We start from the raw sequence: 115343 nt of genomic DNA, 5'->3' as shown, positions 1-115343 counted from the left end.
GAGTGGGTGCGGCCGAGGGCCTCGGCCTCCCCGTCGGCGTCGAGCTGGGTGTAGTCGACCTCGAAGAGGTCGCGTTCGGGGTTCCAGCGCACCGCGTCGACCTGGTGGTGGAAGTGCAGGGCGGGCAGGTTGTCGGCGACCCAGCGGCAGTAGGCGTCGTACTCGGCGCGCTCGATGTGGAAGCGCTCGGCGAAGTAGAACGGGAAGAGGCGTTCTCTGGCTCTGAGGTGGTTGAGGAAGGTCCAGGGGCTCGCCGGGTCGACGAGGGTGACCAGGTCGGCGAGGAAGGGCACCTGGACGCGTGCGCCGTCGATGAGCAGGCCGGGGTGCCAGCGGAAGTCGGGGCGCTGGTCGTAGAAGACGGCGTCGAGGCCGGTGAGGGGGTCGGCGAGGGCGGCGAGGGAGAGGTTGAAGGGGCCGATGCCGATGCCGACGAGGTCGCGGGGGGTGTCGGGGGTGTGGTGTGCGGGGGTGTTCATCGCGGGACGTGTCCTTCCACAAGCGTCAGGAGTGCTGCGAGGTCGTCTGGGTGGGTGTGGGGGTTCAGGAGGGTGGCCTTGAGCCAGAGCCGGCCGTCGGCGCGGGCCCGGCCGAGGACGGCGCGGCCGGTGGTGAGCAGCGTGCGGCGTACGGCGGCGACGGCGTCGTCCGTGGCCGCGGCGGGCCGGAACAGGACCGTGCTGATGGTGGGCGGGGTGTGCAGTTCGAACCCGGAGTGGGTCTCGATCAGCCGGGCGAACTCCTGGGCGAGGGAGCAGACGGTGTCGACGAGGGCGCCCAGTCCGGCGCGGCCCAGGGTCTTGAGGGTGACGGCGGTTTTCAGGACGTCGGGGCGGCGGCTGGTGCGCGGGGAGCGTCCGAGGAGGTCGGGGAGGCCCGCGTCGGTGTCGTCGTCGGCGTTGAGGTAGTCGGCGCGGTGGTGGAGGGCGGTGAGGTCGTCGGTGTCGGTGACGGTGAGGAGTCCGGCGGGGATCGGCTGCCAGCCGAGTTTGTGCAGGTCCAGGGCGACGGTGTCGGCGGCCTCCAGTCCCGCGAGCCGGGCGCGGTGCCGTTCGCTGAACAGGAGGCCTCCGCCGTAGGCGGCGTCGACGTGCAGGCGGGCGCCGTGGGCGGCGCAGCGGGCGGCGATTTCGGGCAGCGGGTCGATGAGCCCGGCGTCGGTGGTGCCCGCGGTGGCGGCGACGAGGTGCGGGCCGGGGACCTGGGTGAGGGCTTCGTCGAGGGCGGCGGGGTCGAGGGTGCCGGCGGGGGCGGGGACGACGACGGGTTCGGGCAGGCCGAGCAGCCAGGCGGCGCGGGGCAGGGAGTGGTGGGCGCCCGCTCCGTGGACCAGTCGCAGGCCGGCGCCGTGCCGCTCGCGGGCGAGCAGGACGGCGAGTTGGTTGGACTCGGTGCCGCCGGTGGTGACGAGGGCGTCGGCGGCGCCGGTCTCGCGGGCGAGGGCGCGGGTGACGAGGGTTTCCAGCGCGGAGGCGGCGGGTGCCTGGTCCCAGGAGTCGAGGGAGGGGTTGAGGATGCTCGCGGCGAGGTCGGCGGCGGCCGCGACGGCGAGCGGCGGGGTGTGCAGGTGGGCCGCGCACAGGGGGTGGGCGGGGTCGGCGGCGCCCTCGGCGAGCGCGGTGACCAGCGCCCGGAGCGCCTCGGGGTCGCCCCTCTCGGGCAGGATCTCACCGGCCGCGTCCGCCATCCGGGCGGCGACGGCACCCGGGCCGCCCGCGGGCAGTGGGCCGCCGCGTGCGGCCGTGCCGGCGTGCAGGGCGTCGAGCACGGTGTCGAGCAGGGGCCGCAGGGCGTCGGTGCCGTGCGGGCCCGAGGCAAGGGGCGGCATGCCCATGAGCGGTCCTCCGGGCACGGGGGGCTGGGGTTCCAGCTTCCACGCGCAGGGGCGCGTACGCCCGGACAGCTCAGTGATCACAACCCGAAAGGGGTATCCCGGCGGCTTTCGACCGGGAGCGGGGCCGGTCCCGCCGCGCCGCGCGGGGGGACCGGCCGCGGCCGGGTCAGTGCGTGTTCGCCTCCCGTACCCGCAGGGCGCGGGCGAGGTCGTCGAGCTGGTCGGTGAGTTTGCGGCGCAGGGCGGGGATCGGTTCGGCGTCGGCGAGGCAGTCCTGGCCCAGGCGCAGGGTGTCGGCGTCGACGGCGTGGGCGGGGAAGGCCCAGCGGCCGGCGGCGTCGGCCATGGCGGGGCCGCGGCGGGCGGCGAGTGCGACGGCCTCGGTGTAGTAGCGCGGTACGTAGTCCCGGACCAGGTCGGCCTGTTCGGGCTGCCAGAAGCCCTGGGCGGTGGCGGTGAAGAGGTAGTTGGAGAGGTCGTCGGAGGCGAACATGGCCTCCCAGGCGCGGGCCTTGGCCTCGGTGTCCGGCAGGGCGGCGCGGCAGCGGGCGGCGCCCTCCTGGCCGGTGGCGCTCGGGTCGTTCGCCAGTTCGGCGGCGATGGCGGCCTCGTCGGTGGCGCCGAGGACGGCGAGCCGGGTGAGGATGCGCCAGCGCAGCTCGGGGTCGAGTTCGGGTCCGCCGGGCACGGTGCCGTCGGCGAGCCAGGCGGCGATGGTGTCGGGGTGGGCGGCGGTGGCGATGCGGTGGCGTACGGCGATCAGACGCAGGCCGGGGTGGTCGCCGTCCTCGGTGCGGCGGATGAGGTCGCGGCAGAGGTCGGCCAGGGTGTTGAGGGCGGCGGGCCGCTGCTCGGGGGTGGCGTAGCGGTCGGCGATCTGGCCGGCGGCGAAGGCGAGGACGCCGTCGACGAGGGCGAGGTCGGTTTCGTGCGGGAGGTGGGTGCGGGCGATGTCGAGGTAGGTGGCGGCGGGGAGTTCGCCGTCGCGGACGGCGTCCCTGAGGGCGTTCCAGACGACGGCGCGGGTGAGCGGGTCGGGCAGGCCGGACAGGCTCTCGCGGATGGTCCGGAAGGAGTCGGGGTCGAAGCGGATCTTGGCGTAGCTCAGGTCGCCGTCGTTGAGCACGACCAGGGCGGGGAGTTTGCCGATGGGCCGGGGTTCGGCCTGGGGGACGTCGATGCCGAGGCGTTCGCGCGGGGTGAGGCGGCCCTCGTCGCCCGGGCTCTGGTCGTAGAGGCCGACGGCGATGCGGTGGGGGCGCTCGCCGGTGCGGTGGACGGTGAGGGCGCGGTTGCCGTTGTCGCCGGTGACGCTCGGGACGAGGGTGTCGACGCCGGTGGTGCGCAGCCAGGCGTCGGCCCAGGCGTGCACGTCGCGGTCGGTGGCGGCGGCGAGGGAGTCGATGAAGTCGGCGAGGGAGGCGTTGGCGAACTTGTGGCGCTCGAAGTGGATGTTGATGCCGGCCAGGAAGTCCTTTTCGCCGAGCCAGGCGACGAGCTGGCGCAGGGCGGAGGCGCCCTTGGCGTAGGAGATGCCGTCGAAGTTGAGCAGGGCGGAGGCGGTGTCCTGGACGTTCTCGGGGGCGACGGGGTGGGTGGAGGGTCGCTGGTCGGCGTCGTAGCCCCAGGCCTTGCGGGTGACGCCGAAGTCGGTCCAGGTGTCGGCGAAGCGGGTGGCCTCGGCGGTGGTCTGGTAGCCCATGTACTCGGCGAAGGACTCGTTCAGCCAGATGTCGTCCCACCAGCGCAGGGTGACGAGGTCGCCGAACCACATGTGGGCCATCTCGTGGGCGATGACCATGGCGCGGGTCTGGCGCTGGGTGTCGGTGACGGCGGAGCGGAAGACGAACTCGTCGCGGAAGGTGACCAGGCCGGGGTTCTCCATGGCGCCGGCGTTGAACTCGGGGACGAAGGCCTGGTCGTAGGAGTCGAAGGGGTAGGGCTCGTCGAACTTCTCGTGGTAGCGGTCGAAGCAGGCCCGGGTGACGTCGAGGAGTTCGTCGGCGTCGGCGTCCAGGTGCGGGGCGAGCGAGCGGCGGCAGTGGATGCCGAAGGGCAGGCCGCGGTGCTCGGTGCGCACGGAGTGCCAGGGACCGGCGGCGACGGCGACGAGGTAGGTGGAGATGAGCGGGGTGGTGGCGGCCTTCCAGTGGCCGTCGCCGGTGTGCTCGGTGACGCCGTTGGCGAGGACGGTCCAGCCCTCGGGGGCGGTCACGGCGAGGTCGAAGACGGCCTTGAGGTCGGGCTGGTCGAAGGCGGCGTAGACGCGCTGGACGTCGTCCAGGAAGAGCTGGGTGTAGACGTAGGTCTCGCCGTCGGAGGGGTCGGTGAAGCGGTGCATGCCCTCGCCGGTGCGGGAGTAGCGCATGGCGGCGTCGACGCGCAGTTCGTGTTCGCCGGGGGTGAGGTTCTTCAGCGCCAGCCGGTTCTCGTCGAGCGCGGCCGGGTCCAGGGGCTGTCCGTCCAGGGTGACGGAGCGCAGCTCCGCGGGCTTGACCTCGACGAAGGTGTCCGTGCCGTCCGTGTCGCCGCGGACGGTGAACCGGATCACGGTCCGGGAGTCGAAGGTCTCGTCCCCACGGGTCAGATCGAGGTCGATCGCGTAGTGGTGGACGTCGAGGAGCCGGGAACGGGTCTGCGCTTCGTCGCGCGTCAGTACGGACATGCACGACATGCTGCCTGATGCGGTGGGCAGGGCACAGAGGCGGTTCGGTACGTACGGTATGTCCGGTCCGCCGTGCCGGCCGCGCGTCCGCGTCGCACTCCCCCGGCGTGCGCCCCCGTGGGCGGGGGCGCGTCCGGTCTCAGTCGGTGGCCGGTGTGCCGCCGGCGGCGCTGCTCTCCGCGATCCGCTCGTGGTGGTGGATCACCTCGGCGACGATGAAGTTCAGGAACTTCTCGGCGAACGCCGGGTCGAGCTTGGCGCTCTCGGCAAGGGTGCGCAGCCGGGCGATCTGCTGGGCCTCGCGGGCCGGATCGGCGGGCGGCAGCTGGTGGCGGGCCTTGAGGTGGCCGACCTGCTGGGTGCACTTGAAGCGCTCGGCGAGCATGTGGACGACGGCCGCGTCGATGTTGTCGATGCTGTCCCGCAGCCGGGCCAGCTCCTCGCGGACGGCGGGTTCGACGGCACCGGTACCGGTGTTGCTGGTGGTCATGGGCGCCCACCCTACGGGCGCCGGCCCGCCCGTCGCAGACCGTCTCAGGCGGTGAACGCCGTAGGGTCGCCGTAGGGCTGCTCGTACAGTGGGGGCAGGGTTCAGGAGGCAGGGTTCAGGCGTCTTGGGGGTCGGACGTGGCGAACGGCGGACCGGTCGAGCACGGGTTCCCGCACCTGGAGACGGTGCGGGAGGCGGTCACGGCGCTGTACCGGCGGCTGTCGTACGACACCGTCCGGACGTTCGCGGCCAGTGTGGCCCCGGTGGACGTGGCGTTCTGCGACACGGACGACCTGTACCTCGGCACGCAGCGGGTGGCGCACGAGCTGGTGCGGCACTACCGGCTGCCCGACGCCCGCATGATCGTCTCCTTCCGCGAGATGACGCACGCGGCGAACGTGGAACTCACGGCGGGCCCGGAGTACTTCATCGAGCTGAACGACCGCTTCCGCACCCATCGCCGGGACATCGGCGCGGCCCTCGCGCACGAGGTGATGCACGTCTACCTGCACCGTCTCGACCTGGCCTTCCCCTCCACCCGGGACAACGAGATCCTCACCGACACGGCGACGACGTACCTGGGCGCGGGCTGGCTGCTCCTGGACGCCTACCGGGAGGACTCGGCGACCTCGCAGAAGCTGGGGTACCTGACCCCGGAGGAGTTCGGCTACGTCCTGGCCAAGCGGGCGCTGGTGTTCGGCGAGGACCCGTCGGTGTGGTTCACCAGCCCGCAGGCCTACACGGCGTACGGCAAGGGGCTGGCCCGGGCGCGCCGGGACGAGCAGCAGCCGCCGCTGACCGCGGCCGGCTGGGCGGGCCGCCGCCGCTACGCCCGGGACCGCCGCCACGCGCAGGACCCGCACGCCGCCGGGGCGGCGGTGGTCGGCGATCCCTACTCCTTCACCGCTCAGCCGCCCGGGCAGCTCCGGGTGTCTTTTCCCTGCCCGACCTGCCACCAGCGGATCCGGGTGCCGGTGCGGGGGCGGGTCCGGGCGCGGTGCGGGCTGTGCCGGACGGTGCTGGAGTGCGACACGTAACTCGCGGCGCGGGTGGCGGGGGCGCTGCTTCAATGCCCTTATGACACAGGCCATCGAAGAACCGTGGGGCATCAGCGTGTTCGGCTCGGGCACGGTGCGGGCCGAGCCGTCGCTCGCTCGGGTGCGGCCGGCGGTGGACGTGCTGGAACCGTCGCCGGAGCAGGCCTTCCAGCGGGCCGGCGAGGCGGTGGCCCGGCTGCGGGAGGTGCTGCGGCGGCACGGTGTGCCGGACGGCGCGGTGTCGGGTTCCCGGCTGGGCCTCAGCTCGGAGTACGACGCCCACGCCCGTGGCCGGACGCTGCTCGGCTACCGGTGCCAGGCCTCGTACGCGGTGGAGACCGGGGCGCTGGACGACCTGGAGCGGCTGATCGCGGACGTGGTCGACGCGGGGGCGCACCGGATCGACGGCGTGGAGTTCGACGTGCGCGACCGGCCGGCGCTGCTCGACGAGGCACGGCGCCGGGCGGTGGCCGCGGCCCGCCGCAAGGCCCAGGTGTACGCGGAGGCGGCGGACGCGCGGCTGGGGCCGGTGCTGCACATCCAGGACGTGGAGTCGGAGCCCGTCGCCGCGTTCCGTGCCGCCGCGGGCGGCGGCCCGCCCGGCGCACTGGCTCCGGGCGCGGTGGAGGTGTCCGCCCGGGTCGTGCTGGGCTTCTCCCTGCGGCACTGACCGCCGGTCCCGGGCGCCGTCAGGAGGGCCGCGCGATGCCCTGGGCGCGTGCGGCCGCCAGCCACTGGGGGAACTCGCCCACCAGCCGGTCGTACAGCTCGGCGTCGGTCACCTTCCGCGGGTCGCGGCCCGCGTGGAAGAACCCGGCGTTGTCGATCACCCGCTTGCCGGGCACCGCGAGTTCGTCCAGCTTGCGCAGGTACTCGAACTGGCGGCTGTCCGGGTCGCCGAAGCCGACGAACTGCCAGAACAGCGGCAGCGGCGCCGCCTTGCACAGGTAGCGCTCGGCGGCGAGCCGGTTGATCGGGCCGCCGTCGGTCTGGAAGACGACCAGGGCGGGGTGGCGGGCGCCGCTGTCCAGGTAGTGGTCGATGACGGCGTCCATGGCCAGGTGGTAGCTGGTCTTGCCCATGTGCCCGAGACCGGCCACGATCCGCTCGATCCGGCCCTGGTGGTCGGCGAGGGCGATCTCGGTGACGGCGTCGACGTCGGTGGAGAAGAACACCACCGGCACGGTGCCGTCGTCGTCGAGGTGGGCGGACAGGCTCAGCACCCGGTCGGCGAGCGCCTGCACGCTGCCGTCCTTGTAGTACGGCTTCATGGAGCCGGAGTAGTCGACGACGAGGTAGACCGCTGCCCGGGTCCCCTCCATGCCGTGCTTGGTGAGCGACACCCCGGCGGTCTTGTACAGGTCGACCAGCGCGGGCGCCGTCTCCCGCACCTTGGTGAGACTGATCGCGGCCATGCGGACTCCCCCGTCACCCCTGCCTTGCGGCATCCGGGTGCCGAGGCTACGGCACGGCGCACCCCCGCCGCTCGGCCGGTCCCCCGGCATTCGCTATTTTGTTCGCCGCCGACCCCACCGGCTCACCGTCCGCCCGTCCCGAGGAGCCGGCTCCGTGGATTCCGAGTCCACCGCCACCACCTGCTACCGCCATCCCGCGGTGGAGTGCCACGTCCGCTGCACCCGCTGCGAGCGGTACATCTGCCCGGACTGCATGCGTGAGGCGCCCGTCGGCCACCAGTGTCCGGAGTGCGTGAAGGAGGGGGCGCGGTCGGTCCGGCAGGCCCGGACCCTGGTCGGGGGCCGGATCTCGGCGACGCCCGTGGTGACGTACGCGCTGTTCGCGCTCACCGTGCTCGCCTACCTGGCGGAGCTGGTGCGGCCGGGGCTGGTGGACCGGTTCGCCATGGTGGGTTCGCGGCTGGTCGGGCCGGACGGCACCCCCCTGCCCGGCGGTGACGGCCTGTTCCTGGGCTCCGGGCCGCCCCGGGTGGAGGGTGTGGCCGGGGGCGAGTGGGAGCGGCTGCTCACCAGCGCCTTCCTGCACCAGTCGCCCTTCGAGGGCACGTTCGGGATCCTGCACCTCGCGATGAACATGGTCGTGCTGTGGCAGTTGGGGCGGGTGGTGGAACTGATGCTCGGCCGGGTTCGTTTCCTCGTTCTGTACCTGCTGTCGGCGCTCGGCGGTTCCGTCCTGGAGCTGGTGCTCGCCGATCCCGGGCAGGTCTCGGTCGGCGCGTCCGGGGCCGTCTTCGGGGTGGGGGCCGCGTACTACGTGCTGCACCGCAGGCTGGGCGCCGCGCGGGGGCGGGTCAGCCGTTTCATGGCCTGGCTGCTGCTGTGGCTGGTGGTGTCCGCCTGGTTCACCTCGTGGCAGGGTCATCTCGGCGGCCTGCTGGCGGGCGGTGCGCTGGCCCTCGCGTACGCGTACGCACCCCGCGGCGGACGCCGGGTGGCGGTGCAGGCCGGGGCGGGGGCCGGGCTGGTGGTACTGCTGGCGGTGACGGCGGCGGTGAAGGTGTCGGAACTGACCGGCGGAAGTGTTCCCCTATGAGAGGTGTCCCCCAATGAAACGTGCCGGAGTGCTGCTCCTCGGGGCGCTTCCCGTGATCGCCGCGGGCGTGTATCTCGCCGTGCCGGACGACTCGGCGGATTCGGCGGACACCTCGGCCGCCTCGTCGTCGTCCTCGGCCACCGCCCCGTCGACCCGCGACGACGCCAAGGACCGGGCCGAGAAGGAGCGGGAGGCGGACGACGCGCTGATCGCGGACCTGCCGCCGGGGCTCGCCGCACCGGCGAAGAAGGAGCTGGCCCAGCAGTTGGTGTCGAGCGCGGAGAACTCGACCACGAAGTGGCGCACCGCCTACGGCAGCATCGAGGACGTCGGCGACGGCGACGGGTACACGGCGGGCATCATCGGTTTCTGCACCGGCACCCACGACCTGCTCACCCTGGTCGAGCGCTACACCGAGGCCCACCCGGACAACGGCCTGGCCGGCTATCTGCCCGCCCTGCGCGAGGTGGACGGCAGTGACTCCCACGAGGGCCTGGACCCGGGCTTCACGGCGGCCTGGAAGGCGGAGGCGCAGGTCCCGGCGTTCCGCGCGGCCCAGGAGGAGGAGCGCGACCGGGTCTACTTCGAACCGGCGGTGCGGCTGGCCAAGCTGGACGGCCTGGGCACGCTGGGCCAGTTCGTCTACTACGACGCGATGGTCTTCCACGGCCCCGACACCGACGCCGAGGGCTTCTACGGGCTGCGCGAGCGGGCCATGGCCAAGGCGAGGACGCCGGGGCAGGGCGGCTCGGAGAAGGCCTACCTGGACACCTTCCTGGACGTCCGCGAGCAGGCCATGCGGGCCAAGCGCCCGGGCATCGACACCTCCCGCGTCGACACGGCCCAGCGCCGGTTCCTGGCGGCCGGGAACCTGAAGCTGTCGACGCCGCTGGTGTGGGAGATGTACGGGGACACCTACCGGGTGCCCTGAGCATGCGACGGCGCCTGCCCTTGGTCCGGTCGGGGACGGGGCAGGCGCCATCAGTGTTCCGCACGCCTTTGTGCGGGACGTTCTTCGGTTGTCCGTCCGTCAGGACGGTTGTCCGCCCCTCGGGACGGTCGTTCCGTCCGTCAGACCGCGAGGGAGCGGTCGGTCGGGCGGATCGGGGCCGGCAGGTCGCTGGCCCCGGTCAGGAAGCGGTCGGCGCCGCGCGCGGCCGAGCGGCCCTCGGCGATCGCCCAGACGATGAGCGACTGGCCGCGGCCGGCGTCACCGGCGACGAACACACCCGGCACGTTGGTCTGGAAGTCGGCGTCCCGGGCGATGTTACCCCGTTCGTCGAGCGCCAGGCCGAACTGGTCGACCAGACCGTTCTCCTTGTCGGTGCCGGTGAAGCCCATGGCGAGGGTGACCAGCTGGGCCGGGATCTTCCGCTCGGTGCCCGGCTTCGGGGTGAGTTTGCCGTCGGCGAACTCGACCTCGCTCATGTGCAGCCACTGGACGTTGCCGTCCTCGTCGCCCTCGAAGTGGGTGGTGGAGACGGCGTAGACCCGCTCGCCGCCCTCCTCGTGGGCGCTGGTGACCTTGTACAGCATCGGGAAGGTCGGCCACGGCTGGCGCACCGCGTCCCGCTCCTCGCCCGGGCGGGGCATGATCTCCAGCTGGGTGACGGAGGCCGCGCCCTGGCGGTGGGCGGTGCCCACGCAGTCGGCGCCGGTGTCGCCGCCGCCGATGACGACGACGTGCTTGCCCTCGGCCGTGATCGGGGGCGCCACGTAGTCGCCCTCCTGGACCTTGTTGGCCAGCGGCAGGTACTCCATCGCCTGGTGGATGCCGTTCAGCTCGCGGCCGGGGACCGGCAGGTCGCGGGCGGTGGTGGAGCCGGCGGCGACGACGACGGCGTCGTAGCGCTTCTTGAGGCTGGTGGCCGTCAGGTCGCGGCCGATCTCGACGCCGGTGCGGAAGCGGGTGCCCTCGGCGCGCATCTGCTCTATGCGGCGGTTGATGTGCCGCTTCTCCATCTTGAACTCGGGGATGCCGTACCGGAGGAGGCCTCCGATGCGGTCCGCGCGCTCGTAGACGGCGACGGTGTGACCGGCCCGGGTGAGCTGCTGGGCGGCGGCGAGCCCCGCCGGGCCCGAGCCGATGACGGCGACGGTCTTGCCGGACAGGCGCTCGGGGATGCGCGGGGCGACGTCCCCGGTCTCCCACGCCTTGTCGATGATGGAGACCTCGACGTTCTTGATGGTGACCGGCGGCTGGTTGATGCCGAGCACGCACGCCGACTCGCACGGGGCCGGGCACAGGCGGCCGGTGAACTCCGGGAAGTTGTTGGTGGCGTGCAGGCGCTCGGACGCCGCCGACCAGTCCTCGCGGTAGGCGTAGTCGTTCCACTCGGGGATCAGGTTCCCGAGCGGGCAGCCGTTGTGGCAGAACGGGATGCCGCAGTCCATGCAGCGGCTGGCCTGCTTGCTGATGATCGGCAGCAGGGAGCCGGGGACGTAGACCTCGTTCCAGTCCTTGACGCGCTCGTCGACGGGACGGGTCCTGGCGACCTCGCGTCCGTGGTTGAGAAAGCCCTTGGGATCAGCCATTGGTCGCCGCCTCCATCATCTTCTCGGTGGTCTCGGTCTCGGAGAGACCGGCTCGCTCGGCGGCGTCCTTGGCGGCGAGCACTGCCTGGTACGTGCTGGGGATGATCTTGCTGAAGCGCTCCACGGCGACGGGCCAGTCGGCGAGCAGCTTCCCGGCGACGGTGGACCCGGTCTCCTCGGCGTGGCGGCGCACCACGTCGTGCAGCCACTCCCGGTCGGCGTCGTCCAGGGCGCGGACCGCGTCGACGTTTCCGACGTTGACGTTGTCGCGGTCGAGGTCGACGACGTAGGCGATGCCGCCGGACATGCCGGCCGCGAAGTTGCGCCCGGTCTCGCCGAGGACGACCGCGTGGCCGCCGGTCATGTACTCGCAGCCGTGGTCGCCGACGCCCTCGGAGACGACCAGCGCGCCGGAGTTGCGGACGCAGAAGCGCTCGCCGACCTTGCCGCGCAGGAACATCTCGCCGCCGGTGGCGCCGTAGCCGATGGTGTTGCCGGCGATGGTGGAGTACTCGGCGAGGTGGTCGGCGCCCCGGTCGGGGCGGACGACGATCCGGCCGCCGGACAGGCCCTTGCCGACGTAGTCGTTGGCGTCGCCCTCCAGGCGCAGCGTGACGCCGCGCGGGACGAAGGCGCCGAAGGACTGGCCGGCGGAGCCGGTGAAGGTGATGTCGACGGTGTCGTCGGGCAGGCCGGCGCCGCCGAACTTCTTGGTGACCTCGTGGCCGAGCATGGTGCCGACCGTGCGGTTGATGTTGCGGATCGCGACCTGGGCGCGCACCGGGGCGGCCTGGGTGGCGTCCGCGGCGGCCAGCGCGTCGGAGGCGAGCTTGATCAGCTGGTTGTCCAGCGCCTTCTCCAGGCCGTGGTCCTGGACGACGGCCTGGTGGCGCACCGCGCCCTCGGCCAGCGCGGGCACGTGGAACAGCGGCTCGAGGTCGAGGCCCTGTGCCTTCCAGTGGTCGACCGCGCGGGTCACGTCGAGGGTCTCGGCGTGGCCGACGGCCTCCTCGATGGAGCGGTAGCCCAGCTCGGCGAGGATCTCGCGGACCTCCTCGGCGATGAACCGGAAGAAGTTCACGATGTACTCGGCCTTGCCGGAGAAGCGCTCCCTGAGGACCGGGTTCTGGGTGGCGATGCCGACCGGGCAGGTGTCCAGGTGGCAGACGCGCATCATGACGCAGCCGGAGACGACGAGCGGCGCGGTGGCGAAACCGAACTCCTCGGCGCCGAGCAGCGCGGCGATGACGACGTCGCGGCCGGTCTTGAGCTGGCCGTCGGTCTGGACGACGATGCGGTCGCGCAGGCCGTTGAGCAGCAGGGTCTGCTGGGTCTCGGCGAGGCCCAGCTCCCAGGGGCCGCCCGCGTGCTTGAGGCTCGTCAGGGGCGAGGCGCCCGTGCCGCCGTCGTGGCCGGAGATCAGCACCACGTCCGCGTGCGCCTTGGACACGCCTGCCGCGACCGTGCCGACGCCGACCTCGGAGACCAGCTTGACGTGGATCCGCGCCTGCGGGTTCGCGTTCTTCAGGTCGTGGATCAGCTGGGCCAGGTCCTCGATGGAGTAGATGTCGTGGTGCGGCGGCGGGGAGATCAGGCCGACGCCGGGGGTGCTGTGCCGGGTCCTGGCGACCCAGGGGTACACCTTGTGGCCGGGCAGCTGGCCGCCCTCGCCGGGCTTGGCGCCCTGGGCCATCTTGATCTGGATGTCGTCGGCGTTGACCAGGTACTCGCTGGTGACGCCGAAGCGGCCGGAGGCGACCTGCTTGATGCTGGACCGGCGCGCCGGGTCGTACAGGCGCTCCGGGTCCTCGCCGCCCTCACCGGTGTTGGACTTGCCGCCCAGCTGGTTCATGGCGATGGCGAGGGTCTCGTGCGCCTCCTGGGAGATGGAGCCGTACGACATGGCGCCGGTGGAGAAGCGCTTGACGATCTCGGAGACCGGCTCGACCTCGTCGAGGGGGACCGGCTGCCGGCCGTCGACGCCGCTCTTGAAGCCGAACAGGCCGCGCAGCGTCATCAGCCGCTCGGACTGTTCGTTCACCCGCTCGGTGTACTTCTTGAAGATGTCGTACGTGCCGGAGCGCGTGGAGTGCTGGAGGCGGAAGACCGTCTCCGGGTCGAACAGGTGCGGTTCGCCCTCGCGGCGCCACTGGTACTCGCCGCCGATGTCCAGGGCGCGGTGGGCCGGCGCGATGCCGCTGGCCGGGTAGGCCTTGGCGTGGCGGGCGGCGACCTCCTTGGCGACGACGTCGATGCCGACGCCGCCGATCTTGGTGGCGGTGCCGTTGAAGTACTTGGCGACGAATTCCTCGTCCAGGCCGACGGCCTCGAAGACCTGGGCGCCGCGGTAGGAGGCGACGGTGGAGATGCCCATCTTGGACATGACCTTCAGGACGCCCTTGCCGAGGGCGTAGATCAGGTTGCGGATGGCCTGCTCGGGCTCGCCGTCGTCGGTCCGCAGGAAGGTGCCGGCCCGGACCAGGTCCTCGACGGACTCCATCGCCAGGTACGGGTTGACGGCGGCGGCGCCGAAGCCGATGAGCAGGGCGACGTGGTGGACCTCGCGGACGTCGCCGGCCTCGACCAGCAGGCCCACCTCGGTGCGCTGCTTGGTGCGGATGAGGTGGTGGTGGACGGCGGCGGTGAGCAGCAGCGAGGGGATCGGCGCGTGCTCGGCGTCCGAGTGGCGGTCGGACAGGACGATCAGCCGGGCGCCGTTCTCGATGGCGGCGTCGGCCTCGGCGCAGATCTCCTCGATGCGCGCGGCCAGCGCGTCGCCGCCGCCGTGCACCCGGTAGAGACCGGAGAGGGTGGCGGCCTTGAAGCCGGGCATGTCGCCGTCGGCGTTGATGTGGATGAGCTTGGCCAGCTCGTCGTTGTCGATCACCGGGAAGGGCAGCAGGACGCTGCGGCACGAGGCGGCCGTCGGGTCGAGCAGGTTGCCCTGGGGGCCGAGCGAGGAGCGCAGCGAGGTGACCAGTTCCTCGCGGATGGCGTCCAGCGGCGGGTTGGTGACCTGGGCGAAGAGCTGGGTGAAGTAGTCGAAGAGCAGCCGGGGCCGCTCGGAGAGCGCGGCGATGGGCGAGTCGGTGCCCATGGAGCCGATCGGCTCGGCGCCCGCCTTGGCCATCGGCGCGAGGATGACGCGCAGCTCCTCCTCGGTGTACCCGAAGGTCTGCTGGCGGCGGGTGACCGAGGCGTGGGTGTGCACGATGTGCTCGCGCTCGGGCAGGTCGGACAGCTCGATCTCGCCGGCTTCCAGCCACTCGCCGTACGGCTGCTCGCCGGCGAGCTGGGCCTTGATCTCGTCGTCCTCGATGATGCGGTGCTCGGCGGTGTCCACGAGGAACATGCGGCCGGGCTGGAGGCGGCCCTTGCGGACGACCTTGGCGGGGTCGATGTCGAGGACGCCGACCTCGGAGCCGAGGACGACGAGGCCGTCGTCGGTGACCCAGTAGCGGCCGGGGCGCAGACCGTTGCGGTCGAGGACCGCGCCGACCTGGGTGCCGTCGGTGAAGGTGACGCAGGCGGGACCGTCCCAGGGCTCCATCATCGTGGAGTGGAACTGGTAGAAGGCGCGCCGGTCCGCGTCCATGGAGGCGTGGTTCTCCCACGCCTCGGGGATCATCATCAGCACGGAGTGCGGCAGCGAGCGCCCGCCGAGGTGAAGCAGCTCCAGGACCTCGTCGAAGGAGGCGGAGTCCGAGGCGTCCGGCGTACAGATCGGGAAGATCCGCTCCAGGTCCGCGGACGAGCCGAACAGGTTCGACGCCAGCTGGGACTCGCGGGCGCGCATCCAGTTGCGGTTGCCCTTGACCGTGTTGATCTCGCCGTTGTGCGCGACGAAGCGGTACGGGTGGGCGAGCGGCCACGACGGGAAGGTGTTGGTGGAGAACCGGGAGTGCACGAGCGCGATCGCGGAGGCGAAGCGGCGGTCGGACAGGTCCGGGAAGAACGGCTCCAGCTGGCCGGTGGTCAGCATGCCCTTGTAGACGATGGTCCGCGCGGACAGCGACGGGAAGTAGACACCGGCCTCGCGCTCGGCGCGCTTGCGCAGCGCGAAGGCGTGGCGGTCCAGGGCGATGCCCCGCGAGGCGCCGTCGCTCACGAAGACCTGGCGGAAGACCGGCATCGTGGAGCGGGCGGTGGCGCCCAGCATCTGCGGGGCGACCGGGACCTCGCGCCAGCCGAGGACGGTGAGGCCCTCCTCGTCGGCGATCGTCTCGATGCGCGAGACGGCGTCCTCGGTGCCGTCGACCGGCAGGAAGGCGATGCCGACGGCGTACGCCCCGGCCTCCGGCAGCTCGAATCCGGCCACCTCGCGGAAGAACGCGTCGGGCACCTGGGAGAGGATGCCGGCGCCGTCGCCCGAGTCGGGCTCGGAGCCGGTGGCGCCGCGGTGTTCCAGGTTGCGCAGCACGGTGAGCGCCTGGTCGACCAGGGTGTGGGACGCCTCGCCGGTGAGGGTGGCGACGAAACCGACGCCGCACGCGTCGTGTTCGTTGCGGGGGTCGTACATACCCTGCGCGGCAGGGCGAGCATCCATGAAGGACCAGTTCTGGCCACTCTCGGAGTGCTGGGACGGCTGGCGCGGCGTACGCATCGGCTCTCCCGTCGTCGTCATCTGGCATGTGGCAAGTGCCGAGGGACGACGTTGGCCCTCTGCGGTGGGTGCATCAGTGGCTGAAAAATTTGGTGCAGGTTACATGATGGATTGGTTCTCGGTAAACGGGACAATCCGTTCCAGCATGCGGACACCGACGGGGTGCGGTGGGGGTTCCGCACCTGCGGTGGAAGCTATGGAGACCGAGGCGAACAGATCGATGTCCGTCGGTCCGAGGGAGCGGAAGGGGCGCCGTCGCCCGCTCCGCGCATGCACGCCGGGCTTCATTGCCCGCAGCGCTTACGGCTCATGCCCGGAGATTACGCGCTCGAAACCAGCGAGTAACGGGTACTTATGCGGCCCATCGCATAAGCACGAGCCGGACTATCCTACGGCCGTTCCGAACAGGCTGCCCAGGAGATACGTCACACCGGCCGCCGCGCCGCCGAGGGCGAGCTGCCGCAGGCCGCTGTACCACCAGCTGCGGGCCGTGACCTTGGCGACCACCGCGCCGCACAGGAACAGCCCGGCCAGCGCGAGCAGCACGGCGGGCCACAGCGCACTGGCGCCGAGCAGGAACGGCAGGACGGGGAGCAGGGCGCCCAGCGCGAAGGATCCGAACGAGGACACGGCCGCGACCGTCGGCGAGGGCAGGTCGGAGGGGTCGATGCCCAGCTCCTCGCGGGCGTGTATCTCCAGCGCCTGCTCGGGGTCGCTGGACAGCTGGCGGGCCACCTCGCGGGCGAGCTCCGGCTCGACGCCGCGCGCCTGGTAGAGGGCGGCCAGCTCGGCCTCCTCGTCCGCGGGGTGCTTGCGCAGCTCGCGGCGCTCCACGTCCAGCTCGGCCTCGACCAGCTCGCGCTGGGAGGCGACGGAGGTGTACTCGCCCGCGGCCATGGAGAAGGCACCGGCGGCCAGTCCGGCGAGCCCGCTGATCACCACGGTCTGCTGGCTCGCGGTACCGCCGGCGACGCCGGTCATGAGGGCGAGGTTGGAGACCAGTCCGTCCATCGCGCCGAAGACGGCGGGGCGCAGCCAGCCGCCGTTCACGTCGCGGTGGGTGTGGTTGTCGCGGTGCGCCTCGTGCAGCGCCGCCTCGGTCTCGATGATGGCCATGCGGGTTCCCCCGGGAAGCTAGTTTGGACTCATTCCACTTTTTAACAACACCCAATCTACGCCGATCATTTCCGTCCTGCCAGCAAGGAAAGGCTGGGCTTACCTGCGGTTTTATCCCTCCACACTCATCCGTGATCTTGCCCGCTCATATGTCGACCGGGTGACACCGGCCCCGGTTCGGCTGCGGTGCGCACCGCACCGGGGACAGATGTGCAAAGGGAGAGGAGAGGCCGCATGGCATCCACCGCCTGCATTCCCCCGGCCCCCGCGCCGCAGGACGCCGTCGGGCTCCGCGACCGGGCCCGGGGCGCGCTGCTCGGGCTGGCCGTCGGGGACGCCCTCGGGGCACCGGCCGAGAACATGAAGCCCTCCGAGATCCGCGCCCGCTGGGGCCGCATCACGGGGTACGTGGCCGACCGGCCCGCCGGGACCGACGACACGGAGTACGCGATCTTCTCGGGCCTGCTGCTGGCCCGGCACGGCGGCGCGCTCACCCAGGCCCATGTGGAGGCGGCGTGGCACGAGTGGATCGCGGACCGGGAGGAGGGCCCGTTCCGGGGCGCGGGCTTCAGTGAACGCGGCACCCTGGAGAACCTGCGCCGGGGCCTGGCCGCCCCGATCTCCGCCCAGCACCGGCACGCCTGGAGCGACGGACTGGCCATGCGGGCCGCGCCGCACGGCGTGTTCGCGGCCGGACGGCCCGCCGAGGCGGCCCGGCTGGCGGCGATCGACGGCTCGGTCAGCCACGAGGGCGAGGGCATCTACGGCGGCCAGGCGGTGGCGGCGGGCGTCGCGGCGGCGATGGCCGGGGCGTCGACCGTCGCGGTAGTGGCCTCCGCCCTGGCCGTCGTCCCGGACGACTCCTGGACGGCGCGCTGTCTGCGCCGCGCGCTGACGGCGGCCCACCGCGGCGAGCGCGCGGTGCGTTCCGCGGTGGTCATCGGCGGCTACCCGTGGACCGACCTGGCCCCCGAGGCGGTCGCCCTCGCCTTCGGCGCGTACGCGGCGGCCGACGGCGACTTCACGGACTCCGTGCTGACGGCCGTCAACATGGGCCGCGACGCCGACACCACCGCCGCGGTGGCCGGCGCCCTGGCCGGCGCGACCCGGGGCGTCCACGCCATCCCGGCCGACTGGGCCGGCGCCATCGGCCCGGCCCGCGGCTCCTGCCTGCCGACGATGGCCGGACACCACGTCCTGGAGGTGGCGGACCTGCTGACCCGGGCGTCCTGCCCGGCGCCACCGGCCCCGGAACGGGCACCGGGCGGGACCACGCAGCGGTCCCCCCGCACGCCGCACCGGTCGGCGCCCGACCCGGAGCACATGACGCCGGGCACGCGGGCCCTGCCACCGGGCGCGGAGCGAACGCCGCCGCACACCGAAACCGCACCACCGGACCCGGAACGGGCACCCCGCACCCCGACGCGAGTGGCGTCCGCCCCGGACCGCGTGCCGCCCGGCACGCAACCCCTGCCACGAGACGCCGGGCGGGCCTCGCCCACGGCAGCGGCAGCGGCAGCGGCAGCGGCGCCATCGGACGCGGAACGAGCACCCCGGAACACGGGACGCGTGGCGTCCGCCGACACCGGCCCCGGCGGTGGTCGGCCGCCGTCCGGCCCGGCCGCGCACGTACCCGTCCCGGACGCCCACGCGGCGGAGGTGGGACCGTGAGCCGGGCTCGTGGTGCGGTCGGGGCGACGGGGACCACGGCGTACGTCGAAGGGCCCGGTGTCCCGGCGGTGAGCGGGTCCAGTGGGAGCGGGCTCCGGCCGGGGACCGAACCGGGGACGGCCGCGGCCTCCCGCGGGGTGCCGCTCTGCGACCGCGTCGAGGGGCTCCTCCTGGGGCTCGCCGCGGGAGACGCCGCCGGCTGGCCCGCCGCCCGGCACCGGGCCGCCCGCATGCCGCAGTGGACCCGGCGGCTCACCCGCGAACTGGACACCTTCGCCGAACAGAACGCGACCACCACCCTCCCCGTCCCGATCGCCCTGAACCAGCCCCCGGAGCCGCTGCGCCTCGGCCCCTCGGACGACGCCGAGTGGGCGGCGTTCGCCGCGGAGGCCCTCCTGCGGGCAGGCGACGACAGCGTGCTCGGGGACCTGAGCCGGGACCGCCGGATGCGCGCCGCGATCGACCTGACCTGGAACGCCGTCGCCAGCGAGGTCGCCGCCGCCACGGAGCGCGCCCCGGAGGCCGAGTCCGCGGTGCTGCCGCTGCGCGCCCGCATCTCGGTGCGGGCCGGGCTGGGCAACCTCGCCGCCGGGCTGCGTCCGCCCGCCACCGGCCACGACAACCCGCACTACTTCGACGACGCCGCCTGCGTGCGGGCCTGCGTCCTCGCCGTCGCCCACCCCGGCGCCCCGCGCCTGGCCGCCGACCTCGCCGAGTTCGACGCCCGTTACACCCAGGACGGCGACGGTGTGCACGGCGCGCGGGCCATGGCGGCGGCGGTGGCCCGCGCCCTCGACGGCGCCGACGTGGACGCCTGTGCGACGGCCGCGCTCGCCGAACTCCCCGAGGCGACGGAGATCGGCCGCAACGCCCGCCAGGCCCTGGCCCTCGCGGCGGCCGCCGAGAGCACCTTCGCCCTGGTCCCGCTCCTGGAGCACCGCATCGTCGACCACGTCTACAGCTACGGCATCGCCGCCGCCGAGACCGTCCCGGTCGCCCTCGCCCTGGCCGTCGCCGCCCGGGGCCGCCTCGCGGAAGCCGTCCCGGCGGCGGCCTGCCTGTCCCGGGTCGCGGACTCCGCACCCGCGCTGGCCGGCGCCCTCACCGGCGCGCTCGGCGGCGGCGCGGCGGTCCCCGCCTCCTGGCGGGACGCCTGCCGCACCCTGCCCGGCTGCGTACTGCCCCGGCTCACCGGCACCGACCTGGTCGAACTCGCCGGTCTCCTGCACGCCACGCAACCGTCCCCACCGGAAGGACGAGGCACCACCCCATGACTCCCCCGGCCCAGAACCACAGCACCGCGGCATCCCTCGACGAGCGCGTCACCGGCGCTCTCGTCGGCGCGGCCGTCGGCGACGCGCTCGGCGGTCCCGTCGAGGGCTATTCCCCCGAGCAGATCACCGAACGCCACGGCGGCCGCGTCCACGGCGTCGTCGGTCCCTGGAACGGCGACGCCTGGCGCACCGCCCGGCCCATCGCCCCGTACCACAAGGGCGACGGGCACGTCACCGACGACACCCTGATGACCCACGCGCTGGTGCGGGTCTACGGCACGGTCCGCGACCACCTCGACGCCTACGCGGTCGCGGAGCACCTGGTCCCGGACCTGATCACGAACCCGCGCTGGATCCCGGAACTGGAGGCCGAGGCGCTGCCGCTCCAGCGGATCTTCCTCGCGGAGAAGTGGCTGGTCGCGCGGATCCACTACGGTCACGCGGACCCGCGCGAGGCCGGCACCGGCAACATCGTCAACTGCGGCGCCGCGATGTACATGGCCCCGGTCGGCCTGGTCAACGCGGCGAACCCGGCGGCCGCCTACGCCGAGGCGCTGGACGTCGCGGGCGCGCACCAGTCGTCGTACGGCCGGGAGGCGGCCGGTGTCTTCGCGGCGGCGGTGGCCGCGGCCTGCGCGCCCGGCGCCACCCCCGACTCGGTGGTCGCCGCCTGTCTGTCGCTGGCCAAGGACGGCACCCGGGCCGCGGTCGAGGCCGTGTGCGAGGCGGCCGCACACCACTCGGACTTCGAGTCGGCGCTGGCACCGCTGCGGGCGGCGGTGGCCCCGTACGACACGGTGGGCCCCGACTACCGCGCCCCCTCGCTCGGCGCCCGCCGCCCCTCGCGCCTGCACGCGATCGAGGAACTGCCCGTCGCTCTCGGCATGCTGCTCGTCGCCGGCGGCGACTTCCGGCACGCGGTGCTCGGCGCGGTCAACTACGGCCGCGACTGCGACTCCATCGCCACCATGGCGGGCGCGCTGGCCGGGGCGCTGGGTTCACCGGTCCCGGAGGACTGGGCCAAGACGGTCGCGGAGGCGAGCCGCCTGGACCTGTGGGAACCGGCGGCGGTGCTCACCGCGGTCGCGCGGGAGGTCTTCGCGCGTGACGTACGGCGCCGCCGCGCCCACGAGGAGGCGTTCGCCGCGATCGGGGGCGCCGGATGCTCCGGCTGACCTGGGTCCAGCCCGAGGACCTGGTCGGCCACGAGCTGCGCCAGGCCCGGCTGGACGGCCGCGACGCGTCGGCGGTCGCGGCCCGCTGGCGCGAGGCGGGCGGTGGCGAGGCACCGGCCCGGGCGGGCGCCTCGCCCGGGCCCGCCTCCCCCCGCCTGCGCCGTCTGGCGGAAGACCTGCTGGACGAGTTGGCCGGCCTGCCCAGTCCCCTGGCGGCGGCCGAGCCGACGGAACTCGGCCGGATCAGGGCACTGTGCCCCGACTGGCCCGCCCCGCACCCCGCCGCCCGGGTGCCACCCGAGCGGCTGGAGGCGGCCTGGCTCGGCCGCGCCGTCGGCTGCCTCCTCGGCAAACCCGTCGAGAAGCTCCCCCTCACCGGTATCCGGCAGCTGGGCCGGGCCGCCGGAAACTGGCCCCCGACCGCGTACTTCACCGCCCGGGGCGTCCCTCGCGACCTGCTCACCGCATACCCCTGGAACCGCCGCTCCGCGCCGACCTCGCTGGCCGAGAACATCGACGGCATGCCGGAGGACGACGACCTCAACTACCCGCTCCTGAACCTCCTGCTCCTCCAGCGCCACGGCAGGGCCTTCACCACGGACGACGTGGCCCGCGCCTGGCTCGACGAACTCCCGCCCGGCCGCACCTTCACCGCCGAACGCGTCGCTCTGCGCAACCTCCTCAGCGGCCTGGAACCGCCGCACACCGCCCGCCACCGCAACCCCTTCCGCGAGTGGATCGGCGCCCTGATCCGCGCCGACGTGCACGGCTGGACCAATCCGGGCGACCCGGGTGCCGCCGCCGGGCAGGCGCACCGCGACGCGGTCCTCAGCCACACCGCGGGCGGCGTCCACGCGGCCATGTTCGCGGCGGCCGTCGTCGCCAGCGCCGCCCCCGCCGGCGCACCGGACGTCCACGCCTGTCTGCGCGCCGGACTCGCGGTCGTCCCGCCCGGTTCCCGCCTCGCCGGGGCCGTCCGGCACGCCGTACGGCTGGCGGGCGCGCACGACGACTTCGACACGGTCGTGGACCGGCTCCACGCCGTCCACTCCCCGGCCCACCACTGGGTGCACGCGGTCCCCAACACCGCCCTGATCGCCGCCGCGCTCACCCACGCGGACGGCGACTTCACCGGCTCGGTCTCCCGCGTCGTCTCCGGCGGCTGGGACACCGACTCCAACGGCGCCACCGTCGGCGGCGTCGCCGGGCTGCTCGCCGGTTCCCCCGCCGCGCTGCCCGAGCACTGGACGGCCCCGCTGAAGAACCGCCTCGCCACCTCCGTCGGCGACTTCGACGGCACCGGCTTCGACACCCTCGCCCAGCTCACCCACCGGGAGGCCACCCGCCCATGACCGAGCCCGCCGCCGCTGCCCCCGTCTCCGCTCCCCTGACCGGCCTGCGCGTCCTCGACCTCGCCACCCTCTTCGCGGGACCGCTCGCCGCCACCATGCTCGGCGACTTCGGCGCCGAGGTGATCAAGGTCGAGCACCCCACCCGGCCCGACCCCTCCCGGGGACACGGTCCCTCCAAGGACGGGGTGGGCCTGTGGTGGAAGCTGCTGGGCCGCAACAAGCACACGATCACCCTGGACCTGTCGAAACCCGCCGGGCGCACCACCCTGCTCCGGCTCGCCGCCACCGCCGACGTCGTCGTCGAGAACTTCCGGCCGGGCACCCTGGAGAAGTGGGACCTGGGCTGGGACGAGCTGTCCGCCGTCAACCCGCGCCTGGTCCTCACCCGGGTCACCGGCTTCGGCCAGTTCGGACCGTACGCGCGCCGTCCCGGCTTCGGCACCCTCGCCGAGGCCATGAGCGGTTTCGCCGCGATGACCGGCGAGCCGGACGCGCCGCCGACGCTGCCGCCGTTCGGCCTCGCGGACTCGATCGCGGCGCTGGCGACGGCATACGCCGTGATGACGGCGCTGGCCGCCCGGGAACGCACCGGCGAGGGCCAGGTCGTCGACATGGCGATCATCGAGCCGATCCTGACCGTGCTGGGCCCGCAGCCGCTGTGGTACGACCAGCTCGGCCACGTCCAGCCGCGCACCGGCAACCGCTCGCAGAACAACGCCCCCCGCAACACCTACCGCACCGCCGACGGCACCTGGGTCGCCGTCTCCACCTCGGCCCAGTCGGTCGCCGAGCGGGTGATGCGGCTGGTGGGCCGCCCGGAGCTGATCGACGAGCCCTGGTTCGCGACGGGCGCCGACCGGGCCCGGCACGCCGATGTGCTGGACGCGGCGGTCGGGGACTGGATCGCCCGGCACGGCCGCGCCGACGTGCTCGCCGCGTTCGAGAAGGCCGAGGCGGCGGTGGCGCCCGTCCAGGACGTGCGGGACGTGATGAACGACCCGCAGTACCAGGCCCTCGACACCCTCACCACGGTCGACGATCCGGAGCTGGGTCCGCTGCGCATGCAGAACGTCCTCTTCCGGCTCTCCGCCACCCCGGGCGCGATCCGCTGGGCGGGCCGCCCGCACGGCGCCGACACCGAGGAGGTGCTGACCGGCCTGGGCCTCACCCCGGCGGACGTCAAAGAACTGCGTGAGGAGGGCGTCGTATGACCGCACCCCCGCTGACCTGGCTGTACGTGCCGGGGGACCGGCCCCCGGTGGTCGCCAAGGCGCTGGCCGCCGGTGCCGACGTGGTGGTGATCGACCTGGAGGACGCGGTCGCCGCCGACCGCAAGGAGTACGCCCGCGACGCCACGGCCGAGCTGCTCGCCGAGCCGCAGCCGGTGCCGGTGCACGTCCGCGTCAACACCCTGGACGGTCCGCTCGCCGCCGGGGACCTGGCGGCGCTGGCCGCGCTGCCGGGGCTGTCCGGGCTGCGGCTGCCCAAGGTGACGTCGCCGCAGCAGGTGACCGGCGTCGCCGCGCTGACCGGCGGACCGCCGCTGTACGCCCTGCTGGAGACGGCCCTGGGGGTGGAGCGGGCGTACCGGATCGCGGCGGCCCACCCGGCACTGCGCGGGATCGGCCTCGGCGAGGCGGACCTCCGTGCCGACCTGGGTGTGCGCGGGGACGCGGGCCTGGACTGGTCGCGCTCGCGCGTGGTCGTGGCCGCGCGGGCGGCGGGCCTGGCTCCGCCGTCCCAGACGGTGCATCCGGACACCCGGGACCTGGAGGGCCTGGCGGCGTCCTGCGCCCACGGCCGCGCCCTGGGCTTCCTGGGGCGGGCCGCGATCCACCCGCGCCAGCTGCCGATCATCGAGCGGGCCTATCTGCCCACCGAGCGGGAGCTGGAGGAGGCGGAGACGATCGTCAAGGCGGCCACGGTCCAGCCGGGTGCGCAGGCGCTGCCGGACGGCCGGTTCATCGACGCGGCGGTGGTGGCGACGGCCCGGCGGACGCTGTCGCTGGCCCGGCGGCCCACCCTGTCCTGAGCCCGGCCCGGCATACGCCGAGGGCGCCCGGAGAGTCCCGGGCGCCCTCGGCGGCGTACCTTGCGGGCGGGGTCAGCCCTTCTTGGCGGAGTCGGCGCCGTTCGTCACGCCCTCGGCGTCCTTCGCGTCGTCGGCGGCATCCGCTTCGTCCGCGTCGTCCGCGCCCGACGGAGCCTCCCGGGCCTCGGCGGCATCGGTCTCCGCCGCGCCGTCCGTGCCGTCCGCGTCGTCCGCGTCGTTCTTTGCGGTCTTGGCGGTCTTGGCGTCCTTGTCCTCTTCGGACCCGGTGTCACCGGCGGCGGACTCGGCGCCCGGCTCCACCACGGGCTCCCGGCCAGGCCGCATCCGTGCCGAGAGCACGATGTACAGCACGGCGAGCAGGAACACGAAGAGCGCGGTCCAGTTGTTCAGCCTGAGACCCAGAATGTGGTGGGCGTCGTCGACGCGCATGTACTCGATCCAGAACCGGCCCGCGCAGTACGCCGCCACGTAGAGGGCGAAGGCGCGCCCGTGGCCGAGCCTGAAGCGGCGGTCGGCCCAGATGACGAGCAGCGCGACGCCGATGCACCAGAGCGACTCGTACAGGAACGTCGGGTGGTACGTGCCCGGCAGCCGTCCGTCGGCGGTCGAGGTGATCTCCACCGCCCACGGCAGGTCGGTCGGCTTGCCGTACAGCTCCTGGTTGAACCAGTTGCCCCAGCGGCCGATGGCCTGTGCGAGGGCGATGCCGGGGGCGACGGCGTCGGCGTAGGCGGGCATCGGGACGCCCCGGCGCCGGGCACCGATCCAGGCACCCACCGCGCCGAACGCGATGGCGCCCCAGATACCGAGGCCGCCCTCCCAGATCTTGAAGGCGTCGACCCAGTCACGGCCCTCGCTGAAGTACAGCTGGTAGTCCGTGATCACGTGGTAGAGGCGTCCGCCGATCAGGCCGAAGGGAACGGCCCAGACCGCGATGTCGGCCACCGTGCCCGGCCGCCCGCCCCGGGCGATCCAGCGCTTGTTGCCGAGCCAGACGGCTACGAAGACGCCGATGATGATGCAGAACGCGTAGCCGCGCAGCGGGATGGGACCGAGGTGCAGCACCCCGCGCGACGGGCTGGGAATGAAGGCAAGTTCCATGGCAGGGTCGACGCTACCGTGTCGGACGGGACACGCGGCGGGCAGCCCGGCTACGGGTCCGTAACGAGCGGGCGCGCTACTTGTTGGCGTCCTCCACCATCTGCTTGAGCTTGGCCGGGGTCATGGAGCGGTCCTGGTAGATGTTCTTGCCGTCCAGGAGCACGGTCGGCGTGCCGCTGAAGCCGCCGTCCTGGAAGGCCTTGTTGGACTTCTCCACCCAGCTGTTGTGCTTGCCGTTCTTCAGGCACTCCTGGAACAGGGTGGTGTCGAGGCCGTCGACCTTGCCCGCCAGGTCGAGCAGCTTGTCCTCGTCGGCGAAGGCGTCGTCGGTCTCCGGCGGCTGGTTGTCGTACAGCACGTCGTGGTACGGCGGGAACTTTCCGGCGTCCTGGGCGCAGGCGGCGGCGTTGGCGGCCTTGCGGGAGCCGGTGCCGCCCATGTTGCCGTCGATGATGGTCGCCAGGTGGTACTCGACCTTGAGCTGCCCGGCGTCGGTCAGCTCGTGAATGGTGTTGCGGTAGGCCAGCTCGAAGGCCTTGCAGGCCGGGCAGCGGAAGTCCTCCCAGACGGTGAGCGTGGACTTGGCGCTCTCCTCGCCGACGGGGATCGCGAGGCCGTCCTTGCCCTGCGCCCCCGAGGGTGCCACGACCGGACCGGCCGACTCGCTGCCGTCGTCCTTGCCCGCGTTCGCGGCGACCACGCCGATCACCGCCGCGAGTCCCAGCACACAGACCACGCTCGCGCCGACGATCAGCGCTCGGCGGCGCTTGTCCCTGGACTTCTGCTTCTCGCGCTCGGCCGCCAGCTTCTCGCGGGCGCCGCGCTTTCCCTGTCGGTTCTTCTCGCTCACACCCCGCAGAACGAACCGGGGAGGCGCAGCGCGCCTCCCCGGTCCCAGGTCCACTCGTACGAGGGACCTCTGTCATGTGCTCGTCCGTCCCACGGCGACGGTCACGCCTGTCCGCGCACGCCCTTCGCCAGGTCGGCGGCGAGCGCGCGGACGCCCTCCAGGCCGGCCGCGTCGTCGGGCGCGTCCAGCATCCGCTTGACGAAGGCCGAGCCGACGATCACGCCGTCGGCGAAGCCGGCCACCTCGGCGGCCTGGGCCGCGTTGGAGACTCCGAGGCCGACGCAGACCGGGGTGCCGGTGGTGGCGCGGGTGCGGCGCACCAGGTCCTCGGCCTGCGCGCCGACCGACTCGCGGGTGCCGGTGACGCCCATGAGGGAGGCCGCGTAGACGAAGCCGCTGCCGGCCGCGGTGATCTCGGCGAGCCGCGCGTCCTTGCTGCTGGGCGCGACCACGAAGACGGTGGCGAGCCCGTGCTTGTCCGCGTGCTCCCGCCACAGCGCCGACTCCTGGACCGGCAGGTCGGGCAGGATGCACCCGGCGCCGCCCGCCTCGGCCAGCTCGGCGGTGAAGCGCTCCACGCCGTAGCGGTCGATGGGGTTCCAGTACGTCATGACGAGGATCGGTTTGCCGGTGGCCTCGTGGGCCTCGCGGACGGTGCGCATCACGTCGGCGATCCGCACGCCGCCGCGCAGCGCGATGTCGTCGGCGGTCTGGATCACCGGGCCGTCGAGCACCGGGTCGCTGTGCGGCAGGCCGACCTCGACGACGTCGGCGCCGCCGTCGAGCGCGGCCTTGACCGCCTCGATGCCGCCCGTCACGGTCGGGAACCCGGCCGGGAGGTAGGCGATCAGGGCGGCGCGGCCCTCGGACTTCGCCGCCGCGAGGGTGTCGTTCAGCAGCTGTACGTTCCCGCTCACTTGGCGTCCCCCTCGATCTCCGCGGCGCCGGTCTCGTCGGCGGCGACCTCGGCGTCCGTGTCGTACAGCCCGAAGTATCGGGCGGCGGTGTCCATGTCCTTGTCGCCGCGGCCGGACAGGTTGACCACCAGCAGCCCGTCCTTGCCCAGCTCCTTACCGATCTCCAGGGCACCGGCCAGCGCGTGGGCGCTCTCGATGGCCGGGATGATGCCCTCGGTGCGCGACAGCAGGCGCAGCGCCTGCATGGCGGCGTCGTCGGTGACCGCGCGGTACTCGCCGCGGCCGGAGTCCTTGAGGTAGGCGTGCTCGGGGCCGATGCCGGGGTAGTCCAGGCCGGCCGAGATCGAGTACGGCTCGGTGATCTGGCCCTCGTCGTCCTGGAGGACGTAGGACCGGGAGCCGTGCAGGATGCCGGGCTCGCCCGCGGTCAGGGTGGCCGCGTGCTCGCCGGTCTCCACGCCGTGCCCGGCGGGCTCGCAGCCGATGAGGCGGACGCCGGTGTCGGGGATGAAGGCGTGGAAGAGGCCGATGGCGTTGGAGCCGCCGCCGACGCAGGCGATCGCGGCGTCGGGCAGGCGCCCGGCCTGCTCCAGGAGCTGGCGCCGGGCCTCCACGCCGATGACGCGGTGGAAGTCGCGGACCATCGCCGGGAAGGGGTGGGGCCCGGCGACGGTGCCGAACAGGTAGTGGGTGCGGTCGACGTTGGCGACCCAGTCGCGGAACGCCTCGTTGATCGCGTCCTTCAGCGTGCGGCTGCCGGACTTCACGGCGATGACCTCGGCGCCGAGCATGCGCATGCGGGCCACGTTGAGCGCCTGGCGGCGGGTGTCGATCTCGCCCATGTAGATGGTGCAGTCGAGGCCGAAGAGGGCGCAGGCGGTCGCCGTGGCCACGCCGTGCTGGCCCGCGCCGGTCTCGGCGATGACGCGGGTCTTGCCCATGCGCTTGGTGAGCAGGGCCTGGCCGAGCACGTTGTTGATCTTGTGCGAGCCGGTGTGGTTCAGGTCCTCGCGCTTGAGGAAGATCCTGGCTCCGCCGGCTTCGGCGGCGAACCGGGGGACCTCGGTGAGGGAGGACGGGCGGCCGGTGTAGTGGACGAGCAGGTCGTCCAGCTCGCGGGCGAACTCCGGGTCGGACTTGGCCTTGTCGTACTCGACGGCGACCTCGTCGACCGCCGCGACCAGGGCCTCGGGGATGAACTTGCCCCCGAAGGCGCCGAAGTAGCCCTCGGCGGAGGGGACTTGACCCTCCGGGTCGGGGATGAAGAAGTTGCTGGGCATGCGTGTACCTCACGGTGAGTGTCTGATGTGACCGGTCGCCGTGGGGGCGGGGCTGTCGGTCGGCCGCGAGACCGTCGTGGCCGGTCGCGCCCGCGCGACGGAGTCGCGAAATTCAGTACAGCCCCGCGCCCCTCACGGGGCGCGTGAGCCATCGCATGCCGTTGACCTGCCCGGGCTCGTCTCCGATGACGTACCGCACCCGGCGGCCGTGGACCCGGCGGGCGGGGGCGCGGCAGCCGCGGGGGCGGCAGCCGCGCGCCAGGCGCGCGTACGGGTCCCGGGAGGCCGGGACGAGCGGAAGCGTCATGGGAGTCAGCCTACCGGGGGTCAGCCCCGGCCGTGGCGGAGTGCGGGATGCTCGCCGGCCGCCACCAGGTCGGAGACCGCCGTCTTCGGGTCGCGGCCGGTGACCAGCGACTCGCCGACCAGTACGGCGTCGGCGCCCTCGTTGGCGTAGGCGATGAGGTCGTGCGGGCCGCGGACGCCGGACTCGGCGACCTTGACGATGTGCGCGGGGATCTCCGGCGCGACCCGCTCGAACGTGCCGCGGTCGACCTCGAGTGTCTTCAGGTTGCGCGCGTTGACGCCGATGACCTTGGCGCCCGCGTCCACGGCGCGCTCGACCTCGTCCTCGTCGTGCACCTCGACCAGCGGGGTGAGACCAATGGACTCGGCGCGCTCGATCAGCGACTCCAGGGCCGGCTGTTCGAGGGCCGCGACGATCAGCAGCACGAGGTCGGCGCCGTGCGCGCGGGCCTCCCACAGCTGGTACGAGGTGACGATGAAGTCCTTGCGCAGCACGGGGATGTCCACGCGGGCGCGGACCGAGTCCAGGTCGGCCAGCGAGCCGCCGAAGCGGCGCTCCTCGGTGAGGACGGAGATGACGGCGGCGCCGCCCGCCTCGTAGTCGGCGGCGAGTCCGGCCGGGTCGGCGATGGCCGCCAGCGCGCCCTTGGAGGGGCTGGAGCGCTTGACCTCGCAGATGACCTTGACGCCGTCGCCGCGCAGCGCGGCCACGCCGTCCTTGGCGGGGCGAGCCTTGGCCGCGCGCTCCTTGAGCTCGTCGAGGCTGACGCGCGCCTGCCGCTCCGCGAGGTCGGCACGGACTCCGTCGATGATCTCGTCGAGCACACTCACGCGAGCGGCCCCCTTTCAGACGGCAAAACGTGTGGTCACTGTGATGGTATCCGCAGCCGGGCACCGGGCCCGCATCCGCCCGATCCCAGTCCCAGTACCTGGACGTCCCGTGGACGATCAAGGCAGGAGCCAGCCACCGAACGGCAGGTTCCGGACAACGGTGAAGACCAGCAGCAACGTCCCCAGCGTCCACAGGTGGACCGGTCCGAGGTCGACGCGTACGGGACGGCCCCGGGCCGCGCGGATCACCCAGACGGTCCACAGGACGGCGAAGCCCAGATAGGCGAGGACGGCGGGCGCGTTGGCGTGCAGCGCGGCCGTCAGGTCGCCGTGCACGAAGGCGTGGGCGCTGCGCAGGCCGCCGCAGCCGGGACAGTAGACGCCCGTGAAACGCAGCAGCGGGCAGACGGGGTAGTGGCCGGGCTCGTAGGGGTCCACGCTCCCCACGTAGGCGAAGGCCCCGGCGACGGCCGCGAGCACTCCGGCCGGAACGGCGAGCCGGAGGGCCGCGCCGCGCGGCAGGGGGATGCTGGTCCGGCCGGGTTTCCCGCTCTCGACGTCCACGCCCGCATTCTGCCCCCGGCGGCCCCCATCCGCACGTGAGGGGCGGTCCCGGCACGGTGGTGCCGATCCGCCCCTCGGGAGGTCCGTGTCCGGGTCAGCCCTTGGCGCCGGCCTGCACACGCTCGCCCGCGACCTGGTGCACCATGTGGTTCTGCTTCGGCTGGCCGAGGCCCATCATCTTCATGACGTAGCCGACGGCACCACCGAGGAGCACGACCGCCATGCCGGCCCAGAAGCCCCACGGCTGGGCCGCCACCATGAACATGCCCGCGATGCAGAAACCGATGAAGGCGATGATGACACCGGTCCAGGCGGCCGGGGTGTGACCGTGGCTGCTGCCCGCCATTGCTTGCTCCTCGTTGCTGTGTGCCATGTCTGAGCAGGACGCTCGGACCCATTGTCCCGCACCGGGGCACGCGCCGTGAGCGGGGGTGCTCCAGTGGGTGAACGCGGGCCGGGACACGGGGCGGGAGGGGGTGCGGGCGGCGGGTCCGGACGCGGGTCAGGCGCTGGTGGGGTCCTCGCCCCGGTCGATGGCCTTCCACAGGTCCTCGGGGCGGTCCGGGTCGACGGTCTGCGGCCTGCGCCGCGGGGCGCCGCTGCGTTCGTAGCGTCCGGACATCGCGGGCCACTGGCGGCCGTAGCGCAGCGCGAGCAGCCCGGCCAGCAGCAGCAGGGCGCCGCCCACGGCCGCGACGTACGGCCAGGCGGTGTGGGAGAGCGCGTCGACGGTGGCCGAGGTGTCGCCTGCCGCCTTCGCGGCCTGGTCGTCGAGCGCGGAGCTGTCGGAGGCGCCGGCCAGCGCGGCGGCGACGGTGCCCGCGCCGCTCAGCGCGAGCAGCGCGGCGACGGCGAAGCGGCCGGCCCGGCGGACGGCGAAGACGGCGACGAGCGCGGCGAGCCCGACTATGGCGAGCGACGCGGGTACGCCCGTGACGTCGCTGCCCTTGGCGGTCAGGGTGAACGCGCCGCCGGCCACCGTCGCGGTGCCCTCCGCCCACTCCTGCCGGGTGGCGAGCAGGGCGACGGCGGCGCCGAGCGCGCCGCACAGCAGGGCGACGGCGAGGCTCCGGCGGCCGGCCCGGGCGGGGCCTGCGGCTGGGGTACGGGGGTGAGGAACGGCTGTCACGTACTCCACTATCACCCGAACCCCGGGCGAACCGTCACCCGGGGTTCGCATTGGGGGCGTGAGAATCGCCCCACCGGTCCGACCGGTTGGCCCTATTGCGCCAGCCGGTTGGCCGTGTGTACGGCCCTCAGCACGGCCGCCGCCTTGTTGCGGCACTCGGTGTCCTCGGCGACCGGGTCGGAGTCGGCGACGACGCCCGCGCCCGCCTGGACGTAGGCGGTGCCGTCGCGCAGCAGGGCGGTGCGGATGGCGATGGCGGTGTCGGAGTCGCCGGCGAAGTCGAGGTAGCCGACGCAGCCGCCGTACAGGCCGCGCCGGGAGGGTTCGAGTTCGTCGATGATCTGCAGGGCGCGCGGCTTGGGCGCGCCGGAGAGGGTGCCGGCCGGGAAGCAGGCGGTGAGGACGTCGAAGGCGGTGCGGTCCGGGGCGACCCGTCCGGTGACCGTCGAGACGATGTGCATGACGTGCGAGTACCGCTCGACGGACATGAAGTCGACGACCTCCACGGAGCCGGGCTCGCAGACGCGTCCCAGGTCGTTGCGGCCGAGGTCGACGAGCATCAGGTGCTCGGCGCGTTCCTTGGGGTCGGCGAGCAGTTCGTCGGCGAGGGCCTGGTCCTCCTGCGGGGTGGCGCCGCGCGGGCGGGTGCCGGCGATGGGGTGCACCAGGGCGCGCCCGTCCTCGACCTTGACCAGCGCCTCGGGGGACGAGCCGACGACGTCGAACCCGTCGAGGCGCAGGAGGTACATGTACGGGGAGGGGTTGGTGGCCCGCAGGACCCGGTACACGTCGAGCGCGCTCGCCGTGCAGGGCGTCTCGAACCGCTGGGAGGGGACGACCTGGAATGCCTCGCCCGCGCGGATGCGCTCCTTGATGTCCTCGACGGCGTCCTGGAAGTCGGGCCCGCCCCACAGCGCCGTGTACTCGGGCAGCTCGGAGGGCGGCAGCGCGGCCGGGGGCTGGGCGACGGCGCGCGTGAGGTCGGCCTCCATGGCGTCCAGGCGGGCGATCGCGTCGGCGTAGGCGTCGTCGACGCCGGTCTCCAGGTCGTTGTGGTTGATCGCGTTGGCGATCAGCAGGACCGAGCCCTCCCAGTGGTCCATGACGGCGAGGTCGCTGGTGAGCAGCATGGTCAGCTCGGGGAGCTTCAGGTCGTCCCGCTCGCCGGGGCCGACCTTCTCCAGGCGGCGCACGATGTCGTAGCCGAGGTAGCCGACCAGGCCGCCGGTGAAGGGCGGCAGGCCCAGGTCGTGGGCGAGGTCGCGCGGGGTGTGCAGGGCCTCGACGGTGGCGCGCAGGGCGGCGAGCGGGTCGCCGTCGGTGGGGACGCCGACGGGCGGGGTGCCCTGCCAGTGCGCCTGCCCGTCCTTCTCGGTGAGGGTGGCGGCGCTGCGGACGCCGACGAAGGAGTACCTGGACCAGGATCGTCCGTTCTCCGCGGACTCCAGCAGGAAGGTGCCGGGGCGCTCGGCGGCGAGCTTGCGGTACAGGGCCACCGGGGTGTCGCCGTCGGCGAGGAGCTTGCGGCTGACCGGGATCACCCGGCGGTCGGCGGCGAGCTTGCGGAAGGTGTCGAGGTCCATGTCATGCGTGACGTCCATGGCGGCAGACCCTACTGATCCGCGCCGGGCGCGTCGGCGCCCGCGGCGTCTTCGGCGGCCCCGGAACCCTCGGAACCCTCGGTGAGGAGCACGTCGGTGTCGAAGCAGGTGCGGGTGCCGGTGTGGCAGGCGGCGCCCACCTGGTCGACCTTGACGAGCACGGTATCGGCGTCGCAGTCCAGGGCGACGGACTTCACCCACTGGAAGTGTCCCGAGGTGTCGCCCTTGACCCAGTACTCCCGGCGGCTGCGCGACCAGTAGGTGCAGCGGCCGGTGGTCAGCGTGCGGTGCAGCGCCTCGTCGTCCATCCAGCCGAGCATCAGCACCTCTCCGGTGTCGTACTGCTGGGCGATGGCGGGCAGGAGTCCGTCGGCGCTGCGCTTGAGCCGGTCGGCGATCTCGGGGGCGAGGGGGCTGGGCCGTCCGGGGCCGCCGCCGGTGGGGGAGCTGCTGGTCATGCGCCCATTGTGCCGCGCGGGGCGGACACGCCCCCGGGACGTCCATTGGGCGGACCCGGCCGGCCGCCGTAGGCTGACTCCATGTCGACTTTCGCCAAGCGTGAACGACTTCTGCTCGCGGACCTGTTGGAGACGGCGGGTCCGGACGCCCCCACCCTGTGCGAGGGCTGGCGGACCCGGGACCTGGCCGCGCACGTGGTGGTGCGCGAGCGGCGTCCGGACGCGGCCGGGGGCACCCTGATCAAGCCGCTGGCGTCCCGCCTCGACCGGGTGATGGAGGAGTACGGCGCCAAGCCCTACGAGGAGCTGCTCCAGCTGATCCGCACCGGCCCGCCCCGCTTCTCCCCCTTCCAGCTCAAGCAGGTCGACGAGGCGGCGAACACGGTCGAGTTCTACGTCCACACCGAGGACGTCCGCCGCGCCCAGGACGACTGGTCGCCGCGCGAGCTGGACCCGGTCTTCCAGGACGCCCTGTGGTCCCGCCTGGAGCGGGCCGCCCGGCTGATGGGCCGCGGCATCCCGACGGGCCTGGTGCTGCGCCGCCCGAACGGCCAGACGACGGTCGCCCACCGGGGTACGCCGGTGGTGACTGCGACGGGCGAGCCGTCCGAGCTGCTGCTGTTCGCGTACGGCCGGCAGGGCGCCGCGAAGGTGGAGCTGGCGGGCGAGGAGAACGCGATCGCCAAGCTGCGGGAGACGAAGCAGCTGGGCATCTGACCTCGGCCGCTCACTTCGGCAGCTCGGCCCGCCGTACGCCCGGCGCGCACAGGGCGACGACCCCGCCGAGGCCGCACACCACGGCGCTGACGGCGAAGACCGGGCCGGTGCCCCAGACGCCGATGGCGGCGGCGGACAGCGGCATGCTCAACGGGGCGATGCCCAGGCTGACGATGCCGCCGACGGCCGTGACGCGCCCGAGGAGAGCGGGCGCGGACTGCGTCTGGAGCAGGGCCCCGCAGAGCGCGCCGCTGAGGCCCGCGAGCAGCCCGATGAGCAGCGCGGTCCCGACGGCCACCGGAAGGGCGGGGGCCTGCGCCAGCGCGCCGATCGCTACCGCGCCGGGGACGAGGGCACCGGCCACGACGTACCCGGCGTGCGGCACGCGTCCCCGGACGGTCAGCAGCAGGGCGGCGGCTCCGGCGCCGACCCCGAAACCGGCGAGCACCCAGCCCATGCCTGAGGCTCCCCAGCCGCGCTCGTCGGCGAGCAGGGTGAGGCCGACGTTGAGGGGGCCGACGAAGCCGAGGTCGCCGAGGGCGATGGTCACCATGAGCGGGCCGAGCACGCGGTGCCGACGGACGTAGCGCAGCCCGCCCACCAGGTCCCGCCAGGCGGTGGTCTCGCGTGCGGCGTTCGCGTCGTCGGCCGGCAGGTCACGCATCCGTACGGAGATCAGCAGCGGCACGGACACGGCGATCAGCAGCCCCGCGAACGCGAAGGCCGCCGCCGCGCCGCCGAGCGCCACGCCGAGCCCGCCGAGCGGTGCGCCCACGACGGCGGCGAAGCGCATGGCGAGACCGCGCATGCCCTGGACGCGGGCGAGCTGGTCCTTGGCGGTGATGCGGGCGGGGAGCGCCCCGACGGCGGGCATGAACACGGCGTCGACGGTGCCGAAGACGACGGCGAGCAGGGCGAGGAGCCACAGCCCGGGGTCGGTCGCGAACAGCACGGCGGCGACCGCGAGAACCGCGGCGCACCGTACGGCGTCGCTGCCGATGACGACCCGGCGCGGCCCGAGCCGGTCGGCCACCACTCCGCCGCCGAGCATGAGCAGCGCCCGGGGAACCGCGCTGACGGCGGTGACGACGCCGGCCTGGGCGGGGCTGCCGTTCTGCACGGCGGCCCAGGACAGCGCGAGGAAGAAGACCATGTCGCCGACCGCGGAGGCGGTGTAGGCGGCGACCCAGCGCAGGACGTTGCCGTCGCGGTGGGCGGGGCGGGCGGGAGTGGGACCGGCCTGCCGGTCGGCTATGCCGGGGAGGTCGGACACCTGGTCAGGCAGCCCAGTCGCGCAGCAGGCGGGCGGTTTCGTTGAGGTCGGCCTCGTCGCTGCGGATGTCGGAGACGAGTTTGGCCATCTCCCCGTACGGCAGCTCGAAGGGCATTCCTGACTGCTCCATGTACTCCCAGGCGCAGGCCACACCGATGGAAGCGTTGTAGTCGGTGAAGGGCCTCAGCCGCAGCGCGGTGTGCAGAAACGTCGCGGCCCGCGTGGGCACCTCTTCGTAGTAGGCCTCACCGGCGACCCGCTCGTACCTGTGCCGCTCGACCATGCAGTGCAACGAGCCCCAGTCCCGGATCGGTGTGTTCTGCGGAGACACGTTCACCTGGATGTTGAGGACCCAGCCAGTGTCCACGTACAGGGTCACCGCAGTCCCTTCGGGAAACGCTCTTCGAAGTCGGCCATGATCTCGCGGGCCTTCTTCGAAGCCCCCTCCACGAACCGCTGCTTCTGCCGTCGGCGCACCACGTCCTCGGTCAGTATGTCGTGCGCGAGACGCTTGATCGCGACGCCCTGCTCCTTGGCCTCCGCGCGCAGCTCGGCCAGCTCTTCCTCGGTGAACTCAATCGTGATCCCAGGCATATGAGCACCTTAGCGAGGCCGCCACCGGGATCACTACCATGTTCACTACCGAGGGCGACCTCTCGAACTACCGGACGGGGCGGCCCGCCTCGCGCAGGGCGGTCTTCACCTCGCCGATCCGCAGGTCGCCGAAGTGGAAGACGGAGGCCGCCAGGACCGCGTCCGCGCCCGCCTCGACCGCCGGGGCGAAGTGGGCGAGGCGGCCCGCGCCGCCCGAGGCGATCACGGGGACGCTCACGTGCTTGCGGACCGCCGCCAGCATCTCCAGGTCGTAGCCGTCCTTCGTGCCGTCCGCGTCCATCGAGTTGAGCAGGATCTCCCCCGCGCCCAGCTCGGCTGCCCGGTGCGCCCACTCCACGGCGTCGATGCCGGTGCCGCGCCGGCCGCCGTGGGTGGTCACCTCGAAGGTGCCCGCCTCGGTGCGGCGGGCGTCGACCGACAGCACCAGGACCTGGCGGCCGAAGCGCTCGGCGATCTCGCGGATCAGGTCGGGGCGGGCGATGGCGGCGGTGTTGACGCCCACCTTGTCCGCACCGGCCCGCAGCAGCTTGTCGACGTCCTCGGCGGTACGCACCCCGCCGCCGACGGTCAGCGGGATGAACACCTGCTCGGCGGTGCGGCGCACCACGTCGTAGGTCGTCTCGCGGTTGCCCGACGAGGCGGTGATGTCCAGGAACGTCAGCTCGTCGGCGCCCTCGGCGTCGTACACCTTGGCCATCTCGACGGGGTCGCCCGCGTCGCGCAGGTTCTGGAAGTTGACGCCCTTGACGACCCGGCCGTTGTCCACGTCCAGGCAGGGAATGACTCGGACCGCCAGGGTCATGAATCCACGGCTCCTCTATACGCTTCCACTTCGACCGACACCAGAACCCGCGAGTCGATGAAGCCCTCCACGACCAGCAGGGTCGTGGCAGGCCGTACGGAGTCGAACAGCTCCTTGTGGGCGCGGCCCACCTCATCGACATCGCGCGAATGCGCCAGGTACACACGGGTCCGGATCACGGACTCGATGCCGAGCCCGAACTCGGCGATCGCCTCGGCGGCGGTGCCGAAGGCCACCTTGGTCTGTTCGTACGGGTCGCCCTCGCCGTAGAGCATGTCGCCCTTGAAGGCGGTGGTGCCCGCCACGATGACACGATCACCCGCCGCCACGGCGCGGGCGAAACCGAAGGACTCTTCCCAGGGGCTCCCGCTCTGCACGCGCCGTACGGCTTCGGATGTCATGACACGGTGTCCGATTTCACGACGTAGCCTCCAAGGCTTCTTCCAGGGTGAACGCCTTCGCGTACAGGGCCTTCCCGACGATGGCCCCCTCGACACCGGCCGGGACGAGCCCGGCGATCGCGCGCAGGTCGTCCAGCGAGGACACGCCGCCCGAGGCCACTACCGGGCGGTCGGTGGCCGCGCAGACGTTCTTCAGGAGCTCCAGGTTGGGGCCCTGCAGGGTGCCGTCCTTGGCGATGTCGGTGACGACGTACCGGGCGCAGCCCTCCTTGTTCAGGCGGTCCAGCGTCTCGTAGAGGTCGCCGCCGTCGCGGGTCCAGCCGCGGCCGCGGAGCGTGGTGCCCCGTACGTCCAGGCCCACCGCGATCTTGTCGCCGTGCTCGGCGATGACCTTGGCGACCCACTCGGGGGTCTCCAGGGCGGCCGTGCCCAGGTTCACCCGGGTACAGCCGGTGGCGAGGGCGGCGGCGAGGGTGTCGTCGTCGCGGATGCCGCCGGACAGCTCCACCTTGATGTCCATGGCCTGCGCGACCTCGGCGATCAGCGCGCGGTTGTCCCCGGTGCCGAACGCCGCGTCCAGGTCCACCAGGTGCAGCCACTCGGCGCCGGAGCGCTGCCAGGCGAGGGCGGCCTCCAGCGGGGAGCCGTAGGAGGTCTCGGTGCCGGACTCGCCGTGCACGAGGCGGACGGCCTGGCCGTCGCGGACGTCGACGGCGGGGAGGAGTTCGAGCTTGCTCATCTCTACCGGGCTCATCTCTTCTACCGGGCTCATCTCTAGAGGGTTTCGATCCAGTTGGTGAGGAGCTGGGCTCCGGCGTCGCCGGACTTCTCGGGGTGGAACTGGGTGGCCCACAGCGCGCCGTTCTCCACGGCGGCCACGAAGGGCTCGCCGTGCCTGGCCCAGGTGACCCTGGGCCGGGCGATCAGCGGGTTGTGCGACTCCTGGGTCCACTCGTGGACGGCGTAGGAGTGCACGAAGTAGAAGCGGGCGTCGGCGTCCAGGCCGGCGAAGAGCTGGGAGTCGGCCGGTGCCTCGACCGTGTTCCAGCCCATGTGGGGCACCACGTCGGCCTTGAGCGGTCCGACCGTGCCGGGCCACTCGTCCAGGCCCTCGGCCTCCACGTCGTGCTCGATGCCGCGCGAGAAGAGGATCTGCATGCCGACGCAGATGCCCATGACCGGACGGCCGCCCGACAGCCTGCGGTCGACGATCCAGTCGCCGCGGGCGGCCTTCAGGCCGTCCATGCAGGCGGCGAAGGCGCCGACGCCGGGGACCAGCAGTCCGTCGGCGTTCATCGCCTTGTCGTAGTCGCGGGTGATCTCGACGTCGGCTCCCGCGCGCGCGAGGGCGCGCTCGGCGGAACGGACGTTGCCGAAGCCGTAGTCGAAGACGACGACCCGCTTCGGGTTCACCGGGGTCAACTCCAGACCTCCAGCCTCAGGACGCCCGCGAGCAGACACATGCCGGCGCCGATGGAGAGCAGCACGATCAGGCCCTTGGGCATCTGCTGCTTGGCGAAGGAGTAGATGCCGCCGAGGAAGAAGAGACCGACGACGATCAGTGCGGTGGACGTACCGTTCATGGGTTACAGCGCGCCCTTCGTGGAAGGCAGGATTCCGGCGGCGCGCGGGTCGCGCTCACAGGCGTAGCGCAGGGCCCGGGCCAGCGCCTTGAACTGGCACTCCACGATGTGGTGCGCGTTGCGCCCGTAGGGCACGTGCACGTGCAGGGCGATCTGGGCCTGGGCGACGAAGGACTCCAGGATGTGCCGGGTCATCGTCACGTCGTACTCGCCGATCATCGGCGCCATGTTCTCGGGCTCGGTGTGCACGAGGTAGGGGCGGCCGGACAGATCGACGGTGACCTGGGCGAGGGACTCGTCCAGCGGGACCGTGCAGTTGCCGAAGCGGTAGATGCCCACCTTGTCGCCGAGGGCCTGCTTGAAGGCGGCGCCCAGCGCGAGGGCGGTGTCCTCGATGGTGTGGTGGGAGTCGATGTGCAGGTCGCCGTCGGTCTTCACGGTCAGGTCGAACAGACCGTGCCGGCCGAGCTGGTCGAGCATGTGGTCGTAGAAGCCGACGCCGGTGGCGATGTCGGTCTTGCCGGTGCCGTCGAGGTCGATCTCGACGAGGACCGAGGTCTCCTTGGTGGTGCGCTCCACGCGCCCTACGCGGCTCATGTGTGCTGCTCCTTCTTGACTTCACGTACCGCGTCGAGGAACGCGTCGTTCTCCTCCGGGGTTCCGGCGGTGACCCGCAGCCACCCCGGCACGCCGTTGTCCCGGACCAGGACGCCCCGGTCGAGGATCTTCCGCCAGGTCGCGTGGGAGTCCGCGAACCGCCCGAACTGGACGAAGTTGGCGTCGGACTCGGTCACCTCGTAGCCGATGGCGCGCAGTTCGGCGACCAGCCGGTCCCGCTCGGTCTTCAGCTGCTCGACGTACTTCAGCAGCGTGTCCGTGTGCTCCAGAGCGGCCAGCGCGGTCGCCTGCGTCACGGCCGACAGGTGGTAGGGCAGCCGTACGAGCTGGACGGCGTCGACGACGGCCGGGTGCGCGGCCAGGTAGCCGAGGCGCAGGCCCGCCGCGCCGAACGCCTTCGACATGGTGCGGGAGACGACCAGGTTCGGCCGGCCGTCCAGCAGCGGCAGCAGGGAGGCGCCGTGGCTGAACTCGATGTACGCCTCGTCCACCACGACCATGGAGGGCTTGGCGGCCTGGGCGGCCTCGTAGAGGGCGAGGACCGTCTCGGCGGGGACCGCGTTGCCGGTGGGGTTGTTGGGGGTGGTGACGAAGACGACGTCCGGGCGGTGCTCGGCGATCGCCTTCTCGGCGGCGGGCACGTCGATGGTGAAGTCCTCGTGCCGCGGCCCGGAGATCCAGCCGGTGCCGGTGCCGCGCGCGATGAGGCCGTGCATCGAGTACGACGGCTCGAAGCCGATCGCGGTGCGGCCCGGCCCGCCGAAGGTCTGCAGCAGTTGCTGGATGACCTCGTTGGAGCCGTTGGCCGCCCAGACATTGCCCACGTCCAGCGGGTGTCCGGTGGTGTCCGTCAGGTACCGGGCCAGCTGGGTGCGCAGCTCGACCGCGTCCCGGTCGGGGTAGCGGTTGAGGTCGCGGGCGGCCTCGCGGACCCGCTCGGCGATCCGCTCGACCAGTGCCTCGGGCAGCGGGTAGGGGTTCTCGTTGGTGTTCAGCCGTACCGGCACGTCCAGCTGGGGCGCGCCGTAGGGGGACTTGCCGCGCAGCTCGTCCCGTACGGGGAGATCGTCGATGCCGAACGTCACTTGCTCTCCGGGACCTTCCACTCGAACCTCGCCTTGATCGCCGCGCCGTGCGCGGGCAGGTCCTCCGCCTCGGCCAGCGTCACCACGTGCCGCGCGACCTCGGCGAGCGCGTCGCGCGTGTAGTCGACGATGTGGATGCCGCGCAGGAAGGACTGCACGGACAGGCCCGAGGAGTGGCAGGCGCAGCCGCCGGTGGGCAGGACGTGGTTGGACCCGGCCGCGTAGTCGCCGAGCGAGACGGGCGCCCAGGGGCCGACGAAGATCGCGCCGGCGTTCCTGACCCGGTCGGCGACGGCGGCGGCGTCGGCGGTCTGGATCTCCAGGTGCTCCGCGCCGTAGGCGTCCACGACGCGCAGGCCCTCGTCCAGGCCGTCGACGAGGACGATCGCGGACTGGCGGCCGGCCAGGGCCGGGCGGATCCGGTCCTCGATGTGCTTGGTGGCCTCGACCTGCGGCTGCAGCTCCTTCTCCACCGCGTCCGCCAGCTCCACGGAGTCGGTGACCAGGACGGCGGCGGCCAGCGGGTCGTGCTCGGCCTGGCTGATCAGGTCGGCGGCGACGTGCACCGGGTCGGCGGTCGAGTCCGCCAGGACGGCGATCTCGGTCGGGCCCGCCTCGGCGTCGATGCCGATCTTCCCGGTGAAGAAGCGCTTGGCCGCGGCGACCCAGATGTTGCCGGGGCCGGTGACCATGTTGGCGGGCGGGCAGGACTCGGTGCCGTAGGCGAACATCGCGACGGCGGTGGCGCCGCCCGCGGCGTACACCTCGTCGACGCCGAGCAGGGCGCAGGCGGCCAGGATGGTGGGGTGCGGGATGCCGCCGAACTCGGCCTGCGCGGGCGAGGCGAGCGCGATCGAGCCGACCCCGGCCTCCTGCGCGGGCACCACGTTCATGATCACGGAGGACGGGTAGACCGACCGGCCGCCGGGCACGTAGAGCCCGACCCGCTCGACCGGGACCCACTTCTCGGTGACCGAGCCGCCGGGCACGACCTGGGTGGTGTGCGTGGTGCGGCGCTGCTCGCGGTGGACGAGGCGGGCGCGGCGGATGGACTCCTCCAGCGCGGCGCGCACGTCCGGGTCCAGGCCCTCCAGGGCGCGGGTCAGCTCCTCGGCCGGGACACGCACCCGCTCCAGCCGGACGCCGTCGAACTGCTCGGTGAAGTCGATCAGCGCCGCGTCCCCGCGATGATGCACGGCCTCGCAGATCGGACGCACCTTCTCCAGGGCGACCGAGACGTCGAAGTCGGCTCGGGGCAGCAGGTCGCGCAGGGCGGGGCCCTCGGGGAGGGCGTCGCCGCGCAGATCGATTCGGGAGATCACGGAACCAATTCTCTCAGACCCGCGTCCGGCCCGGTCCGCGCGTATCAATGGCTGATACAGAACGCGACGGACGTCACCGCCCACGGTGAACTCGCGCGATCCGTGCTCACTTTGAGTGTTCAGAAGGTCACGCAGTGGGCATGAACGGTTGTACGAAGAGTGAGCGACCGGCGAGTAGGTGGGGAGGGAGTGAAGCACCGTGACCGAGGGGGCCGGCCACCGTGACGGAGAGCTGCCGGACGACCTGACCACGGCGGAGGCCGGCATGTGGCAGGCCTTCCGCAACGGCAGCGTGTACGACCTGAGCAGCGGCGACGCACTCGTCGACGACCCGCACGGCGGGCAGCCGTGGGGGCCGGAGCGGACCGTGCGGGCCCGCGTCGTGTGCTGGCTGCTTCTCGACGGCCCGCCGGCGCTCGCGGGCCGGGTGTCCTCGCTGCAGCTCGTGGGGGTGCGGATCAGCGACACGATGGATCTGGCGGGCGGCACGGTGGTGCCCTACGTCGAGCTGCGCCGCTGCCGCTTCGAGCGGGAGGTGCTGCTGCCGGAGACCCGGTTCACGACGGTGCGGCTGGTGGACTGCGCGGTGCCGCGCCTGGAGGCGGCCCGGCTGCACACCGAGGGCGACCTGCACCTGCCGCGCTCCCGCTTCCCGGGCGGCATCCGGCTCACGGACGCGCAGATAGGCACCGACCTGCTGCTCAACCAGGCGATCGTGCACCGGGACCGCAGCGGGCGTTCCATCGCGGCGGACGGCATGACCGTCGGGCAGGACCTCCAGGCCGAGATGCTGGAGTCGCACGGCGAGGTGAGCCTGCGCAGCGCCCAGGTCGGTGTGTCGCTGAGCCTGCGCGGCGCCCGGCTGCTGAACCCGTACACGCGGCACGCGCTGAACGCCCCGCAGCTGACGGTGGAGCGCACGCTGTACCTCACCCCGGCGGGCCTCGGCAGCCCGCTCCTTCGGGGCACCACGCCCGCGCAGGGCACCCGCATCCAGCGCTTCGAGTGCGAGGGCGGGGTGCGGCTCGACGACGGGCGGTTCGGCGACGCGCTCGACCTGGAGCACGCCCGGTTCACCTTCACCGACGACCAGGAGCTGTCGCTGCGCCGGGTGCAGACGCCGGAGCTGCGCTTCCTGGGCGAGCGTCCGGCGCGCGGGCGGGTGGTGCTGTCGGGGGCGCGGGTGGTCAACCTGATGGACCGGGCGGACAGCTGGCCGGGCCCCGGCCGGCTGCACATGGGCGGCTTCGCCTACGAGAACCTGGTGCCGCGCGGGCCGTTCCCGCTGCAGAAGCGGCTGCGCTGGGTGGGCGCCGCGACCGCCGAGTACAACCCGGAGCCGTACGAGCGCCTGGCCGCCGTGCTGCGGGCCGGCGGCGAGGACGAGGACGCCCGCGAGGTGCTGCTCGCCAAGCACCGCAGGCGCCGCGAGAGCCTGCCGGTCGCCGCGAAGCTGGTGGGCTACGCCCAGGACTGGACGGTCGCCTACGGATACCGGCCGGGCCGGGCGGCGGTGTGGATGGCGGTCCTGTGGGCCGCCGGCTCCCTCGCCTTCGCGCGCGCGGACCCTCCCCCGCTGAAGAGCGGCGAACACCCGGACTGGAACCCGGCCCTCTTCGCCCTCGACCTCCTCCTCCCGGTGATCGACCTGGGCCAGGCCGGCTCCTGGCAGCTCCACGGCGGCTGGCAGTGGCTGTCGACGGCCCTGGTCCTGCTGGGCTGGGTGCTGGCGACCACCGTGGCGGCGGGCGCCACCCGCCTCCTCCGCCGAAGCTGACCCCTCCGGCCCCCTCCAGCCCGGACACGTCCCGCCGACGGCGGGAGGAGCCGCCGGGGTCCCCCGCAGGAGTGGCGCGCGTGGTGCGGGTGGTGCGGTTGGCACGGGTGGGGACCCGAACGGCCGACGGCGGGGCCGAGGCCGCACAACCATCCCGAACCCTCGGCCGTCGTACTGGCCATGCTGCGCGCGTTCCTGCGGACCGCGGCCGCCCGGGCCCGGTCCCGGTCGCCCCGGCCCGCCCCAGACGACGACGTGCTCCTCGACGCCCCCGACGACCGCCTCGCCCCGGCCCTCGTCGCCGCGGCCCACGGCGAGTACGGCCCCGCGGCACGCCTCCTCGCCGGTACCCGCCAGGCCGCCGAATGGGACCACCGCGACCGTTACGCGACCCGGCTCGCCGCCTTCGCGCGCTTCCGCTCCGAGTGGCTCGACACCTGGCGCGCCACCGCCCCGGACGATCCGGACGCCCTGCTGGTCGCGGCCCGCCTGGCGGTCCACCGCCACTGGGACTCACCGGCCCGCACCGAACTCCTGCGCCAGGTGATCCCCGCCGTGGTCGCCGCCGCCGAGGGGTCCGGCCCCGCCGACCCGGTGCCGTGGCGGACCGCGCTGGACGCCGCACGGGGCGCGGGCGCCGGACACGCCGAGTTCGAGCGCCTGTGGGAGCAGGCGGTCCGCCGCAGCCCGCACCACTACGGCAGTCATGTCGCCGCCCTGGAGTACCTGGCCGCCGCCTCGCCCGACGCCCACGGCGAGTGCCTCGACTTCGCGGAGACGGCCGCCCAGGAGGCGCCCGAGGAGGCGCTCGTACGGGCGCTGCCGCTGCACGCGGCCTACACCTGCCTGACTGCCACCGACACCGGCTCCGACACCGGCACCTGCACCGGCCGCCGCACCGACGTCGGCGCGGCCACGGCCGCCGTACGCACCCACCGCCCCCGTCTGGACGCCGCCGCCGACCGCGCGATCACCCTCTCGGCGGCCCACCCGGCGGCCGATCCCTGGGCGGCGGAACTGCGGAACCTGCTCGCCTACGTCCTCCTGCGCCTGGAACGCCACCGGGACGCGGCGGAGCAGCTGCGGCTGACCGGCCCGTACGTCACGTCCTTCCCGTGGGACCGGGACACGGACGACCCGCTCGGCGGCTTCCTGCGGGTGCGCGCGGACGTCCGTGCGCACCCCGGGGAAGCGGTCCCCGCGACCGGGACGGCGGCTCCGGGGCGGCCACGGAACGGGCACGGCGAACGCGTCCGCCCCGGCGACCATTAGGCTTCTGGGTCGTGACCACCGTCCGGCTCCCCCTCTTCCCCCTGAACTCGGTCCTGTTCCCGGGGCTGGTGCTCCCGCTCAACATCTTCGAGGAGCGCTATCGCGCCATGATGCGCGAGTTGCTGAAGACCCCCGAGGACGAACCACGCCGGTTCGCCGTCGTGGCGATCCGCGACGGCTACGAGGTGGCCCGGACCGCCCCCGGGCTGCCCGACCCCACGGCCACCGTCGAGCGCGGTCCGACGGCCGGGTTCGGGACCGACCCGCTCAAGGCGTTCCACAAGGTGGGCTGCGTCGCGGACGCGGCGACGGTCCGGGAGCGGGCCGACGGCACCTTCGAGGTGCTGGCGACCGGCACGACCCGGATGCGGCTGCTCTCGGTGGAGGCCTCGGGTCCGTTCCTGACGGCCGAGCTGGAGCCGCTGCCGGAGGAGCCGGGCGACGAGGCGGGCGCCCTGGCGGAGGGCGTGCTGCGGTCCTTCCGGCAGTACCAGAAGCGGCTGGCGGGGGCCCGCGAACGGTCACTGGCGACCGGCGCCGACCTGCCCGACGAACCGGGTGTGGTCTCCTACCTGGTCGCCGCCGCGATGATGCTGGACACGCCGACGAAGCAGCGCCTGCTCCAGGCCCCGGACACCGCCTCGCGGCTGCGGGACGAGCTGAAACTCCTTCGCGCCGAGACCGCCATCATCCGTACGCTGCCGTCCCTGCCCGCGCAGGAACTGACGCGCGGCCCGACGAGTCTCAACTGAGGTACTGGCCCGCATGGCGAAGAACCCGAACAAGCCGAGCAAGGCGAAGAAGCAGCAGCCGGGCGGCACGCCCGCGACGGTGGCGCTCACGGCGGCCGGGGTGACGTACACGGTCCACGCCTACGAGCACGACCCGGCCCACCCGTCCTACGGCGAGGAGGCGGCCGAGGCGATGGGGGTGTCGCCGGAACGGGTGTTCAAGACGCTGGTGGCCGACGTCGACGGCGCCCTCACGGTCGCGGTGGTGCCGGTGGCGGGCCGGCTGGACCTCAAGGCGCTGGCGGCCGCGGTGGGCGGCAAGCGCGCGGCGATGGCCGACCCGGCCCTGGCCGAGCGCACCACGGGCTATGTGCGCGGCGGCATCTCCCCGCTGGGCCAGCGCAAGCGGCTGGCGACGGTCCTGGACGCGTCGGCCGCCGGACACGCCACGATCTGTGTCTCGGCGGGCCGCCGCGGCCTGGAGGTCGAGCTGTCCCCCGACGACCTGGCCGGGCTCACGGACGCGGTGCTGGCGCCGATCGGGCGTGCCTGACCCGAGCGGACGTGCGTGCCCTCTCGACGGACGTCCCGTTGTCGGCTAATCAGACAGGACATGTCGAGGCGAACACGCAAACGCCGGTGGCGCACCAGGAAGGGCCGCGCGAACCACGGCCGCCGCCCGGCCTAGGCCGACTTGCCCCCGTAGGGGCCCGACGGGTACTGCCCCGGTGCCGGCCACGGATCCGGCTCCGGGTCCCGGGGTCCGAACAGTCCCGTCAGCCCCAGGTGGACCACCAGTGCCGCCAGCGACCACGCCAGCAGCGCGCCCTTGGCGCCCAGCTTGAGCGGGGCGGCGAACGTCACGCCCTTGCCCACGTCCTTCGCGTGCGCGATCACGTCCTGCGTCGGCCCGAGCCACATCCCGAGCCGCCACGCCAGCAGCGATCCGAGCAGCCCGCCGACGCCGAGGGCCACCACCAGCGGCACGCCCCCGCGCCGCCGCAGCAGGAACAGCACGACCGCGCTGAGCGCCCCGAACGCCAGCGCGAGCAGCGTGAACGTTCCGTCGACGCCGATCGCCTGCTCGCCCTCGGAGTCCTTGAGGTAGACGACCCAGCTGCCGTCGATGATCTCACCCACCAGCGGCACGCTCGGTGCCAGCTTCCACCACAGCACGCCCAGCAGCGCACCGGAGAGCGCGACCGCCAACGCGGTCAGGGCGGCCTGCCGCATTTCGGTCAACATCCCGGGGCCGTTCTGTTCGCCGTACGTGCCGTATGGGTCGTGGGAACCGCCGGGCGCGGCCGACACCGCGTGTGCGCCGACGGGCGGCGGCACCGGCCCGCCCTGGTACGACGGGCGTTCGTTCGGCGGCGGTGGCGGGGTCAAGGGTGCGGTCACCGTGCCATCGTGCCAAACCCGCCCGTGCGGCGCGTCACCGGACGGCGGCCCGGCGGTACGCCCAGGTGGCCACGGCCAGCGAGATCACCCCGACCGCGGCGCACACCGCGAGGTCGCCGAGGACGAAGCCCCAGTCGGGCCGCTCGCCGAAGGTGCGCGCGAAGGCCTCCACGCCGTACGTGGAGGGCAGCAGGTCCCGGGCCAGGCGGACCACCTGCGGCATCCGCTCGGGCGGCAGCACGCCGAGCAGCAGCGCCGCCGACATGCCGAGCTGGCCGAGGAGGGTGGCGAACTCGGGCCGGGGGGCGAGCAGCCCCAGCGCCGCGCCCAGTCCGGCGAGGGCGGCGCCCGCCAGCGGGATCACGGCCACCAGCACCCACAGGTGGGTCATCGGCAGCCCGAACAGCAGACATCCGAACACCGCGGTCACCACGGTCCCGGGCACGGTGAAGGACGCGTAGGCGCCCGCCGCCCCCAGCACCACCGCGGCCGGCGGCACCGGCAGCGTCGCGTAGTGGTCGAGGCCGCCGCTGGCGCGCAGCTGGCCGAAGTACTGGGCGAGGAGGTTCAGCGCGACGAAGGCCACGACGAGCACCGCGGATCCGGCGACCACGGCCCGTGCCTCGCCGCCGCCGTCGACGACGCCGCGCATGAGGATCATGATGCCGATGGACTGGAAGGTCGCCACGAACAGCAGCGGGATGCGCGCGACCCGGGCCCGGGACAGCTGCGCCCGGTACACGGCCACCAGCGAGGGCCACAGCCGTGCCTTCGGCCCCAGCTCGGCCGGACCGGCCGCGCGCCGCCCCTCGGCCGCCGGGGCGGCACCCCGCAGGGCATCGGCGGGTACGACACTCACGTCGCGCAGCTCCCCTTCGCTCGTGTGCTCACGTCCTCACCAGCCCCTGCCGCGCGGCGCCGCCCAGCGCCAGGTACACGTCCTCCAGGCTGGGCGTGGCCAGGGTGAAGTCGTCCAGGGCGGCGAAGGCGGCGCCGCCGGTGACGGTGGCGACGACCGCGCGGGCCTCCTCGGGGGCGAGCCGCAGGGTCCAGCGGCGCCCCGACTCGACGACGCGGTCGCGCAGGGCGGCGACCTCCGGGACGTTCAGCGGCGCGCTCTCGCGCCACACCAGGTCGACGCGGACCTCGCCGGCGACCTGTTCCTTGAGCCCGGCGGGCGTGTCGCAGGCGATCACGCGTCCCCGGTCCAGGACGGCGACCCGGTCGAGCACGGTCTCGGCCTCGATGACGTTGTGGGTGACGAGCAGCACGGTGGCGCCGTGCTCGGCGCGCCGCCGGTCGACGGCCGACCACACCGCCCGCCGGGCCACCGGATCCATGCCGGTGGTCGGCTCGTCAAGGACGAGCAGCGGCCGCTCCCCCACCAGTGCGGCGGCGAAGCAGGCCAGGCGGCGCTGGCCGCCGGAGAGCTTCTTGATCGGGCGGGCGGCGAGGCCGGTCAGGCCCAGTTCCTCGAGCACGGCGTCCCGCTCGGCGCGGGCCCGGCGCACGTCCAGGCCGCGCAGCCGCCCGGTGGTCTCGGCGGCGAGCGACACGGTCAGCTCGTCCAGGGCGCTGGACTCCTGCCCCAGGTAGGCGAGGATCCGCGCGGCCCGCTCCGGGTGGCGCACGATGTCGTGCCCGAGGATCTCCACGCTGCCGCCGTCGGGCCGCATCAGCCCGGTGAGCTGGCGGACGAGGGTGGACTTTCCGGCGCCGTTGGGTCCGAGCAGTCCGAAGATCTCACCGCGGCGGATGTCCAGGGTGACGTCGTCGGTGGCCCGCACCTCGGGGGCGGCGGGTACCCCGCGCCTGCCGCGCACCGCCGGATAGGTCTTGGTCAGTGAGCGCACCGCGCACACGGCATCGCCACCGGGTCGAGGTGCCTGTGCCGCGCGCGTACTCACAAGGGAGGAGACTACGGGGTCGGTCCCCTCGGCCGGTTCCCGGGTCCGCCCATAAGTGTCGATTCAGCAGGTGTCGGTTGGGCTCAGCAGGTGTCGGTCCGGCCCGGGAGCGCGGGGGATCACCGGGGATCACCGGGGGTGCCGGGGCGTCTCACTCGGCGGCGGGCGTGCGTTCGGTCGCCGTGCGCACGTCGATCTCCCGCCAGAACCCGGCCCGGATGGCGTACCGGTCGTGCTCGTCGATCTGGTCGTCCTTGTGCGCGAGCAGTCCGAAGCGGGCCGCGTAGCGCAGCAGCTCACCGTCGACGCGATGCGGGATGCGCGGGTACATCCCGGACAGTTTCTGCAGGTGGCCGTGGTCGCCGAGCCGTTCCAGCCAGCGCCGGGCGAAGACCTGCCCCACCTCGTACGGGTCACCGCCGACCGTGGTGATGTCCTCCTCGCGGTCGGCCCAGCGCTGCTCGGCCGTGGTGAGCTGGGCCAGCGTCGGCAGGGCGGCGGCCTCGGAGGGCTCGGCGGCGGGCCGGTCGACCCAGCCCTTGTCGGAGGACCAGCGCAGGGTGGCGTTGGCCGGCTGCGGGGCGGGGTGGGCGCCGGGGGCGCGCAGGGCGGCGAGGTCCTTGGGAGTGGGGACGCCTTTGGCGGGCGGTACCCGTTCCTCGGTGCCGGACGGTCCCGCGGCGGCCGTGGTGGGGTGTTCGGGCGCCTCGGCGGGCCGCTGGGCGGCGGAGAGCGCGGACTCGGGCAGCGGCGCGGAGAGGATCGCGGCGATCTCGGGGCGGGGTACGGGCGGCGGCGCGCAGATACCGCCGAGTTCCTTGGCGCGTACGGCCTTGGTGATCCACGTACGGTCCAGGACGCGGCGTTCGTCGGCCTCGGCGACCAGGTCCTCGGACTGGTTGTAGTCGCCGTCGGCGGCCTGCACGGCCCACAGGTGGACGGCGACGCCGTGCTCCTTGGCGGCCATCATCCCGGGCAGCAGGTCGCCGTCGCCGGTCACCAGGACGACGTCGGAACAGGCGCGGTTGCGGGCCAGTTCGGTCAGTTCGGCGTGCATGGCGGCGTCCACGCCCTTCTGTGCCCACCGTCCGTCACTGCGGGTGAGAGCGCCGAGCCGGACGGTGACCCTGGGCATCACGCGCAGCCGCCGGTGTTCGGGCTGCGGGACGCGGTCGGGGGCGCCGTCGAACCAGTAGATGCGCAGCAGGGGCTGCTGGGTGTCGGACTCGGCGCGGTCGCGCAACCCCTGGATGAGGGCGGCGTGATCGACGGTGATGCGGGAGCGCGAGGGTTCCCCCGCCAGGAGACTCGCGGCGGCCCCCAGCAGATACCCGGCGTCCACCAGGACGATGCAGCGGTCCACGCGGTCCACCCTCTTTCCGGGAGGTTTGCTTCGGGCTTCCTTCGAGTCTGCCCGACCACGCGGAGGTTAACGGCCCGAACTCGATCTTCGGCGTGGCGTTTCGGCACCCGGTGACCGCTCGGACCGCGTCACGGACGGTAATTGCCCGATATGCGTTCTTTGTTGGCCTATGTGAATCTGGTTCCGGCCCTGGCCCCTAGATCCCCCTCAGGAGGTAGATCACCATGGCCAAGAACAAGAACAACCGTGATCGTAAGCAGCCCCGTGCCGAGCGCTCCCCGCAGGCCGCCGAGTCGGCCGTACTGGACCGCGAGGAGCAGCACTCCCCGCAGCTGACGACGCCCGGCGACGCGGCCTCGCGCAAGCGGAACAAGCGCTTCGGCCACAACTGACATCCACGACGAGGGGCGCACCCGGCAACCGGGGGCGCCCCTCGCTCGTTTCTCCGCCCGGCCCGCCGGGCGGGACGGCCCGCTCAGCCCGCCAGGCAGGACGGCCCGAGCAGCACCTTCAGGTCGCCGAACAGCGCCGGATCGGGCTTCACCCGGTGCCGGTCCAGGCGCAGCACCGTCGTCTTCGTGGGCCCCTGGAGCTTGATCCGCACCTCGCTGTCGCCCCGGTGGTGGGTGAGGATCTCACCGAGCCTGCTGACCATCGGCGGCGTGATGCGGGTGGCCGGGATGGTGAGGACGACGGGCGCGTTGGTGCCCGCGTTGGACAGGTCGGGGATCATCAGCTCCATCGCGACCAGCCTGGGGATGTCCTCCCGCTTGTCGAGCCGGCCCTTGACGAACACCACGGCGTCCTCGACCAGTTGCGTGGAGACCAGCTGGTAGGTCGCCGGGAAGAACATGCACTCCAGGGAGCCGGCCAGGTCCTCGACGGTGGCGATGGCCCAGGCGTTGCCCTGCTTGGTCATCTTGCGCTGCAGACCCGAGATGATGCCGCCGATGGTGACGACCGCGCCGTCGCCGAAGTCACCGCCGGTGAGCTGGGAGATGCCCGCGTCGGCCTTGTCGGACAGCACGTGCTCCAGGCCGAAGAGCGGGTGGTCGGAGACGTAGAGACCGAGCATCTCCCGCTCCTGGGCGAGGAGGTAGGTCTTGTCCCACTCGTCCTCGCCGAAGACCACGTCGAGTCCGAAGCCGGGCTCGTCGCTCTGCTCGTCGCCCATGCCGCCGAAGAGGTCGAACTGGCCCTCGGCCTCCTTGCGCTTGACCGCGACCACGTTGTCGATCATCGGTTCGTACTGCGCGGTGAGGCCCTTGCGGGTGTGTCCCATCTCGTCGAAGGCGCCCGCCTTGATCAGCGACTCCGTCGTCCGCTTGTTGCAGACGACCGCCTCCACCTTGTCCAGGTAGTCGGGGAAGGACGCGTACTTCCCCTTGGCCTTGCGGCACTTGATGATCGACTCGACGACGTTGGTGCCGACGTTGCGCACGGCGGAGAGGCCGAAGAGGATCACGTCGTCGCCCTGCGCGGCGAAGTTCGACATGGACTCGTTGACGTTGGGCGGCAGCACCTTGATGCCCATGCGCCGGCACTCGTTCAGATAGACGGCCGACTTGTCCTTGTCGTCCTTGACCGAGGTGAGCAGGGCGGCCATGTACTCGGCCGGGTAGTTCGCCTTCAGATAGCCGGTCCAGTACGAGACCAGGCCGTAGGCGGCCGAGTGCGCCTTGTTGAAGGCGTAGCCGGCGAAGGGGACCAGCACGTCCCACAGGGCCTGGATGGCCTCGTCGCTGTAGCCGTTCTTCCGGGCTCCGGCCTGGAAGAGGACGAAGTTCTTCGCCAGTTCGTCGGGCTTCTTCTTGCCCATCACGCGGCGCAGGATGTCGGCCTCGCCCAGCGAGTAGCCCGCGATGATCTGGGCGGCCTTCTGCACCTGCTCCTGGTAGACGATCAGGCCGTAGGTGACCGCGAGGACCTCCTGGAGGGGCTCCTCCAGCTCCTTGTGGATCGGCGTGATCTCCTGGAGGTTGTTCTTGCGCAGCGCGTAGTTGGTGTGCGAGTCCATGCCCATGGGGCCGGGACGGTAGAGCGCGGAGACGGCGGAGATGTCCTCGAAGTTGTCCGGCTTCATCAGCCGCAGCAGGGAGCGCATCGGGCCGCCGTCGAACTGGAAGACGCCGAGCGTGTCGCCGCGCTGCAGCAGTTCGAAGGTCGTGGGGTCGTCCAGCGGCAGCGACAGCAGGTCGAGGTCGATGCCCTTGTTGGACTTCACCATCTTGACGGCGTCGTCCATGATCGTGAGGTTGCGCAGGCCGAGGAAGTCCATCTTCAGCAGGCCGAGCGACTCGCACTGCGGGTAGTCCCACTGCGTGATGGTCACGCCGTCCGTGTGCCGGACCCAGATCGGGGCGTGGTCGACGATGGGCTCGCTGGACATGATCACGCCGGCCGCGTGCACGCCCATCTGCCGGACCAGGCCCTCGACGCCCTTGGCGGTGTCGATGACCTTCTTGACGTCCGGCTCGCTCTCGTACATCGAGCGGATCTCGCCGGCCTCGCTGTAGCGCGGGTGCGTCGGGTCGGTGATGCCGTTGAGGTCGATGCCCTTGCCGAGGACGTCGGCGGGCATGGCCTTGGTGAGCCGGTCGCCCATCGCGTACGGGTAGCCCAGCACGCGCGCGGAGTCCTTGATGGCGTTCTTCGCCTTGATCTTGCCGTAGGTGCCGATCATGGCGACCTTGTCGGCGCCGTACTTCTCGGTCACGTACCTGATCACCTCGACGCGCCTGCGCTCGTCGAAGTCGATGTCGACGTCGGGCATGGAGACGCGCTCGGGGTTCAGGAACCGCTCGAAGATCAGGCCGTGCGGGATGGGATCGAGGTCGGTGATGCCCATCGCGTACGCCACGATCGAACCGGCCGCGGAGCCTCGGCCGGGGCCGACCGCGATGCCCTGGTTCTTGGCCCACATGATGAAGTCGGCGACCACCAGGAAGTACCCCGGGAACCCCATCTGGATGATGACGTCCATCTCGTACTCGGCCTGCTTCTGGCGGTCCTCGGGGACCTGGCCCGAGAAGCGGCGCTCCATGCCGCGGCGGACCTCCTCCTGGAACCAGGTGACCTCGGTGAAGCCGTCGGGGATGTCGAACTTCGGCATGAGGTCGCGCTTCTCGAACATGCCGGTGGTGTCGATCATCTCGGCGATCAGGCGCGTGTTGGCGCAGCCCTCCTGCCAGGCGTCGGAGGAGTCGATGGCGTACATCTCGTCCGTCGACTTCAGGTAGTAGCCGGTGCCGTCGAAGCGGAAGCGGTCCGGGTCGGAGAGGTTCTTGCCGGTCTGGATGCACAGCAGGGCGTCGTGGGCGGTCGCCTCGTGCGCGTAGGTGTAGTGCGAGTCGTTCGTCACCAGCGGCGGGATGCCGAGCTTCCTGCCGATCTCCAGAAGACCGTCGCGGACCCGGTGCTCGATCTCGATGCCGTGGTCCATCAGCTCCAGGAAGTACCGGTCCTTGCCGAAGATGTCCTGGTAGTCGGCGGCCGCCTTCAGGGCCTCGTCGAAGTGGCCGAGGCGCAGCCGGGTCTGCACCTCGCCGGAGGGGCAGCCGGTGGAGGCGACGATGCCCTCGGACCACTGGCTGATGGTCTCCTTGTCCATCCGCGGCCACTTCTGCAGCCAGCCTTCGGCGTAGGCGTCGGAGGAGAGGCGGAAGAGGTTGTGCAGGCCCTTGCTGTTCGTCGCCCACATGGTCTTGTGGGTGTAACCGCCCGAACCGGAGACGTCGTCCCGCTTCTGGTGCGGCTGGCCCCACTGGATCTTGCGCTTGTTGCGCCGGGACTCGGGCGCGACGTACGCCTCGATCCCGATGATCGGGGTGACTCCGGCCTTCTTCGCGGAGTGGAAGAAGTCGTACGCCCCGTGCAGGTTGCCGTGGTCGGACATGGCGATGTGCGACATGCCCATCTCGTTGCACGCGTCGAACATGTCCTTGAGCCGCGCGGCACCGTCCAGCAGCGAGTACTGGGTGTGGACGTGCAGGTGCGTGAACGGCGGCTTTGACACGTGCGGCCTCCTGGGAAAACTGGGGACGACTGGCGGCGGTCGATCCGGGGGGTCAGCGTCGAAGTCTATGCCTCTGCACTGACACTCCGAGGGCCACCACGCGTACCTTCTGGGGCGGGCACTCCCGCACCCCTTCGAACGTTGGCCCGAGTGGAGATCCGCTCCACCCGTGAGGCACCACCCGCACCAGGAGGCACCAGGCATGTCGGTCCCGCAGCTCAACGAGGAGCACCGCGGCGAGGAGATCCTCGCCGTCTTCGACACCGCCTTCGGCCAGCTGCTGGCCGCGGATCCCGCGGCGTTCCGCGTGAAGTTCCGGAAGATGGCGGCCTCCGCCTTCGCGTTCTACCGCGGCACCGCAGGCCTCTTTTACCGCGATTTGACCGAGGATCCGGACTTCGGTGACCGGCACGGCGGCGCCTACCTGGACGAGCGGACCTCCCGGGTGTGGATCCACGGCGATCTCCACGCGGAGAACTTCGGCACGTACATGGACTCCACCGGCCGGCTGATCTTCAACGTCAACGACTTCGACGAGGCCTACGTCGGCCCCTTCACCTGGGACCTCAAGCGCTTCGCCGCCTCCGTCGCGCTGATCGGGTACGCGAAGGCGTTCAGCGACGAGCAGATCACCGAGCTGGTGCGGGTGTACGCGGGCGCGTACCGCGAGCGGATCCACGCCCTGGCCACCGGCGCCAAGAGTGACGAGGTGCCGCCCTTCACGCTGGACACCGCGGAGGGCCCGCTGCTCGGCGCGCTGCGGGTGGCCCGCTCGCTGACCCGCTTCGGGCTGCTGGACTCGATGACCGAGATCCGTGACTTCGAGCGCCGCTTCGCCCCCGGCGGCGGCTCCGTCGAGCTGGACGCCGCCACGCGCTACAAGGTGCTGGCGGCCTTCGACGGCTATCTGGAGACGCTTCCCGAGTCCTCCCTGGCCCGCCCCGACTCCTACCGCGTGAAGGACGTCGTCGGCCGCCGGGGCATCGGCATCGGCTCGGCCGGCCTGCCCTCGTACAACATCCTGCTGGAGGGCAACAGCGACGCGTTGGAGAACGACGTCGTAATCTACATCAAGCAGGCCCAGACCCCGGCCGTCTCCCGGCACATCACCGACCAGGCGATCCGGGACTACTTCCAGCACGAGGGCCACCGCACGGTGATCTCCCAGCGCGCCCTGCAGGCGCACGCCGACCGGTGGCTGGGCTGGACCGAGCTGGACGGCGCCGGGCAGCTGGTCGCCGAGGTCTCGCCGTACGCGGTCGACCTGGACTGGGGCGACATCGACGACCCGGAGGAGATCGCCGAGGTGGTCGCCGACCTGGGCCGGGCCACCGCGACCATGCACGCGGCGGCCGACGACCAGTCCGGGGAGTCCCTGGTGCCGTTCTCCACCGAGCGGGCCATCGACGCGGCGATCGCGGCCGACGAGGAGGGTTTCGCGCCGCTGCTGGTCGACTTCGCGCACCGCTACGGCGCACGCGCGCGCGCCGACCACCAGACCTTCGTCGACCTGTTCCGCAACGGCCGGATCCCGGGTCTGTGACCATTCCGGTTCGGTAACCGTCGGCCGTCTCACAGGAAGCCTTTAGGGGTCCCTTACCGGACCCCATGACACACTCTTCTACTGCTATGGACATATCCGGAACCCCGCTCAGAGCCGTACGCGCGGCGCTGTTCACGGCACTCGCCGTGACCCTCAGCACCGCGTCGCACGTGCTGCTGTCCGGGGTTCCGCTGCCGCTGCCCACGGTGGCCGCCGTCGCCGCCGCCGTGTTCCTGATCGCGTACGCCCTGGCCGGGCGGCGCGAGCGCGGCTTCGGGCGGATCGCCGCCCTGCTGATCCCGCTGGAGCTGGCCGCCGACACGGTCTTCACCACCGGCCAGCACGTCTGCTACGGCCGGGCGGGCGGCCCGGTCGCGGGCCCGCTGCGCTCGGTCGGCTTCGACGTGCTGTGCGGCGACGGGACCGGCATCCACGCCGGGGTGACCGCGCCGCTGACCCGGGTGACCGGGGCCGAGACCGACCGGATGGCGTCGGTGCTGGCCCAGGCCGCCCCCGGCACCGCCTGGCTGCTCCTCGCCGCGCACGTCGGGGTCGGGCTGCTCGCGGCGGCCTGGCTGCGGCGCGGCGAGCGGGCGCTGGCCCAGCTGCTCGGCGCGGTGGCCGCGACCACGTTCCGGCCGCTGCTGCTCGCCGTCGCGGCCGTGGGCGTACGCCGGGCCCCGGCGGTGCGCCGCCCGGCGCCCCCGGCCCGCCGCGCTGCCGGCGCCCGCGAGCGGATCCTCGCGCACTCCCTGGGACGTCGCGGACCGCCGCGCCCGGTGGCCACCCTCGTCTGACCCGGCACCGGCCGAGTCGCACGAGCACCACCGAGCACCGCAGTCCCCCGTACGTACTTCCGCACACCCCCGTGTGCGCGTCCCCGGAGAGATCATCATGAGCAAGCGGAACAGCCAGGCAGCGAAGACGGCGGCCCGTGAGCGCCTGCGCCAGGAGCGCGAGCGCCAGGCCAAGCGCGACAAGGTCAGGCGCCAGGCCATCGTGGCCGCCTCCATCGTCGGCGTGCTGGCGATAGCCGGCGGCATCAGCTACGCCGTCGTGCAGGGCAACAAGCCCAGTGGCTGGGACAAGGCCGCCGAGGCGAAGGTGGTGGCCCCGGCCAACACCTCCGGCAAGGACGGCACCACCGTCGTCATGGGCGAGTCCAAGTCCGACAACGTCATCCACCTCTACGAGGACCCGCGCTGCCCGGGCTGCGCGGCGATGGAACAGAGCATCGGCGAGACCGTCAACAAGGGCATGGAGGACGGCGACTACAAGCTCTCCTTCACCGTCGGCACCTTCCTCGACGGCAACCTGGGCGGCGAGGGCTCCAAGAACGCGCTGAGCGCGCTGGGCGCCGCGCTGAACGTCAGCCCCGAGGCGTTCGTCGACTACAAGACCGCGCTCTACTCCACGAAGTACCACCCCGAGGAGTCGACCGACGACTTCGCCAAGGACGACTACCTGATCAAGGTGGCGGACTCGGTCGATGCCCTGAAGGGCAACAAGAAGTTCCAGGACGCCGTGGAGAAGGGCACCTACGACGCCTGGGCGATGCGGATGAGCAAGTCCTTCGACAAGGCCGAGGGCGTCCAGTCGACGCCGACCATCAAGATCAACGACAAGGTGGTCGAGACCCCGAGCACGCCCGACGCGTGGCAGAAGGCGCTGAAGGACGCGGGCGTCACCAAGTGACCCGGTGATCGCCGTCTGACGAGTGGGCGAACTTTTGCGAGTTCGCCCACTCGCGCGCGTACCGATCAGTAACCTGATCGGCCGTGACCAGTCGACACAGAGCCTCCGAAGACAACGAGCCATCCGCGAACTCCCGCACCCCGAGCCGCCGTACGGTCGTCAAGGCCGCGGCGGCCGGTGCCGTGCTCGCCGCCCCGCTCGCCGCGGCGCTGCCCGCCGGCGCCGCCGACGCGGCCCCCGCCTTCCTGCACGGCGTCGCCTCCGGCGATCCGCTGCCCGACGGAATCCTGCTGTGGACCCGGGTGACACCGGTGCCCGAGGCCATACCGGGCTCCGGGACCGGTCCGGACACCGCGGTGAGCTGGGTGGTCGCCACGGACAAGGCCCTCACGAACGTGGTCGCCAAGGGGTCCGTCACCGCCACGGCCGCCGCCGACCACACCGTCAAGGCGGACGTCCGCGGCCTCGCGCCCGCCACGGACTACTGGTTCCGCTTCTCCGCGGGCCCCACCGACTCCCCCGTCGCCCGCACCCGCACCGCCCCCGCGCACGACGCGGCCGTCACCGGCCTGCGCTTCGGCGTGGTCTCCTGCGCCAACTGGGAGGCCGGGTACTTCTCCTCGTACCGCCATCTCGCGGCCCGCGGCGACCTGGACGCCTGGCTGCACCTGGGCGACTACATCTACGAGTACGGCACCGGCGAGTACGGCACCCGCGACACCGTGGTGCGTCCGCACGCCCCGGCCCACGAGATCCTCACCCTCGCCGACTACCGGACCCGGCACGGCCGCTACAAGACCGACCCCGACCTCCAGGCGCTGCACGCCACGGCGCCGGTGGTGGCGATCTGGGACGACCACGAGATCGCCAACGACACCTGGTCGGGCGGCGCCGAGAACCACACCGAGGGCGCCGAGGGGACCTGGGCGGAGCGGCAGAGCGCCGCCAAGCGGGCCTACTTCGAGTGGATGCCGGTGCGCCCGGCGATCGCCGGCACCACCTACCGGCGGCTGCGGTTCGGCAAGCTCGTCGACCTCTCGCTGCTCGACCTGCGCACCTTCCGCTCGCAGCAGGTGGCGCTCGGCAACGGCGAGGTCGACGACCCGGACCGCACCCTCACCGGCCGCGCCCAGCTCGACTGGCTCAAGTCCGGTCTCGCCTCCTCCGACGCCACCTGGCGGCTGGTCGGCAACCCGGTGATGATCTCGCCGTTCGCGGTCGGTTCGCTCCCGGCCTCGCTGCTCGGACCGCTCGCCGAGCTGCTCGGGCTGCCGAAGGAGGGCATCGCCCTCAACACCGACCAGTGGGACGGCTACACCGACGACCGCCGCGAGCTGCTGGCCCACCTGCGCGCGCACGCGATCCGCAACACCGTGTTCCTGACCGGCGACATCCACATGGCCTGGGCCAACGACGTGCCGTACAACGCCGGGACCTACCCGCTGTCCGCCTCCGCGGCCACGGAGTTCGTCGTCACGTCGGTGACCTCCGACAACCTCGACGACATCGTGAAGGTCCCCGAGGGCACCGTCTCGGCGATCGCCGCGCCGGTGATCCGGGCCGCGAACCGGCACGTGCGCTGGGTCGACACGGACCGGCACGGCTACGGCGTGCTGGACGTCACCGCGGACCGGGCGCAGATGGACTACTACGTGGTCTCCGACCGCACCGACGCGGCGGCCACCTCCGCCTGGGCCCGCTCCTACCGCACGCGCAGCGGTACGCAGCGCGTCGAGCGGGTCTACGACCCGGTCTGAGCCTCCCGGAGGGAGTCGAGGAAGCCGAGCGCCACCCGCCAGGTGGCCTCGGCCGCCTCCGCGTCGTAGTCGTCCAGCTCCGGGTCGGTGTACAGGTGACCGGCGCCGGGATACCGGTGCACCTCGACGTCGGCGCCGATCCGGCCCATCTGGAGGTACCAGGCGCTGAGCCAGTCGTCCGTCTCGAAGGGGTCCGGCTCGGCAACGTGCAGCTGGACCGGCAGCTCGTCGACCGAGGCGTTGGGCGCGAGGTCCGAGGTGCCGTGCAGGAGCAGCAGCCCGCGCGCCCGGTGGTCGCCGAGGGCGAGGGTCTGGGCGATGGAGGCGCCGAGCGAGAATCCGGCGTAGACCAGTCCCCGCTCGGAGTAGGGCGCGGCGGCCAGCACGGCCCGCTTCAGCAGCTCCTCGCGGCCGATCCCGTCCTGGTGGGCCATGCCCTCCTCGACCGTGTCGAAGGTACGGCCCTCGAAGAGGTCCGGGGTCCACACCTGGTGCCCGGCGTCGCGCAGCCGGTCGGCGGCCTGCCGCACCGCGGGCCTCGGGCCGAGGGTCGAGTGAAAGAGCACGATGTTCATGGGGCCATGGTGCCAGCCGGGTGCGACAGGGCCCGCGCCCGGCGACACCCCGGCGGGAGATACCTCACAGGTTCACAGCGCCGCGCGGCCGGTTACGTTCGAGGGATGGAGACGATACTCCGCCCGCTGATCGTGGTCGGCGGCTCGGTACTGCTGACCGTGGTCATCGGCTGGGCCACCGACCTGCTGCTGCGCAAGGCCGACGGACGCCACCCGGAGACACCGCTGTGGGGGCTGCTGCGGCGCGCCCGCCTGCCCTACCAGATCGTGCTCTGCTCGGGCCTGCTGAGAGGGTCCTACGTCGAGGCCGGGGTGTTCCCGGACCACCGGACCGGGGTCGGCCGGACGCTGACGCTGGTGCTGATCGGCTCGGCGGCCTGGCTGGTGGTCCGGATCGCCGCGGCGGTCGTCGAGACGTCCTACTCCCGTTACGCGCACGCCCACGCCGAGCGGGATCCGGCCCGGGTGCGCCGGGTGCGGACCCAGGTGTCGCTGATCATGCGGGTGGTCACGGCGGTCGTCGGCGTGGTCGCGGTGTCGTCGATGCTGCTGACGTTCCCGGCGATGCGGGCGGCGGGCGCCTCGCTGCTGGCCTCGGCCGGCATCATCGGCATCGTCGCCGGTGTTGCGGCCCAGTCCACGCTGGGCAACCTGTTCGCCGGGTTCCAGATCGCCTTCGGCGACATGGTGCGCATGGGCGACACGGTCGTGGTGGACGGGGAGTGGGGCACCGTCGAGGAGATCACGCTGACGTATCTGAGCGTGCGCACCTGGGACGAGCGCCGGATCACGATGCCGGTGTCGTACTTCACGTCCAAGCCGTTCGAGAACTGGTCGCGCGGCACCCCGCAGATGACCGGGACCGTGTTCTGGCACCTGGACCACTCGGCGCCGATGGACCTGATGCGCGAGCGGCTGCGCGACGTCCTGCGCGAGTGCCCGGCCTGGGACGGACGCAACTACAACCTGACCGTCACGGACACCACCCCGACCACCATGGAGGTGCGGGCCCTGGTGACGGCGAAGGACGCGGACGACATCTGGACGGTACGGGTCACGGTCCGCGAGGGGATGCTGCGCTGGCTGGCCGACGAGCACCCGTACGCGCTGCCGCGGGTCAACACGGCGGACGCGGCCCTGCGCCCGCCCCACGAGGGCCTCCCGCACGCGCGGCGCTCCGCCGCCGAGGACTCCCGCCGCCCCTCCGGGACGGACTCCCGCCGCTTCCCGGGCCGGCCGGCCAAAAGCCTGTGACCGCGGGTCAGCGCAGGCTGCGCACGTCCAGGTGGCGCAGGACCCGGTCGACGATCTCCGGGTCGGCGCCGGGTTCGCTGCGGGCGGCCAGCACCTCGTGCCGGGCGGCGCTCAGCATCTCGCCCTGGATGCGCCGGACGCGTTTGAACCGCCGGGCCCGCTGCTCCTGCGCCTCCCGCCGCTCCTCGTCCCCGAGGTCCGGGCTGATGCGTACGCCGATGTCGAAGGCGCGCCGCAGCATCTGCTCGGACAGCTCCTCCGGCAGCTCCTCCACCGACTCGATCTCCTTGAGCCGCTGCCTGGCCGCCCGGGCCGCCCTGAGGGCCAGGTCGCGCTCGAACCCCTGCTCCCGCTCCGTGTCCGCCCGGACCCCGAGCCGGCCGACCAGCCAGGGCAGGGTCAGCCCCTGCAGCAGCAGCGTGCCCATGATCACCCCGAACGCGATGAAGACGATCTCGTCCCGGTGCGGGAAGGGCGCCCCGTCGTCCGTCCGCAGCGGGATCGCCAGGGCCAGCGCGACCGACGCCACGCCCCGCATCCCGGCCCACCACATGACCACGGTCTCGCGCCAGCTCGTCGGGATGTCCTCGTCCTGGTCGCGCCTGGCGTGCAGCCGCTGGGTCAGCCAGGTGGCCGGCAGCAGGTACAGCAGCCGGACCAGGACGACGACGGCGAGGATCGCCGCCGACCAGCCGAGCAGTTCGCTCCACCGGCCGGAGGCGGTGCGCACGGCGTTGTGCAGCTCCAGTCCGATCAGGCCGAAGGCCACCCCGGTGACCAGGGTGTCGACCACGTCCCAGACGGTGTGGCCGCCGAGCCGGGTCATCACGTCGTCGGCGTCCGAGGCGTACTCGGCGAGGAACATGGCGGTGGTGAGCACGGCGAGCACGCCCGAGCCGTGCAGTTCGTCGGCGGCGACGTAGCTCACGAACGGCACCAGCAGGGTCAGCCCGATCTGCAGCGTCGGGTCGCCCAGCACGCTCATGAGTTTGTTGGAGCCCCAGCCCAGGGCGAGCCCGATCGCGACGGCGACAACGGCGGAGAGCACGAGGTCGAACCCGGCCCGCCACGGCGAGAAGGCGCCGCCGACCGCCGCGGCGATGGCCACGTGGTACAGGACGATGGCCGTCACGTCGTTGAAGAGCCCCTCACCCTCCAGGATGGACACCAGGCGGCGCGGCAGCCCCAGTTGCCCGGCGACGGCGGTCGCGGCGACCGGGTCGGGCGGCGCCACCAGCGCGCCCAGCGCGAAGGCGGCGGCGATCGGCAGCCCCGGCACGATCGCGTGGGCCACGGAGGCCACGCAGACCATGGTGACGAAGACCAGCGCGACGGCCAGCAGGAAGATGGGGCGCTTGTTGGCCGCGAACTGCCGCCAGGACGTGCGCCGCACGGCGGCGTACAGCAGCGGCGGGAGCAGTCCGGGCAGGATCAGTTCGGGCGGGATGTCGACGTTGGGCACGAAGTCGAGCAGCGCCAGGACGATCCCGAGGAGCGTCATCAGCACCGGCGCGGGCAGCCCGAGCCGGGCACCGATGGGGACGCTCAGCAGGGCCCCGAGCAACAGCATGAACAACAGGGCCAGCTGATCCACGGTCACCGCTCCGGTGGGGTCTAGGGGCTGTGGTCCGGCCGTTCCCACGGCGAAGCCCAAGCCTGCCACGCCACCGGTCCCACCAGCCGGTTCGGCGCCCCCGCTACAAGGAGCGCCGCATCGCGCGGTGCGGGATCCCGGCGTCGGGGAACTCGGGTCCGTACGCCTGGTACCCCAGCCGCTCGTAGAAACCCAGGGCGTGGGTCTGCGCGTGCAGGTCCACGGCGGTGAGTCCCCGTGCGCGGGCCGCCTCCTCGACGGCCCGGACCAGCGCGGCCCCGATGCCCAGACCGCGGGCCGCGGCGGTCACCGCGAGCCGGCCCAGGGAGCCGACGGCCGGGTCGCCGTCGCCGTTCTTCGCGGCGGCGGCCGTGCCGTGCAGCAGCCGCCCGGTGCCGAGCGGCACGCCGTCCGCCCGGATCGCGAGGACGTGCACGGCGCCGGGGTCGTAGGCGTCGTACTCGATGTCCTCGGGGACCTTCTGCTCGGCGACGAAGACGTCCTTGCGCACCGCGAAGCAGGCCTCGCGGTCGGCGGGGTCCTCGGCGACGCGCACCTCGTAGGACGGGGCCCGGGCCGGGCTCGGGGCGCTCATCCGTAGGTCTCCTCGCGGACCAGGTCGAGGGCCTGCTGGAGGTCCTCGGGGTATTCGCTGGCGTACTCCACCCAGTCGCCGGTGCCGGGGTGCTCGAAGCCGAGCCGCACGGCGTGCAGCCACTGGCGGGTCAGCCGCAGCCGCTTGGCCAGGGTGGGGTCCGCGCCGTAGGTCAGGTCGCCGACGCAGGGATGGCGGTGGGCCGCCATGTGGACGCGGATCTGGTGGGTGCGGCCGGTCTCCAGCTTCACGTCGAGCAGGGAGGCGGCGCGGAAGGCCTCGATGAGGTCGTAGTGCGTGACGGAGGGCTTGCCCTCGGCGGTGACGGCCCACTTGTAGTCGTGCTGCGGGTGGCGGCCGATGGGCGCGTCGATGGTGCCGCTGGTCGGGTCGGGGTGGCCCTGTACGAGCGTGTGGTAGCGCTTGTCGACCGTGCGCTCCTTGAACTGGCGCTTGAGCGAGGTGTAGGCGCGCTCCGACTTGGCCACCGCCATCAGGCCGGAGGTGCCCACGTCGAGGCGGTGCACGATGCCCTGGCGCTCGGCGGCGCCGGACGTCGAGATGCGGTACCCGGCGGCGGCCAGTCCGCCGATGACGGTCGGCCCGCTCCAGCCCGGGGACGGGTGTGCGGCGACGCCGACGGGCTTGACGATCACCACCACGTCCTCGTCGTCGTGCACGATCTCCATGCCCTCGACGGGCTCGGCGACGACCTGCACGGGCGCGGGCGCCTCGGGCATCTCGACCTCGAGCCAGGCGCCGCCGTGGACGCGTTCGGACTTGCCGACCACCGACCCGTCGACCTGCACCTTGCCCGCCGCCGCCAGCTCGGCGGCCTTGGTGCGGGAGAAGCCGAACATGCGGGAGATGGCGGCGTCGACGCGCTCGCCCTCCAGGCCGTCGGGCACGGGCAGGGTGCGGATCTCGGGAATCGTGCTCACCCGTCGAGTATGCCGGACGGCCCGGACACTCCCGAACGCGCGCTCAGTCCCGGTGCCCGCTCAGTCCTCGCTCAGTCCTTGTGGACGGTCCCGTCCGGATCCAGGCCCCGGAAGGAGAGGATCACGATCAGGATGCCGCCGCAGACGATCGCCGAGTCGGCGAGGTTGAAGACGGCGAAGTGCTTGGGCGCGATGAAGTCCACGACCGCGCCCTCGAAGACGCCGGGCGCGCGGAAGATCCGGTCGGTGAGGTTGCCGAGGGCGCCGCCGAGCAGCATGCCGAGCGCGATCGCCCAGGGCAGGCTGTGGAGCTTGCGCGCGAGGCGGGCGATCACGACGATCACGGCAGCGGCGATCACGGTGAAGATGATCGTGAACGCCTCGCCGAAGCCGAAGGCCGCGCCCGCGTTGCGGATCGCGGCGAACCGCAGCCAGTCGCCGATGATCTCGATCGGCTCGTGGTGCTCCAGCTTGGCGACCACCAGCATCTTGCTGCCCAGGTCGAGCAGGTACGCGAAGAGGGCGACCGCGAACAGCACGGCGACCCGCCGCTTGCCCCGGGGGCGCTCAGGAGCCTGCTCCTGCTTCTGCTCCTGTTCGGCGTCGGGCCGCTCCCGCCCGTCCCCCGCCGCGTCCGGGGTGTCCGGAGTACCGATGATGCGCTCCGCCTCTGCCACGTGAGTCCCTCAGCCTAGGTCCTTGACTGAGCACGAGGGTACGGCACACTCCCCGTCCCGGCTGCGGCTCAGTACCGGCGCTCCTGCTTCTGCTTGCACTCGACGCACAGGGTGGCCCGCGGGAATGCCTGCATCCGCGCCTTGCCGATCGGGTTGCCGCAGTTCTCGCACAGGCCGTAGGTGCCCGCGTCCAGGCGCTCCAGGGCTCGCTCGGTCTGGGTGAGCACCTCGCGCGCGGTGGCGGCCAGCGCCAGCTCGTGCTCGCGCGTGATGTTCTTGCTGCCGGTGTCCGCCTCGTCGTCGCCCGCGCCGTCGCCGGAGTCGCGCATCATGCCCTGCAGCGACCGCTCGGAGGAGTCGATCTCGGTGCGCAGCCGGTCCGCCTCGGACTGGAGCTCGCCGCGCGCCTCCTCGACCTCCTGCGGGGTCCAGGGTTCCTCGCCGGGGCGTACCGCGAGGTCGCCGGGGTCCGCGGCGGCGGTGCCGCGGGCCTTGGGAACAGCGGTCTTGGCCGCCGTGGCCGTGCCAGGAGTCTTCTTCGCAACCACCGTCGTGGCTCCCGTCTGCTCCGCGGCCTCGGCCGCGCCCACTTTCTTGGCCGTGCTCTTCTTCGCCGTGCTCTGCTTGGCCGTGCTCTTCTTCGCCGCGGTCTTCTTTGCCGGGCTCTGCTTCGCCGCGGTCTTCCTTGCCGCCTTCTTCTTCGCCGGGTCCCGCTCGGCGGCGCTCTCCTCGTCGGCGCCCTGTTTCGCGGCCGTCGTCTTCTTCTTCGCCACCATGGCCGCGGCCCCTTCACATATTGTGATCTTGCGCGCGAATCGTGCTGGGACGATAAATCGACTCCGGTCCCGCGGCAACGGGGCACGCCGCCCGATTCGCCCGCCCACCGTGCGCCGCGCGGCGAGCATGCATGCGTTGTGCCCAGCTCCCCGCCCGGTAATCCGCCGGAACGCCCCCCGGGCCGCCCGTGCGGGGAGCGCCCCCCGGACGGCGGCATTCGGGTCACGCAAAACCGGTCGGCCGTTGTCCGCGCGGCGCCGTACACTGGGGCCAGCGAAAAGCATGGATGGGGACGAGTAGCGGCGTCAGCAGCCCAGAGCGACCCGGGGACGGTGTGAGCCCGGGGGCGAGCGCGACGTGAAGATCACCCCGGAGCCGCCGGAAGAAAGCCGTGGCAGGACAGCCGCGGCGAGTAGAACCGGCTCGCGACCCCAATGAGGGGGCTCGCCGGAGCACACGACGCCCCGGCCGGGCCAAGGAGGGTGGTACCGCGGGAGCACGGCTCTCGTCCCTCCGACGGAAGGCAGCACGTCCGCCGGAGGAAGCTCGCTGATGACAACGCCTCAGTACCGCCAGGTACCCGCCCAGGTCGACCTGCCCGCGCTCGAACACGCGGTGCTCGACTTCTGGCGCGAGCAGAAGATCTTCGCCAAGAGCCTGGAGCAGTCCGAGGGCCGCCCCGAGTGGGTGTTCTACGAGGGCCCGCCCACCGCCAACGGCATGCCCGGCGCCCACCACATCGAGGCGCGCGTCTTCAAGGACGTCTTCCCCCGCTTCCGCACCATGCGCGGCTACCACGTGGGCCGCAAGGCCGGCTGGGACTGCCACGGCCTGCCGGTGGAGCTGGCGGTGGAGAAGGAGCTGGGCTTCACCGGCAAGCAGGACATCGAGGCGTACGGCATCGCCGAGTTCAACGCCAGGTGCCGCGAGTCGGTGACCCGGCACACCGACGCCTTCGAAGAGCTCACGACCCGCATGGGCTACTGGGCCGACCTCCAGGACCCGTACCGCACGATGGACCCGGAGTACATCGAGTCCGTCTGGTGGTCGCTGAAGACGATCTTCGACAAGGGCCTGCTGGTCCAGGACCACCGCGTCGCCCCCTGGTGCCCCCGCTGCGGCACCGGCCTGTCCGACCACGAGCTGGCCCAGGGCTACGAGACGGTCGTCGACCCGTCCGTCTACGTCCGCTTCCCGCTGACCTCGGGACCGCTGGCGGGCGAGGCCGCGCTGGTCGTCTGGACCACGACCCCGTGGACGCTGGTCTCCAACACCGCGGTCGCCGCGCACCCCGACGTCACCTACGTGGTCGCCACGGACGGCACGGAGAAGCTGGTCGTCGCGGAGCCGCTGGTCGCCAAGGCGCTCGGCGAGGGCTGGGAGACCACCGGGCAGTCGTACACCGGCGCCGAGATGGAGCGCTGGACGTACCGGCGCCCCTTCGAGCTGGTCGAGTTCCCCGAGCCCGCGCACTACGTGGTGAACGCCGACTACGTCACCACCGAGGACGGCACCGGCCTCGTCCACCAGTCCCCCGCCTTCGGTGAGGACGACCTCAAGGTCTGCCGCGCGTACGGACTGCCCGTGGTCAACCCGGTCCGCCCGGACGGCACCTTCGAGGAGGACGTCCCGCTCGTCGGCGGCGTCTTCTTCAAGAAGGCCGACGAGAGGCTGACCGAGGACCTTCAGACCCGGGGCCTGCTCTTCAAGCACATCCCCTACGAGCACAGCTACCCGCACTGCTGGCGCTGCCACACGGCACTGCTCTACTACGCGCAGCCGTCCTGGTACATCCGCACCACCGCCGTCAAGGACCGCCTCCTCCAGGAGAACGAGAAGACCAACTGGTTCCCGGACGCGGTCAAGCACGGCCGGTACGGCGACTGGCTGAACAACAACATCGACTGGGCCCTGTCCCGCAACCGCTACTGGGGCACCCCGCTGCCGATCTGGCGCTGCGCGGAGGACCACCTCACGGTCATCGGCTCCCGCGCGGAGCTGACCGAGCTGTCCGGCACCGACCAGTCGGCCCTGGACCCGCACCGTCCGTTCATCGACGAGGTCACCTTCGCCTGCCCGCAGGACGGCTGCGGGAAGACGGCCACGCGCGTGCCCGAGGTCATCGACGCCTGGTACGACTCGGGTTCGATGCCGTTCGCGCAGTGGGGCTACCCGTACAAGAACAAGGAGCTGTTCGAGAGCCGCTACCCGGCGCAGTTCATCTCCGAGGCCATCGACCAGACGCGCGGCTGGTTCTACACGCTGATGGCGATCGGCACCCTGGTCTTCGACAAGTCGTCCTACGAGAACGTGGTCTGCCTCGGCCACATCCTCGCCGAGGACGGCCGCAAGATGTCCAAGCACCTGGGCAACATCCTGCAGCCGATCCCGCTGATGGACCAGCACGGCGCCGACGCGGTCCGCTGGTTCATGGCGGCCGGCGGTTCGCCCTGGGCGGCCCGCCGGGTCGGTCACGGCACCATCCAGGAGGTCGTCCGCAAGACGCTCCTCACGTACTGGAACACGGTCGCCTTCCAGGCCCTGTACGCCCGCACCACGGGCTGGGCCCCGAGCGAGGCCGACCCGGCCCCGGCCGACCGCCCGGTCCTGGACCGCTGGCTGCTCTCCGAGCTGCACGCGCTCACCGACCAGGTCACCCAGGCGCTGGACGGCTACGACACCCAGCGGGCCGGCAAGCTGCTGTCCGCGTTCGTCGACGACCTGTCCAACTGGTACGTGCGCCGCTCCCGCCGCCGCTTCTGGCAGGGCGACAAGGCCGCGCTGCGCACCCTGCACGAGGTCGTCGAGACGGTCACCAGGCTGATGGCCCCGCTGACCCCGTTCATCACCGAGCGGGTCTGGCAGGACCTGGTCGTGCCGGTCACCCCGGGTGCGCCGGAGTCGGTCCACCTGTCCTCCTGGCCGGAGGCCGACCTGACGGCGATCGCCCCGGAGCTGTCGCAGCAGATGGTCCTGGTCCGCCGCCTGGTCGAGCTGGGCCGTGCCACGCGCGCGGAGTCCGGCGTCAAGACCCGGCAGCCGCTCAGCCGGGCGCTGATCGCGGTGGCGGGCTTCGGCGCGCTCTCCCCGGAGCTGCACACGCAGATCACGGAGGAGCTGAACGTCGAGTCCCTCGCCTCGCTGAGCGAGGTCGGCGGCTCCCTGGTCGACACGACCGCGAAGGCCAACTTCCGGGCGCTGGGCAAGCGGTTCGGCAAGCGGGTCCAGGACGTGGCGAAGGCCGTCGCGGCCGCGGACGCCGCCGCGCTGTCCCTCGCGCTGCGCGAGGGCACGGCCTCGGTGGAGGTCGACGGCGAGACGGTCACCCTCGCTCCGGACGAGGTGATCATCACGGAGACGCCGCGCGAGGGCTGGTCGGTCGCCTCCGACTCGGGCGCGACGGTGGCGCTGGACCTGGAGCTGACGGAGGAGCTGCGCCGGGCGGGCCTCGCCCGGGACGCGATCCGCCTGATCCAGGAGGCCCGCAAGAACAGCGGTCTCGACGTCGCCGACCGGATCGCCCTGCGCTGGACGGCCACGGACCCGGCGACGATCGCCGCCCTGACCGACCACTCCGGCCTGATCTCCGACGAGGTCCTGGCGACGGACTTCGCACAGGGAGAGGCGGACGACACGTACGGGGCGCCGTTCTCGGACGAGGGCCTGTCGCTGGTGTTCCGCCTGCGCAAGCAGTAGCCAAGGACAGCGCAGAGGGCCCGCATCCGCGAGATGCGGGCCCTCTGCCGTACCCGGCCGCAGCTGCGCCCACGCCGACGCCCCGCGCCTGAAGCCGCGTACGGCAAAGGGCGGGCCCCGGGTCAGAAACCCGGGGCCCGCCCTGAACGTTGCCGGAGGCTACGCCGTACTACAGATCAGTTGTCGTCCTCGTCGATCAGGAACCCGCGCATCGGCGAAGGCGCCTGTCCCATCGGCGACGGCCCCTGCGGCCGCACCGGTGCCATCGGCTGGGTCATCGCGGGCGACATCTGCTGCTGGCCGCCGTAGGACGGGCCGGACTGGCTCGGGCCGCTGCCCATCGACTGGTTGCCGCCGTAGGACGGGGCGCTGGCGCCGGCCGGTGCCATCGAGGGCGCCGGGGACGGCGGCAGCGACGGCGCGGCACTCGCCGGCGTGCGCGGCGGGGCGAGCGAGTCGTCCGCCTGGGTCTCCAGCTGGCGCAGCTGCGACTCCAGGTACGACTTCAGTCGCGTCCGGTACTCGCGCTCGAAGCCGCGCAGGTCCTCGACCTTGCGCTCCAGCGTGGCGCGGGCGGACTCCAGGGAGCCCATCGCGACGCGGTGCTTCTCCTGCGCGTCCCGCTCCAGGGCGTCCGCCTTGGCACGGGCGTCCCGCTCCAGACCCTCGGCACGCGAACGCGCCTCGCCGACGATCTTGTTGGCCTCGGAACGGGCCTCGGCGATCGCCTGGTCGGCGGTCTGCTGGGCCAGCGAGAGCACGCGGGCGGCGCTGTCGCCGCCGGGGCCGCCCTGACCGGGCATGCCGGGACCACCAGGGCCGCCGGGGCCCTGCGGGCCGCCCATGGGGCCGCCCATCGGACCGGGACCCATCTGGCCCTGCATCGGGCCCGGGCCCTGGCCCATCGGCCCCGGACCCTGACCCATCGGGCCGGGACCCTGCGGGCCACCCTGTCCGCCGGGGCCGGCGGGCAGCTGCGGGGCACCGCTCGGCAGCTGGGGCGGACCACCCATGGGGCCACCCATCTGCTGCTGCGGCGGGCCCGATATGCCGGCGGGCACCGGAGCGCCGGGACCTCGCATGCCCTGCTGCGGCATTCCGCCCTGCTGCGGCATACCGCCCTGCTGCGGGTGCCCCTGCTGGTGCGGCGGCGGCCCCTGCTGCGGCGGCTGCTGATCCTGCGGAGGTTCCGGAGGCTTGCGCATGTTCTGCTGGTTCTGCGCGGCCGCACGCGTGGCCGCGGCCAGCTTGGCGCGCAGGTCCTCGTTCTCGCGGAGCAGCCGGGTCAGTTCGGCTTCGACCTCGTCGAGGAAGGCATCGACCTCGTCCTCGTCATAGCCTTCTCGGAGGCGGACGGTCGTGAACTGCTTGTTCCGCACGTCCTCGGGGGTCAACGGCATCTCTTCACCTCAACGTTGTCGTCGGCATTCGGCAAGCCCGTATCTCTCTCATCGATCACAGCCGGCTCACGATCGAGATCAGGATGTAGACGATGATCATCAGTACGAAGAAGGACAGGTCGAGCGCCACGCCCCCGAGACGCAGCGGCGGGATGAACCGCCGCAGAAGCTTCAACGGTGGATCGGTGACAGTGTAGGTGGCCTCCAGAACGACCACCATCGCCTTGCCGGGTTGCCACGAGCGGGCGAACTGGAAGACATAGTCCATGACCAACCGGAAGATGAGCACGATGAGGAAGCACATCAGCGCGATGTAGACGACATCCAGGACCACGCTCATGACCTGTGCTTCCCTCTCCCCTGAACCATCTCTCGGACCCTGTCCCGGGCCCGTGTTCTTGCTCTGTACCGGTGGTGCGTCTCAGCTCTGGTTGAAGAACCCGCCCTCTGCGATGCGGGCCTTGTCCTCCGCCGTGACATCGACGTTAGCAGGAGACAGCAGGAACACCTTCTGCGTCACCCGCTCGATACTGCCGTGAAGACCAAACACCAAACCGGCCGCAAAGTCGACAAGTCGCTTCGCATCTGTGTCATCCATCTCAGTGAGATTCATGATCACCGGCGTGCCCTCACGGAAGTGTTCCCCGATGGTACGGGCCTCGTTGTAGGTCCGGGGGTGAAGTGTGGTGATCCGGTAGGGCTCTCGTTCGGACACGACCTTGGGCATGATGACCGGTGCGCTCTTTTCCAGGCTTGCGCGTTCTTGTGTGATGGACGCCACGGGCGCGATGCGCGCCGGACGGCTCGATTCCGCCGCGAGCGAAGCGGAACGGGGCATCGGCTCGCGCTGCGCGGGCGGTTGGACGACTCGTACCTCTTCGTCCCTTTGGGGCTGATGCGCACCATGCGGCTGGTGCGCCGGTTCGTGGCGCCGGTGATCCCGCTCGGGTTCCGGGTCCAGTTCGGGTTCGAAGTCGTCGTCGGGGTCGAACCCCCGGCCGTCGTACCCATCGTCCTCCACGAGGCCGAGGTAGACCGCCATCTTGCGCATCGCGCCGGCCATGCTCTGAGTCCTCCGCTCTGTGGTGGATCTGCCGACGACTCCAAGTGCCTGCGATCCACGAGGTCGTTGCGTCCGCCTTTCGGCGGTAATGACCATATTTTCTGCTGTGGTCCGACTTCTTGGCGACGTTACCCGAGCCCGGGTCGGACTCCGAGTACCGCAGTGCCGACGCGTACATGTGTCGCTCCGGCGGCCACGGCCTGTTCGAGGTCCGCACTCATTCCCGCGGAGACCATGTTCGCAGCCGGATGGGTCCGGCGCACGCGGGTCGACAAATCCATGAGGTGCTCGAACGCCGCCTGTTGGCGCCCGGCGTACTCGCCGGTGAGCGGGGCCACGGTCATCAGTCCGTCGAGGCGCAGCCCCTCCGATCCGGCGACCAGGTCGGCCAACTCTTCGATTCCGGCGGGCGCGACACCGCCGCGCTCCCCGCGGCCGCCCTCCCCGGCGTCGAGCGCCACCTGGAGGAGGCAGCCCACCTCGCGGCCGGTCCGTACGGCCTCCTTCGACAGGGCCGTGACCAGCCGGGCCCGGTCGACGGACTGCACGACATCCGCGTAACCGACCACGGACCGCACCTTGTTGGTCTGCAACTGACCGACGAAATGCCATGAAAGCGGCAGATCCGAACAGGCGGCGGCCTTGGGCGCCGCGTCCTGGTCGCGGTTCTCCGCGACGTGGCGCACCCCCAGTTCGGAGAGAATGCGCACATCGTCCGCCGGGTAGGTCTTGGTGACCACGATGAGGGTCACGTCCCGGCGCGGGCGGCCCGCGGCCGCGCACGCGTCGGTGATGCGCTGTTCCACTTTCGCCAGGTTCGCGGCGAGTTCGTGCTTACGGTCCGTCATGCCCCATCAGTCCAGCCACACATAGCCCGCGAGCCGCCCGGTGGTGCGGTCGCGTCGGTACGAGAAGTGGTCCGCCGACTCCCGGGTGCACACCGGCGACTGCGCCCGGTCGCGCACCCCGAGGCGCTCGAGCTGCGCGTGCACTCCGGCGCTCACGTCCACCGCCGGCGTGCCCCAACTCGTGTCGGCGTACGCGGCCGGCTCGACGGCGGCCACCTCGGCGCGCATCTCCTCGGGCACCTCGTAGCACCGGCCGCACACGGCGGGTCCGGTGCGGGCGACGATCCTGGCCGGTTCCGCGCCCAGTTCGGTCATGGCCCGTACGGCGGCGGGGACGACCCCGGCGACCAGGCCGGGCCGGCCCGCGTGGGCCGCGGCGGCGACGCCGGAGACCGGGTCGGCGAGCAGGACCGGCACGCAGTCGGCGGTGAGGACGGCGAGGGCGAGACCGCGCTCGGCGGTGACGACGGCGTCGGCCCGCGGGACCGGGCGGTCCCCCCAGGGCGCGTCGACCACGGCGACGTCGGCCCCGTGCACCTGGTTCATCCAGACCACCCGGGCCGGGTCGACGCCCAGCGACTTGGCCGCCAGCTCCCGGTTGGCCGTGACGGCGCCGGGGTCGTCGCCGACCGCGCCGCCGAGGTTGAGCTCCTCGTACGGAACGGCGCTCACTCCGCCCCACCGGTCGGTGAAGCCGAAGTGCGCGCCGTTCACGGTGTCGCGCTGTCCTATCACTTCAGGAAGTCCGGCACGTCCAGCTCCTCGGCCGCGCTGTCCGAGTAGGTCCGCGACGGCGGCACCGGCGGCGGGGAGACCGGCAGGTCGGCGACCGGCTCCGGCGCGGGGGCCGGCTCCGGGTCCTCCTTCGGCTTGACGCTGCCGAGCGAGCCGAAGGACGGGCGGCTCTCGGACGGCCGGGCCGGGGTGGGCTCCTCGCGCTTGGCCGAGGAGGACCCGAGGACGTTGTCCCGCTTGGACGGCGGCTGGCCCCCGTCGAAGCCGGCCGCGATCACGGTGACCCGCACCTCGTCGCCGAGGGCGTCGTCGATGACCGCACCGAAGATGATGTTGGCCTCGGGGTGGGCGGCCTCGCTGACCAGCTGGGCGGCCTCGTTGATCTCGAACAGGCCGAGGTCGGAGCCGCCGGAGATGGAGAGCAGCACACCGCGGGCGCCGTCGATGGACGCCTCGAGCAGCGGCGAGGAGATCGCCATCTCGGCGGCGGCCACCGCGCGGTCGTCGCCGCGGGCCGAGCCGATGCCCATGAGGGCCGAACCCGCCTCGGACATGACCGACTTCACGTCGGCGAAGTCCAGGTTGATCAGGCCGGGGGTGGTGATCAGGTCGGTGATGCCCTGCACACCGGACAGCAGCACCTGGTCGGCGGACTTGAACGCGTCGAGCACGCTGACCTGGCGGTCCGAGATGGACAGCAGCCGGTCGTTGGGGATGACGATGAGGGTGTCGACCTCTTCGCGGAGTTCCGCGATGCCGTCCTCGGCCTGGTTGGCCCGGCGCCGTCCCTCGAAGGTGAACGGGCGGGTGACCACGCCGATGGTGAGGGCGCCCAGCGAGCGGGCGATGTTGGCCACGACGGGCGCGCCGCCGGTGCCGGTGCCGCCGCCTTCACCGGCTGTCACGAAGACCATGTCGGCCCCCTTGAGGACCTCCTCGATCTCCTCGCGGTGGTCCTCGGCGGCCTTGCGGCCGACGGCCGGGTTGGCTCCGGCGCCGAGTCCGCGGGTGAGTTCGCGGCCGACGTCGAGCTTGACGTCGGCGTCGCTCATCAACAGCGCCTGTGCGTCGGTGTTGATGGCGATGAACTCGACGCCCTTGAGACCGACCTCGATCATCCGGTTGATGGCATTGACACCACCGCCGCCGACACCGATGACTTTGATGACTGCGAGGTAGTTCTGCGGTGCTGCCACGTCGAAGGCCTCTCGCCTCGAGTTACGTGTCGCCCGACCGCCGAAGCACTGATGCCCCCGCGACCCGACGACTGATGCCGATTGGGACGGTCCGTAGCGCCGACCCGAACCCTAACGCTGAAGTTTAGGGTTACCAGTGTGTCTGTTCCTTGGACTCTTCCGAACAGGACACTAAGTCGACAAGTGGCGCACGTTCAACGAACACGCCGAACCTCCCGTTTTTCTTTTCACCCTATGTGATCAGCCGTAGCGCTGCCCAACCAGGGTGCTGGCCTGCGCGTATACCCGTCAACTCCCGGATGACGCCGGGGCGGTGGCGACGCTCACGTCGAAGTGCCGCGCGTCGGGGGTCGCTTTCATGAGCGCGGTGAGTGCGCGGGCTTTCTGCACACCCTGCTCACCGCTCCCCCACGACACGGTCCGCCCGCCGCTCAACTCCAGCGAGATGTCGTCGTAGGAACGGACCTTGACGACCCGTGTGTCCCGGGCGACCCGGTCCGGGAGCCGGCCGGCCACCCGTACCGCCTCGCGCACCAGGCGGTCGTCGTCGAAGCGGCGCAGGCTCGCCGCGGCGGAGCCGGAACGGGCCGGTTCCAATTCCAGCGCGGGCACACCTTTCGGGGCCTTGGAAACCGTGGCGAAACGGACGCCTTCATCGTCCACTTCCACGAACTTTCGGCCCTTTTGTACAATCAGGACCGGAGTACGCTCCGTCACTTTCAGTCCGATTCCGTGCGGCCAGGAACGCTCCACGTCGACCTCGTCAATGCGGGGCAATTTCCGGCGCAGTCGGGCCTCGACCGCCTCCGTGTCGACCGAGACCAGCGGGTCCCCGACCGGCACGTCGGCGGCCTCGCGCACCTGCGCGGGCGTCAGGACGCTCGTTCCCGAGACCGACACCCGTTCCAGACGTGTCCAGTTCGAGCCGTAGAGCACCCAAAGGGTTCCGCCCGCGAGGAGCACGAGGGCGACGGCGAAGATGATGATCGTACGAACACGGGGCGGGCGGAACCGGCGTACCCGGGGCGGGCCGGACGACTCCTGCTGGCGTGCACCGCGCTCGGCGGTGGTCGGTCCGGCCACGCTACCCTGCCTTCCGTCAGACGTGTCTAGCGGCGCGCACGGGCGGCGATCGCCTCGTACACCATGCCGACGAGGAGGTCGTCGGCGTCCCGGCGGCCGAACTCGGCGGCGGCGCGGGACATCTCGTACAGCCGGTGCGGGTTGGCGAGCACGGGCAGGACGTTCTGCTGGAGCCACTCCGGCGTGAGTTCCGCGTCGTCGACCAGCAGTCCGCCGCCGGCCTTGACCACCGGCTGGGCGTTGAGCCGCTGTTCGCCGTTGCCGATGGGCAGCGGGACGTAGGCGGCCGGGAGCCCGACGGCGGAGAGTTCGGCGACGGTCATCGCGCCAGCGCGGCAGAGCATCATGTCGGCGGCGGCGTACGCGAGGTCCATCCGGTCCAGATAACTTACCGGGATGTACGGGGGCATTCCCGGCATCTGCTGGACCTGCGGCAGTTCGTTCTTGGGCCCGACCGCGTGCAGGATCTGGATGCCGGCCTGCTGGAGCCAGGGCGCGACCTGCTGGATGACCTCGTTGAGCCGGCGGGCGCCCTGCGAGCCGCCGGTGACCAGCAGCGTCGGCAGGTTGGGGTCGAGACCGAACATCGCGCGGGCCTCGGGACGGGCGGCGGCCCGGTCGAGGGTGGCGATGGAGCGGCGCAGCGGGATGCCGATGTAGCGGGAGTTGCGCAGCTTGCTGTCGGGAGTGGAGACGGCGACCTGGGCGGCGTAGCGCGAGCCGATCTTGTTGGCCAGGCCGGGGCGGGCGTTGGCCTCGTGCACGACGATCGGCACGCCGAGCCGCTTGGCCGCGAGGTAGGCGGGCAGCGCCACGTAACCGCCGAAACCGGCCACGGCGTCCGCCTTGGTGCGCTCCAGGATCTGCTCGGCGGCCTTGATGGTGCCGCGCAGCCGGCCCGGGACGGTGATCAGCTCGGGGGTGGGCTTGCGCGGCAGCGGCACGGCCGGGATCAGCGCCAGCTCGTAACCCCGCTCGGGCACCAGGCGGGTCTCCAGGCCGCGTTCCGTGCCCAGGGCCGTGATCCCCACGGTCGGATCCTGCCTGCGCAGGGCGTCCGCGAGGGCGAGCGCGGGCTCGATGTGGCCCGCGGTTCCTCCGCCGGCGAGTACGACATGCACCGAAATTCACCGCTCTCCGGACGAGCGCGCCTTCGAGGCACGCCGTCGCATCGTGTTCCAACTCCCAGGGCTCCGCTTGGCCGCGGGTCCCCTGGCCCCCCGCTTTCTACCAAAGCGAGGTTGCCGCAACGCAAGCGCCGCCCGCGCACCGGGTTCGTCACGCGCGAAGGCGATCAGCAGACCGATGGCGAACATGGTCGGCAACAGGGCGGAACCCCCGTAGGAGAACAGCGGGAGCGGCACACCGGCGATCGGCAGCAGCCCGAGGACCGCACCGATGTTGATCACGGCCTGGGCCGTGATCCAGGTGGTCACGCCTCCCGCGGCATACCTCACGAAGGGGTCCTCCGTGCGTCCGGCCACGCGGATACCCGCATAGCCTAGAGCCGCGAACAGGGCGAGCACCGACAGCGTCCCCGCCAGGCCCAGTTCCTCACCGGTGACGGCGAAGATGAAGTCGGTGTGCGCCTCGGGGAGTTGGCCCCATTTCTCCACACTGGCGCCGAGCCCGGAACCGAACAGTCCGCCGGAGGCCAGGGCGTAGATGCCGTGCACGGCCTGCCAGCAGGAGTCGCCGGGGCCCGGGTCGGTGGCACCGAGGCAGTTGAGCCGGGCCATCCGGTTCGCGCTGGTCTTGATGAGGACGAAGCCGAGCAGCAGGGCGATCGAGAGCACGCCCGCGAACAGCCGGGTGGGCGCGCCGGCCAGCCACAGCAGGCCGAACAGGATCGCGGTGAGGATGATCGCGGTGCCCATGTCGCCGCCGATCATGATCAGCCCGAGCAGCATGAACGCGGCGGGCACCAGCGGCACCAGCATGTGCTTCCACTGGGTCAGCAGCTTCTTGTCGTGCTTGCGGGCGAGCAGGTCCGCGCCCCACAGCACCAGCGCCAGCTTGCCGAACTCGCTGGGCTGGACCTGGAAGGAGCCGCCCAGCGCGATCCAGTTCTGGTTGCCGTTGACCGCGACTCCTATCCCCGGCACCTGGACCAGGATCATCAGGAAGACGGCACCGGCGAGGATCGGATAGGCCAGCGCCCGGTGCAGCTTGACCGGCATCTTCATCGCGGCGACCAGGAGACCGGCGCCGATGAGCGCCGCCAGGGCCTGCTTGCGGAAGAAGTACGAGCCGGGCAGCGACAGCTGGAGCGCGGTGATCTGGGAAGCCGAGTAGACCATCACCAGGCCGAGCACGGTGATCAGCAGACTGCCGCCGAAGATCAGGTAGTACGCGGTCAGCGGCCGGTCCCAGGCGCGGCGCAGCCGGTGGTAGAGACCGAGCACGCCGTTGTCCTGCGGCGGCCGGGGTGCGGCGGGCCGTTTGGCGGTCCGCTGCACGGGCGGACGTCCGGTGCGGCTCTGGGGACTACCGGGCATCGCAGCCTCCGCTGTACGTCGGCATGGACCGTCCCACGCGTCCTCCCGAGTTCACCCGGCGGCAGGAGGCGGCCGGGTCAGGCGCCGAGTTCGCGAACGGCCTGCGCGAACGCGTCACCGCGCTGGTTGTAGTTGGTGAACATGTCCATGGAGGCGCAGGCCGGGGCCAGCAGCACCGTGTCACCGGGCCGGGCGAGCCGCCGCGCCTCCTGGACGGCCTGGAGCATCGCACCAGTGTCGGTCCGGTCGAGGTCGACCACGGGTACTTCGGGCGCGTGTCGCGCCAGGGCTTCGCGGATCAGCGCGCGGTCGGCGCCGATCAGGACGGCGCCGCGCAGCCGCTTCGCCGCGCCCGCGACCAGCTCGTCGAAGGTCGCACCCTTGGCCAGCCCGCCGGCGATCCAGACGATCGACTCGTAGGACGCCAAGGAGGCCTCGGTGGCGTGGGTGTTGGTGGCCTTGGAGTCGTCCACGTAGGCCACCCCGTCCACGTCGGCGACGTGCGCGATGCGGTGGGCGTCCGGCGTGAAGGCGCGCAACCCGTCCCGCACGGCGGCGGCGGAGACGCCGAAGGCGCGGGCCAGGCCCGCGGCGGCAAGGGCGTTGGCGATGTTGTGCGGGGCCGGCGGGTTGACGTCGGAGACCTCGGCCAGTTCCTGGGCGTTCTTCTGCCGGTCCTCGACGAAGGCGCGGTCGACCAGCAGGCCCTCCACGACGCCGAGTTGGGAGGGGCCGGGGGTGCCGAGGGTGAAGCCGACCGCCCGGCAGCCCTCCTCCACGTCGGCGGCGCGGACCAGGTCCTCGGTGGCCTTGTCGGCGACGTTGTAGACGCAGGCGACCCGATTGCCCTCGTAGATACGGCCCTTGTCGGCGGCGTAGGCCTCCATGGAGCCGTGCCAGTCGAGGTGGTCCGGGGCGAGGTTGAGCACGGCGGCGGAGTCGGCGCGCAGCGAGGGCGCCCAGTGGAGCTGGTAGCTGGACAGCTCCACGGCGAGGACGTCGTACTCCTGCTCGCCGGTGACCGCGTCGAGGAGCGAGACGCCGATGTTGCCGACGGCGGCGGTGCGCAGACCGGCCGCCTTGAGGATCGACGCGAGCATCTGGACGGTGGTGGTCTTGCCGTTGGTGCCGGTGACGGCGAGCCAGGGCGCGGGCTTTTGGCCGTCCAGGCCGCGCAGCCGCCAGGCCAGTTCCACGTCGCCCCAGACCGGGACGCCGGCCTGTCCGGCAGCCGCGAACAGCGGCTTGGTGGGCTTCCAGCCCGGTGCGGTGACGATCAGCTCGGTGCCCTCGGGAAGTGTGTCCCCGTCCCCCAGGCGCACGGTGACGCCGAGCGGCTCCAGCTCCGCCGCCTGCGTCCGGGCCCGCTCGTCGTCGCCGTCGTTGACGACGGTGACGTGCGCGCCGAGCCCGTGCAGCACCTTGGCCGCCGGGACGCCGGAGACGCCGAGTCCGGCCACGGTGACGTGCTTGCCGCTGAATTCCGAAGGCACCGAGGAGGTCACTTGTCCGTTGCCCATCCCGCGTAGAAGAGGCCGAGTCCGACGATCACACAGATGCCCTGGATGATCCAGAAACGGACCACGACAAGGACTTCGGACCAGCCTTTGAGTTCGAAGTGGTGCTGGAGTGGCGCCATCCGGAAGACCCGCTTGCCGGTGAGGCGGAAGGAGCCGACCTGGATGACCACCGACATGGTGATCAGCACGAACAGGCCGCCGAGGATGGCCATCAGCAGTTCGGTGCGCGAGCAGATCGCCAGACCCGCGAGCACACCGCCGAGCGCGAGCGAACCGGTGTCGCCCATGAAGATCTTGGCCGGCGAGGTGTTCCACCACAGGAAGCCGAGGCAGGAACCCATCAGCGCGGACGCGACCACCGCGAGGTCGAGCGGGTCTCTCACCTCGTAGCAGGCGCCCGGGTTGGTCAGGGTCAGCGCGTTGGCGCAGGACTCCTGGAACTGCCACACGCCGATGAAGGTGTAGGCGCCGAAGACCAGGACGGAGGCGCCGGTGGCCAGGCCGTCCAGGCCGTCGGTCAGGTTCACGCCGTTCGACATCGCGAGGATCATGAACAGCGCCCAGACGACGAACAGCACCGGGCCGAGGGCCCAGCCGAAGTCGGTGATGAACGACAGCTTGTCCGAGGCCGGGGTGTTGCCCCGGTTGTCCGCGAACTGCAGCGAGAGCACGGCGAAGGCGATGCCGACGGTGAGCTGGCCGATCATCTTCGCCCGGGCCCGCAGGCCCAGCGATCGCCGCTTGACGATCTTGATGTAGTCGTCGAGGAAGCCGACCAGGCCCATGCCCACCATCAGGCCGAGCACCAGCAGACCGGAGAAGGTCGGCCCCGCGTCGATGTCGGGGTCCAGATAGCCGGTGATGCCCTTGGCGAGGAAGTACGCGGCGACCGTCGCCAGGATGAAGGCGATACCACCCATGGTCGGCGTACCGCGCTTGCTGGCGTGCTCGCGCGGTCCGTCGTCGCGGATGTACTGGCCGTAGCCCTTGCGGGCCAGAAGCTTGATCAGCAGCGGGGTGCCGACCAGCGTGAGGAAGAGGCCAATGACTCCTGCGAACAGGATCTGCTTCATCATCGGGCGGCAACCTCACCCTCGGCGCCGGTCTCGAGGAGCGCCGTGGCGACGCTCTCCAGACCCACCGAACGGGACGCCTTCACGAGCACGACGTCTCCTGGGCGCAACTCGCTGCGCAACAGGTCGACCGCCGCCTGTGCGTCGGACACGTGCACCGACTCCTCACCCCACGAACCCTCGTTATATGCGCCCAGTTGCAGCCATTGGGCTTCCCTGCCCCCGACCGCGACGAGCTTGCTGACGTTGAGCCGGACGGCGAGCCGTCCGACCGCGTCGTGCTCGGCGAGCGCCTCGTCCCCGAGCTCGGCCATCTTGCCGAGCACCGCCCACGTACGACGCCCCTTGCCGATCGCCACGAGGGCACGCAGTGCGGCCTTCATGGACTCGGGGTTCGCGTTGTAGGCGTCGTTGACGACCGTCACGCCGTCCGGGCGCTCGGTGACCTCCATCCGCCAGCGGGAGAGGGAGCCCGCCTCGGAGAGCGCGGTGGCGATCTCGTCTGCGGACATGCCCAACTCGTGGGCGACGGCGGCCGCGGCGAGCGCGTTCGACACGTGGTGCTCACCGTACAGGCGCATGGTCACATCGCTTGCACCGGAGGGTGTGTGAAGGCGGAAGGAAGGCTGTCCGGTGTCCGTGAGTCGCACGTTCTCGGCGGACACGTCCGCTTCGCCGGACTCTCCGAAAAGGATCACCTTCGCCTTCGTTCGGGAGGCCATGGCCCGTACGAGCGGGTCGTCCGCGTTGAGGACCGCGGTGCCGCCCTCCTCGGCCGGCGGCAGCGCCTCGACGAGTTCGCCCTTGGCCCGGGCGATCTGCTCCCGGCCGCCGAACTCTCCGATGTGCGCGGAGCCGACGTTGAGGACGAGGCCGATCCTCGGCGGCGTCAGCTCGCACAGGTACCGGATGTGGCCGATGCCGCGGGCGCCCATCTCCAGGACGAGGAACTTCGTGTCCTCGGTGGCGGTGAGCGCGGTGAGCGGCAGCCCGACCTCGTTGTTCATGGAGCCGGGCGTGAACACCGTGGGCGCCTTGCGGCGCAGGACCTGGGCGATCAGGTCCTTGGTGCTGGTCTTGCCGGCCGACCCGGTGAGGGCCACGAGGGTGGTGCCGAGGCGTCGTACGACGTGCCGGGCGAGGGCGCCGAGGGCGGCCTGGACGTCCTCGACGACGATCGCGGGCACGCCGACGGGCCGGGAGCCGAGGACGGCCACCGCTCCCGCTTCGACGACCTGCGCGGCGAAGTCGTGGCCGTCCACCCGTTCGCCGACGAAGGCGACGAAGAGGCTGCCGGGCCCGGCTTCCCGGGAGTCCCGGACGACCGGCCCGGTGACCTCGGCGGACGGGTCCGGTATGTCGTGCATCCGCCCGCCGACGACTTCTGCGATCTCGGCGAGTGAGAGGGTGATCACAAGTTCGTCCCCTGGATCAGGATCAGGATCGGCTGGATCGTTCGGGATCTCGTCCCTTGGATCGTTCGGGATTTCATCCCCGGGTCTTCTTGATGGCTTCGCGCAGCACCTGGCGGTCGTCGAAGGGACGGACGACCCCGGCGATGTCCTGGCCCTGCTCGTGGCCCTTGCCCGCCACCAGCACCGTGTCGCCGGGCTCGGCCCGGGCGACGGCGGCGGCGATCGCGGCGGCCCGGTCCTCGAAGACCTGCACCTCGCCGCGCTCGTGCGCGGGCACGGACGCCGCGCCCTGGAGCATGGTGGCGAGGATCGCGAGGGGGTCCTCGGAGCGGGGGTTGTCGGAGGTCAGTACGGCGGTGTCGGCGAACCGGGCCACGGCGGCGCCCATCGGCTCCCGCTTGGTGGTGTCCCGGTCGCCGCCGCAGCCGAGCACGGCGTGCAGCTTGCCCTCGGTGACCTTGCGCAGGGCCCGCAGGACCGACTCGACGGCGTCGGTCTTGTGGGCGTAGTCGACCACCGCGAAGTAGGGCTGGCCCTCGTCCACGCGCTCCAGGCGGCCCGGCACGCCCGGTACGGCGGCGACGCCGTCGGCGGCCTCCTGCGGGTCGAGCCCGGCGGCGGCCAGGGCGACGATCGCGGCGAGGGTGTTCGCCACGTTGAACGGTCCGGCCAGCGGCGACTTGGCGGCGATCCGCTCGCCCTTCGGCCCGAGCACGGTGAACGTCGAGTCCAGCGGGCCGACCTCGACCTCGTCGGCGCGCCAGTCGGCGTCCGGGTGGCCCTCGGCGGAGTAGGTGACGACCGGGACGGTGGCCTCGTTCGCGAGGCGGCGCCCGTACTCGTCGTCGACGTTGACCACGCCGAGCCTGCTGCGCTTCGGGGTGAAGAGCTGCGCCTTGGCCTGGAAGTAGTCCTCCATGCCGGAGTGGAACTCCATGTGCTCCGGGCTGAGGTTGGTGAAGACGGCGATGTCGAAGACGCAGGCGTCGACGCGGCCGAGCACCAGGGCGTGGCTGGAGACCTCCATGGCGACCGCCTCGGTGCCGCGCTCGCGCATCACCGCGAACAGCGCCTGGAGGTCGGTGGCCTCGGGCGTGGTGCGCTCGGACTTGATGCGCTCGTCGCCGATGCGCATCTCGACCGTGCCGATCAGCCCGGTGGACTTCGCGGTGCGCAGGCCGCCCTCGACGAGGTAGGCGGTGGTGGTCTTGCCGGAGGTGCCGGTGATGCCGATCTGGAGCAGGTCGCGGCCGGGGTGGCCGTAGATCGTGGCCGCCAGCTCGCCCATCCGCGCGCGGGGGTCGTCGACGACGAGCGCCGGCAGGCCGGTGGCGGCGACGCGCTCCGCGCCGGCCGGGTCGGTCAGCACTGCGGCGGCGCCGAGGCCCGCGGCCTGGGTGACGAAGTCGGCGCCGTGGGCGCGGGCTCCGGGCAGGGCGGCGTACAGGTCGCCGGGGCGGACGGCGCGCGAGTCGTGGGTGATGCCCGTGACCTCGGCGGAGCCGTCCGGCGCGGAGGTACCCAGCTGATCGGCGAGTTCCGCGAGGGGTGTGGCGGAGATCCGCACCGGCCGGGGCGGTCCCGGGTATGTCACGGGGTGGCCCTTCTGGGTGGTTTGGGACTGATCAGGGTGTGGCACGGCGGTGAGCGTACCGGCAGTACCCGCCTCCCGGCGAAGCGAGGGCTGGGGCGAGGCCTGGGGGGCGCTCTGGTTCCCGGGGTCGGGGGTGATCGTTGTCACGGGTGGTTCCTGGTGGCTCGGTACTGAAACGGCGCTGGCTCGGTACGGGCTCGGTGCGGGAGGGGCGGTACGGCTCAGGGTTTGAACGTGACCGGGAGCCTCGCGGGGGCGGCCCCGGTCGGCGGGACCTGAAGGGTCTTCAAGGCGAACTCCATGACCTGCTTGTAGATGGGGCCGCAGATCTGGCCGCCGAAGTAGCTGCCCTCGGTGGCGTTCTGGATGGCGCAGTAGACGGTGACGCGGGGCTTGTCGGCGGGGGCGAACCCGGCGAAGGACGAGGTGTAGCCGTGGTACTTGCCGGTGGCCGGATCCACCCGGTTGGCCGTGCCCGTCTTGCCCGCCACCCGGTAGCCGGCGATGCGGGCCTTGGTGCCGGTGCCCTCCTCGTCGTCGACGACGGACTCCAGCATCTGCGCGAGGGTCTTCGCGGTCTTCTCGCTGGTCACACGGGTCTTCTTGGGTTCCGGAGCCGGAGTGAAGCGTCCGTCGGCGCCCTTCGTGCCACGCACCAGCGTGGGTTCGATGCGGACGCCGCCGTTGGCGACGGTCGAGTAGATGGAGGCCGCCTGGAGCGCGTTCACGGAGACGCCCTGGCCGAAAGGGATCGTGTACTGCTGCGAGGTCGACCACTGGTCGGGCGGCGCGAGGATGCCCTTGGTCTCGCCGGGGAAGCCGAGCCCGCTGTAGCCGCCGAGGCCGAACTTGCGCAGGTAGGAGTAGAGCACCTTGTTGGCCTCGGCCTGGGTCTTGCCCAGCTCACCGGTGGCCATGATGGTGCCGATGTTGCTGGACTTGGCGAGCACGCCGTTGAGCGTGAGGTACCAGGTCGGGTGGTCGATGTCGTCCTTGAAGAGCCGGTCGCCGCGCTTGAGCCGGTTGGGGACGGTGATGTGGGTGCCGGGCGTGGCGACGTTCTCCTCCAGCACCGCCGCCATGGACAGCACCTTGGCGGTGGAACCCGGTTCGAAGGCGTCCTGGAGCGCGGCGTTGCCCAGCGCCGCGGGGTCGGCGTGGGCGAGGTCGCCCGGGTCGAAGCCGGGCGAGTTAGCCATGGCGAGGATCTCGCCGGTGGTGGTGTCCTGGACGATGACGTAGCCGCCGTCCGCCTTGGACTTCTCCACCTGCTCGCTGATGGCGTGCTGCGCCGCCCACTGGATGTCGCGGTCGATGGTCAGCTCGACGTCGCTGCCCGGCACGGCGGGCGTCTCGGTGGAACCGGCGGTGGGCACCTGGCGCCCGCCGGACTGCGCGTAGCGGATCTTGCCGTCCTCGCCGGCCAGCGTCTTGTCCAGCTTCCGCTCCAGGCCGCCGCCGCCCTTGCCGTCGGCGCCGACCCAGCCGAGGATGCCGGCGGCGAGGTCGCCGCCCGGGTACACCCGCTTGCTGCTGGGGTCGGCGAAGACGCCCGCGAGCACGTTGACCGTGGACTTGTCGGTCTCCGCCTTCGTGGTGAGCGCGGTCTTCAGGTCCTTGATCTGGTTCCAGACCTGGGGGGTCTGCCGGCGCGCCAGGCGGACGTAGCGCAGGTCCTTGTTCTTCGGGCGGAGCACCTTGGCCAGCCGCTCCTGGTCCTGGCCGAGGATCGGTGCGAGGAGCGCCGCCGCCTGCTCGGGTCCGTCGCCGACCTTCAACTGCTCGCGGGTGAACATCGTGGGGTCGGCGGTGATGTCGTAGGAGTCCACGGTGGTCGCGAGGGCGATCCCGTTGCGGTCGGTGATCCCGCCGCGTTCGGCGGGCAGGGTGTGCACGACGTAGCGGTTCTGCTCGGCCTTCGCCGAGTAGGTGCCGGCGTCGACGGCCTGCACCTGGAGGAGCCGTACGACGAACGCGGCCAGCACCAGGGTCAGTGCGAGGCCGATCATGCGCAGCCGGGGGCGCGGGCTGCCCAGCCGGAAGGCGCGGGGCGCCGGGCGGGGCGGTCCAGGCCTGCGGGCGGGCCGGGCGCCGGGCCCCGGGCGGCGCCCGCCGCCGGGGCGGACGGGCCTCGCGGGTCCGGGCACCCGGCGGCGCGGCGGTTCCCTGTCGGACACTTCCGTCACCTGCCGGGAGTCGGGGTCGGGGTGGGCGGCGCCGCGGTGGTGGGGGTGGCGGCTGCGTTGGACGGGGCCGCGGTGGTGGGCGTGGGGGCCGGGCCGGAGGGCTCTGTGTAGGGGGACGGCGTGACCGAGGACGCGCCGGCGGACGTCGAGGCCAGCGCCTCGGGGGCGAGGACAAGAGGGGTGGCCGCGGCGGGGGCGGGACTGGGCACGCCCTTGACGGTGCCGTCGGGGTCGAGGAAGGCGGGGTCGCCGCCGGGCACCATGCCCAGCTCGCGGGCGCGGCGCTGGAGGGCCCGGGGGGCGGAGTAGGCGTCGATGTCCCGCTGGAGCGCCTGCTCCTCGTCGGTGAGCTCCTTGGTCCGCTGCTTGAGGTCGTCCAGCTGGAAGGAGCCCTCGCTCAGGGCGGAGTTCAGCACGAGGAGCCCGATGAGGCCGCCGCCGAGGAGCACGACGACCAGGAGGACGAACGGCGCCCGGGCCGCCTGGCCCCGGGGGCCGCCGGTGGGCAGGAGCCGGGCCAGCCGGGCCGCCCTGCCCTTCAGTTCGGGTTTCCTGCTCACACGCCCTCCCCTGGGTGTCGTCCGCACCGGTGCCCGGTCTGCCTCGCTCGCTCCGCCCGAGGGACTCCCTTCACCCGAGGGACTCCCTGATGCGCTCGGCGCCGCGCAGCCGTGCCGGTGCCGCACGGCGGTTCTCGGCGATCTCCTCCTCGGTGGGGAGTTCGGCACCGCGGGTGAGCAGCTTGAGCCGCGGTGCGTACTGCTCGGGGACGACGGGCAGGCCGGGGGGCGCGGTGTTGGCGGCGCCGGCCGCGAACACCTGTTTGACCAGCCGGTCCTCCAGCGAGTGGTACGACAGCACGGCGATCCGCCCGCCGACCGCGACGGACGCGACGGCGGCCGGGATCGCCCGCTCCAGGACGGACAGCTCGCCGTTGACCTCGATGCGCAGGGCCTGGAAGGTGCGCTTGGCCGGGTTGCCGCCGGTGCGCTTGGCGGCCTGCGGCAGCGCCGCGCGGATCAACTCCACCAGGCGGGCGCTGTTGGTGAACGGCTCCTTCTCGCGCTCGCGCACGACGGCGGACACGATCCGCTTGGCCTGCTTCTCCTCGCCGTACGCCCGCAGGATGCGGACGAGGTCGCCGGGCGGGTAGGTGTTGAGGACCTCGGCGGCGCTCATGCCGGTGCTCTGGTCCATCCGCATGTCGAGCGGGGCGTCCTGGGCGTAGGCGAAGCCGCGGTCGGCCTCGTCGAGCTGCATGGAGGAGACGCCGAGGTCGAACAGCACGCCCTGGACGCGGGGGACGCCGAGCCGGTCGAGCACGTCGGGCAGCTCGTCGTAGACGGCGTGCACGAGGGTGGCGCGCTCGCCGTAGGGGGCGAGCCGCTCGCCGGACAGGCGCAGGGCCTCCTTGTCGCGGTCGAGGGCGACGAGCCGGGCCTCGGGGAAGCGTTCGAGGAGCGCCTCACTGTGCCCGCCGAGCCCCAGCGTGCAGTCGACGACCACGGCTCCCGGCTCCGTCAGGGCGGGTGCCAGCAGGTCCAGACACCGCTGGAGCATCACCGGGACGTGTCGACTCTGGCTCAAGTGGGGCGGCCTCTCAGGTCCGGCGCGGCGTCACGCACTGCCGGGTCCCCTCCCGCTCGCATCTGAAGGGGAGGCCTGCCGGCGCCAAAAGCGTCGGCCGGCCGGGAGCGGGAGGAGGCCGAGCCGTACGTACGCGCCGCGCACGTGGGGAGATCTGGCGGGACGTCGCCCAGGTCTCCGGGGAATTCAGTCCAGCAGGGAGGCCTCGCCTCCCGCTTCGCGCCACTTTAGTCCACGGTGTCGCCCGGTCAATCAACCGGCCTGCGCGTCGCGGACACCGGTGTCAGCAAACCGGCATCGCCCGGCTTTTCACTCGTACGGCCGCAATCCCGCCACCCTGTGGGTTGGCTCACAACAAGCCTCGATGACATTCTTTGTCCCGCTTCACAGCGGGCCACGGACCGGGACGGCCAGTAACGTCATGGATATGACGACTTCTGCATCGGTACCCGCGGGCTCCGAATCCGCCATAGCGGCCGACCACACCGTCACCGACCGGCTCGTCGAGGCGAACGAACGCTACGCCGCGGCGTTCGCCGACCCCGGCATGGACGCCCGCCCCGTACAGCACGTCGCCGTCGTGGCCTGCATGGACGCCCGTCTGGACCTGCACGCCGCGCTCGGCCTGAAGCTCGGCGACTGCCACACGATCCGCAACGCGGGCGGGGTCGTCACCGACGACGTGATCCGGTCCCTGACGATCAGCCAGCGGGCGCTCGGCACCCGCAGCGTGGCCCTCATCCACCACACGGGCTGCGGCATGGAGACCATCACCGAGGAGTTCCGGCACGACCTGGAGCTGGAGGTGGGCCAGCGTCCGGCGTGGGCGGTGGAGGCCTTCCGGGACGCCGACCAGGACGTGCGGCAGTCGATCGAGCGGGTGCGCACCTCGCCGTTCCTGCTGCACACCGAGGACGTGCGCGGTTTCGTCTTCGACGTGAAGACCGGGCTGCTGCGCGAGGTCGACCCCGCCTGACCCGGCGGCCCGCCCCGACGGTCCCGCAGTGCAAGCTCCGCAAAGGCCGTAAGGGCCGACATATCGCGGCCAGTTGTCCACAGGCGAGTGACACGAATCGGTAACGGCGGCAAGAATGCGGGAAGTGGTGTCGCGCGGAACTTTTTCGGCGCGGTGTCCGTGATTCGGGGTGGGCCGGTCCGCGGTGCGGGGCCGGCCGGCAAGTTGGGGTACCCCCACTTCCCAGGGAGTGCGGGAAAGGCCGAGGAGGGCCGGGTGACGACCTATGACGATCAGGCGAGCCGTGGAGGCACCGCCGCGCGAGCGTACGGAAGCGTGGGGGAAGATCTGACCGCCGTGGTCGAGCGGGTCCGCGGTTCGGTGGAGGACGTGATCGAGGGCAAGCCCGAGGTCGTCCGGCTCTCGCTGACCGTGCTGCTGGCCGAGGGACACCTGCTGATCGAGGATGTGCCGGGGGTCGGCAAGACCATGCTGGCCAAGGCGCTGGCGCGGTCCATCGACTGTTCCGTGCGCCGGATCCAGTTCACGCCGGACCTGCTGCCCTCGGACATCACCGGGGTGTCGATCTGGGACCAGCAGCGGCGGGACTTCGAGTTCAAGCCGGGTGCGATCTTCGCCCAGGTGGTGATCGGCGACGAGATCAACCGCGCGTCGCCGAAGACGCAGTCGGCGCTGCTCGAGTCGATGGAGGAGCGTCAGGTCACCATCGACGGCCAGACCTACGAGCTGCCCAGCCCCTTCATGGTGGTGGCGACGCAGAACCCGGTCGAGATGGAGGGCACCTACCCGCTTCCGGAGGCCCAGCGGGACCGCTTCATGGCCCGGGTCTCCATCGGCTATCCGAGCCCGGAGGCCGAGTTGCAGATGCTCGACGTGCACGGCGGGGCCAGCCCGCTGGACGACCTCCAGCCGGTGGCGCACGCGCACGACATCCTGAAGCTGATCGAGGCGGTCCGCGGCGTCCACGTGGCGGATCCGGTCCGGCGGTACGCGGTGGACCTGGTCGCCGCCACCCGCACCCACCCGGACCTCAGACTCGGCGCCTCGCCGCGTGCCACGCTGCATCTGCTGCGCGCGGCGAAGGCGTCCGCCGCCCTGGGCGGGCGGGACTACGCGCTGCCGGACGACGTGCAGGCCCTCGCGGTCGCCGTGCTGGCCCACCGGCTGCTGCCGACCGCGCAGGCCCAGCTCAACCGCCGCACCGCCGAGCAGGTCGTCCAGGAGATCCTGCAGCGCACCGCGGTGCCCGCGGAGCCCCAGCAGCAGACGGGCTTCGGCGTGGGCCGCGGCACGCCGGCGTACGGTCAGCAGCCGCCGCGGAGGCTGTGATGGACGCCGGGGGGACGGACCGGTCCGAGGCCGACGGGGGCGAGAGCGGCGGCATCCGCACCGCCCTTTCCGGTCTGACCACCCGCGGGCGCTCCTTCCTGGCCGCCGGCATCGCGGCGGCGGTCTGCGCGTACGTCCTGGGCCAGAGCGACCTGCTGCGCGTCGGGCTGCTCCTGGGTGCCCTCCCCCTGGTCTGCGCGGCCGTCCTCTACCGCACGCGCTACCGGGTCGCGGGCAGTCGCCGGCTCTCCCCGGGGCGGGTGCCCGCGGGCAGCGAGGCCCGGGTGCATCTGCGCGTGGACAACGTCTCCCGGCTGCCCACCGGTCTGCTGATGCTCCAGGACCGGGTGCCCTACGTACTGGGTCCGCGGCCCCGCTTCGTGCTCGACCGGGTGGAGCCGGGCGGCCGCCGCGAGGTGTCCTACCGGGTCCGCTCCGACCTGCGCGGCCGCTTCCCGCTGGGCCCGTTGCAGCTGCGCCTGACCGACCCGTTCGGCCTGTGCGAGCTGACCCGCTCCTTCTCGACGTACGACACGCTGACCGTGATCCCGCGGGTGGAGGCGCTGCCGCCGGTGCGGCTGAGCGGTGAGGCGAAGGGGTACGGCGAGGGACGGCAGCGCTCGCTCGCCCTGGCCGGTGACGACGACGTGATCCCGCGCGGGTACCGCTACGGCGACGACCTGCGCCGGGTGCACTGGCGCTCCACCGCGCGCTACGGCGAGCTGATGGTGCGCCGCGAGGAGCAGCCGCAGCGGGCCCGCTGCACGGTGCTGCTCGACACCCGGGTGGTGGCCTTCGAGGGCGCGGGCCCCGACTCGGCCTTCGAGTGGGCGGTGTCGGGCGCGGCGTCCGTGCTGGTGCACATGCTGGAGCGGGGCTTCTCCGTCCGGCTGCTCACCGGCAACGGCGACGCGGTGCCGGGCGAGGGCGCCGACGGCTTCGCGGGCGCGAGCCAGGGGACGGCCGACGCGGCCGGTCTGATGATGGACACCCTCGCCGTGATCGACCACTCGGACGACACGGGTCTGTCGCGGGCGTACGACATGCTGCGCGGCGGGAACGAGGGGCTGCTGGTGGCGTTCTTCGGCGACCTGGACGAGGAGCAGGCCACGGTGGTGGCGAAGATGCGGCAGCGGGGCGGCGGCGCCGTCGCCTTCGTCCTGGACAGCGAGACGTGGGCCCGCGAGCCGGCCGACGTGCCCGGCCCGTCGGCCGGGAGCGACGAGCGGCTGCGGATGCTCCGCGAGGCGGGCTGGACCGCCGTGGCGGTCCCCAGGGGCGCCACCGTGGAGGAAGTGTGGCGCCTGGCCGACCACGAACGCACCGCTCTCGCGGCGCCGGCCGGCGGAGAGGGGGCGTGATGAGCGGGCGCGCGCGGTTGGCGGTGTGTGCCTGGGCGGCCACGTTGATGGCGTCCTGTGCGTTGCTGCCGTTGGTCGAACCGGCCACGTGGATCCTCCAGGCGGCGGTGCTGCTGGCGGTGCAGTCGGGGGTGGGCGCGGTGGCCCGGCGGGTGCCGCTGGCCCGGCCGCTGACCATCGCGGCGCAGGCCGTGGTCACGCTGGTCCTGCTGACCCTGGTCTTCGCCCGGCAGCAGGCGTTCGCCGGGCTGGTCCCCGGCCCGCAGGCCTTCCAGCGCTTCGCCGACCTGCTCCAGCAGGGCGGCGACGACATCGCCCGGTACGCGATCCCGGCGCCGCTGGAGTCCGACGGCATCCGGCTGATGCTGGTCGGCGGCGTCCTGGTGATCGGCCTGCTGGTGGACACCCTCGCGGTGACCTTCCGCAGTGCCGCCCCGGCCGGCCTGCCCCTGCTCGCCCTCTACTCGGTGGCCGCGGGGCTGTCCGAGGGCGGCGCCGACTGGCTCTGGTTCCTGGTCGCGGCGGTCGGCTATCTGATGCTGCTCCTGGCCGAGGGACGTGACCGGCTCTCGCAGTGGGGCCGGGTCTTCGGCGGCTCCTCGCGCCCACCGGGCCCGGAGCAGGGGCGCGCCCTGGCCCCGGTCCGCACCGGGCGGCGCATCGGCGCCTTCGCGCTGGGCATCGCGCTGGTGGTGCCGCTGGCTCTGCCGGCGATGGACGGCGGGCTGCTGGACGGCGCCGGTGGCGGCGTGGGCTCCGGCACCGGTGGCGGCGGCACGATCTCCGCGGTGAACCCGCTGGTCTCCCTGCGGGACAGCCTGAACGTCAACGAGGACCGAGAGGTCCTCTCCGTCCGGACGGACTCCGAGGACCTGTCCGACCTGTACCTGCGCATCGTGTCCCTGGACGACTTCGACGGCACCACCTGGAAGCCGTCCAAGCGGCGCATCACCGCCGTGCCGGACGGCACCTTCCCCACACCGGTCGGCCTCGGCCCCGACATCAGGCGCACGGAGAGCCGGGCCCTGATCTCGGCCGCGGACTGGTACGCGCAGGACTGGCTGCCGATGCCCTATCCGCCCAGCGGCGTGCGCGTCGCGGGCAACTGGCGCTTCGAACCCGTCGGCATGACGCTGGTCGGCGACCACGGCCAGAACACCCGCGGGCTGAAGTACGAGGTACGCAGCCTGAACGTGCAGCCGACGGCGGAGCAGCTCGCCGCGGCGCCGCCGCCGTCGGCGGCCCTCGTGCGCGAGTACACGGAGCTGCCGGACTCGCTGCCCGACGTGGTCTCCCGGACCGCCCGCGAGGTCACCGCCGACGCCGCGAACCCCTACGAGCAGGCGGTCAGGCTCCAGGAGTACTTCGCGGTCAACGGCGGCTTCGAGTACGACACCCAGGTCAAGGTCGGCAGCGGTTCGGAGGCGATCGCCCGGTTCCTGAAGGACAAGGAGGGCTTCTGCGTCCACTTCTCCTTCGCCATGGCGGCGATGGCCCGTTCCCTGGGCATTCCGGCCAGGGTCGCGGTCGGCTTCGCGCCGGGCTCCCCGCAGGCGGACGGCTCGGTGTCGGTGGGGCTGCGGGACGCGCACGCGTGGCCCGAGGTGTACTTCGAGGGCGTGGGCTGGACCCGCTTCGAGCCGACGCCGACGCGTGGCTCGACCCCGTCGTACACCATCACGGAACGGCCGGGCAGCTCGGTGCCGGACCCGGCCGTCCCGTCGCGGAGCGCGGAGTCGGAGCCGTCCGCGGCGCCCTCGTCGAGCGACACCTGCTCCCCGCAGGACAAGAAGCTGGACGCCTGCTCCAACGAGTCCGCGGTGGCCGTGCCCGTCACCGGCGGCGACGGACCGAAGTGGTACGCGCTGCTGGCCTGGGCCCTGGCCGGGCTCGTGGTGCTGCTGCTCCCGCTGGCACCGATGCTGTGGCGGCTGCGTGCCAGGTCGGTACGGCTCGGGGCGCACGGCCGCGGTGCCGCGGACGTCGGCCCGCACACCCTGGCGGTGTGGCAGGAGCTGACCGACGCCGCGTGGGACCTCGGCATCCTGCCTCAGGAGTCGCAGACCCCGCGCAAGGCGGCGGCCCGCATCGTCCGGCTGGGCCGGCTCGAGCCGACGGCCGCACAGGCGGTGCACCGGGTCGCGGACGCCGTGGAGCAGGTCCTCTACGCGCCCCGTCCGCGCCCGACGGCGGGGCTGGCGGAGGATGTGCGGCTGGCGACCGCCGGACTGCGGGCCACCGTCGGCCGCGGAACGCGGCTGCGCGCACGGTTCGCCCCGCGTTCGGCCATCCGGGTGAGCTGGACGGTGTCGGCCCGGTGGGCGGCCCTGAAACGGCGGGCCGCGGCCGCCCGGCCGCAGTGGCGCAGGACGTCGGACCAGCAGGGCTGAGCCGAACGGGTGCTCATGGGCACGCGTGAGGGGGTGACCACCCGGACGGTGGTCACCCCCTCACGCGCATGTGCTGGTGAGCGGCTGCTCGGACGGCGCTACTGGCCGCCCTGCTGCTCGTCCCTGCGGCGCTGCCAGCGCTCGTCGATGCGGTCCATCATCGAGCGTTTCTGTCGTCCTTGGCGGCGCGCGGCCTGCGGTCCGGCACCGGCCGCCTGCTGCTGCTCGCCCGGCTTGGGGGCCTTGCGCCAGCCGGTCACGGCGAGCACCGCGCACCCCAGCATGACCAGGAAGCCCACCACGCTGAGCCACACCTGCTGGGCGACCATACCGGCCATGAGGAGCGCAATACCTACAAGGAAGCCCGCGACCGCCTGGTAGACCCGTCGCCGGGTGTACGTACGCAGCCCGCTTCCCTCGAGCGCTGTCGCGAACTTGGGATCTTCGGCGTACAGCGCTCGCTCCATCTGCTCGAGCATGCGCTGCTCGTGCTCCGAGAGCGGCACGGAGTCCTCCTCATCGTGCAGTCGCCGGGGCGACCCGGGGGGTCCCTTCAGGATAGGCAGGGAATCGCCCCCGTGAAACCCGCCCCTCTGCGCCAATTGACCAACCGGACTCCGTCATGGCCGTACCGGCTCGCTGAAGTTCCCATTCCCCAGCGGCCGACCCGTCATGCCGGGCCGTCTCCCTCGATCATACGGCGACTGCCCCCCGTTCGGGGGGCCTGTGGCGTACTCCATCTGCAGTCGCGTCCCTGATCAGGGCCTTACCCCACCGGGCGCTCAGGCCTCGGCGGCCCCTCGCGTCTCGCCGAGCACATGGAGCTGGGTGGCCACGGAGTGGAACGCGGCGAGTTCGGCCGCCGCGGCCTCCAGCTTCAGCAGGGCGTCCATGGCACCGGGCTCGGTGTCCACCAGCACGCCGGGCACGAGGTCGGCGAAGACCCGTACGCCGTGCACGGCGCCGATCCGGAGCCCGGCGGCCTCGACCAGCGCGGTGAGCTGCTCGGCGGTGAACCGGCGCGGCACCGGGTCACCCGTGCCCCAGCGGCCGTCCGGGTCGTCCAGGGCCTGCCGGGCCTCCGTGAAGTGGCCGGCGAGGGCGCGGGCGAGCACGGCGCCGCCCAGGCCCGCGGCGAGCAGGCTAAGGACGCCGTCCTCGCGCAGCGCCGCCACCGCGTTGCGGACGCCCTCCGCGGGGTCGTCGACGTACTCCAGGACGCCGTGGCACAGCACCGCGTCGTAGCCGCCGCGCTCGACCACGTCGAAGAGGCCGCGGGCGTCGCCCTGGACGCCTCGCACGCGGTCGGCGACACCGGCCTCGGCAGCCCGGCGCTCCAGGGCGAACAGGGCGTTGGGGCTCGGGTCGACGACGGTGACGCGGTGGCCGAGCCCGGCCACGGGCACCGCGAAGTTGCCGCTGCCGCCGCCGGTGTCGAGGACGTCCAGCGTCGGCCGGCCCGTGGCCTTCACCCGGCGGTCCAGCGCGTCCTGGAGGACGTCCCAGACCACGGCGGTGCGCAGGGCGGCCCGGGAACGGGAGGGCTCGGAGCGCGGAGCCGCCGGGTGCGGCCGGGGGTGGGAGGCGGGTGGGCGCATCGGGTCCGACACGGCAGTTGACTCCTCGGCGCGGCACCGCCTCGGACACGGGCGGAGCGAACGGGCTGCCACCCCCGCCCGGTGCGGGGAGGGGGAGGCTTCAGGCGACTCCCACCCTATTGCCTGCGCCGCGCGCACCGGGCACCCGTTCGTCTCCCGCTCAGCCGGCGTCCGGCAGGTCGCGGCCCGGGTGACCGGCGTCGGAACGGCGGGGCCGCTCGGCGCCCCGACCCGGTGGGTCCGTGTCCGGGCGGGGCTGGGGCAGGACCGGCTGGAGGACCAGCATCCGCTCCACCAGGCGCAGGAACATCGCCACGTCGCGTATCAGGTCGTCGGCGTCCCGGCTGCCCGCCGCGCCCCGGATGCCCGCCTCGGCGCGTGCCCGGCGCCGCGCGCCGGAGGCGAACAGCGCGCTCCAGTCGGACAGCTCGGGCGCGATCTCGGGCAGCACCTCCCAGGCGCTGCGGATGCGGGCCCTGGCCCGTGGTCCGGTCTCCGGTCGGCCGCGCGCGGCCAGCACCGCGGCGGCGGTGCGCAGGGCGGCGAGGTGGGCCGTCGCGTAGCGCTCGTTCGGCGTTTCGAGGGTGGTGGCCTCCTCCAGCCCGGCCCGGGCCTGGGCGAGCAGGTCGAGGGCGGCGGGCGGGGCGGTCGTGCGGCGGAGCACGGGGTGCACGTCGCTCGCCGGTCCGGTCAGTGAGGGTGCAGGGCCGGCCGCGCGGCGCCGCCGGGCGGCGGCTGCGGACGAGTGGGCCATGACGATCCTCCTGTCGTCTCCGTGACGGCACGTCCTGGCAGGAGGTGCCGTATGTGCCCATCGTGAGGTATGGCACTGACAATCCGTTCTGACCTGGACTTTCGATTCGATCGGCCGTTCGGTTCCGGTTCTGCGCGGGCCTGCGGTGACGCCGCCGCACGGGGTGCTGTGAGAATCGGGACCATGGAAAGCAGCAGCACCGCCTCGCAGAGCGGCAGCCGTCGCGAGGCCACCCGGCAGAAGCTCTACGAGGCGGCGGTCACCCTCATCGCCGAGCAGGGCTTCTCCGCCACCACCGTGGACGAGATCGCCGAGCGGGCCGGGGTCGCGAAGGGCACGGTCTACTACAACTTCGCCAGCAAGTCCGTCCTCTTCGAGGAGCTGCTGCGGCACGGTGTCGGCCTCCTGACCGCCTCGCTGCGGCAGGCCGCGGAACGGACCGCCCGGGACGGCCGCGGCCGGGTCGACGCCCTGGACGCGATGATCCGCGCGGGGCTCGTCTTCATCGACCGCTACCCGGCCTTCACCCAGCTGTACGTGGCCGAACTGTGGCGCACCAACCGGGCCTGGCAGTCCACGCTGCTCGTGGTCCGGCAGGAGGCCGTGGCGGTGGTGGAGGGCGTCCTGCGCGAAGGCGTGGCGAGCGGTGAGTTCAGTGAGGACATCGACGTGCCGCTGACCGCCGCCGCGCTGGTCGGCATGGTCCTGGTGGCGGCGCTGGACTGGAAGGCGTTCCAGCCGGAGCGCTCGCTCGACGACGTGCACGCCGCGCTGTCCCGGCTGCTCCAGGGACGCGTGAGCGGCCGGGGCTGACCGGCCGGAGCCGAGCGGCGGGCGGGGGTGGCGGCGGTGCACGAAGAACGCCGGTCCGCGGTGGCCGCGTCCCCCGCGGGCCGCCGTCGGACCGGCGCCTTCTCCTGCTCCCCCGTACGTCCCCTCGTCGGGACTCCCGTCACCGGTCGTCCCTCCGGGCTCCCCCGTGTCTCGCTCCCGCCGGCCCCGGCCGGCGGAAGGAGCGGATCGCGGGCCCGGCTCCGTTCCGGCGCCCCGTGCCGCCGGTGCCGGAGCCGTGCCCCTCTCCGTGTCTCCACTCTCTCGTTCACGCAGGTCGCGGCCCATCCGCGCGCGTACTCATCTGCCGCACTAGGTACGGCTACTCAGTCCTGCGCACCCGGCCCCACGGCGCGGCGCCGCCGACCGGTCACCTGGACGTCCGTTCCGGTGCTCAGCCCTCGCACGGGGGTGTCGGTGGCGGCGGATAAAGTCCCTGGCATGGCACGGATTGCGGTGATCGGCGCCGGGATGGGCGCGATGGCGGCGGCCGCCCGGCTGGCCGTCGCGGGCCACCGGGTGGTGGTGTACGAGCGGGCGGAGACCTACGGCGGAGCACTGGGCCGGGTCGAGCGGGACGGGTTCCGCTTCGACACCGGCCCCGGCCTGCTTCCGCTGCCCGCGGTCTGGCGCGATCTGTTCGTGAAGACCGGCAAGGAGCCGCTGGAGTCCCGCGTCGAGCTGGTCCAGGTCGACCCCTCGTCCCGGCACGTGTTCGCGGACGGCACGGAGGCCTCGCTGCCGAACGCCTCCCGGGCGGGTGTCGTCGCCGCCCTGGACACGGCGCTCGGCGCGGGCGCCGGGCGGCGCTGGGGCGACTTCCTGGTGCGGGCCCGGGAGACCTGGGACCGCACGCGCCGTCCCCTCCTGGAGGAGCCCCTGTGGCCCAACTGGCGGGTGCTGGCCGAGCGCGAGCCCTATCCGGCGGTCCCGCACAAGCGGCTGCTGCGCACCCGCCGGGCCGGCACGCTCGCCGAGGTCGGCGCGTGGGAGCTGCGCGACGCCCGGCTCGCCGCCCTGCTGGAGAGCCACGCGCTCGCCCACGGCCTGGATCCCCGCACCGCCCCGGCGAACGCCGCGGTCCTGCCGTACATGGAGTACGCATTCGGGGTCTGGTACGTGCGCGGCGGCGGTCTGCGGGAGCTGGCGCGGGCGGTGTACGAGCGGTGTCTGGCCCGCCGGGTCGAGTTCCGCTTCGGGGCCGAGGTCACCGGGATCACCGAGAAGGACGGCCGGGTGGCGGGCGTACAGCTGGCCGAAGGGGAGGTGGCGGAGGCCGAGTTCGTCGTCTCCGGCGTGGCGCCGGGCGTGCTGGACCGCCTGTGCGGTGGGACGCCGGTGCGCGGCGGGGACGAGGTGCCGCCGCAGCGCGGTGGGGCGAGCCGGCTGACGGTGCTGCTGGCACTGCGCGGCAGCCGTCCGGCGGGCACCGCGCACCGGACGGTGGTGCACGCAGCGGACCGCGAGGCGGAGTTGGACCGCCTGTTCGGCGCCGCTCCCGGGATGGCCGCGCGGCCGACCGTCACCGTGCTGCGGCCCGACGACCCGGCGCTGGTGCCGGACCCGGACCACGAGGCGGTGACGCTGAGCGCGGCGGTGCCCGCCCTGGCCGGTGGGTCCGACCGGGCCACCACCGAGGTGTTCGCCCGCTGGGCCGAGCAGTTGACGGAGGTCGCCGAGCGGGCCGTGCCGGGTCTGCGCGACCGCCTCCTGTGGCACGAGGTGCGCACCCCGGCCGAGGTCGCGGCGGACACCGGTACGGCGGACGGCGCGATTCCGGTGCCGTCGCTGGCGGGCGCCGACGGACGGCTGCTGCACCCGGCGAACGGCACGCGCACGGACGGCCTGTTCACCGTCGGCGGCTGGTCCCACCCCGGCGGCGGTCTGCCGCACGCGGGCATGTCGGGGGCGCTGGTCGCCGGACTCGTGGTGGAGGGGCCGGAGTTCCGCGGCTCCCAGTGAGCGGCCGGGTTCCTCAGAAGCGGTACTGCTCGTCGTAGCCCTGCCCCTGGGCCCGGCCCTGCGCCTGGCCCTCGCCCTGGTAGGGGTAGGACTGCTGCTCGGGCGGGAGTTCGCCGCCGTAGGGGTCGTCGGTGCTGCGCTGCTGCGGCACCCACACTCCGCCGGCCGGGGTCTCGCCGCCGTAGCCGCCGGGCGCACCGGGCGCGTACTGGTCCTGTCCGTAGGCCTGGCCCTGCTGGCCGTACTGCTGCTGGCCGCCGGTCGTGTCGTAGCCGCCCGTGTCGTAGGCCCCGCCGCCGTAGGTGTGGGTGCCGATGTACGGGTCGGAGTAGGCGGCGTACTGCTGCTGGGCGCCGGTGTCGTAGCCCTGCTGCTGCCCGTAGCCCGAGTAGTCGTAGGCGTAGGACTGGTCGGCGTCCGCCGCGGCCGCCGCCGGCTGCTGGCCGGTGCCGTACCCGGAGTCGGCGTACACGCCGTAGGAACCGGTGTCGTCCGGCATGGGCTGCGGCGCGTAGACGGCGGTGGTCTCCGCGGCCGTGGGGTCGGTGGGGCGGGCCGGGGTGAAGACGTCGTCGCGGTCGTAGTCGTCGTGCCCGTACGAGCCGGTGTCGCCCTGGCCCGGGTGGCCCTGGGCGCGATCGTCGTAGCCGTCGTGGTCCTGGCCGCCCTCGGCGGGTTCGAACCCGGAGACCTCCGACGTCGGCTCCCGGCGGCCCCGTTCGGGACGCCCGCGCTTGCCCACCAGGCTCGCCGGGGCGTTGACCGCCCAGCCGGCCTCGAAGCCGCGGCGGAACGACAGGGTGACGTAGGTCTGGCCGACCGCGAAGGCGGCGGCACCGACGCCGATGACGAGCACGTTCGACATCAGCACACCGGCCACCACGCCGACGAAGCCGGCGAAGGCCAGCAGCCGCCAGCGCAGCCGCGCCTTGTACTGCAGCAGCACCTCGCCGAGCAGCCACAGCGCTACGCCGCCGAACGCGATGTAGAGGACCGTCCAGCCCATGTACGCCCCTCTCCCAGTGGCCGTTACGCAGTGTGTCGCAAATACGTGCGGCCGGTCTAGGCCCGCGGTGGGTGGTGCAGGCCCAGGTTCTCGTAGATTTCCAGCGTCGCCGTGGAGTTGTTGAGCGTGATGAAGTGCAGTCCGGGCACTCCCTCGGCCAGCAGCCGCGCGCAGAACTCGGTGGCGAACTCGATGCCGATCGAGCGTACAGCCGCCGGATCGTCCTTGGCTGTGAGGATCCGCTCTTTCAGCTCCGCCGGGAACGAGGCGTTGCTGAGCTTCGGCAACCTCTCCAGCATCTTCACACTGGTCACCGGCATGACCTCGGGGATGACCGGGGTGGCGCACCCGGCCGCGGCGACCCGGTCGCGCAGCCGGAGGTAGGAGTCGGGCTGGAAGAACATCTGGGTGATGGCGTAGTCGGCCCCGGCCCGGCACTTGTCGACGAAGTGCGTGACGTCCGTGTCCCAGTCGGCGGAGCGCGGGTGCATCTCGGGGAAGGCCGCGACGCCGACGCAGAAGTCGCCCGACTCCTTGATGAGCCTGACCAGTTCGGCCGCGTACGTCAGGCCCTCGGGGTGCGCGATCCAGTCGGCGTTCGGGTCGCCGGGCGGGTCGCCGCGCACGGCCAGCATGTTGCGGATCCCGGCGTCGGCGTACTGGCCGATGATGTTGCGCAGTTCGGCGACGGAGTGGTCGACGGCGGTGAGGTGGGCCACCGGCGTCAGCGTGGTGTCGGCGACGATCTGCTGGGTCTCACGGACCGTGCCCGCGCGCGTGGAGCCGCCGGCGCCGTAGGTCACGGAGACGAAGTCCGGGGCCACGGCCTCGACCCGGCGCAGGGCGCTCCACAGGTTCTTCTCGCCCTTGGGCGTCTTCGGCGCCGAGAACTCGAACGAGTACGTCGTCTTGCCGGTGGCGAGGACGTCACGCACCGTGCGGGCGCGGTCAGTCCTCGTGCTTGCGGTTCCGAGGGCCATATGGGCAGGTTAGCCAGGGTGCGGCGGTCACCCAACCGGATGCGGGACTTTTGTCCACATTGTCGAGTTGTTGTCCACCCTTTGGACACCTGCCCGCCGGTGCCGGCGTCCCGCGACGACGTCGGTGACGGCGTGCGGCTACCCCTGTGCCGGGGCCTGCCGCAGCCGCTCGGCGAACTCGGCCGCCGCCGCGCCCGGGTCCTCGGCGGCGGTGATCGCGCGGACGACGACCACGCGCCGGGCGCCCGCCTCCAGCACCTCGTCCAGGTTGCCGAGGTCGATGCCGCCGATCGCGAACCAGGGGCGGTCGGTGCCCAGCGCCGCCGTGCGGCGGACCAGGTCGAGGCCGGGTGCGTGGCGGCCGGGCTTGGTGGGGGTCGGCCAGCACGGACCGGTGCAGAAGTAGTCCACGCCCTCCTGGGCCGCGGCGGCGGTGGCCTCGGACTCGGCGTGCGTGGAGCGGCCGATCAGTACGTCGTCGCCGAGGATCGCGCGGGCGGCGGGCACCGGCAGGTCGCCCTGGCCGAGGTGGAGCACGTCGGCGCGGGCCGCGTGCGCGACGTCCGCGCGGTCGTTGACCGCGAGGAGCTTGCCGTGGCGGGCGCAGGCGTCGGCGAGGACCGCCAGGTGCTCCAGCTCCTCCGCCGCCTCCATTCCCTTGTCCCGCAGCTGCACGATGTCGACGCCGCCGGCGAGTACGGCGTCCAGGAACTCGGGCAGGTCGCCCTGGCTCCGGCGGGCGTCCGTGCACAGGTAGAGCCGGGCGTCGGCGAGCCGGGCGCGGGCCGCGGTCGGGGCGGTGTCGGGCATGCGGGTGTCCCCCGGTCGTTCGGTGGCGTGGGCCCACGGCGGGCCCCGCGATGGTGGCGTACGGGCACGGCGCCCGGCGTGCGTGGCCCGCACGCCGGGCGGTGTGGCGGATCGGCGGTGCCGGATCGGTGATGAAGGTCAGACGGCGAGCGCCTGGGCGCGGCGCTTCACCTCCGTACCGCGATTCTCACTCAGCGCCTGGGCGGGGGTGCCGGGCAGGCTCGGGTCGGGCGTGAAGAGCCACTCCAGCATCTCCTCGGCCGTGAAGCCGTCGTCCCGCAGCAGCGTCAGGGTCCCGACCAGGCCCTTGACGACCTTGTCCTCGTCGATGAAGGCCGCGGGGATGTGCAGCGCGCGGTTCTCACCGCGGCGCACGGCGATGAGCTGGCCCTCCTTGATCAGCTGGCGTACCCGGGTCACCTCGACGCCGAGCATCTCGGCGATGTCGGGAACGGTGAGCCAGGCGGGCACGAGAGCATCGGTCTTTGCGTCAATCTCGGTCACGCCTCCAGCCTGCCACCTGGCACTGACAGTCGGAAACCTGGCTACGCCGAGGCCGCCGTCGCCGCCTTCAGCGGCTTCGCCGGGTCGGCCAGCAGGTCCGGGTCCATCGGCGTACCCGCCTGGATCAGGCGCCTGCCCTGTGCCAGGTCGCGGGGGCGGCCCACCGCGAGCAGGGCGACCAGGCGGCCCTCGCGCAGCCAGCAGACCGTCCATGCCGGGCTCGCGGGGTCGCCGCGCCACAGGGTGGTGTCGGCGGCGGTGTGGTGACCGGCGTACTGGACGAAGCGGCCGAACTGCTCGGACCAGAAGTAGGGCACCGGGTCGTAGGCCGCCGGGGCCTCGCCGCCCGGGGCGCCGACGATGCCGGCGGCGACCGTGCGCGGGCCCTGGAGGGCGTTGTCCCAGTGGTGCACCAGCAGCCGCTCGCCGTAGCGCGCGGAGGGGAAGGAGGCGCAGTCGCCGACCGCGTGGACGTCCGGCGCGGAGGTGCGCAGGCGGTCGTCGGCCAGGACCTCGCCGTGCGCACCGAGGGCGATGCCGGACCCGGCGAGCCAGCCGGTGGCCGGGCGGGCGCCGATGCCGACGACGACCGCGTCGGCGGGCAGCCGGGTGCCGTCGGCGAGGACGACCCGGCCCGGCTCACCGGGGCCGCCGGACTCGACGCGCTCCACGCGCGCGCGGGTGCGCAGTTCGGCGCCGGCGTCGGCGTACCAGGCGGTCATCGGCGCGGCGACCTCGGCGGGCAGCGCGTCGGCCAGCGGCCGGTCGGCGGCCTCCACCACGGTCACCGCGCAGCCCGCCTCGCGCGCGGCGGTGGCGAACTCGGCGCCGATCCAGCCCGCGCCGACGACCACGACGTCGTGCTGCCGGGCGAGCACCGGCCGCAGCCGTTCCGCGTCGTCCAGGGTGCGCAGCAGGTGCACGCCGGGCACGCCCTCGGCGCCGGGGAGCCGGACCGGTTCGGCGCCGGTCGCCAGGACGAGGACGTCGTACGGCACCGGCCCCTCGGAGGTGTCCAGGACGTGCTCCGCGGGGCGGACGCCCAGGGCCTCGCGGCCCAGCCGCAGGGTGATGCCCAGTGCCTCGAAGTCGACGTCGAAGGCGGAGCCCTCGGCGGTGCCGAGCAGGACGGCCTTGGACAGCGGGGGGCGGTCGTACGGCTGGTGCGGCTCCGCACCGATCAGGGTCACGGGGCCGGTGAAGCCCTGTTCCCGCAGGGCGACCGCGGTCTGCACGCCCGCCATCCCGGCGCCCACCACGACCACACGGCGCTCCGCGTCCGCCGCCGGCCGCTGTCCCCGGTCCCGTTGGTCCTGTGGTTCCCGTCGTTCCCGTTCCCGCGTCTGCTCGCTCACCCGATCACCATAGACACCTGGCGTTTCGCCGGTCGGTGCCCGTACGCCGTGGACCGGCCGGCGACGCCCCCGGCCCCGGGAGGCTCCCTTACAAGGGCGGCGGCCGGCGGGCTAGGGTGGCCGACGCAAGGCACTCGCGGGAGCCCGGACGCACCGGGCTGAGAGGGAGGCTGGCGGCCTCCGACCGTACGAACCTGATCCGGGTCATGCCGGCGAAGGGAGGGGCTGGACGCCCATGTCGTCTCCATCACACACGCCTCCGCACACACCTCGTACGTCCCGTACGCCCGACGTGCTGGTCGTCGGCGGCGGGATCATCGGGCTCGTCACCGCCTGGCGGGCCGCGCGGCGCGGGCTGGTCACCGCGCTCGTGGACCCCGAGCCGGGCGGCGGGGCGGCCCAGGTGGCGGCCGGGATGCTGGCCGCCGTCACGGAGCTGCACTACGGCGAGGAGACGCTGCTCGCGCTGAACCTCGCCTCGGCCCGCCGCTATCCGGAGTTCGCGGCCGAGCTGGCCGAGCTGACCGGCCACGACCTCGGTTACCGGCGCTGCGGCACACTCGCCGTCGCGCTGGACGCCGACGACCGCGCCCACCTGCGCGAACTGCACGCGCTCCAGCAGCGCTCCGGCCTGGAGTCCGAGTGGCTGTCGGGGCGTGAGTGCCGGCGTCTGGAGCCGATGCTCGCGCCGGGCGTGCGCGGGGGGCTCCGGGTGGACGGCGACCACCAGATCGACCCGCGCCGTCTCGCCCACGCGCTGGTGGCCGCCTGCGAACACGAGGGTGTGGTCTTCCACCGGGTGTGGGCCGAGCGGCTCACCGTCGGGCGCGGGGAGCGGGCCACGGGGGTCGTCACCGCCGACGGCACGGCGCTGACGGCCGGGCAGGTGGTGCTGGCCGGGGGCAGCCTGAGCGGGCGGCTCGGGGGCGTGCCGGAGGCCGTGCTGCCGCCGGTGCGGCCGGTGAAGGGGCAGGTGCTGCGGCTGACCATGCCGCGGACGCCGGGGCCGCTGCTGAACCGGACCGTGCGCGCCGTGGTGCGCGGCAACCACGTCTACCTGGTGCCCCGGGAGAGCGGCGAGCTGGTCGTCGGCGCCACCAGCGAGGAGCTGGGCTGGGACACGACGGTCACCGCGGGCGGCGTCTACGAACTGCTGCGCGACGCGCACGAGCTGGTGCCCGGCATCACGGAGCTGCCCCTGACGGAGACCCGCGCGAGTCTGCGTCCCGGCTCCCCGGACAACGCCCCGCTGCTCGGCCCGACCGCTCTGGACGGCCTGCTGCTCGCCACCGGCCACTACCGCAACGGCGTCCTGCTCACGCCCGTCACCGGCGACGTCATGGCGCACGCGCTGACCACCGGGGAGCTGCCGGAGGAGGCCCGCCCCTTCACGCCCCGGCGCTTCGACGCCGCCCCCGCACTGCCGGTACTCCCGGCCCTCTCGGACCTCTCGGACCTCTCGGAGCAGCCCGTATGAGTCACGTGACCGTCTCCGTCAACGGCGAGCCGCGCGAGGTGGCTCCCGGCACTGCCCTGGACGCGCTGGTGGGCACGCTCACCGCGGCCCCGTCCGGAGTGGCCGCCGCCCTGAACGAGACCGTCGTCCCGCGCGCGCGGTGGTCGGCCACCGCCCTGGCCGACGGCGACCGCGTCGAGATCCTCACCGCCGTCCAAGGAGGCTGACCATGGCCGACGATCCCTTCGTCCTCGGCGGCACGACGTACGCGTCCCGCCTGATCATGGGCACGGGCGGGGCGCCCAGCCTGGACGTGCTGGAGCGCGCGCTGGTGGCCTCCGGGACGGAGCTGACGACCGTCGCGATGCGGCGGGTGAACGCCTCGGTGCACGGCTCCGTGCTGTCCGTGCTGGAGCGGCTCGGCATCCGGGTGCTGCCGAACACGGCCGGCTGCTTCACCGCCGGGGAGGCGGTGCTCACCGCCCGTCTCGCGCGCGAGGCGCTCGGCACGGACCTGGTCAAGCTGGAGGTCATCGCCGACGAGCGCACCCTGCTGCCGGACCCGGTCGAGCTGCTGGACGCGGCGGAGACGCTGGTGGACGACGGGTTCACCGTACTGCCGTACACCAACGACGACCCGGTGCTCGCGCGGAAGCTGGAGGACGTCGGGTGCGCGGCGGTCATGCCGCTGGGCTCGCCGATCGGGTCCGGGCTCGGGATCCGCAACCCGCACAACTTCCAGCTGATCGTGGAGCACGCGCGCGTGCCGGTGATCCTGGACGCCGGGGCCGGTACGGCGTCGGACGTGGCGCTGGCGATGGAGCTGGGGTGCGCGGGTGTGATGCTGGCCTCGGCGGTGACGCGGGCGCAGGAGCCGGTGCTGATGGCCGCCGCGATGCGCTCCGCGGTGGAGGCGGGGCGGTTGGCTCGGCGGGCCGGGCGGATTCCGCGGCGGCATTTCGCCGAGGCGTCGTCTCCTGCGGAGGGCTTGGCGGTGCTGGATCCGGAGCGGCCCGCCTTTGAGTGACCCGGCGCCGTCCCGGGGTCTTTTCTCCCACCCCCGCACCACCCGTTTCCAGTCGGGCAAGAAGTGGACCACTCGCGTGGGGGTGCGCCGCCGTCGGCGGCGCACGGTGCGTGGGAAGCGTCACAGATGCGCTTCAGTCCCGGTGCGATTGCGTTCGGCGACGCGGGGTGTCGGTGTCGGCTCGTAGACTCCCTGCGTGGACACGACCCTTCAGGACCCTCTCGTCGGGCAGGTGCTCGACGGCCGGTACCGCGTCGAGGCGCGGATCGCGGTCGGCGGGATGGCCACGGTCTACCGGGCCGTGGACACCCGCCTGGACCGCGTGCTCGCGCTGAAGGTGATGCACCCGACGCTCGCGACCGACGCCACCTTCGTCGAGCGGTTCATCCGCGAGGCCAAGTCGGTGGCCCGGCTCGACCACCCCAATGTCGTCCAGGTCTTCGACCAGGGGGCCGAGGGGGCGTACGTCTACCTGGCGATGGAGTACATCGCGGGCTGCACCCTGCGGGACGTGCTGCGCGAGCGCGGGGCGCTCAGGCCGCGGGCCGCGCTGGACATCCTGGAGCCGGTCCTCGCCGCGCTCGGCGCCGCGCACCGGGCCGGGTTCGTGCACCGGGACATGAAGCCGGAGAACGTGCTGATAGGCGACGACGGCCGGGTCAAGGTCGCCGACTTCGGCCTGGTCCGGGCCGTGGACACGGTCACCAGCACCACCGGTGCCGTCCTCGGCACCGTCTCCTATCTGGCGCCCGAGCAGATCGAGCACGGCACCGCCGACCCCAGGGTCGACGTGTACGCGTGCGGTGTCGTGCTGTACGAGATGCTGACCGGCGCCAAGCCGCACGACGGGGACTCGCCCGCGGCGGTGCTCTACAAGCACCTCCACGAGGACGTGCCGCCGCCGTCGGCCGCCGTGCCGGAGATGGCGTACGAGCTGGACGAGCTGGTGGCCGCGGCGACCGCGCGCAACCCGGAGATCCGGCCGCACGACGCCGTGGCGCTGCTCGCGCGGGCCCGCGAGACGCGTGAGTCGCTGAGCGCGGCCCAGCTGGACGCGGTGCCGCCGCAGGCGCTCGCAGGGGAGCACGACAGCGCCGAGGACCGCACGAGCGTGATCCCGCGCGCGCTGACGATGCCCCGGCCGCTGCCCGTCAACGAGGACAACCACACCAGCCGGCTCGCGGCTCCCCCGCCGTCCCCCGCCCCGTCCCGGCGGCTGCGGCTGCGCCGCGGGCCGCTGACGATCGTCGTGGCCGTCCTGCTGGTGCTCGGGATCGGCACGGGCGTCTGGTACATCAACTCCGGCCAGTTCACCAAGGTGCCGCCGCTGCTGTCCAAGACCGAGGCACAGGCCCAGGACCGGCTGGACGACGCCGGTCTCGACGTCGGCAAGGTGCGGCACGCCTACAGCGACACCGTGGAGCGCGGCAAGGTCATCAGCACCGACCCCGGGGTGGGCGACCGCATCCGGAAGAACGACTCCGTGTCGCTCACGGTCTCCGACGGCCCCGACACCGTGAAGCTGCCGGACGTGACGGGCTACAAGCTGGACAAGGCCCGCACGCTGCTGGAGGACGAGGGGCTGGAGCCGGGCATGGTGACCCGGGCGTTCAGCGGCGAGGTGGCCAGGGGCTTCGTGATCTCCACCAAGCCCGGGTCGGGCACCACGGTGCGCGCGGGCTCCGCGGTCGCCCTGGTCGTCAGCAAGGGCAGCCCCGTCGACGTCCCGGACGTCACCGGCGACGACCTGGACGAGGCGCGGGCCGAGCTGGAGGGCGCCGGCCTGAAGGTGAAGGTCGCCGATGAGCGGGTGAACTCGGAGTACGACAGCGGCCAGGTGGCCGGGCAGACGCCGGAGCCGGGCGGCCGGGCCGCCGAGGGCGACACGGTGACGCTCACGGTCTCCAAGGGGCCCCGGATGATCGAGGTCCCGGACGTGGTCGGGGACAGCGTGGACGACGCCAAGCAGAAGCTCGAGGACGCGGGCTTCGAGGTGGACGAGGACCGCGGTCTGCTCGGGCTGTTCGGCGACACCGTGAAGAAGCAGTCCGTGGACGGCGGGGACACGGCTCCCGAGGGGTCGACGGTCACCATCACCATCCGCTGACCCGGCGGCGGGCCCGGCGCCCGGGACACCGGACCGGCCGCCGCGCGCGACCAGCGGCCGATCAGGCCGCGGACCTGGTCAACGGGCCGCGCGCAAAGGGCTGTTGCCCCCTCTGCTTCCCCCGTCGCGGACCGCTACTATGGCGGCTCCGCAGACGGTCGGGGCCTGCGGCGGCGGACGGGGGGGGAGGACGTCTTGACGGCGGAACCGGTCGTACGGACGGCCGTCACCGACGACTGGCAGGTGAGCATCCTCGGCCCGGCCGGGAACCCGGTCGGCGGCGGGGTCATCGTCCCGCCCCGCTACGTGCTGACCTGCGCCCACGTCGTGACGTCGGCCACGGGCGGACGCCTGGGGGACGACCCGCACGCCACCGTCACGGTGACCCTCAGCAGCGGCCTGAAGCTGACCGGCTCCCTGGGCGGCGGGCACCGCTACACCGGCGGCACCCACCACGAGGACGTCTCGGTGCTCACCCTGCACGGCGACCTGGGGCAGGCCGACGGCCGGTTCCCCACCTCCCACGCCCATCTCTCCACCGGCGGCTACGCCGCCAAGCGCCCCATGCAGGTGTACGGCTATCCGCAGGGCCAGCCGCACGGGGTGTGGGCGGACTGCCTGATGGCCGGGCGGGGCGGCCCGGAGTCGGCGCTGATCCAGCTGAACGACGCGCCGGACACCGGCCGCAGGGTGGCCCGCGGCTACAGCGGCTGCGGGGTCCGGGACGCCACGACGTCCCGCGTGGCCGGACTCGCCGTACTGCGCGACAAGTCGCCCGAGGCGGGCGTGACCTGGATGATCCCGCTGGAGCGGCTGGCCCGCGACTGGCCCCCGTTACGGGCGGCGCTGGCGCTGTCCGGCGACCGTGTCGCGGCGCTGCCCGCGCCGGGGCCGCCGGACCCGGACGACGGCCCGTTCGACGACGAGGCCATGGACGACCTGTACCGGCTGCTGCTCGACGGCCGGCTCGCGATGCCCGGCCTGGTGGCCCTGCGCGACGACGCGCTCGGGCCGGTGCGCCGCCCCTGGCAGGGCTCCCCCGAGGACATCCTCGGCATCGTGCACGATCTGCGGCACATCTCCCAGGCGGGCCGGCCGGTGCCGCCGCTGCTGACCTTCGTCGCCGCGCTGTCCCGGCGGGTCCCCGGCCCCCGCGGGCAGGAGCTGGCCCGCTGGGTGCGCGGGCGGGCGGGGCACTGCACCCCGGCGGTCGATCCCGGTCCGCTGCTGGAGCGCCGGGTGCGCCCCGGCGGGGCGGGCACCCGGTGGACGTACGCCACCTTCCGGGTCACTCCCGCGTCGCCGGGCCGGCACTATCTGCTCGACGTCTTCCGGCAGCACGAGGGCGCCCCGCGGGAGGCCGTGCGGCAGTACACCGAGGCCATGCGGCTGGGGCGGATCGAGCGGCTCGTGGTGGACGAGATCATCCGGATGCGCCGGGAGAAGGCCATCGACTCCCCCGACCTGTTCGTGGAGTTCGTCCTGCCCCGCGAGCTGCTGGGCCGGCCGGTCGACGGCCTGCCGATCACGACCCCGAGCGGCGCGGAGGTGCGTTTGGGGGTGGTGCACCCGGTCGCCGTGCGCAGCCTTGAGCGCCAGAACGCGTCGGAATGGGTCGACTGGGGGCATAACTGGTCCCGGAAGTGGGACAGGATGAAGGCATTGTCCGCACTCTCCGGAGAGGGCGTGGTCGCGGTGGTCCCCGCCCGGAACCAGGACGGTCCGTCCCACGAGGCGCTGTTCTCCGCGCTGTACGCGGACGACGGGCCGCTGGCCCTGGTCCTCGGGTTTCCGCCGCGGGTGCCCAGCCGACGCGCCCGCGACGCCGAGTTCGACGCGGCCCTGGACGCGGGGGTACCGGCCCTGGTCTGGGCGCACGACGAGCAGGACGGGCCGTCCGTCGCCGCCGACCTGCCGGACCGGTTGCGGGCCGCCGGGGCGCGCACGCTGCCCGGGGAGGTGCTGCGGGCCCGCCGCGGGGAGTGGTCGTCCCGGCCCGGTGCGGCCCGGCCGCGGGTCGGGGGCGGTCTGCGCCTGGGCTTCCTGTGGGACCCGTTCGACCGGCTGCCGCCGCACACGCCCCTGACCCCACCAGCTCCCGCTCCCGGAGGTGCCTCGTCGTGACCGAGCCCGCAGCCCCGCAGCCGCCGGCGTGGTGGATCTACCGCGGTGACGGTGTCCCGCACAACGGCATCGAACGGCTGCCCGATCCGCCGAGCTGGCGCCCGCTGCAACAGGGCATGCCGCCGCAGGACGAGCCGGTGCCACCGCAGCCCGCCGACACCCGGCGCGGGCGGGTCTTCCAGGTCGACCACGGCCTGGTCGACGCGGTCAACGCCGCGCTGCTGCTGCGCCGCCCGCTGCTGCTGACCGGGCGCCCCGGCACCGGCAAGTCCACCCTCGCGCACGCGGTCGCCTACGAGCTGGGCCTCGGCCCCGTCCTGCACTGGCCGGTGACCTCGCGCAGCACGCTGCGGGACGGCCTGTACGCCTACGACGCCATCGGCCGGCTGCACGAGGCCAATCTGCGCCGCGCCGGGCTGGAGACCGGGGACGGCACCGGCGACATCGGCCGCTTCCTGCGACTGGGTCCGCTGGGCACGGCGCTGCTGCCCCGGCGCCGGCCCCGGGTCCTGCTGGTCGACGAACTCGACAAGAGCGACATCGACCTGCCCAACGACCTGCTCACCGTGTTCGAGGAGGGCCGCTTCACCGTCGAGGAGCTGCTGCGGCTGCCGCCGGAGCAGCGCACCGTCCCGGTGCGGACGGCGGACGGGCGCAGCGCGCCGGTGACGGACGGCGAGGTGGAGTGCTGGGCCTTCCCGTTCGTGGTCATCACCTCCAACGAGGAGCGGGAGTTCCCCGCCGCCTTCGCCCGGCGCTGCCTGCGCTACGACATCGGGCAGCCGGGCCCCGACCGGCTGGCGGCGATCGTCGCCGCGCACCTGGGCGCCGACGCGCTGGAGGAGGCGGCGCCCCTGGTGGAGGCGTTCCTCGCGGAGCAGAGCAACGGAAGCGTCGCCGTGGACCAGTTGCTGAGCGCCATCCAGCTGGCGCGGGCCGGCGCCGACGAGGACCCGGAGCAGTGGCAGGACCTGCTGCGCACCCTGTGGCGGCACCTGGAGACGGGGCCCTGATGCCGTACGAACCTCCGGAGCGGCCCGCTCCGGACGCCCGGGAGATCGCCGAGGTGCTGTGGCTCGCGGCGCGGCTGGCGCACGCCCCCCGGGACCCGGAGCCCGCCCGGCCGGCCCGGGGCACCCCCCGGCTGTCCGGGATCGCGGGCCAGCTGGAACCGGGCTCACCGCGCCGCCGACCGGGTGGCCAGGACCCGGCGGACCCGCCCGGCCCGCCGCCGGACGGCGCCACTCCCGGGGGAGCCGCGCCGGGGACCGGAGAGCCCCGGCTGCATGTGCGGAGCACCGGCGCGCCGGACGGCCGTACGGGCGCCCCGGTACCGGCGCTCGCGGTGCGCTCCCCGGGTGTGCGGCCGCTGGCCCGGACGGCGGAGCTGGCCAAGGCCCTGCGGCCGCTGCGGCGCCGGGCCGCGTCCAGCGTCCGGCACCGGCTGGACGAGGAGGCGACGGCCGACCGGGCGGCCGAGACCGACGTCTGGGAACCGGTGCTGGTCCCGGCGGAGGAACCCTGGCTGGACCTGGTCCTCGTGGTGGACACCGGCGAGTCGATGGTGCTGTGGGACGGCGCGGTGGCCGAACTGCGCGCGGTGCTGCGCCGGGTGGGCGCCTTCCGCTCCATCGCCGTGCGCTGGCTGGAGCATCTGCCGGGCGGCGACGTGACGGTGCGCAGCACGCCGCCGCCGTGGCCGGACGGCGGCGCCGCGCGCTCCGCCACCGGTGCGGACCGGCGGCTGCACCACTCCCCGCGCGGCGCGGTCCTGGTCCTCAGTGACGCGATCGGCCCCGGGTGGGGCTCGGGCGCGGTGCACCGGCTGCTGGCCCGCTGGGCGCGCGGCGGCCCGACGGCGCTGGTGCAGCCGCTCGACCGGCGGCTGTGGCACCGCACCGCGCTGCGCCCGCTCCCGGTCGCGCTCAAGGCCTCCCGGCCCGGCGTCCCCAACGCCGACCTGCGCGCGGACGCCGACCGGCCGGGACTGCTGGTGCCCGTGGTCGAACTGGCCCCGGCGGCCCTGCAGATGTGGGCGCGACTGGTCGCGCGCCCGGAGTCCTCGCCGTTCCAGGGGTACGCGGTACGGGCCGACGCCGTCCCGCGTCCGGAGCGGGGGCGGGGGCCGGGCGGTCCCGGGCCGGGGCCGGAAGGTCCGGGGCCCTCGGTGCGGGACGAGCGGCTGTCGCCCCTCGACCGGGTGCTGGCGTTCCGCGCGGAGGCCTCGCCGCAGGCGTTCGAACTGGCCGGGTATCTCGCCGCCGCGCCGCTGTTCCTGCCGGTGATGCGCCTGGTGCAGCAGGTCATGGCGCCGCGCACGACCCCCTCGCATCTGGCGGAGGTCTTCCTGTCCGGCCTGCTGCACCCGGTACCCGCGCAGCCCCGTCCGGCCGAACAGACCGAGTTCGACTTTCCCGAGACCGTGCGGTCGCTGCTGCTGGGCTCGCTGCACCGGCAGGAGAGCCGCCGGGTCCTGACGGCCGTGTCGGGCTATCTGGCGGAGCACTCCTCGGCGCCGTACCGCTTCGACGCCACGCTGACCGATCCCTCGCGGGGGCTGCCCTCCCGGATCAGTGTCGAGAGCCTGCCCTTCGCCAAGGTCGACGCGGCGGTCGCCGACGCCCTGGGGGGCGGCTTCGCGGCCCGCGCGCGCGAGCTGCGGGACCTCATCTCGCGGCAGCACCGGCCCGGGGGAGATGGTCACGCAAAGTCGCCATACGATGACGGTGTGACTGACACCACATCCGCCAGCGGAGCCATCGAAACGGGCGCAGGCCGCCCCCGTCCGGCCGGTCCCGGCACCCGGACCGGGGGGACGTCCGCGCCGACGGGGGAACAGTCACGGCACACAGCGGGAAGGGATCCATCCGTGGCCGAGTCCGCCTCTCACCCGGTCGGCGTCAACGGCCCCCCGAAGACCGCGAAGACCGCGCAGGCGCCGACCGGCGCCCTTCCGACGCTCACCCGTCCGATGCGGTTCGAGGAGACCGTGCCGCAGGTGTGGGGCCGGCGCATCCCGCCGCGCAACCACAACTTCACCGGGCGCAGCGAGCTGATCACCCAGTTGCACGACCGGCTGGCCGACCGTCGCGCGGCCATCGTGCCGCAGGCCTTCTTCGGTCTCGGCGGCGTGGGCAAGACACAGCTGGCCGTGGAGTACATCTACCGCTACCAGTCCCAGTACCAGCTGATCTGGTGGATCAACGCCGAGGACCCGGCCCTGGTCCGCTCCGCCATCGCCGCTCTCGCGCCGCACCTGGGCCTGGAGGCCGGGCCCAGTGGTGACGAGGCGCTTCCGCTCGTCCTCGACGCGCTGCGCCGGGGCTCTCCCTACCGCAGGTATCTCTTGGTCTTCGACAACGCCGACCGGCCCGAGGACCTGGAGGAGTACTTCCCCTCCGGCGAGGGGCACATCCTGATCACGTCCCGCAACCAGAGCTGGGCCGGTCACGCACACCCCGTCTCGGTGGACGTCTTCTCCCGCGAGGAGTCGGTCCGCTTCCTGCAGCGCCGGGTGCCCGGCATGCCCGCGCAGGACGCCTCCCGCCTCGCGGAGGCGCTGGGCGACCTGCCGCTGGCGGTGGAGCAGGCCGGTGCCTGGCACGCGGAGACGGCGATGTCGGTCGACGAGTACCTGGAGCTGCTGCGCGAGCACGCGGACCGGCTGCTGGACACCTCGGTGCCCTCGGGGTACCCGCACTCCGTGGTGGCGACCTGGAACCTGGCGATGGAGCGCCTGGAGCGGCGCAGTCCGGCGGCTGTGCAGCTGCTGCGGCTGTGTTCGTGCATGGCGCCGGAGCCGATCAGCTGGGCCATGCTGCGCAGCGCCGCTTTCGCCCCGCTGCCCTCGCCGCTCGCCGAGGCGCTGCGCGATCCGGTCGAACTGGGCCTGGCCACCCGGGAGATCGGCCGGCTCGCGCTCGCCCGGATCGACCACCGCAGCAACAGCCTCCAGATGCACCGGCTGGTGCAGGCGGTGCTCTTCAACCAGATGTCGGAGCAGGAGCAGGAGGACACCTACCACCTGACCCACGTGCTGCTGGCCGCCGCCGACCCGCAGGAGCCGGAGGACAACGACAACTGGCGCCGCTACTCCGAGCTGCGGCCGCACATCCGGCCCACCCGGGCCGTCGAGTGCGACCACCGGGAGGTGCGGGACCTGGTCATCAACGAGATCCGCTACCTGTACCTGCACGGCGACTACACCGGCGGCACGGAACTGGCCGAATTCGCCCGCAAGGAGTGGCGGCAGCGGCTGGGCGACGACCACCCGCAGACGATGCGCACCACCCGCTCCTACGCCACGCTGATCCGCAACTTCGGCCGTTTCGACGAGGCCCGGGAGCTGAACGCGGAGCTGCTGGTGCGGGCCCGCCGGGTGTTCGGCGAGGACCACGAGGAGACCCTGGCCATCGCCAACAGCAACGCGGCGGACCTGCGGGTGCTGGGCGACTTCGAGCAGGCCACGGAGCGGGACGCCGACACCCTGGAACGGCTGACCCGGAGCTTCGGCCGGGACTACCCGCTGGCGCTGATGTCGGCCGCCAACCACGCGCTGGACCTGCGGCTGCTCGGCCGCTTCCAGGAGGCGCTGGAGCTGGACGCGGACACCTACCAGCGGCGGGTGCGCATCTTCGGCCCCGACGACCCGGTCACCCTGGTGGTGGCGGCCAACTACGCGCGCGACCAGCGGGAGCTGGGCGACTACCGGGGCTCCACCGAGTCGCTGCGGGCGCTGTACCCGAAGCTGCGGGACCGGCAGGGCCGCGAGCACCCGTCCACCCTCGACGTGGCGAAGAACCTCGCGGTCTCGCTGCGCGCGATGGGCGCCTACGAGGAGGCGTACGACCGGTCCTCGCGGACGGTGGAGCGCTACCGGGCCCGGTACGGCGAGGGGGACCTCAACACGCTGGCGGCGGTGGGCAACTACGCCATCGACCTGCTGCTGCGGGGCGAGCTGGAGGACGCGGAGCGGCTGGCCGCGCAGACCGTGGCCGGGTACGAGCAACTGTTCGGCGCGGACCACCCGTACCTGCCGATGACCGAGACGAACCACGCCCTGGTCCTCAGCGCGCTGGGCGAGCACGAGCGGGCGCTGTCCCTGAACCTCACGGCGTACGAGAAGCTGGCGGCCCGTTTCGGTCCCGAGCACAACTGCACGCTGCGCTGCGGGGTCAACCTCGCCAACGACCTGCACTCGGCGGGCCGCCACGAGGAGGCGGCCCAGGCCGACGGCCGG

Annotated in this window: 100 protein-coding genes and 1 riboswitch (2 of these 101 only partly in view); of the genes, 35 read left to right on the top strand and 65 right to left on the bottom strand. The window is 72.9% G+C overall.

The genetic code is table 11. The features are described from left to right. The 4 genes from ACH4D3_RS34215 to ACH4D3_RS34200 form a co-directional block, all read right to left on the bottom strand. Nucleotides 1-479, bottom strand: the 5' end (the start) of a protein-coding gene (locus tag ACH4D3_RS34215; RefSeq protein WP_398330462.1) for a lysine N(6)-hydroxylase/L-ornithine N(5)-oxygenase family protein. 934 nt of this gene lie to the left of the window's left edge; 479 of the gene's 1413 nt are visible here — the first part of the coding sequence; it begins with the start codon at nt 477-479; its stop codon lies off the left edge, out of view. Continuing rightward, nucleotides 476-1834 carry a pyridoxal phosphate-dependent decarboxylase family protein gene (locus ACH4D3_RS34210; protein WP_398330459.1) on the bottom strand — a complete coding sequence of 453 codons (1359 nt, stop codon included), beginning with the start codon at nt 1832-1834 and terminating at the stop codon, nt 476-478. Before ACH4D3_RS34210 ends, ACH4D3_RS34215 begins: the two co-directional genes overlap by 4 nt. Nucleotides 1835-2000: 166 nt before the next feature. Beyond that, the gene (gene pepN, locus ACH4D3_RS34205) at nt 2001-4499 is read right to left on the bottom strand and encodes an aminopeptidase N (protein WP_398330456.1); all 2499 of its coding nucleotides are present in this window, start codon (nt 4497-4499) and stop codon (nt 2001-2003) included. Nucleotides 4500-4638: 139 nt separating this feature from the next. Beyond that, the gene (locus ACH4D3_RS34200; protein ID WP_398330453.1) at nt 4639-4989 is read right to left on the bottom strand and encodes a chorismate mutase; all 351 of its coding nucleotides are present in this window, start codon (nt 4987-4989) and stop codon (nt 4639-4641) included. A 137-nt stretch (nt 4990-5126) separates the two neighbouring features. On the opposite strand from ACH4D3_RS34200, the gene ACH4D3_RS34195 reads away from it, so the two are divergent. Continuing rightward, nucleotides 5127-6026 (top strand): hypothetical protein, encoded by a 900-nt coding sequence (locus ACH4D3_RS34195; RefSeq protein ID WP_398330451.1) that lies wholly within the window; start codon nt 5127-5129, stop codon nt 6024-6026. Nucleotides 6027-6066: 40 nt separating this feature from the next. Further along, a complete protein-coding gene (locus ACH4D3_RS34190) occupies nt 6067-6696 on the top strand; it encodes an SIMPL domain-containing protein (RefSeq protein ID WP_398330448.1) in 630 nt (209 codons plus the stop codon). Between the two features lie 19 nt (nt 6697-6715). On the opposite strand, the gene ACH4D3_RS34185 is transcribed toward ACH4D3_RS34190, so the two are convergent. Continuing rightward, nucleotides 6716-7441 (bottom strand): vWA domain-containing protein, encoded by a 726-nt coding sequence (locus ACH4D3_RS34185; protein WP_398330445.1) that lies wholly within the window; start codon nt 7439-7441, stop codon nt 6716-6718. A 154-nt stretch (nt 7442-7595) separates the two neighbouring features. Here ACH4D3_RS34185 and ACH4D3_RS34180 point away from each other — a divergent pair, with 154 nt between their 5' ends. Next, entirely contained in the window at nt 7596-8534 is a 939-nt protein-coding gene (locus ACH4D3_RS34180) for a rhomboid family intramembrane serine protease (protein WP_398330442.1), read from the top strand. A gap of 13 nt (nt 8535-8547) precedes the next feature. After that, nucleotides 8548-9465, top strand: a complete 918-nt coding sequence (locus ACH4D3_RS34175) for a chitosanase (protein WP_398330439.1) — start codon at nt 8548-8550, stop codon at nt 9463-9465. A 140-nt stretch (nt 9466-9605) separates the two neighbouring features. On the opposite strand, the gene ACH4D3_RS34170 is transcribed toward ACH4D3_RS34175, so the two are convergent. From ACH4D3_RS34170 to ACH4D3_RS34160, 3 genes are all read right to left on the bottom strand, one after another. Next, on the bottom strand, nt 9606-11069 hold the full coding sequence (locus ACH4D3_RS34170; protein ID WP_398330437.1) for a glutamate synthase subunit beta: 1464 nt from the start codon (nt 11067-11069) through the stop codon (nt 9606-9608). Beyond that, nucleotides 11062-15672: a glutamate synthase large subunit gene (gene gltB / locus ACH4D3_RS34165; RefSeq protein ID WP_398330434.1), complete on the bottom strand. Its 4611-nt coding sequence runs from the start codon at nt 15670-15672 to the stop codon at nt 11062-11064. The genes ACH4D3_RS34170 and gltB overlap by 8 nt, the downstream gene beginning before the upstream one ends. 384 nt (nt 15673-16056) lie before the next feature. After that, nucleotides 16057-16788, bottom strand: a complete 732-nt coding sequence (locus ACH4D3_RS34160) for a VIT1/CCC1 transporter family protein (protein ID WP_398330431.1) — start codon at nt 16786-16788, stop codon at nt 16057-16059. 234 nt (nt 16789-17022) lie between these two features. On the opposite strand from ACH4D3_RS34160, the gene ACH4D3_RS34155 reads away from it, so the two are divergent. Genes ACH4D3_RS34155 through ACH4D3_RS34130 form a run of 6 tightly spaced genes read left to right on the top strand, consistent with a single transcriptional unit; the run spans nt 17023 to nt 24292 of the window. Continuing rightward, nucleotides 17023-18459 carry an ADP-ribosylglycohydrolase family protein gene (locus tag ACH4D3_RS34155; RefSeq protein ID WP_398330428.1) on the top strand — a complete coding sequence of 479 codons (1437 nt, stop codon included), beginning with the start codon at nt 17023-17025 and terminating at the stop codon, nt 18457-18459. Further along, a complete protein-coding gene (locus ACH4D3_RS34150; RefSeq protein WP_398330425.1) occupies nt 18456-19733 on the top strand; it encodes an ADP-ribosylglycohydrolase family protein in 1278 nt (425 codons plus the stop codon). The genes ACH4D3_RS34155 and ACH4D3_RS34150 overlap by 4 nt, the downstream gene beginning before the upstream one ends. Beyond that, entirely contained in the window at nt 19730-20908 is a 1179-nt protein-coding gene (locus ACH4D3_RS34145) for an ADP-ribosylglycohydrolase family protein (protein ID WP_398330422.1), read from the top strand. The genes ACH4D3_RS34150 and ACH4D3_RS34145 overlap by 4 nt, the downstream gene beginning before the upstream one ends. After that, complete coding sequence (locus ACH4D3_RS34140) at nt 20896-22260, top strand: ADP-ribosylglycohydrolase family protein (RefSeq protein ID WP_398330419.1); 1365 nt, start codon at nt 20896-20898, stop codon at nt 22258-22260. Before ACH4D3_RS34145 ends, ACH4D3_RS34140 begins: the two co-directional genes overlap by 13 nt. Then, complete coding sequence (locus ACH4D3_RS34135; protein ID WP_398330416.1) at nt 22257-23471, top strand: CaiB/BaiF CoA transferase family protein; 1215 nt, start codon at nt 22257-22259, stop codon at nt 23469-23471. The genes ACH4D3_RS34140 and ACH4D3_RS34135 overlap by 4 nt, the downstream gene beginning before the upstream one ends. Then, nucleotides 23468-24292, top strand: coding sequence for an HpcH/HpaI aldolase/citrate lyase family protein (locus tag ACH4D3_RS34130; protein ID WP_398330413.1), 825 nt, complete (start codon nt 23468-23470; stop codon nt 24290-24292). The genes ACH4D3_RS34135 and ACH4D3_RS34130 overlap by 4 nt, the downstream gene beginning before the upstream one ends. A 72-nt stretch (nt 24293-24364) precedes the next feature. Here ACH4D3_RS34130 and lgt read toward each other — a convergent pair whose 3' ends face one another. The 11 genes from lgt to hisI all read right to left on the bottom strand — a co-directional run bounded on the left by lgt (nt 24365) and on the right by hisI (nt 33350). Beyond that, entirely contained in the window at nt 24365-25414 is a 1050-nt protein-coding gene (gene lgt / locus ACH4D3_RS34125; protein ID WP_398330411.1) for a prolipoprotein diacylglyceryl transferase, read from the bottom strand. Between the two features lie 76 nt (nt 25415-25490). After that, nucleotides 25491-26264 (bottom strand): DsbA family protein, encoded by a 774-nt coding sequence (locus ACH4D3_RS34120; RefSeq protein ID WP_398330408.1) that lies wholly within the window; start codon nt 26262-26264, stop codon nt 25491-25493. Between the two features lie 101 nt (nt 26265-26365). Then, nucleotides 26366-27181 carry a tryptophan synthase subunit alpha gene (gene trpA / locus ACH4D3_RS34115; RefSeq protein ID WP_398330405.1) on the bottom strand — a complete coding sequence of 272 codons (816 nt, stop codon included), beginning with the start codon at nt 27179-27181 and terminating at the stop codon, nt 26366-26368. Continuing rightward, nucleotides 27178-28461, bottom strand: coding sequence for a tryptophan synthase subunit beta (gene trpB, locus ACH4D3_RS34110; protein ID WP_398330402.1), 1284 nt, complete (start codon nt 28459-28461; stop codon nt 27178-27180). The genes trpA and trpB overlap by 4 nt, the downstream gene beginning before the upstream one ends. 112 nt (nt 28462-28573) lie before the next feature. Next, complete coding sequence (gene trpM / locus ACH4D3_RS34105; protein ID WP_398330399.1) at nt 28574-28768, bottom strand: tryptophan biosynthesis modulator TrpM; 195 nt, start codon at nt 28766-28768, stop codon at nt 28574-28576. Between the two features lie 20 nt (nt 28769-28788). Further along, nucleotides 28789-29598 carry an indole-3-glycerol phosphate synthase TrpC gene (trpC, locus tag ACH4D3_RS34100; protein ID WP_030866604.1) on the bottom strand — a complete coding sequence of 270 codons (810 nt, stop codon included), beginning with the start codon at nt 29596-29598 and terminating at the stop codon, nt 28789-28791. 117 nt (nt 29599-29715) lie between these two features. Further along, complete coding sequence (locus ACH4D3_RS34095) at nt 29716-30162, bottom strand: DUF2752 domain-containing protein (RefSeq protein WP_398330396.1); 447 nt, start codon at nt 30160-30162, stop codon at nt 29716-29718. 94 nt (nt 30163-30256) lie between these two features. Beyond that, a complete protein-coding gene (locus ACH4D3_RS34090) occupies nt 30257-30508 on the bottom strand; it encodes an HGxxPAAW family protein (protein WP_398330393.1) in 252 nt (83 codons plus the stop codon). Between the two features lie 156 nt (nt 30509-30664). Next, nucleotides 30665-31300 carry a TIGR02234 family membrane protein gene (locus tag ACH4D3_RS34085; protein WP_011028113.1) on the bottom strand — a complete coding sequence of 212 codons (636 nt, stop codon included), beginning with the start codon at nt 31298-31300 and terminating at the stop codon, nt 30665-30667. 83 nt (nt 31301-31383) lie between these two features. Next, entirely contained in the window at nt 31384-32892 is a 1509-nt protein-coding gene (locus ACH4D3_RS34080; protein ID WP_268256352.1) for an anthranilate synthase component I, read from the bottom strand. Between the two features lie 11 nt (nt 32893-32903). Further along, nucleotides 32904-33350 carry a phosphoribosyl-AMP cyclohydrolase gene (gene hisI / locus ACH4D3_RS34075; protein ID WP_398330390.1) on the bottom strand — a complete coding sequence of 149 codons (447 nt, stop codon included), beginning with the start codon at nt 33348-33350 and terminating at the stop codon, nt 32904-32906. Nucleotides 33351-33431: 81 nt separating this feature from the next. Here hisI and ACH4D3_RS34070 point away from each other — a divergent pair, with 81 nt between their 5' ends. Next, nucleotides 33432-34067 carry a TIGR03085 family metal-binding protein gene (locus ACH4D3_RS34070; RefSeq protein WP_398330387.1) on the top strand — a complete coding sequence of 212 codons (636 nt, stop codon included), beginning with the start codon at nt 33432-33434 and terminating at the stop codon, nt 34065-34067. Nucleotides 34068-34077: 10 nt separating this feature from the next. On the opposite strand, the gene ACH4D3_RS34065 is transcribed toward ACH4D3_RS34070, so the two are convergent. From ACH4D3_RS34065 to hisD, 11 genes are all read right to left on the bottom strand, one after another. Continuing rightward, on the bottom strand, nt 34078-35340 hold the full coding sequence (locus tag ACH4D3_RS34065; protein ID WP_398330384.1) for an MFS transporter: 1263 nt from the start codon (nt 35338-35340) through the stop codon (nt 34078-34080). Nucleotides 35341-35344: 4 nt separating this feature from the next. Next, nucleotides 35345-35719 carry a hypothetical protein gene (locus tag ACH4D3_RS34060; protein ID WP_365617972.1) on the bottom strand — a complete coding sequence of 125 codons (375 nt, stop codon included), beginning with the start codon at nt 35717-35719 and terminating at the stop codon, nt 35345-35347. Next, nucleotides 35716-35934 (bottom strand): hypothetical protein, encoded by a 219-nt coding sequence (locus ACH4D3_RS34055; RefSeq protein WP_018545641.1) that lies wholly within the window; start codon nt 35932-35934, stop codon nt 35716-35718. The genes ACH4D3_RS34060 and ACH4D3_RS34055 overlap by 4 nt, the downstream gene beginning before the upstream one ends. Before the next feature lie 67 nt (nt 35935-36001). Beyond that, a complete protein-coding gene (gene hisF, locus ACH4D3_RS34050; protein ID WP_398330380.1) occupies nt 36002-36757 on the bottom strand; it encodes an imidazole glycerol phosphate synthase subunit HisF in 756 nt (251 codons plus the stop codon). Further along, the gene (locus tag ACH4D3_RS34045; RefSeq protein WP_398330377.1) at nt 36754-37158 is read right to left on the bottom strand and encodes a RidA family protein; all 405 of its coding nucleotides are present in this window, start codon (nt 37156-37158) and stop codon (nt 36754-36756) included. The genes hisF and ACH4D3_RS34045 overlap by 4 nt, the downstream gene beginning before the upstream one ends. 16 nt (nt 37159-37174) lie before the next feature. Next, nucleotides 37175-37897, bottom strand: a complete 723-nt coding sequence (gene priA / locus ACH4D3_RS34040; protein WP_003976766.1) for a bifunctional 1-(5-phosphoribosyl)-5-((5-phosphoribosylamino)methylideneamino)imidazole-4-carboxamide isomerase/phosphoribosylanthranilate isomerase PriA — start codon at nt 37895-37897, stop codon at nt 37175-37177. A 35-nt stretch (nt 37898-37932) separates the two neighbouring features. Further along, entirely contained in the window at nt 37933-38580 is a 648-nt protein-coding gene (hisH, locus tag ACH4D3_RS34035) for an imidazole glycerol phosphate synthase subunit HisH (protein WP_398330374.1), read from the bottom strand. After that, nucleotides 38577-38741, bottom strand: a complete 165-nt coding sequence (locus ACH4D3_RS34030; protein ID WP_003976764.1) for a hypothetical protein — start codon at nt 38739-38741, stop codon at nt 38577-38579. The genes hisH and ACH4D3_RS34030 overlap by 4 nt, the downstream gene beginning before the upstream one ends. A gap of 3 nt (nt 38742-38744) precedes the next feature. Further along, nucleotides 38745-39338 carry an imidazoleglycerol-phosphate dehydratase HisB gene (gene hisB, locus ACH4D3_RS34025; protein WP_398330371.1) on the bottom strand — a complete coding sequence of 198 codons (594 nt, stop codon included), beginning with the start codon at nt 39336-39338 and terminating at the stop codon, nt 38745-38747. Then, entirely contained in the window at nt 39335-40444 is a 1110-nt protein-coding gene (locus ACH4D3_RS34020; protein WP_398330368.1) for a histidinol-phosphate transaminase, read from the bottom strand. The genes hisB and ACH4D3_RS34020 overlap by 4 nt, the downstream gene beginning before the upstream one ends. Further along, nucleotides 40441-41766, bottom strand: a complete 1326-nt coding sequence (gene hisD / locus ACH4D3_RS34015; RefSeq protein ID WP_398330365.1) for a histidinol dehydrogenase — start codon at nt 41764-41766, stop codon at nt 40441-40443. Before hisD ends, ACH4D3_RS34020 begins: the two co-directional genes overlap by 4 nt. Before the next feature lie 199 nt (nt 41767-41965). On the opposite strand from hisD, the gene ACH4D3_RS34010 reads away from it, so the two are divergent. The 4 genes from ACH4D3_RS34010 to ybaK all read left to right on the top strand — a co-directional run bounded on the left by ACH4D3_RS34010 (nt 41966) and on the right by ybaK (nt 46099). Next, the gene (locus ACH4D3_RS34010) at nt 41966-43543 is read left to right on the top strand and encodes an oxidoreductase (protein WP_398330362.1); all 1578 of its coding nucleotides are present in this window, start codon (nt 41966-41968) and stop codon (nt 43541-43543) included. A 180-nt stretch (nt 43544-43723) separates the two neighbouring features. Continuing rightward, on the top strand, nt 43724-44815 hold the full coding sequence (locus tag ACH4D3_RS34005) for a hypothetical protein (protein WP_398330359.1): 1092 nt from the start codon (nt 43724-43726) through the stop codon (nt 44813-44815). An 11-nt stretch (nt 44816-44826) separates the two neighbouring features. Next, on the top strand, nt 44827-45567 hold the full coding sequence (locus ACH4D3_RS34000; RefSeq protein WP_398330357.1) for an LON peptidase substrate-binding domain-containing protein: 741 nt from the start codon (nt 44827-44829) through the stop codon (nt 45565-45567). Nucleotides 45568-45580: 13 nt separating this feature from the next. Further along, complete coding sequence (ybaK, locus tag ACH4D3_RS33995; RefSeq protein WP_398330354.1) at nt 45581-46099, top strand: Cys-tRNA(Pro) deacylase; 519 nt, start codon at nt 45581-45583, stop codon at nt 46097-46099. Nucleotides 46100-46230: 131 nt separating this feature from the next. Here the strand turns inward: ybaK and ACH4D3_RS33990 are convergent, their stop codons facing one another. From ACH4D3_RS33990 to ACH4D3_RS33975, 4 genes are all read right to left on the bottom strand, one after another. Then, complete coding sequence (locus ACH4D3_RS33990) at nt 46231-46947, bottom strand: AAA family ATPase (protein ID WP_398330351.1); 717 nt, start codon at nt 46945-46947, stop codon at nt 46231-46233. 34 nt (nt 46948-46981) lie between these two features. Further along, nucleotides 46982-47806, bottom strand: a complete 825-nt coding sequence (locus ACH4D3_RS33985; RefSeq protein WP_109031846.1) for an ABC transporter permease — start codon at nt 47804-47806, stop codon at nt 46982-46984. Nucleotides 47807-47834: 28 nt separating this feature from the next. Continuing rightward, a complete protein-coding gene (locus ACH4D3_RS33980; protein WP_398330605.1) occupies nt 47835-48809 on the bottom strand; it encodes an ABC transporter ATP-binding protein in 975 nt (324 codons plus the stop codon). 196 nt (nt 48810-49005) lie between these two features. Beyond that, nucleotides 49006-50217: an NYN domain-containing protein gene (locus tag ACH4D3_RS33975; protein WP_398330348.1), complete on the bottom strand. Its 1212-nt coding sequence runs from the start codon at nt 50215-50217 to the stop codon at nt 49006-49008. A gap of 224 nt (nt 50218-50441) precedes the next feature. Between ACH4D3_RS33975 and ACH4D3_RS33970 the strand changes: the two genes are divergently transcribed. Continuing rightward, nucleotides 50442-50609, top strand: a complete 168-nt coding sequence (locus ACH4D3_RS33970) for a hypothetical protein (RefSeq protein ID WP_398330345.1) — start codon at nt 50442-50444, stop codon at nt 50607-50609. Between the two features lie 83 nt (nt 50610-50692). Here the strand turns inward: ACH4D3_RS33970 and dnaE are convergent, their stop codons facing one another. Then, the gene (gene dnaE / locus ACH4D3_RS33965; RefSeq protein WP_398330342.1) at nt 50693-54232 is read right to left on the bottom strand and encodes a DNA polymerase III subunit alpha; all 3540 of its coding nucleotides are present in this window, start codon (nt 54230-54232) and stop codon (nt 50693-50695) included. A 202-nt stretch (nt 54233-54434) separates the two neighbouring features. Between dnaE and ACH4D3_RS33960 the strand changes: the two genes are divergently transcribed. From ACH4D3_RS33960 to ACH4D3_RS33945, 4 genes are all read left to right on the top strand, one after another. After that, nucleotides 54435-55775, top strand: a complete 1341-nt coding sequence (locus tag ACH4D3_RS33960) for a DUF2252 domain-containing protein (protein ID WP_398330339.1) — start codon at nt 54435-54437, stop codon at nt 55773-55775. Between the two features lie 86 nt (nt 55776-55861). Then, on the top strand, nt 55862-56572 hold the full coding sequence (locus ACH4D3_RS33955; RefSeq protein ID WP_398330336.1) for a hypothetical protein: 711 nt from the start codon (nt 55862-55864) through the stop codon (nt 56570-56572). Nucleotides 56573-56669: 97 nt separating this feature from the next. Beyond that, complete coding sequence (locus tag ACH4D3_RS33950) at nt 56670-57470, top strand: DsbA family protein (protein WP_398330333.1); 801 nt, start codon at nt 56670-56672, stop codon at nt 57468-57470. A gap of 83 nt (nt 57471-57553) precedes the next feature. Next, on the top strand, nt 57554-59227 hold the full coding sequence (locus ACH4D3_RS33945; protein WP_398330330.1) for an alkaline phosphatase D family protein: 1674 nt from the start codon (nt 57554-57556) through the stop codon (nt 59225-59227). On the opposite strand, the gene ACH4D3_RS33940 is transcribed toward ACH4D3_RS33945, so the two are convergent. Further along, the gene (locus tag ACH4D3_RS33940; RefSeq protein WP_398330327.1) at nt 59212-59802 is read right to left on the bottom strand and encodes a dienelactone hydrolase family protein; all 591 of its coding nucleotides are present in this window, start codon (nt 59800-59802) and stop codon (nt 59212-59214) included. The genes ACH4D3_RS33945 and ACH4D3_RS33940 overlap by 16 nt on opposite strands. A 105-nt stretch (nt 59803-59907) precedes the next feature. Between ACH4D3_RS33940 and ACH4D3_RS33935 the strand changes: the two genes are divergently transcribed. Continuing rightward, nucleotides 59908-61056 carry a mechanosensitive ion channel family protein gene (locus ACH4D3_RS33935; RefSeq protein ID WP_398330324.1) on the top strand — a complete coding sequence of 383 codons (1149 nt, stop codon included), beginning with the start codon at nt 59908-59910 and terminating at the stop codon, nt 61054-61056. Between the two features lie 7 nt (nt 61057-61063). On the opposite strand, the gene ACH4D3_RS33930 is transcribed toward ACH4D3_RS33935, so the two are convergent. The 5 genes from ACH4D3_RS33930 to ACH4D3_RS33910 form a co-directional block, all read right to left on the bottom strand. Further along, nucleotides 61064-62650: a Na+/H+ antiporter gene (locus ACH4D3_RS33930; protein ID WP_398330321.1), complete on the bottom strand. Its 1587-nt coding sequence runs from the start codon at nt 62648-62650 to the stop codon at nt 61064-61066. A gap of 103 nt (nt 62651-62753) precedes the next feature. After that, complete coding sequence (locus ACH4D3_RS33925) at nt 62754-63245, bottom strand: GNAT family N-acetyltransferase (protein ID WP_398330318.1); 492 nt, start codon at nt 63243-63245, stop codon at nt 62754-62756. Continuing rightward, a complete protein-coding gene (locus ACH4D3_RS33920; RefSeq protein ID WP_398330316.1) occupies nt 63242-64186 on the bottom strand; it encodes an RluA family pseudouridine synthase in 945 nt (314 codons plus the stop codon). Before ACH4D3_RS33920 ends, ACH4D3_RS33925 begins: the two co-directional genes overlap by 4 nt. Nucleotides 64187-64257: 71 nt before the next feature. Beyond that, entirely contained in the window at nt 64258-64863 is a 606-nt protein-coding gene (lspA, locus tag ACH4D3_RS33915; protein WP_398330313.1) for a signal peptidase II, read from the bottom strand. 68 nt (nt 64864-64931) lie between these two features. Then, on the bottom strand, nt 64932-65639 hold the full coding sequence (locus tag ACH4D3_RS33910; protein ID WP_398330310.1) for a TraR/DksA C4-type zinc finger protein: 708 nt from the start codon (nt 65637-65639) through the stop codon (nt 64932-64934). A 553-nt stretch (nt 65640-66192) separates the two neighbouring features. On the opposite strand from ACH4D3_RS33910, the gene ileS reads away from it, so the two are divergent. After that, nucleotides 66193-69336: an isoleucine--tRNA ligase gene (gene ileS / locus ACH4D3_RS33905; RefSeq protein WP_398330307.1), complete on the top strand. Its 3144-nt coding sequence runs from the start codon at nt 66193-66195 to the stop codon at nt 69334-69336. 176 nt (nt 69337-69512) lie between these two features. Here the strand turns inward: ileS and divIVA are convergent, their stop codons facing one another. The 16 genes from divIVA to rsmH form a co-directional block, all read right to left on the bottom strand. Beyond that, nucleotides 69513-70736 carry an apical growth/hyphal branching protein DivIVA gene (divIVA, locus tag ACH4D3_RS33900; RefSeq protein ID WP_398330304.1) on the bottom strand — a complete coding sequence of 408 codons (1224 nt, stop codon included), beginning with the start codon at nt 70734-70736 and terminating at the stop codon, nt 69513-69515. A 55-nt stretch (nt 70737-70791) separates the two neighbouring features. Then, nucleotides 70792-71076, bottom strand: coding sequence for a YggT family protein (locus ACH4D3_RS33895; RefSeq protein ID WP_007448661.1), 285 nt, complete (start codon nt 71074-71076; stop codon nt 70792-70794). A gap of 81 nt (nt 71077-71157) precedes the next feature. Then, entirely contained in the window at nt 71158-71799 is a 642-nt protein-coding gene (locus ACH4D3_RS33890) for a cell division protein SepF (protein ID WP_398330300.1), read from the bottom strand. Nucleotides 71800-71927: 128 nt separating this feature from the next. Continuing rightward, on the bottom strand, nt 71928-72647 hold the full coding sequence (locus ACH4D3_RS33885; protein WP_398330298.1) for a YggS family pyridoxal phosphate-dependent enzyme: 720 nt from the start codon (nt 72645-72647) through the stop codon (nt 71928-71930). Between the two features lie 6 nt (nt 72648-72653). Continuing rightward, nucleotides 72654-73382 (bottom strand): peptidoglycan editing factor PgeF, encoded by a 729-nt coding sequence (pgeF, locus tag ACH4D3_RS33880; protein WP_398330295.1) that lies wholly within the window; start codon nt 73380-73382, stop codon nt 72654-72656. Further along, nucleotides 73379-74578: a cell division protein FtsZ gene (ftsZ, locus tag ACH4D3_RS33875; protein WP_398330292.1), complete on the bottom strand. Its 1200-nt coding sequence runs from the start codon at nt 74576-74578 to the stop codon at nt 73379-73381. Before ftsZ ends, pgeF begins: the two co-directional genes overlap by 4 nt. A 288-nt stretch (nt 74579-74866) precedes the next feature. After that, entirely contained in the window at nt 74867-75661 is a 795-nt protein-coding gene (gene ftsQ / locus ACH4D3_RS33870) for a cell division protein FtsQ (RefSeq protein ID WP_398330289.1), read from the bottom strand. 26 nt (nt 75662-75687) lie between these two features. Beyond that, on the bottom strand, nt 75688-76782 hold the full coding sequence (gene murG / locus ACH4D3_RS33865) for an undecaprenyldiphospho-muramoylpentapeptide beta-N-acetylglucosaminyltransferase (RefSeq protein ID WP_398330286.1): 1095 nt from the start codon (nt 76780-76782) through the stop codon (nt 75688-75690). A 6-nt stretch (nt 76783-76788) separates the two neighbouring features. Next, nucleotides 76789-78159, bottom strand: coding sequence for a putative lipid II flippase FtsW (gene ftsW / locus ACH4D3_RS33860; protein ID WP_398330283.1), 1371 nt, complete (start codon nt 78157-78159; stop codon nt 76789-76791). 77 nt (nt 78160-78236) lie between these two features. Beyond that, nucleotides 78237-79652 (bottom strand): UDP-N-acetylmuramoyl-L-alanine--D-glutamate ligase, encoded by a 1416-nt coding sequence (gene murD / locus ACH4D3_RS33855; protein WP_398330280.1) that lies wholly within the window; start codon nt 79650-79652, stop codon nt 78237-78239. An 8-nt stretch (nt 79653-79660) separates the two neighbouring features. Beyond that, the gene (gene mraY, locus ACH4D3_RS33850; protein ID WP_398330602.1) at nt 79661-80752 is read right to left on the bottom strand and encodes a phospho-N-acetylmuramoyl-pentapeptide-transferase; all 1092 of its coding nucleotides are present in this window, start codon (nt 80750-80752) and stop codon (nt 79661-79663) included. Next, entirely contained in the window at nt 80752-82167 is a 1416-nt protein-coding gene (gene murF, locus ACH4D3_RS33845) for a UDP-N-acetylmuramoyl-tripeptide--D-alanyl-D-alanine ligase (RefSeq protein WP_398330277.1), read from the bottom strand. The genes mraY and murF overlap by 1 nt, the downstream gene beginning before the upstream one ends. A 73-nt stretch (nt 82168-82240) precedes the next feature. Continuing rightward, nucleotides 82241-83761, bottom strand: a complete 1521-nt coding sequence (locus tag ACH4D3_RS33840; protein ID WP_398330274.1) for a UDP-N-acetylmuramoyl-L-alanyl-D-glutamate--2,6-diaminopimelate ligase — start codon at nt 83759-83761, stop codon at nt 82241-82243. 221 nt (nt 83762-83982) lie between these two features. Further along, complete coding sequence (gene ftsI, locus ACH4D3_RS33835; protein ID WP_398330271.1) at nt 83983-85947, bottom strand: cell division protein FtsI; 1965 nt, start codon at nt 85945-85947, stop codon at nt 83983-83985. Next, on the bottom strand, nt 85944-86507 hold the full coding sequence (locus ACH4D3_RS33830; RefSeq protein WP_398330268.1) for a septum formation initiator family protein: 564 nt from the start codon (nt 86505-86507) through the stop codon (nt 85944-85946). The genes ftsI and ACH4D3_RS33830 overlap by 4 nt, the downstream gene beginning before the upstream one ends. Nucleotides 86508-86577: 70 nt before the next feature. Beyond that, the gene (gene rsmH, locus ACH4D3_RS33825) at nt 86578-87534 is read right to left on the bottom strand and encodes a 16S rRNA (cytosine(1402)-N(4))-methyltransferase RsmH (RefSeq protein WP_398330265.1); all 957 of its coding nucleotides are present in this window, start codon (nt 87532-87534) and stop codon (nt 86578-86580) included. 427 nt (nt 87535-87961) lie between these two features. Here rsmH and ACH4D3_RS33820 point away from each other — a divergent pair, with 427 nt between their 5' ends. The 4 genes from ACH4D3_RS33820 (at nt 87962) to ACH4D3_RS33805 (ending at nt 93590) form a co-directional block, all read left to right on the top strand. Continuing rightward, a complete protein-coding gene (locus ACH4D3_RS33820; protein WP_398330262.1) occupies nt 87962-88510 on the top strand; it encodes a beta-class carbonic anhydrase in 549 nt (182 codons plus the stop codon). Between the two features lie 255 nt (nt 88511-88765). After that, nucleotides 88766-89839, top strand: a complete 1074-nt coding sequence (locus ACH4D3_RS33815; protein ID WP_398330259.1) for an AAA family ATPase — start codon at nt 88766-88768, stop codon at nt 89837-89839. After that, nucleotides 89839-91200, top strand: coding sequence for a DUF58 domain-containing protein (locus tag ACH4D3_RS33810; protein WP_398330256.1), 1362 nt, complete (start codon nt 89839-89841; stop codon nt 91198-91200). The genes ACH4D3_RS33815 and ACH4D3_RS33810 overlap by 1 nt, the downstream gene beginning before the upstream one ends. Then, nucleotides 91200-93590 carry a DUF3488 and DUF4129 domain-containing transglutaminase family protein gene (locus ACH4D3_RS33805; protein WP_398330253.1) on the top strand — a complete coding sequence of 797 codons (2391 nt, stop codon included), beginning with the start codon at nt 91200-91202 and terminating at the stop codon, nt 93588-93590. Before ACH4D3_RS33810 ends, ACH4D3_RS33805 begins: the two co-directional genes overlap by 1 nt. 98 nt (nt 93591-93688) lie before the next feature. On the opposite strand, the gene ACH4D3_RS33800 is transcribed toward ACH4D3_RS33805, so the two are convergent. The 3 genes from ACH4D3_RS33800 to ACH4D3_RS33790 all read right to left on the bottom strand — a co-directional run bounded on the left by ACH4D3_RS33800 (nt 93689) and on the right by ACH4D3_RS33790 (nt 95942). Then, on the bottom strand, nt 93689-94096 hold the full coding sequence (locus ACH4D3_RS33800) for a spore wall synthesis complex protein (RefSeq protein WP_011028137.1): 408 nt from the start codon (nt 94094-94096) through the stop codon (nt 93689-93691). A 276-nt stretch (nt 94097-94372) separates the two neighbouring features. After that, nucleotides 94373-95200 (bottom strand): methyltransferase, encoded by an 828-nt coding sequence (locus ACH4D3_RS33795; protein WP_398330250.1) that lies wholly within the window; start codon nt 95198-95200, stop codon nt 94373-94375. Between the two features lie 148 nt (nt 95201-95348). Beyond that, nucleotides 95349-95942 carry an SAV_6107 family HEPN domain-containing protein gene (locus ACH4D3_RS33790; protein ID WP_398330248.1) on the bottom strand — a complete coding sequence of 198 codons (594 nt, stop codon included), beginning with the start codon at nt 95940-95942 and terminating at the stop codon, nt 95349-95351. Nucleotides 95943-96125: 183 nt separating this feature from the next. On the opposite strand from ACH4D3_RS33790, the gene ACH4D3_RS33785 reads away from it, so the two are divergent. Further along, nucleotides 96126-96755 carry a TetR/AcrR family transcriptional regulator gene (locus ACH4D3_RS33785; protein WP_398330245.1) on the top strand — a complete coding sequence of 210 codons (630 nt, stop codon included), beginning with the start codon at nt 96126-96128 and terminating at the stop codon, nt 96753-96755. Nucleotides 96756-97214: 459 nt separating this feature from the next. Further along, nucleotides 97215-98735, top strand: coding sequence for a phytoene desaturase family protein (locus ACH4D3_RS33780; protein WP_398330242.1), 1521 nt, complete (start codon nt 97215-97217; stop codon nt 98733-98735). 13 nt (nt 98736-98748) lie between these two features. On the opposite strand, the gene ACH4D3_RS33775 is transcribed toward ACH4D3_RS33780, so the two are convergent. The 5 genes from ACH4D3_RS33775 to ACH4D3_RS33755 all read right to left on the bottom strand — a co-directional run bounded on the left by ACH4D3_RS33775 (nt 98749) and on the right by ACH4D3_RS33755 (nt 103390). Continuing rightward, nucleotides 98749-99741 carry a hypothetical protein gene (locus ACH4D3_RS33775; RefSeq protein ID WP_398330239.1) on the bottom strand — a complete coding sequence of 331 codons (993 nt, stop codon included), beginning with the start codon at nt 99739-99741 and terminating at the stop codon, nt 98749-98751. 56 nt (nt 99742-99797) lie between these two features. After that, nucleotides 99798-100721, bottom strand: a complete 924-nt coding sequence (gene metF / locus ACH4D3_RS33770) for a methylenetetrahydrofolate reductase [NAD(P)H] (protein ID WP_398330237.1) — start codon at nt 100719-100721, stop codon at nt 99798-99800. Between the two features lie 138 nt (nt 100722-100859). Further along, nucleotides 100860-101531: a thiamine phosphate synthase gene (gene thiE / locus ACH4D3_RS33765; RefSeq protein WP_398330234.1), complete on the bottom strand. Its 672-nt coding sequence runs from the start codon at nt 101529-101531 to the stop codon at nt 100860-100862. Nucleotides 101532-101669: 138 nt separating this feature from the next. Further along, entirely contained in the window at nt 101670-102035 is a 366-nt protein-coding gene (locus tag ACH4D3_RS33760) for an Rv2175c family DNA-binding protein (protein WP_087809829.1), read from the bottom strand. A gap of 41 nt (nt 102036-102076) precedes the next feature. Next, nucleotides 102077-103390 (bottom strand): NAD(P)/FAD-dependent oxidoreductase, encoded by a 1314-nt coding sequence (locus ACH4D3_RS33755; protein WP_398330230.1) that lies wholly within the window; start codon nt 103388-103390, stop codon nt 102077-102079. Nucleotides 103391-103516: 126 nt separating this feature from the next. Then, nucleotides 103517-103628: riboswitch (TPP riboswitch) on the top strand. Between ACH4D3_RS33755 and thiO the strand changes: the two genes are divergently transcribed. The 7 genes from thiO to fxsT all read left to right on the top strand — a co-directional run. Further along, a complete protein-coding gene (gene thiO / locus ACH4D3_RS33750) occupies nt 103626-104867 on the top strand; it encodes a glycine oxidase ThiO (RefSeq protein ID WP_398330227.1) in 1242 nt (413 codons plus the stop codon). Its footprint overlaps the riboswitch before it by 3 nt. A gap of 5 nt (nt 104868-104872) precedes the next feature. Beyond that, entirely contained in the window at nt 104873-105073 is a 201-nt protein-coding gene (thiS, locus tag ACH4D3_RS33745) for a sulfur carrier protein ThiS (protein ID WP_109031812.1), read from the top strand. A gap of 2 nt (nt 105074-105075) precedes the next feature. Further along, entirely contained in the window at nt 105076-105873 is a 798-nt protein-coding gene (locus ACH4D3_RS33740; RefSeq protein WP_398330224.1) for a thiazole synthase, read from the top strand. A gap of 196 nt (nt 105874-106069) precedes the next feature. Then, nucleotides 106070-107980 (top strand): Stk1 family PASTA domain-containing Ser/Thr kinase, encoded by a 1911-nt coding sequence (pknB, locus tag ACH4D3_RS33735; protein ID WP_398330221.1) that lies wholly within the window; start codon nt 106070-106072, stop codon nt 107978-107980. A gap of 195 nt (nt 107981-108175) precedes the next feature. Next, on the top strand, nt 108176-110104 hold the full coding sequence (locus ACH4D3_RS33730; protein WP_398330218.1) for a hypothetical protein: 1929 nt from the start codon (nt 108176-108178) through the stop codon (nt 110102-110104). Further along, nucleotides 110101-111117, top strand: a complete 1017-nt coding sequence (locus tag ACH4D3_RS33725; RefSeq protein ID WP_398330215.1) for an AAA family ATPase — start codon at nt 110101-110103, stop codon at nt 111115-111117. Before ACH4D3_RS33730 ends, ACH4D3_RS33725 begins: the two co-directional genes overlap by 4 nt. Beyond that, nucleotides 111117-115343, top strand: the 5' portion of a protein-coding gene (fxsT, locus tag ACH4D3_RS33720; RefSeq protein ID WP_398330212.1) for an FxSxx-COOH system tetratricopeptide repeat protein. 231 nt of this gene lie beyond the right edge of the window; the window shows 4227 of its 4458 coding nt (coding positions 1-4227); it begins with the start codon at nt 111117-111119; its stop codon lies beyond the right edge, outside the window. The genes ACH4D3_RS33725 and fxsT overlap by 1 nt, the downstream gene beginning before the upstream one ends.

The organism is Streptomyces sp. NPDC018026 (genome assembly GCF_044327745.1).
In the GTDB taxonomy this organism is placed as follows: Bacteria; Actinomycetota; Actinomycetes; order Streptomycetales; family Streptomycetaceae; genus Streptomyces; species Streptomyces rubrogriseus.
Note: the sequence above shows the minus strand (reverse complement) of the source record. Positions and strands in the feature narration are given on the sequence as shown.

Bases quoted from the DNA above. Each gene is read 5' to 3' on its own strand.
- ACH4D3_RS34210 (WP_398330459.1), bottom strand. From the start codon at position 1,834: ATGGGCATGCCGCCCCTTGCCTCGGGCCCGCACGGCACCGACGCCCTG.
- pepN (WP_398330456.1), bottom strand. From the start codon at position 4,499: ATGTCCGTACTGACGCGCGACGAAGCGCAGACCCGTTCCCGGCTCCTC.
- ACH4D3_RS34200 (WP_398330453.1), bottom strand. From the start codon at position 4,989: ATGACCACCAGCAACACCGGTACCGGTGCCGTCGAACCCGCCGTCCGC.
- ACH4D3_RS34190 (WP_398330448.1), top strand. From the start codon at position 6,067: ATGACACAGGCCATCGAAGAACCGTGGGGCATCAGCGTGTTCGGCTCG.
- ACH4D3_RS34185 (WP_398330445.1), bottom strand. From the start codon at position 7,441: ATGGCCGCGATCAGTCTCACCAAGGTGCGGGAGACGGCGCCCGCGCTG.
- ACH4D3_RS34175 (WP_398330439.1), top strand. From the start codon at position 8,548: ATGAAACGTGCCGGAGTGCTGCTCCTCGGGGCGCTTCCCGTGATCGCC.
- ACH4D3_RS34170 (WP_398330437.1), bottom strand. From the start codon at position 11,069: ATGGCTGATCCCAAGGGCTTTCTCAACCACGGACGCGAGGTCGCCAGG.
- gltB (WP_398330434.1), bottom strand. From the start codon at position 15,672: ATGCGTACGCCGCGCCAGCCGTCCCAGCACTCCGAGAGTGGCCAGAAC.
- ACH4D3_RS34160 (WP_398330431.1), bottom strand. From the start codon at position 16,788: ATGGCCATCATCGAGACCGAGGCGGCGCTGCACGAGGCGCACCGCGAC.
- ACH4D3_RS34155 (WP_398330428.1), top strand. From the start codon at position 17,023: ATGGCATCCACCGCCTGCATTCCCCCGGCCCCCGCGCCGCAGGACGCC.
- ACH4D3_RS34145 (WP_398330422.1), top strand. From the start codon at position 19,730: ATGACTCCCCCGGCCCAGAACCACAGCACCGCGGCATCCCTCGACGAG.
- ACH4D3_RS34140 (WP_398330419.1), top strand. From the start codon at position 20,896: ATGCTCCGGCTGACCTGGGTCCAGCCCGAGGACCTGGTCGGCCACGAG.
- ACH4D3_RS34135 (WP_398330416.1), top strand. From the start codon at position 22,257: ATGACCGAGCCCGCCGCCGCTGCCCCCGTCTCCGCTCCCCTGACCGGC.
- ACH4D3_RS34130 (WP_398330413.1), top strand. From the start codon at position 23,468: ATGACCGCACCCCCGCTGACCTGGCTGTACGTGCCGGGGGACCGGCCC.
- lgt (WP_398330411.1), bottom strand. From the start codon at position 25,414: ATGGAACTTGCCTTCATTCCCAGCCCGTCGCGCGGGGTGCTGCACCTC.
- trpB (WP_398330402.1), bottom strand. From the start codon at position 28,461: ATGCCCAGCAACTTCTTCATCCCCGACCCGGAGGGTCAAGTCCCCTCC.
- trpM (WP_398330399.1), bottom strand. From the start codon at position 28,768: ATGACGCTTCCGCTCGTCCCGGCCTCCCGGGACCCGTACGCGCGCCTG.
- ACH4D3_RS34090 (WP_398330393.1), bottom strand. From the start codon at position 30,508: ATGGCGGGCAGCAGCCACGGTCACACCCCGGCCGCCTGGACCGGTGTC.
- ACH4D3_RS34080 (WP_268256352.1), bottom strand. From the start codon at position 32,892: ATGGACGTCACGCATGACATGGACCTCGACACCTTCCGCAAGCTCGCC.
- hisI (WP_398330390.1), bottom strand. From the start codon at position 33,350: ATGACCAGCAGCTCCCCCACCGGCGGCGGCCCCGGACGGCCCAGCCCC.
- ACH4D3_RS34070 (WP_398330387.1), top strand. From the start codon at position 33,432: ATGTCGACTTTCGCCAAGCGTGAACGACTTCTGCTCGCGGACCTGTTG.
- ACH4D3_RS34055 (WP_018545641.1), bottom strand. From the start codon at position 35,934: ATGCCTGGGATCACGATTGAGTTCACCGAGGAAGAGCTGGCCGAGCTG.
- hisF (WP_398330380.1), bottom strand. From the start codon at position 36,757: ATGACCCTGGCGGTCCGAGTCATTCCCTGCCTGGACGTGGACAACGGC.
- ACH4D3_RS34045 (WP_398330377.1), bottom strand. From the start codon at position 37,158: ATGACATCCGAAGCCGTACGGCGCGTGCAGAGCGGGAGCCCCTGGGAA.
- priA (WP_003976766.1), bottom strand. From the start codon at position 37,897: ATGAGCAAGCTCGAACTCCTCCCCGCCGTCGACGTCCGCGACGGCCAG.
- ACH4D3_RS34030 (WP_003976764.1), bottom strand. From the start codon at position 38,741: ATGAACGGTACGTCCACCGCACTGATCGTCGTCGGTCTCTTCTTCCTC.
- hisB (WP_398330371.1), bottom strand. From the start codon at position 39,338: ATGAGCCGCGTAGGGCGCGTGGAGCGCACCACCAAGGAGACCTCGGTC.
- ACH4D3_RS34005 (WP_398330359.1), top strand. From the start codon at position 43,724: ATGCTGCGCGCGTTCCTGCGGACCGCGGCCGCCCGGGCCCGGTCCCGG.
- ybaK (WP_398330354.1), top strand. From the start codon at position 45,581: ATGGCGAAGAACCCGAACAAGCCGAGCAAGGCGAAGAAGCAGCAGCCG.
- ACH4D3_RS33970 (WP_398330345.1), top strand. From the start codon at position 50,442: ATGGCCAAGAACAAGAACAACCGTGATCGTAAGCAGCCCCGTGCCGAG.
- ACH4D3_RS33960 (WP_398330339.1), top strand. From the start codon at position 54,435: ATGTCGGTCCCGCAGCTCAACGAGGAGCACCGCGGCGAGGAGATCCTC.
- ACH4D3_RS33955 (WP_398330336.1), top strand. From the start codon at position 55,862: ATGGACATATCCGGAACCCCGCTCAGAGCCGTACGCGCGGCGCTGTTC.
- ACH4D3_RS33950 (WP_398330333.1), top strand. From the start codon at position 56,670: ATGAGCAAGCGGAACAGCCAGGCAGCGAAGACGGCGGCCCGTGAGCGC.
- ACH4D3_RS33940 (WP_398330327.1), bottom strand. From the start codon at position 59,802: ATGAACATCGTGCTCTTTCACTCGACCCTCGGCCCGAGGCCCGCGGTG.
- ACH4D3_RS33935 (WP_398330324.1), top strand. From the start codon at position 59,908: ATGGAGACGATACTCCGCCCGCTGATCGTGGTCGGCGGCTCGGTACTG.
- ACH4D3_RS33925 (WP_398330318.1), bottom strand. From the start codon at position 63,245: ATGAGCGCCCCGAGCCCGGCCCGGGCCCCGTCCTACGAGGTGCGCGTC.
- ACH4D3_RS33910 (WP_398330310.1), bottom strand. From the start codon at position 65,639: ATGGTGGCGAAGAAGAAGACGACGGCCGCGAAACAGGGCGCCGACGAG.
- ileS (WP_398330307.1), top strand. From the start codon at position 66,193: ATGACAACGCCTCAGTACCGCCAGGTACCCGCCCAGGTCGACCTGCCC.
- divIVA (WP_398330304.1), bottom strand. From the start codon at position 70,736: ATGCCGTTGACCCCCGAGGACGTGCGGAACAAGCAGTTCACGACCGTC.
- ACH4D3_RS33895 (WP_007448661.1), bottom strand. From the start codon at position 71,076: ATGAGCGTGGTCCTGGATGTCGTCTACATCGCGCTGATGTGCTTCCTC.
- ACH4D3_RS33890 (WP_398330300.1), bottom strand. From the start codon at position 71,799: ATGGCCGGCGCGATGCGCAAGATGGCGGTCTACCTCGGCCTCGTGGAG.
- ACH4D3_RS33885 (WP_398330298.1), bottom strand. From the start codon at position 72,647: ATGACGGACCGTAAGCACGAACTCGCCGCGAACCTGGCGAAAGTGGAA.
- ftsW (WP_398330283.1), bottom strand. From the start codon at position 78,159: ATGCCCGGTAGTCCCCAGAGCCGCACCGGACGTCCGCCCGTGCAGCGG.
- mraY (WP_398330602.1), bottom strand. From the start codon at position 80,752: ATGAAGCAGATCCTGTTCGCAGGAGTCATTGGCCTCTTCCTCACGCTG.
- ACH4D3_RS33820 (WP_398330262.1), top strand. From the start codon at position 87,962: ATGACGACTTCTGCATCGGTACCCGCGGGCTCCGAATCCGCCATAGCG.
- ACH4D3_RS33810 (WP_398330256.1), top strand. From the start codon at position 89,839: ATGGACGCCGGGGGGACGGACCGGTCCGAGGCCGACGGGGGCGAGAGC.
- ACH4D3_RS33805 (WP_398330253.1), top strand. From the start codon at position 91,200: ATGAGCGGGCGCGCGCGGTTGGCGGTGTGTGCCTGGGCGGCCACGTTG.
- ACH4D3_RS33790 (WP_398330248.1), bottom strand. From the start codon at position 95,942: ATGGCCCACTCGTCCGCAGCCGCCGCCCGGCGGCGCCGCGCGGCCGGC.
- ACH4D3_RS33785 (WP_398330245.1), top strand. From the start codon at position 96,126: ATGGAAAGCAGCAGCACCGCCTCGCAGAGCGGCAGCCGTCGCGAGGCC.
- ACH4D3_RS33780 (WP_398330242.1), top strand. From the start codon at position 97,215: ATGGCACGGATTGCGGTGATCGGCGCCGGGATGGGCGCGATGGCGGCG.
- ACH4D3_RS33775 (WP_398330239.1), bottom strand. From the start codon at position 99,741: ATGGGCTGGACGGTCCTCTACATCGCGTTCGGCGGCGTAGCGCTGTGG.
- metF (WP_398330237.1), bottom strand. From the start codon at position 100,721: ATGGCCCTCGGAACCGCAAGCACGAGGACTGACCGCGCCCGCACGGTG.
- thiE (WP_398330234.1), bottom strand. From the start codon at position 101,531: ATGCCCGACACCGCCCCGACCGCGGCCCGCGCCCGGCTCGCCGACGCC.
- thiO (WP_398330227.1), top strand. From the start codon at position 103,626: ATGTCGTCTCCATCACACACGCCTCCGCACACACCTCGTACGTCCCGT.
- ACH4D3_RS33740 (WP_398330224.1), top strand. From the start codon at position 105,076: ATGGCCGACGATCCCTTCGTCCTCGGCGGCACGACGTACGCGTCCCGC.